This window comes from Alsobacter ponti (assembly GCF_024294805.1).
Classification (GTDB): domain Bacteria; phylum Pseudomonadota; class Alphaproteobacteria; order Rhizobiales; family Beijerinckiaceae; genus Alsobacter; species Alsobacter ponti.
Map to the genome: position 1 here is coordinate 1 of NZ_JANCLU010000001.1, position 110,766 is coordinate 110,766.

111 protein-coding genes, 1 tRNA gene and 1 pseudogene (1 of these 113 only partly in view) are annotated in these 110,766 nt (G+C 70.2%); 68 read left to right on the plus strand and 45 right to left on the minus strand.

Translation table 11 applies throughout. The features are described 5' to 3' along the window. Positions 1-629, minus strand: a pseudogene (locus NK718_RS00005) (hypothetical protein); the annotation flags it as partial. A gap of 368 nt (positions 630-997) precedes the next feature. On the opposite strand from NK718_RS00005, the gene mnmA reads away from it, so the two are divergent. The 3 genes from mnmA (at position 998) to NK718_RS00020 (ending at position 3,119) form a co-directional block, all read left to right on the plus strand. Then, positions 998-2,179 carry a tRNA 2-thiouridine(34) synthase MnmA gene (mnmA, locus tag NK718_RS00010; protein WP_254737246.1) on the plus strand — a complete coding sequence of 394 codons (1,182 nt, stop codon included), beginning with the start codon at positions 998-1,000 and terminating at the stop codon, positions 2,177-2,179. 1 nt (position 2,180) lies between these two features. Further along, on the plus strand, positions 2,181-2,885 hold the full coding sequence (locus NK718_RS00015) for a class I SAM-dependent methyltransferase (protein ID WP_254737248.1): 705 nt from the start codon (positions 2,181-2,183) through the stop codon (positions 2,883-2,885). Between the two features lie 157 nt (positions 2,886-3,042). Beyond that, positions 3,043-3,119, plus strand: a tRNA-Met gene (locus tag NK718_RS00020). An 81-nt stretch (positions 3,120-3,200) separates the two neighbouring features. Here NK718_RS00020 and NK718_RS00025 read toward each other — a convergent pair. From NK718_RS00025 to NK718_RS00045, 5 genes are all read right to left on the minus strand, one after another. After that, the gene (locus NK718_RS00025) at positions 3,201-3,992 is read right to left on the minus strand and encodes a hypothetical protein (protein ID WP_254737250.1); all 792 of its coding nucleotides are present in this window, start codon (positions 3,990-3,992) and stop codon (positions 3,201-3,203) included. A 227-nt stretch (positions 3,993-4,219) separates the two neighbouring features. Next, entirely contained in the window at positions 4,220-4,714 is a 495-nt protein-coding gene (locus NK718_RS00030) for a DUF305 domain-containing protein (RefSeq protein ID WP_254737252.1), read from the minus strand. Positions 4,715-4,853: 139 nt separating this feature from the next. Further along, positions 4,854-6,149 (minus strand): adenylate/guanylate cyclase domain-containing protein, encoded by a 1,296-nt coding sequence (locus tag NK718_RS00035; RefSeq protein WP_254737254.1) that lies wholly within the window; start codon positions 6,147-6,149, stop codon positions 4,854-4,856. A gap of 9 nt (positions 6,150-6,158) precedes the next feature. Further along, entirely contained in the window at positions 6,159-6,584 is a 426-nt protein-coding gene (locus tag NK718_RS00040) for a hypothetical protein (protein ID WP_254737256.1), read from the minus strand. Between the two features lie 94 nt (positions 6,585-6,678). Continuing rightward, on the minus strand, positions 6,679-8,028 hold the full coding sequence (locus NK718_RS00045; protein WP_254737258.1) for a mandelate racemase/muconate lactonizing enzyme family protein: 1,350 nt from the start codon (positions 8,026-8,028) through the stop codon (positions 6,679-6,681). A 387-nt stretch (positions 8,029-8,415) separates the two neighbouring features. Between NK718_RS00045 and NK718_RS00050 the strand changes: the two genes are divergently transcribed. After that, positions 8,416-9,495 (plus strand): endonuclease/exonuclease/phosphatase family protein, encoded by a 1,080-nt coding sequence (locus tag NK718_RS00050; RefSeq protein WP_254737260.1) that lies wholly within the window; start codon positions 8,416-8,418, stop codon positions 9,493-9,495. 3 nt (positions 9,496-9,498) lie between these two features. On the opposite strand, the gene NK718_RS00055 is transcribed toward NK718_RS00050, so the two are convergent. The 7 genes from NK718_RS00055 to NK718_RS00085 all read right to left on the minus strand — a co-directional run bounded on the left by NK718_RS00055 (position 9,499) and on the right by NK718_RS00085 (position 17,079). Continuing rightward, complete coding sequence (locus NK718_RS00055) at positions 9,499-10,320, minus strand: glycerophosphodiester phosphodiesterase (protein WP_254737262.1); 822 nt, start codon at positions 10,318-10,320, stop codon at positions 9,499-9,501. A gap of 8 nt (positions 10,321-10,328) precedes the next feature. Then, positions 10,329-11,150: a glycerophosphodiester phosphodiesterase gene (locus NK718_RS00060; protein ID WP_254737264.1), complete on the minus strand. Its 822-nt coding sequence runs from the start codon at positions 11,148-11,150 to the stop codon at positions 10,329-10,331. Then, positions 11,147-12,211, minus strand: a complete 1,065-nt coding sequence (locus NK718_RS00065; protein WP_254737266.1) for an ABC transporter ATP-binding protein — start codon at positions 12,209-12,211, stop codon at positions 11,147-11,149. The genes NK718_RS00060 and NK718_RS00065 overlap by 4 nt, the downstream gene beginning before the upstream one ends. 3 nt (positions 12,212-12,214) lie before the next feature. After that, positions 12,215-13,288 (minus strand): carbohydrate ABC transporter permease, encoded by a 1,074-nt coding sequence (locus tag NK718_RS00070; protein WP_254737267.1) that lies wholly within the window; start codon positions 13,286-13,288, stop codon positions 12,215-12,217. Next, positions 13,285-14,202, minus strand: coding sequence for a carbohydrate ABC transporter permease (locus NK718_RS00075; protein ID WP_254737268.1), 918 nt, complete (start codon positions 14,200-14,202; stop codon positions 13,285-13,287). Before NK718_RS00075 ends, NK718_RS00070 begins: the two co-directional genes overlap by 4 nt. 62 nt (positions 14,203-14,264) lie before the next feature. Then, on the minus strand, positions 14,265-15,644 hold the full coding sequence (locus NK718_RS00080) for an ABC transporter substrate-binding protein (protein WP_254737269.1): 1,380 nt from the start codon (positions 15,642-15,644) through the stop codon (positions 14,265-14,267). 331 nt (positions 15,645-15,975) lie between these two features. Beyond that, on the minus strand, positions 15,976-17,079 hold the full coding sequence (locus NK718_RS00085; RefSeq protein WP_254737270.1) for a DUF2778 domain-containing protein: 1,104 nt from the start codon (positions 17,077-17,079) through the stop codon (positions 15,976-15,978). Positions 17,080-17,371: 292 nt separating this feature from the next. Here NK718_RS00085 and NK718_RS00090 point away from each other — a divergent pair, with 292 nt between their 5' ends. After that, complete coding sequence (locus tag NK718_RS00090; RefSeq protein WP_254737271.1) at positions 17,372-17,920, plus strand: HD domain-containing protein; 549 nt, start codon at positions 17,372-17,374, stop codon at positions 17,918-17,920. 147 nt (positions 17,921-18,067) lie between these two features. Then, a complete protein-coding gene (locus NK718_RS00095) occupies positions 18,068-18,664 on the plus strand; it encodes a YbhB/YbcL family Raf kinase inhibitor-like protein (protein ID WP_254737272.1) in 597 nt (198 codons plus the stop codon). A 48-nt stretch (positions 18,665-18,712) separates the two neighbouring features. Here the strand turns inward: NK718_RS00095 and NK718_RS00100 are convergent, their stop codons facing one another. Both NK718_RS00100 and NK718_RS00105 read right to left on the minus strand, forming a co-directional pair. Continuing rightward, positions 18,713-19,369, minus strand: coding sequence for a hypothetical protein (locus tag NK718_RS00100; RefSeq protein WP_254737273.1), 657 nt, complete (start codon positions 19,367-19,369; stop codon positions 18,713-18,715). Further along, positions 19,366-20,106: a HupE/UreJ family protein gene (locus NK718_RS00105; RefSeq protein WP_254737275.1), complete on the minus strand. Its 741-nt coding sequence runs from the start codon at positions 20,104-20,106 to the stop codon at positions 19,366-19,368. The genes NK718_RS00100 and NK718_RS00105 overlap by 4 nt, the downstream gene beginning before the upstream one ends. A gap of 174 nt (positions 20,107-20,280) precedes the next feature. On the opposite strand from NK718_RS00105, the gene NK718_RS00110 reads away from it, so the two are divergent. From NK718_RS00110 to NK718_RS00230, 25 genes are all read left to right on the plus strand, one after another. Then, the gene (locus NK718_RS00110) at positions 20,281-21,186 is read left to right on the plus strand and encodes a protein-methionine-sulfoxide reductase heme-binding subunit MsrQ (protein WP_254737277.1); all 906 of its coding nucleotides are present in this window, start codon (positions 20,281-20,283) and stop codon (positions 21,184-21,186) included. Between the two features lie 50 nt (positions 21,187-21,236). Continuing rightward, positions 21,237-21,596: a hypothetical protein gene (locus tag NK718_RS00115; RefSeq protein ID WP_254737279.1), complete on the plus strand. Its 360-nt coding sequence runs from the start codon at positions 21,237-21,239 to the stop codon at positions 21,594-21,596. A 77-nt stretch (positions 21,597-21,673) separates the two neighbouring features. Next, a complete protein-coding gene (locus NK718_RS00120; protein ID WP_254737281.1) occupies positions 21,674-22,507 on the plus strand; it encodes a DUF4198 domain-containing protein in 834 nt (277 codons plus the stop codon). Positions 22,508-22,516: 9 nt separating this feature from the next. Next, the gene (locus tag NK718_RS00125) at positions 22,517-23,134 is read left to right on the plus strand and encodes a DUF6162 family protein (protein WP_254737283.1); all 618 of its coding nucleotides are present in this window, start codon (positions 22,517-22,519) and stop codon (positions 23,132-23,134) included. A gap of 1 nt (position 23,135) precedes the next feature. Beyond that, positions 23,136-24,059 carry a metal ABC transporter solute-binding protein, Zn/Mn family gene (locus NK718_RS00130; protein WP_254737285.1) on the plus strand — a complete coding sequence of 308 codons (924 nt, stop codon included), beginning with the start codon at positions 23,136-23,138 and terminating at the stop codon, positions 24,057-24,059. After that, complete coding sequence (locus tag NK718_RS00135; RefSeq protein ID WP_254737287.1) at positions 24,056-24,742, plus strand: metal ABC transporter ATP-binding protein; 687 nt, start codon at positions 24,056-24,058, stop codon at positions 24,740-24,742. Before NK718_RS00130 ends, NK718_RS00135 begins: the two co-directional genes overlap by 4 nt. After that, the gene (locus NK718_RS00140; protein ID WP_254737289.1) at positions 24,739-25,647 is read left to right on the plus strand and encodes a metal ABC transporter permease; all 909 of its coding nucleotides are present in this window, start codon (positions 24,739-24,741) and stop codon (positions 25,645-25,647) included. Before NK718_RS00135 ends, NK718_RS00140 begins: the two co-directional genes overlap by 4 nt. Continuing rightward, a complete protein-coding gene (locus tag NK718_RS00145; RefSeq protein WP_254737291.1) occupies positions 25,644-26,579 on the plus strand; it encodes a metal ABC transporter substrate-binding protein in 936 nt (311 codons plus the stop codon). Before NK718_RS00140 ends, NK718_RS00145 begins: the two co-directional genes overlap by 4 nt. Before the next feature lie 115 nt (positions 26,580-26,694). After that, the gene (locus NK718_RS00150; protein ID WP_254737293.1) at positions 26,695-27,273 is read left to right on the plus strand and encodes a DUF6305 family protein; all 579 of its coding nucleotides are present in this window, start codon (positions 26,695-26,697) and stop codon (positions 27,271-27,273) included. 24 nt (positions 27,274-27,297) lie between these two features. Then, positions 27,298-28,476 carry a poly-gamma-glutamate synthase PgsB gene (pgsB, locus tag NK718_RS00155; protein ID WP_254737295.1) on the plus strand — a complete coding sequence of 393 codons (1,179 nt, stop codon included), beginning with the start codon at positions 27,298-27,300 and terminating at the stop codon, positions 28,474-28,476. Continuing rightward, the gene (pgsC, locus tag NK718_RS00160) at positions 28,470-28,904 is read left to right on the plus strand and encodes a poly-gamma-glutamate biosynthesis protein PgsC (RefSeq protein ID WP_254737297.1); all 435 of its coding nucleotides are present in this window, start codon (positions 28,470-28,472) and stop codon (positions 28,902-28,904) included. Before pgsB ends, pgsC begins: the two co-directional genes overlap by 7 nt. Continuing rightward, complete coding sequence (gene pgsW / locus NK718_RS00165) at positions 28,901-29,968, plus strand: poly-gamma-glutamate system protein (RefSeq protein ID WP_254737299.1); 1,068 nt, start codon at positions 28,901-28,903, stop codon at positions 29,966-29,968. The genes pgsC and pgsW overlap by 4 nt, the downstream gene beginning before the upstream one ends. Beyond that, positions 29,965-31,242, plus strand: a complete 1,278-nt coding sequence (locus tag NK718_RS00170) for a hypothetical protein (RefSeq protein ID WP_254737301.1) — start codon at positions 29,965-29,967, stop codon at positions 31,240-31,242. Before pgsW ends, NK718_RS00170 begins: the two co-directional genes overlap by 4 nt. 226 nt (positions 31,243-31,468) lie before the next feature. Next, entirely contained in the window at positions 31,469-33,676 is a 2,208-nt protein-coding gene (locus NK718_RS00175; RefSeq protein ID WP_254737303.1) for a DUF6351 family protein, read from the plus strand. 65 nt (positions 33,677-33,741) lie between these two features. Then, complete coding sequence (locus tag NK718_RS00180) at positions 33,742-34,284, plus strand: cytochrome c (protein ID WP_254737305.1); 543 nt, start codon at positions 33,742-33,744, stop codon at positions 34,282-34,284. Between the two features lie 167 nt (positions 34,285-34,451). Next, entirely contained in the window at positions 34,452-35,393 is a 942-nt protein-coding gene (locus tag NK718_RS00185) for a hypothetical protein (RefSeq protein ID WP_254737307.1), read from the plus strand. A 75-nt stretch (positions 35,394-35,468) separates the two neighbouring features. Further along, positions 35,469-35,903: a DUF6152 family protein gene (locus NK718_RS00190; protein ID WP_254737309.1), complete on the plus strand. Its 435-nt coding sequence runs from the start codon at positions 35,469-35,471 to the stop codon at positions 35,901-35,903. A gap of 44 nt (positions 35,904-35,947) precedes the next feature. Beyond that, positions 35,948-36,814: a hypothetical protein gene (locus NK718_RS00195; RefSeq protein WP_254737311.1), complete on the plus strand. Its 867-nt coding sequence runs from the start codon at positions 35,948-35,950 to the stop codon at positions 36,812-36,814. 167 nt (positions 36,815-36,981) lie between these two features. Then, the gene (locus NK718_RS00200) at positions 36,982-37,152 is read left to right on the plus strand and encodes a hypothetical protein (protein WP_254737313.1); all 171 of its coding nucleotides are present in this window, start codon (positions 36,982-36,984) and stop codon (positions 37,150-37,152) included. Next, entirely contained in the window at positions 37,152-38,300 is a 1,149-nt protein-coding gene (locus NK718_RS00205; protein WP_254737315.1) for a succinylglutamate desuccinylase/aspartoacylase family protein, read from the plus strand. The genes NK718_RS00200 and NK718_RS00205 overlap by 1 nt, the downstream gene beginning before the upstream one ends. Before the next feature lie 73 nt (positions 38,301-38,373). Next, a complete protein-coding gene (locus NK718_RS00210) occupies positions 38,374-38,898 on the plus strand; it encodes a hypothetical protein (protein WP_254737317.1) in 525 nt (174 codons plus the stop codon). 40 nt (positions 38,899-38,938) lie between these two features. Then, entirely contained in the window at positions 38,939-39,439 is a 501-nt protein-coding gene (locus NK718_RS00215) for a DUF6644 family protein (protein ID WP_254737319.1), read from the plus strand. Further along, complete coding sequence (locus tag NK718_RS00220; protein WP_254737321.1) at positions 39,439-39,852, plus strand: c-type cytochrome; 414 nt, start codon at positions 39,439-39,441, stop codon at positions 39,850-39,852. The genes NK718_RS00215 and NK718_RS00220 overlap by 1 nt, the downstream gene beginning before the upstream one ends. Positions 39,853-39,907: 55 nt before the next feature. Next, positions 39,908-40,168, plus strand: a complete 261-nt coding sequence (locus NK718_RS00225; protein WP_254737323.1) for a hypothetical protein — start codon at positions 39,908-39,910, stop codon at positions 40,166-40,168. After that, complete coding sequence (locus NK718_RS00230) at positions 40,165-40,809, plus strand: hypothetical protein (protein WP_254737325.1); 645 nt, start codon at positions 40,165-40,167, stop codon at positions 40,807-40,809. The genes NK718_RS00225 and NK718_RS00230 overlap by 4 nt, the downstream gene beginning before the upstream one ends. A gap of 13 nt (positions 40,810-40,822) precedes the next feature. On the opposite strand, the gene NK718_RS00235 is transcribed toward NK718_RS00230, so the two are convergent. The 3 genes from NK718_RS00235 to nirK all read right to left on the minus strand — a co-directional run bounded on the left by NK718_RS00235 (position 40,823) and on the right by nirK (position 44,439). Then, positions 40,823-42,583 (minus strand): ABC transporter ATP-binding protein, encoded by a 1,761-nt coding sequence (locus tag NK718_RS00235; RefSeq protein ID WP_254737327.1) that lies wholly within the window; start codon positions 42,581-42,583, stop codon positions 40,823-40,825. Between the two features lie 138 nt (positions 42,584-42,721). Further along, the gene (locus NK718_RS00240; RefSeq protein ID WP_254737329.1) at positions 42,722-43,099 is read right to left on the minus strand and encodes a hypothetical protein; all 378 of its coding nucleotides are present in this window, start codon (positions 43,097-43,099) and stop codon (positions 42,722-42,724) included. A 206-nt stretch (positions 43,100-43,305) separates the two neighbouring features. Then, positions 43,306-44,439, minus strand: coding sequence for a copper-containing nitrite reductase (gene nirK / locus NK718_RS00245; RefSeq protein ID WP_254737331.1), 1,134 nt, complete (start codon positions 44,437-44,439; stop codon positions 43,306-43,308). A 248-nt stretch (positions 44,440-44,687) separates the two neighbouring features. Here nirK and NK718_RS00250 point away from each other — a divergent pair, with 248 nt between their 5' ends. After that, complete coding sequence (locus tag NK718_RS00250; RefSeq protein WP_254737333.1) at positions 44,688-45,380, plus strand: Crp/Fnr family transcriptional regulator; 693 nt, start codon at positions 44,688-44,690, stop codon at positions 45,378-45,380. Between the two features lie 18 nt (positions 45,381-45,398). Here NK718_RS00250 and NK718_RS00255 read toward each other — a convergent pair whose 3' ends face one another. After that, a complete protein-coding gene (locus tag NK718_RS00255) occupies positions 45,399-45,611 on the minus strand; it encodes a DUF1858 domain-containing protein (protein ID WP_254737335.1) in 213 nt (70 codons plus the stop codon). A gap of 169 nt (positions 45,612-45,780) precedes the next feature. Further along, the gene (locus NK718_RS00260; RefSeq protein ID WP_254737337.1) at positions 45,781-46,230 is read right to left on the minus strand and encodes a Ros/MucR family transcriptional regulator; all 450 of its coding nucleotides are present in this window, start codon (positions 46,228-46,230) and stop codon (positions 45,781-45,783) included. Positions 46,231-46,597: 367 nt separating this feature from the next. On the opposite strand from NK718_RS00260, the gene NK718_RS00265 reads away from it, so the two are divergent. The 3 genes from NK718_RS00265 to NK718_RS00275 all read left to right on the plus strand — a co-directional run bounded on the left by NK718_RS00265 (position 46,598) and on the right by NK718_RS00275 (position 48,550). Then, positions 46,598-47,056: a Ros/MucR family transcriptional regulator gene (locus NK718_RS00265; protein ID WP_254737339.1), complete on the plus strand. Its 459-nt coding sequence runs from the start codon at positions 46,598-46,600 to the stop codon at positions 47,054-47,056. Positions 47,057-47,258: 202 nt separating this feature from the next. Further along, complete coding sequence (locus tag NK718_RS00270; RefSeq protein WP_254737341.1) at positions 47,259-47,696, plus strand: VOC family protein; 438 nt, start codon at positions 47,259-47,261, stop codon at positions 47,694-47,696. Between the two features lie 11 nt (positions 47,697-47,707). Further along, positions 47,708-48,550 carry an aldo/keto reductase gene (locus NK718_RS00275; RefSeq protein ID WP_254737343.1) on the plus strand — a complete coding sequence of 281 codons (843 nt, stop codon included), beginning with the start codon at positions 47,708-47,710 and terminating at the stop codon, positions 48,548-48,550. Here the strand turns inward: NK718_RS00275 and NK718_RS00280 are convergent, their stop codons facing one another. After that, positions 48,551-50,716: a family 1 glycosylhydrolase gene (locus NK718_RS00280; protein ID WP_254737345.1), complete on the minus strand. Its 2,166-nt coding sequence runs from the start codon at positions 50,714-50,716 to the stop codon at positions 48,551-48,553. Positions 50,717-50,913: 197 nt separating this feature from the next. Here NK718_RS00280 and NK718_RS00285 point away from each other — a divergent pair, with 197 nt between their 5' ends. Then, positions 50,914-51,117: a hypothetical protein gene (locus NK718_RS00285; RefSeq protein WP_254737347.1), complete on the plus strand. Its 204-nt coding sequence runs from the start codon at positions 50,914-50,916 to the stop codon at positions 51,115-51,117. Between the two features lie 32 nt (positions 51,118-51,149). Here NK718_RS00285 and NK718_RS00290 read toward each other — a convergent pair whose 3' ends face one another. The 5 genes from NK718_RS00290 to NK718_RS00310 all read right to left on the minus strand — a co-directional run bounded on the left by NK718_RS00290 (position 51,150) and on the right by NK718_RS00310 (position 56,726). Beyond that, complete coding sequence (locus NK718_RS00290) at positions 51,150-51,857, minus strand: DUF2270 domain-containing protein (RefSeq protein ID WP_254737349.1); 708 nt, start codon at positions 51,855-51,857, stop codon at positions 51,150-51,152. A gap of 7 nt (positions 51,858-51,864) precedes the next feature. Further along, positions 51,865-52,629, minus strand: coding sequence for an NAD-dependent epimerase/dehydratase family protein (locus tag NK718_RS00295; protein ID WP_254737351.1), 765 nt, complete (start codon positions 52,627-52,629; stop codon positions 51,865-51,867). A 17-nt stretch (positions 52,630-52,646) separates the two neighbouring features. Continuing rightward, positions 52,647-53,642, minus strand: coding sequence for a glycosyltransferase family protein (locus tag NK718_RS00300; protein WP_254737353.1), 996 nt, complete (start codon positions 53,640-53,642; stop codon positions 52,647-52,649). A 35-nt stretch (positions 53,643-53,677) separates the two neighbouring features. Continuing rightward, the gene (locus NK718_RS00305; protein ID WP_254737355.1) at positions 53,678-54,748 is read right to left on the minus strand and encodes an NAD(P)/FAD-dependent oxidoreductase; all 1,071 of its coding nucleotides are present in this window, start codon (positions 54,746-54,748) and stop codon (positions 53,678-53,680) included. 106 nt (positions 54,749-54,854) lie between these two features. Then, entirely contained in the window at positions 54,855-56,726 is a 1,872-nt protein-coding gene (locus NK718_RS00310) for a hypothetical protein (RefSeq protein WP_254737367.1), read from the minus strand. A gap of 48 nt (positions 56,727-56,774) precedes the next feature. Here NK718_RS00310 and NK718_RS00315 point away from each other — a divergent pair, with 48 nt between their 5' ends. The 5 genes from NK718_RS00315 (at position 56,775) to NK718_RS00335 (ending at position 60,471) form a co-directional block, all read left to right on the plus strand. After that, complete coding sequence (locus NK718_RS00315; RefSeq protein WP_254737380.1) at positions 56,775-57,245, plus strand: GtrA family protein; 471 nt, start codon at positions 56,775-56,777, stop codon at positions 57,243-57,245. Beyond that, positions 57,242-58,084 carry a sugar phosphate isomerase/epimerase family protein gene (locus NK718_RS00320; protein WP_254737382.1) on the plus strand — a complete coding sequence of 281 codons (843 nt, stop codon included), beginning with the start codon at positions 57,242-57,244 and terminating at the stop codon, positions 58,082-58,084. Before NK718_RS00315 ends, NK718_RS00320 begins: the two co-directional genes overlap by 4 nt. Beyond that, on the plus strand, positions 58,081-58,878 hold the full coding sequence (locus NK718_RS00325) for a glycosyltransferase family 2 protein (RefSeq protein ID WP_254737384.1): 798 nt from the start codon (positions 58,081-58,083) through the stop codon (positions 58,876-58,878). Before NK718_RS00320 ends, NK718_RS00325 begins: the two co-directional genes overlap by 4 nt. Positions 58,879-58,950: 72 nt before the next feature. Further along, the gene (locus tag NK718_RS00330; RefSeq protein WP_254737386.1) at positions 58,951-59,703 is read left to right on the plus strand and encodes a DUF1028 domain-containing protein; all 753 of its coding nucleotides are present in this window, start codon (positions 58,951-58,953) and stop codon (positions 59,701-59,703) included. Between the two features lie 75 nt (positions 59,704-59,778). Continuing rightward, entirely contained in the window at positions 59,779-60,471 is a 693-nt protein-coding gene (locus NK718_RS00335) for an AAA family ATPase (RefSeq protein WP_371877184.1), read from the plus strand. A 411-nt stretch (positions 60,472-60,882) separates the two neighbouring features. Here the strand turns inward: NK718_RS00335 and NK718_RS00340 are convergent, their stop codons facing one another. From NK718_RS00340 to NK718_RS00355, 4 genes are all read right to left on the minus strand, one after another. Next, positions 60,883-61,302, minus strand: a complete 420-nt coding sequence (locus NK718_RS00340) for a hypothetical protein (RefSeq protein WP_254737388.1) — start codon at positions 61,300-61,302, stop codon at positions 60,883-60,885. Positions 61,303-61,424: 122 nt separating this feature from the next. Then, positions 61,425-62,441, minus strand: a complete 1,017-nt coding sequence (locus tag NK718_RS00345; RefSeq protein WP_254737390.1) for a Gfo/Idh/MocA family protein — start codon at positions 62,439-62,441, stop codon at positions 61,425-61,427. Between the two features lie 24 nt (positions 62,442-62,465). Next, positions 62,466-63,506 (minus strand): aldo/keto reductase, encoded by a 1,041-nt coding sequence (locus tag NK718_RS00350; protein WP_254737392.1) that lies wholly within the window; start codon positions 63,504-63,506, stop codon positions 62,466-62,468. Between the two features lie 57 nt (positions 63,507-63,563). Beyond that, positions 63,564-64,619 (minus strand): sugar phosphate isomerase/epimerase family protein, encoded by a 1,056-nt coding sequence (locus tag NK718_RS00355; RefSeq protein WP_254737394.1) that lies wholly within the window; start codon positions 64,617-64,619, stop codon positions 63,564-63,566. A 241-nt stretch (positions 64,620-64,860) separates the two neighbouring features. Between NK718_RS00355 and NK718_RS00360 the strand changes: the two genes are divergently transcribed. The 3 genes from NK718_RS00360 (at position 64,861) to NK718_RS00370 (ending at position 69,829) form a co-directional block, all read left to right on the plus strand. After that, positions 64,861-65,310 (plus strand): BA14K family protein, encoded by a 450-nt coding sequence (locus tag NK718_RS00360; RefSeq protein ID WP_254737396.1) that lies wholly within the window; start codon positions 64,861-64,863, stop codon positions 65,308-65,310. Positions 65,311-65,618: 308 nt separating this feature from the next. Beyond that, a complete protein-coding gene (locus tag NK718_RS00365; protein ID WP_254737399.1) occupies positions 65,619-69,125 on the plus strand; it encodes a family 16 glycosylhydrolase in 3,507 nt (1,168 codons plus the stop codon). Between the two features lie 182 nt (positions 69,126-69,307). Then, a complete protein-coding gene (locus tag NK718_RS00370; RefSeq protein ID WP_254737401.1) occupies positions 69,308-69,829 on the plus strand; it encodes a MarR family winged helix-turn-helix transcriptional regulator in 522 nt (173 codons plus the stop codon). Between the two features lie 8 nt (positions 69,830-69,837). On the opposite strand, the gene NK718_RS00375 is transcribed toward NK718_RS00370, so the two are convergent. From NK718_RS00375 to NK718_RS00390, 4 genes are read right to left on the minus strand one after another with little or no spacing between them, the layout of a single operon-like run. Beyond that, positions 69,838-70,848: a serine hydrolase domain-containing protein gene (locus NK718_RS00375; RefSeq protein WP_254737403.1), complete on the minus strand. Its 1,011-nt coding sequence runs from the start codon at positions 70,846-70,848 to the stop codon at positions 69,838-69,840. Next, on the minus strand, positions 70,845-71,801 hold the full coding sequence (locus NK718_RS00380; RefSeq protein WP_254737405.1) for an ABC transporter ATP-binding protein: 957 nt from the start codon (positions 71,799-71,801) through the stop codon (positions 70,845-70,847). The genes NK718_RS00375 and NK718_RS00380 overlap by 4 nt, the downstream gene beginning before the upstream one ends. Next, positions 71,798-72,754, minus strand: coding sequence for an ABC transporter ATP-binding protein (locus NK718_RS00385; protein WP_254737407.1), 957 nt, complete (start codon positions 72,752-72,754; stop codon positions 71,798-71,800). The genes NK718_RS00380 and NK718_RS00385 overlap by 4 nt, the downstream gene beginning before the upstream one ends. Continuing rightward, positions 72,751-73,848: an anhydro-N-acetylmuramic acid kinase gene (locus NK718_RS00390; protein WP_254737409.1), complete on the minus strand. Its 1,098-nt coding sequence runs from the start codon at positions 73,846-73,848 to the stop codon at positions 72,751-72,753. The genes NK718_RS00385 and NK718_RS00390 overlap by 4 nt, the downstream gene beginning before the upstream one ends. A 99-nt stretch (positions 73,849-73,947) precedes the next feature. Between NK718_RS00390 and NK718_RS00395 the strand changes: the two genes are divergently transcribed. The 4 genes from NK718_RS00395 to NK718_RS00410 are packed head-to-tail and all read left to right on the plus strand — an operon-like array spanning position 73,948 to position 77,720. Then, positions 73,948-75,453 carry an ABC transporter substrate-binding protein gene (locus NK718_RS00395; protein WP_254737411.1) on the plus strand — a complete coding sequence of 502 codons (1,506 nt, stop codon included), beginning with the start codon at positions 73,948-73,950 and terminating at the stop codon, positions 75,451-75,453. Positions 75,454-75,508: 55 nt separating this feature from the next. After that, positions 75,509-76,459 carry an ABC transporter permease gene (locus NK718_RS00400; RefSeq protein ID WP_254737413.1) on the plus strand — a complete coding sequence of 317 codons (951 nt, stop codon included), beginning with the start codon at positions 75,509-75,511 and terminating at the stop codon, positions 76,457-76,459. Between the two features lie 2 nt (positions 76,460-76,461). Next, a complete protein-coding gene (locus NK718_RS00405) occupies positions 76,462-77,286 on the plus strand; it encodes an ABC transporter permease (RefSeq protein ID WP_254737415.1) in 825 nt (274 codons plus the stop codon). Continuing rightward, positions 77,283-77,720, plus strand: coding sequence for a GNAT family N-acetyltransferase (locus NK718_RS00410; RefSeq protein ID WP_254737417.1), 438 nt, complete (start codon positions 77,283-77,285; stop codon positions 77,718-77,720). The genes NK718_RS00405 and NK718_RS00410 overlap by 4 nt, the downstream gene beginning before the upstream one ends. A gap of 3 nt (positions 77,721-77,723) precedes the next feature. Here the strand turns inward: NK718_RS00410 and NK718_RS00415 are convergent, their stop codons facing one another. The 5 genes from NK718_RS00415 to murA form a co-directional block, all read right to left on the minus strand. Then, positions 77,724-78,734, minus strand: coding sequence for an SIS domain-containing protein (locus NK718_RS00415; RefSeq protein WP_254737419.1), 1,011 nt, complete (start codon positions 78,732-78,734; stop codon positions 77,724-77,726). After that, positions 78,731-79,495: a GntR family transcriptional regulator gene (locus NK718_RS00420; RefSeq protein ID WP_254737421.1), complete on the minus strand. Its 765-nt coding sequence runs from the start codon at positions 79,493-79,495 to the stop codon at positions 78,731-78,733. Before NK718_RS00420 ends, NK718_RS00415 begins: the two co-directional genes overlap by 4 nt. Then, positions 79,479-80,384 carry an N-acetylmuramic acid 6-phosphate etherase gene (locus NK718_RS00425; RefSeq protein WP_254737423.1) on the minus strand — a complete coding sequence of 302 codons (906 nt, stop codon included), beginning with the start codon at positions 80,382-80,384 and terminating at the stop codon, positions 79,479-79,481. Before NK718_RS00425 ends, NK718_RS00420 begins: the two co-directional genes overlap by 17 nt. Positions 80,385-80,446: 62 nt before the next feature. After that, complete coding sequence (locus NK718_RS00430; protein ID WP_371877185.1) at positions 80,447-81,394, minus strand: glucosamine kinase nucleotide-binding domain-containing protein; 948 nt, start codon at positions 81,392-81,394, stop codon at positions 80,447-80,449. Then, the gene (gene murA, locus NK718_RS00435; RefSeq protein WP_254737427.1) at positions 81,340-82,596 is read right to left on the minus strand and encodes a UDP-N-acetylglucosamine 1-carboxyvinyltransferase; all 1,257 of its coding nucleotides are present in this window, start codon (positions 82,594-82,596) and stop codon (positions 81,340-81,342) included. The genes NK718_RS00430 and murA overlap by 55 nt, the downstream gene beginning before the upstream one ends. A gap of 120 nt (positions 82,597-82,716) precedes the next feature. Between murA and nagA the strand changes: the two genes are divergently transcribed. Further along, positions 82,717-83,898, plus strand: coding sequence for an N-acetylglucosamine-6-phosphate deacetylase (gene nagA, locus NK718_RS00440; RefSeq protein ID WP_254737429.1), 1,182 nt, complete (start codon positions 82,717-82,719; stop codon positions 83,896-83,898). Between the two features lie 69 nt (positions 83,899-83,967). After that, positions 83,968-84,882 (plus strand): 50S ribosomal protein L3 N(5)-glutamine methyltransferase, encoded by a 915-nt coding sequence (prmB, locus tag NK718_RS00445; RefSeq protein ID WP_254737431.1) that lies wholly within the window; start codon positions 83,968-83,970, stop codon positions 84,880-84,882. Between the two features lie 15 nt (positions 84,883-84,897). Here prmB and NK718_RS00450 read toward each other — a convergent pair whose 3' ends face one another. Further along, positions 84,898-85,446 (minus strand): DUF924 family protein, encoded by a 549-nt coding sequence (locus tag NK718_RS00450; RefSeq protein ID WP_254737433.1) that lies wholly within the window; start codon positions 85,444-85,446, stop codon positions 84,898-84,900. Positions 85,447-85,799: 353 nt separating this feature from the next. Between NK718_RS00450 and NK718_RS00455 the strand changes: the two genes are divergently transcribed. The 5 genes from NK718_RS00455 to NK718_RS00475 all read left to right on the plus strand — a co-directional run bounded on the left by NK718_RS00455 (position 85,800) and on the right by NK718_RS00475 (position 92,461). Beyond that, positions 85,800-87,746: a PrkA family serine protein kinase gene (locus NK718_RS00455; RefSeq protein WP_254737435.1), complete on the plus strand. Its 1,947-nt coding sequence runs from the start codon at positions 85,800-85,802 to the stop codon at positions 87,744-87,746. Positions 87,747-87,821: 75 nt separating this feature from the next. Continuing rightward, positions 87,822-89,123, plus strand: coding sequence for a YeaH/YhbH family protein (locus NK718_RS00460; RefSeq protein ID WP_254737437.1), 1,302 nt, complete (start codon positions 87,822-87,824; stop codon positions 89,121-89,123). After that, on the plus strand, positions 89,120-90,667 hold the full coding sequence (locus NK718_RS00465; RefSeq protein ID WP_254737439.1) for a SpoVR family protein: 1,548 nt from the start codon (positions 89,120-89,122) through the stop codon (positions 90,665-90,667). Before NK718_RS00460 ends, NK718_RS00465 begins: the two co-directional genes overlap by 4 nt. 182 nt (positions 90,668-90,849) lie before the next feature. After that, positions 90,850-91,317 carry a hypothetical protein gene (locus NK718_RS00470; RefSeq protein WP_254737441.1) on the plus strand — a complete coding sequence of 156 codons (468 nt, stop codon included), beginning with the start codon at positions 90,850-90,852 and terminating at the stop codon, positions 91,315-91,317. 163 nt (positions 91,318-91,480) lie between these two features. After that, on the plus strand, positions 91,481-92,461 hold the full coding sequence (locus NK718_RS00475) for a D-2-hydroxyacid dehydrogenase (RefSeq protein WP_254737443.1): 981 nt from the start codon (positions 91,481-91,483) through the stop codon (positions 92,459-92,461). A gap of 14 nt (positions 92,462-92,475) precedes the next feature. On the opposite strand, the gene NK718_RS00480 is transcribed toward NK718_RS00475, so the two are convergent. Both NK718_RS00480 and NK718_RS00485 read right to left on the minus strand, forming a co-directional pair. Continuing rightward, positions 92,476-93,237: a cytochrome c oxidase assembly protein gene (locus NK718_RS00480; RefSeq protein ID WP_254737445.1), complete on the minus strand. Its 762-nt coding sequence runs from the start codon at positions 93,235-93,237 to the stop codon at positions 92,476-92,478. A gap of 136 nt (positions 93,238-93,373) precedes the next feature. Further along, a complete protein-coding gene (locus NK718_RS00485; RefSeq protein ID WP_254737447.1) occupies positions 93,374-94,465 on the minus strand; it encodes an ATP-dependent DNA helicase in 1,092 nt (363 codons plus the stop codon). Between the two features lie 300 nt (positions 94,466-94,765). Between NK718_RS00485 and ccoN the strand changes: the two genes are divergently transcribed. The 11 genes from ccoN to NK718_RS00540 all read left to right on the plus strand — a co-directional run bounded on the left by ccoN (position 94,766) and on the right by NK718_RS00540 (position 105,970). Continuing rightward, complete coding sequence (gene ccoN / locus NK718_RS00490) at positions 94,766-96,424, plus strand: cytochrome-c oxidase, cbb3-type subunit I (RefSeq protein WP_254737449.1); 1,659 nt, start codon at positions 94,766-94,768, stop codon at positions 96,422-96,424. A gap of 10 nt (positions 96,425-96,434) precedes the next feature. Then, positions 96,435-97,169 carry a cytochrome-c oxidase, cbb3-type subunit II gene (ccoO, locus tag NK718_RS00495; RefSeq protein WP_254737451.1) on the plus strand — a complete coding sequence of 245 codons (735 nt, stop codon included), beginning with the start codon at positions 96,435-96,437 and terminating at the stop codon, positions 97,167-97,169. 11 nt (positions 97,170-97,180) lie between these two features. Next, positions 97,181-97,333, plus strand: coding sequence for a cbb3-type cytochrome c oxidase subunit 3 (locus NK718_RS00500; protein ID WP_254737454.1), 153 nt, complete (start codon positions 97,181-97,183; stop codon positions 97,331-97,333). Positions 97,334-97,337: 4 nt separating this feature from the next. Further along, complete coding sequence (gene ccoP, locus NK718_RS00505) at positions 97,338-98,207, plus strand: cytochrome-c oxidase, cbb3-type subunit III (RefSeq protein WP_254737456.1); 870 nt, start codon at positions 97,338-97,340, stop codon at positions 98,205-98,207. Positions 98,208-98,306: 99 nt separating this feature from the next. After that, positions 98,307-99,785, plus strand: a complete 1,479-nt coding sequence (ccoG, locus tag NK718_RS00510) for a cytochrome c oxidase accessory protein CcoG (RefSeq protein WP_254737458.1) — start codon at positions 98,307-98,309, stop codon at positions 99,783-99,785. An 11-nt stretch (positions 99,786-99,796) separates the two neighbouring features. Next, entirely contained in the window at positions 99,797-100,309 is a 513-nt protein-coding gene (locus tag NK718_RS00515) for a FixH family protein (protein ID WP_254737460.1), read from the plus strand. A 23-nt stretch (positions 100,310-100,332) separates the two neighbouring features. Beyond that, positions 100,333-102,585, plus strand: coding sequence for a heavy metal translocating P-type ATPase (locus tag NK718_RS00520; protein ID WP_254737462.1), 2,253 nt, complete (start codon positions 100,333-100,335; stop codon positions 102,583-102,585). Next, on the plus strand, positions 102,582-102,740 hold the full coding sequence (gene ccoS / locus NK718_RS00525; protein ID WP_254737464.1) for a cbb3-type cytochrome oxidase assembly protein CcoS: 159 nt from the start codon (positions 102,582-102,584) through the stop codon (positions 102,738-102,740). Before NK718_RS00520 ends, ccoS begins: the two co-directional genes overlap by 4 nt. Positions 102,741-102,865: 125 nt before the next feature. Continuing rightward, a complete protein-coding gene (locus NK718_RS00530; protein ID WP_254737466.1) occupies positions 102,866-104,335 on the plus strand; it encodes an aldehyde dehydrogenase family protein in 1,470 nt (489 codons plus the stop codon). Positions 104,336-104,362: 27 nt separating this feature from the next. Further along, complete coding sequence (locus NK718_RS00535) at positions 104,363-105,112, plus strand: SDR family oxidoreductase (RefSeq protein WP_254737468.1); 750 nt, start codon at positions 104,363-104,365, stop codon at positions 105,110-105,112. Between the two features lie 222 nt (positions 105,113-105,334). Then, the gene (locus NK718_RS00540; protein ID WP_254737470.1) at positions 105,335-105,970 is read left to right on the plus strand and encodes a hypothetical protein; all 636 of its coding nucleotides are present in this window, start codon (positions 105,335-105,337) and stop codon (positions 105,968-105,970) included. A gap of 21 nt (positions 105,971-105,991) precedes the next feature. On the opposite strand, the gene NK718_RS00545 is transcribed toward NK718_RS00540, so the two are convergent. Next, entirely contained in the window at positions 105,992-106,873 is an 882-nt protein-coding gene (locus NK718_RS00545; RefSeq protein ID WP_254737472.1) for a metallophosphoesterase family protein, read from the minus strand. Positions 106,874-106,916: 43 nt separating this feature from the next. Further along, complete coding sequence (gene mbfA / locus NK718_RS00550) at positions 106,917-107,894, minus strand: iron exporter MbfA (protein WP_254737474.1); 978 nt, start codon at positions 107,892-107,894, stop codon at positions 106,917-106,919. Between the two features lie 132 nt (positions 107,895-108,026). On the opposite strand from mbfA, the gene NK718_RS00555 reads away from it, so the two are divergent. Together NK718_RS00555 and NK718_RS00560 are read left to right on the plus strand one after the other, a co-directional pair. After that, positions 108,027-108,494 (plus strand): NUDIX domain-containing protein, encoded by a 468-nt coding sequence (locus tag NK718_RS00555; RefSeq protein ID WP_254737476.1) that lies wholly within the window; start codon positions 108,027-108,029, stop codon positions 108,492-108,494. Between the two features lie 322 nt (positions 108,495-108,816). After that, on the plus strand, positions 108,817-109,353 hold the full coding sequence (locus NK718_RS00560; RefSeq protein ID WP_254737478.1) for a GNAT family N-acetyltransferase: 537 nt from the start codon (positions 108,817-108,819) through the stop codon (positions 109,351-109,353). Between the two features lie 3 nt (positions 109,354-109,356). On the opposite strand, the gene NK718_RS00565 is transcribed toward NK718_RS00560, so the two are convergent. Beyond that, positions 109,357-110,766: the 3' portion of a hypothetical protein gene (locus NK718_RS00565; protein WP_254737480.1), read on the minus strand. Its footprint extends 675 nt past the window's final position; the window shows 1,410 of its 2,085 coding nt (coding positions 676-2,085); the start codon falls outside the window, past its right edge; the stop codon is at positions 109,357-109,359.

Consider the following 110,766-nt stretch of genomic DNA (forward strand, 5'->3'; position numbering starts at 1 on the left):
GGCGTCGCGCGCGGCGCGGCGAAGGCGGCCGCCGCCGGGCCGCGCCTGCGCTGCGGCGAACCGACCTCCGCCGAAGGCGCGGCCTCGGCTTCGACCTGCGCCGGGGCAGGGGGAACCGGCGTGGCGGCGCTCGGGGAGACGGGCGCGGCGGGTCCGTCCGGGAGGGGGGCAGCTTGGGCGATCTCGCCCGAAGAAGCCGCGTCCGGCAGGGGCGAATCCGGGGGAGCCCCGTCCGGGAGCGACACGTCCGTGGCCTCGTCCTGTTCGGCGGCTTCCGACGCCACAGGGGAAGCGTCGCTGGCAACCGCCGGCTCGGAGACTGAAGGTTCCAAATCGGCAAGCGATGCCCCCGCCGCCGGGGCCGGCGGTTCGGCGGACGCCGGGGCTGGCTCGGGCTCGTGCGTCTCGCGGGCGGCGGCCGCGACCGCCTGTCCGAAGGCTTTCCGGCTATCCGCCGCGGCGCCGTCCCCGGCCGGCACCGTCGGCGGGACTGCTTCAACCGGGGTATCGAGGGGGGAAGCTTCGATGGTCCCGCTCGCCTTGGGGCCGGCCTCGGCGCGGGCTTCCACGCTGCGGATGCGCCCGAAGTTCTCCACCGCGCGGCCGGGCGCGCCCGGCTCGGCCGGCATCGCCGGCAGCAGGTCTTCGAAGGCGGAGAGGGCGTCCGGGGCGTCGGCGCGCGGCGGGGCGGCGTCTCGGCTGGCTAAAGCGGCGCGGGCGTCGCGCCGGAAGTCGGGGAAGGACAGGGCTGGCATGGCGGCTCGCGGTTGCGTGTCGTCCGGAGCCTGCAAGCCGCCTGCCAGTCGCCTGTCGAAAAAAAGCCAGAGATTTCAACCACAGCTCCCTGCAACCGTCATCGTCGCCCGGCGGAAAGTGCGGGCCGCCCGGCAAAAACTGCCGGGGCGGGCCGCGACGCTGGCCCCTCGCGGGCGGTTTCGGTAGACTGCGCGCGACCTCCGGCGGGCGCGCCCCCGGCGCTGAAAGGAACTCCAGGCCCATGCTGAACAGCCTCGATCTGCCCGGGCGTCCGCAGGACACCCGCGTGGTCGTCGCCATGTCCGGCGGCGTCGACTCGTCTGTCGTGGCCGCGCTGCTGAAGCGCGAGGGTTACGACGTGGTGGGCGTGACGCTGCAGCTCTACGACCACGGCGCGGCGCAGCACCGGGCGGGATCGTGCTGCGCGGGGCAGGACATCCACGACGCGCGGCGCGTCGCCGAGGCGCTCGGCATTCCCCATTACGTGCTGGACTACGAGAGCCGCTTCCGTGACGAGGTGATCGACCGTTTCGTCGAGAGCTACATGGCGGGCGAGACGCCGGTGCCCTGCATCGAGTGCAACCGGCAGATCAAGTTCCGCGACCTGCTCGACACGGCGCGCGACCTCGGGGCGGCGGCCCTGGCGACGGGGCACTACATCGCCAGCCGGGCCCTGCCGGGCGGCGGGCGCGGCCTGTTCCGCGCGCTCGACGCGGACCGCGACCAGAGCTACTTCCTCTACGCCACCACGCGCGAGCAGCTCGACCTGCTGCGCTTCCCGCTCGGCGAGATGCCGAAGAGCGCGGTGCGCGCGCTGGCGCACGAGATCGGCCTGTCGGTCGCCGACAAGCACGACAGCCAGGACATCTGCTTCGTGCCCACCGGCCGCTACACCGACGTCATCGAGAAGCTGAAGCCGGAGGCCGCCGCGCCGGGCGACATCGTGCATCTGGACGGGCGCGTGCTCGGCCGCCACGCGGGCGTGATGCACTACACGGTGGGCCAGCGGCGCGGCCTCGGCATCGCCTCCGGCGAGGCGCTCTATGTTGTCCGAATCGACGGCGAGGCGGGCCGCGTGGTGGTGGGGCCGCGCGAGGCGCTGGCCACGCGCACCATTCGCCTGCGCGACGTGAACTGGCTGGGCGACGCGCCGCTCTCCTCCCTGCCCGAGGCGGGGCTGGAGGTGGCGGTGCGCGTGCGCTCCACCCGCGCGCCGCAGCCGGCGCTGCTGCGCATGCGCGCCGGCGGGCTGGAGGCGGAATTGGCCGACGGCGAATACGGCGTTTCGCCGGGGCAGGCCTGCGTGTTCTACGACTCGGCCGAGGGGCGCGCCCGCGTGCTCGGCGGCGGCGTCATCCGACCCGCGCCCGTGCTGAGCGCGACGCCGGCGCGCCGGCCCGCCGAAACCCTGTCGCGCGCCTGACATGGCGGGCGCTTCCCTGGACAACCGCGCGGTCGAAGCGGCCTACGCCCGCTGGGCGCCGGTCTACGACGTGGTCTTCACGGCGGTGATGGCCCCGGGCCGGCGCGCCGCCGTCGCCGCCGCCGAGCGGCCGGGCGGCGTCGTGCTGGACGTCGGCGTCGGCACCGGCCTCGAGCTGCCGATGTTCTCGCCGCGCACGACCGTCATCGGCGTCGACCTGTCGGAGCCGATGCTGCGCCGGGCCAAGGCGCGCGTGGAGCGCGGCGCGCTCTCCGGCGTCGCCGGGCTGCTGGTGATGGACGCCACGCGCCTCGCCTTTCCGGACGCCAGCGTCGACGTCGTCGTCGCGCCCTACGTGATGACCGTGGTGCCGGACCCCGCCCGCACGCTGGACGAGTTCGCGCGCGTGGTGAAGCCGGGCGGCGAGATCGTGCTGGTCAACCACATCGGCGCGGAGACGGGCCTGCGGGCGCGCGCCGAGGCATGGCTGGCGCGCCGCAGCGCCAGCCTCGGCTGGCGGCCCGAGTTTCCCTGGGCGCTGATCGGCGACTGGATCGCCGCGCGCCCCGACATGGACCTCGTCGAGCGCCGCGCCTTGCCGCCGGCCTCGCTCTTCACCCTCGTCCGCATCCGCCGCACCCCACCCCCGCCGCAAAGCGGCGCGCGGGAGAATGCTGCGCGGGAGGCGGGGGTCGTCGAGGCGTAGGGAGACGAGCTTTTGGGGCGGCCTTAGTGCCGGCTTTCGGAAGCACAAAGGGCGTCACCCGAAGCCCCGCGTGGGGGCCGGCGACATTCTTGACACCGCCGCCGCCGCCGTCCTATACCGCTCCCGCCCCGCGGCCCGACCGGCCGCGCGCGAACGGGGCGGAGTAGCTCAGTTGGTCAGAGCAGAGGAATCATAATCCTTGTGTCGGGGGTTCAAATCCCTCCTCCGCTACCACCTCACCCCGTAAGCTTAAAAACTGAATGCGACAACCGACCCTCGGATTGCCGATAAGGCCCCGATTAGAGTTGAACACACTTACGGCTTGATGACGTCCTTGACTGTCAGGATGCGGTAGAGCGCTGGTTTGCCCTCGGCGGCTCTAATTTCCGCATCGACCAAGAACACCTTTCTGAACGGATAGGGCTCATCAAGAATCGCCTTCTTGACCTCCTCACTGGCGAACAGAAGTTTCACCGGATTCAGGCTGACCGATTCAATAATTCCTCTGTCTCCTACCTTCGAGGCCGCATCGCCCCGAACTTGGTGGAGGGTCAGAAGGAGATCCTGCTCGATCTGATTTAAGGGCGGTCGGGGGCCTAAGAATCTGCGTGCAGCGTTTTGAATGGCGTTCGCTTCCTGAGAGTTGAAATTGAAGTTGATTGTCATGGGACCATTCACCTGAAACAGCGGGCCGTTGGTCTGGAGGATGAGGTTAGAGCCGCCGTCCTTAGCGACAGGCTCAAACACCTTCATCACGTTCTCCGCTTCCCGACGTGCGGGTTCGACAACTCCGCCCGACCGCTTGCCTAAAAAGAACTGAGCGATCTCATTGAAGTGAGTAAGGAACCCGGCTGCGACGTCTACATGTTTAAGAATGATCGACGCCTGCTCGCTATAAGAAGCGAGATCGGCAATGATGCTACCCGTCGTGATTGCTTTGACAGCAAGGCGAACGTTCCCTCTCTCCGGCTCAAAGCCTGCGGATACAGCGTGATCCAGGTAGGCCTCCGCAAAGGCCGACAAGGATTGAGTTAAGTCTAATAAATCAACGGGTTTAGTATTATTCAGTTCAAAACGAATAATTGCTTCGTCAACGAAGTCTGACATCTATGTGCCCCGTCGAACATCTTAATTGAAAAAGAATAGCATAGCTGCAAAAAAATTTTCCAGCCAAATTTTATCTCAGGCATTAGCATGTTCAATTCCGCATAAATCGACAGACACCATTTGCTCGGTCACCCAAACCTAAAGCGTCGACTGAGCCGACTAACTGCCAGCAGGTATTACCTAACATAAAGGCGCGAGCGCCTTCTTCTCTGAAGTCTGTGTCTCCCTCACTGCCCCACCTGCTTCGGCGGCAGGTCGGGGGTGTTGGGTGGGGTGGGGTGGTCGCGCAGGTCGGCGATGAGGGATTTCATCTCGCCGATCTCGCGGACCTGCGCTTCGAGGATGCCGTCGGCCAGCTTTCTGACCCGGGGGTCGCGGATGTGGGCGCGGTCGCTGGTCATCACCGCGATCGAGTGATGCGGGATCATCGCTTTCATGTAGGCGATGTCGGAGACCGTCTCCTGGCTGCGCACCAGCCAGAGCGACACGGCGAACACCAGCACGCTCGCGACCATGATCGCCACGTTGACGGCGGTGTTCCTGTACATGCTCCACATGAATCCGAGCATGACGATCGCCATGGTTGCGCCCATCAGCAGGGCCATCCACGTCCGTGTCTGGCTGTAGAACACGTGGTCGAACGCCCAGGTGTTCAGGTACATCAGGGCGAACATCACGACGGTCGACGTGACGATCATGGCGGCGAAACGGGTGTAGGACATGGTCGGCCTCCCCAAGGGAGACGCCGCCCGGCCGCGCGGAGTTCCGGGGGGCCTGTGACACCGTGGCGAGCCGGGCTGCCGCGGGAGGGGCGTCAGGGCCGCCCTGGACGGCCGAGAGGACGCGGTCCTTCCGCCTGCCTCACTTCTCCCGCGCCACCCACGTGCCTTCCCAGTCCGCCGGCGTCGGCTTGCCGGCGAACTGAGTGACGCGGGCGAGCAGGGCCGTGGCGGGGCCGTCGGCGGGGCGGAGCTCGAGGCAGGCGCGGAACGCGGCGGCGGCGTCGTCCCACGCCTTGCGGCGATAGGCGGCGAGGCCGGTTTCGTAGAGGCGTAGCGCGCGCTCGGTGTCGGCGGGCAGGTCGTCCGGCCGGCCCACCAGCTCGAACACGCTCAGCGGCGTCTCGCGGCCGAGCACCACCACGCGGTCGACCTCGCGCAGGGCGAACTCGCCCTGGACGAGCCGGGCGGTCGCTTCCGACACCAGCACGACGGTGCCGTAGACCCTGTTCAGCGCCTCCAGCCGCGAGGCGACGTTCACCGCGTCGCCCATCACCGTGAAGTTCATGGCGGTGGCCGAGCCGACGCTGCCCGCCACGACCTCGCCGGTGGCGATGCTGATGCGCAGGCCGAGGTCCGGCGTGAAGCTGCGGATGCCGAGAAGGTCCGGCAGCTCGGCCTGGAACTGGGAGAAGCGGCGCGCTTGCGCCAGCGCCGTCTCGCAGGCGAGCCGCGCCTCGTCGGCCTCGCTGACGAAGGGCGGCCCCCAAAACGACATCACCGCGTCGCCGATATATTTGTCTACCACGCCGTTGCGCGAGCGGATCTCCTCGGTGAGCACGGTCAGGTAGCGGTTCAGCACGGAGACGAGCAGCGCGGGCGTGACCTGCTCGGACAGCCGCGTGAAGCCGCGCATGTCGGCGAAGGCCACCGTCATCAGCCGCCGCTCGCCCGCCGCGGCGACCAGATCGGGGCGGTCGAGCAGCCCCTCCACGACCTTGGGGTCGAGATAGCGGCCGAAGGTTTCGCGGATGCGCGTCTTCAGGCGCAGCTCGGCGAGCATGGCGTTGAAGGCCTGCGACAACCGGCCGATCTCGTCGCGCGAGACCACCGGGAGGTCGGTTTCGTAATGGCCCTTCTCGGCCGCCTCGGTCGCCACGACGAGGCGGCGGATGGAACTGACGACGCGTCTGGTGATCCAGAACGCCATCAGCAGGCCGAGCAGGACGGCGAAGGCGAGCGTGGCCAGCGTGAGCCGGATGACGTCGCGCCCGCTCTCCCGGGTGAGATCGACCGCGCCTGTGGCGAAGGCGAGGCTTTCGCGCCGCGCCTGTTCGAGGCCGTCGTTCTGGGCGTCGCGCGCCGCGTCGAGCCGGCCCAGATGCGCTTCGGCCGCGCTCATGTCGCGGCTGCGCAGGGCGGCGACGAACTCCGCCACCTCCCGGTCCTAGCCGGCGCGCGCCTTGATGGCGGCCTCGATCTGCGCATCGAGCCGCCCGAGCAGCACGCGGTCCTCGACGCCCGAGCTCTCCGCCGCCTGCGCCGCGATGGTCTGGCGGGCCTGCGTGAGCTCCTGCACGACGAGCGCGCCGCGCTCCTTCTGCTCGTCGACGAAGGCGGCGATGTCGCCGTCGCCCGAGAGCGCGGCGATGGCGGCCTGACGCAGCGCCAGCGACTGTTCGAGCGAGCGCACATGGGCGCGGGCCAGCATGCCGTAGATCGGGATGTAGGTGCGGCTGATCGTGCCGATCATGCCGCCGACGCGCACGCTCAGGCCGCTATTGATCGCCGCCACCACCGCCATCAGCGCGATGAGCAGAACGGCCAGCGCGAAAATCGTGTTTCCGATCGACGGCCTGAGGCGAAAGCGCATGCCGGTCCCCGTCCCTAAAGCTCGGTCCAAGCTTAGGGGGAGCGCGGCGGCGCGTCGAGCGCGGGACGGCCGGGCCGGCCCGCGCTCATGGCGGTCAGCTCCAGGTGCGATCCCACGAATACTCGTCATTCCACGAGTCTGTCGGCTCCCAGATGTCGGTCACGCCCCGTTGCAGGTGGGCGCGGAGCACTTCGTCGTTGAGGTCGTCGATGCCGAGCCCGGGCTTGTCCGGCACCTCGATGAAGCCGCTGCGCGCGACGGGGCCGGGGAGGCCGACGGCGATGTCGTCCCACCAGTCGACGTCGACCGCGTGCTGCTCCAGCGCCAGGAAGTTCTCGGTCGCGACGGCCACGTGCGCCGCCGCCATCGCCGCGATCGGGCTCTCCGCCATGTGGATCGCCATGGCGACGCCGTGGTCCTGCGCCGCGTCGCCGATCTTCTTTGTCTCCAGGATGCCGCCGCTGGTCAGCAGGTCGGGGTGGATCACCGCGATGCCGCTCTTCAGCAGCGGCATGAAGCCTTCCTTGAGGTAGATGTCCTCTCCGGTGCAGATCGGCACGGCGGTGGCGCGGCAGAGCTCCTCGTACTGGGCGGTGTACTGCCAGGGCAGCACGTCCTCCAGCCAGGCCGGATTGTACTTCTCGATGCGGCGCGCCAGCTTGATGCCGTCGTGCAGCGAGATGTGGCCCAGGTGATCGATGGCGAGCGGAATTTCGTCGCCGATCACGGCGCGCACCTCGGCGAGGTACTGCTCCAGCAGGTCCAGGCCCTTCTCGGTGAAGTGCAGGCCGGTGAAGGGGTGCATGACGTTGTGCGTGTCATAGATCGCGTTGGCGCGGCGGCGTTCGTCCAGCGCGGCGGGGTGATGGCGCAGTGGATGCCGGGCGAAGTGCTCCAGCACGCCGGCGGGCGCGTTGACGGTGCCCTTCTCGTGCGTCACCTGGCCGAGGCCGAGATCCATCTTGAGGAAGGTGAAGCCGAGCTCCATCCGCTCCTTGAGCCGCCGGCCGGTCTCGGTGCCGCTCGGCACGCTGGCGTCGGTGTCGGAATAGAGCCGCACCTTGTCGCGGAACTTGCCGCCGAGCATCTGGTAGACGGGGACGCCATAGGCTTTGCCGGCGAGGTCCCACAGCGCGATCTCGACGGCGGAGACGCCGCCGCCCTGGCGGCCATGGCCGCCGAACTGCTTGATGCGGCGGAACAGCCGGTCGACGTCGCAGGGGTTCTCGCCCAGCAGGCGGCTCTTGAGCATGAGCGCGAAGGTCTTGCTGGCGCCGTCGCGTACCTCGCCCAGGCCGACGAGGCCCTGGTTCGTGTAGATCTTCATCAGCGACGAGGTGAAGGGCGCGCCTTCGATATCCGCGAAGCGGATGTCGGTGATGCGCAGGTCGGACGGCTTCGAATGCGTGTTGACCGTGTCGAGCGCCTGTTCGGCTGTTCTCATGGCGATTCCTCCGTATAGGTCTGATGTATACGGGGCCCATCGCCCGCGCGCCAGCGCGAGCGTGGCGGAATCGGCGCGGGACGCGCGTCAGCGCGCGAAGCGCGCCAAGGTCAGCGCGCCCAGGTCAGCGCGCCCATGAGACCAGGGCGTCCATGCCGGCGCTCATTTTCACGAGAGCGACCGCGAATGCCACGATGACGAGGATGAAGAAGATGCGCGAGAACCCGCTCATGCCGCCCTCCCGGGCCGAACGCCGCGGCTCAGCCTAGGCCGGGCCGGGCCGGTTGGAAAGCGATCCCGGCAAAGCGCGAGGCGGCCCTGTACATCCCCCCGGCGGAGGGCCAACACTGTGCGTCGACCGCAACTTCGCTCGAGGACCAAGCCGCGATGATCCGACACGACGTCCCCCCGCCGCCCGTGACGCTGACCTCGCCGCGCCTTGATGCGCCGAGCCTGGCGGAGCGGCAGGCGATCCTCGGGCTGCCGCTCACCCTCAAGTCGTTCGATTCGGCCTTCGAGGCGGTCGGCGCGCTACATCAGGTCGAGGTGTCGCCGCCGCCGAGCGCCGCGCCCGCGGGATCGCGCTCGCGGATCGTCTACTGGAACGCCGAGCGTCTGAAATACCTGCCGGGCTCCATCGCCATGCTGAAGGCGCAGGCCGCCGACGCGCTGCTGCTGTGCGAGGTGGACGTCGGCATGGTTCGCTCGGGCAACCGGCACACCCTGGCCGAGCTCGCCGCTACGCTTGAAGCCGGGTACGTGTTCGGCGTCGAGTTTGTCGAGCTCGGGTTGGGAGACCTGCGCGAGCAGGCGGCCTTCGCGGGCCAGGACAATGTCGCCGGCCTGCACGGGGCGGGCCTGGTGTCGCGCTCCGCGCTAGGGCGGCCGGCGATGGTGCGCCTCGAGAACTCGGGGCGATGGTTCGACGGCGCGTTTCACGAAAGGCGGGTCGGCGGCCGAATCGCGATGCTGGCCGAATACGATCTCGCGGGCGGTCCCGTGCTGCTCGCCTGCGTCCATTACGAGAGCCATACCGATCCGGCGGACCGGCTGGCGCAGACGCGCGTGATGCTGGACGCCATCGACGAGCTGGCGCCGGGCCGTCCGGTGCTGATCGGCGGCGACTTCAACACCAGCACGTTCACCCTGCCGGAGAAGCGCGACGAGGCTCATGTGGCCGCGGCGCTGGCGGCCGATCCGCAACGCCTGACGAGCCCGGAATCTTACGAGCCGATGTTCGCGCTGCTGGCGGAGCGGGGCTACGACTGGAGCGGATGCAACGTCCTGGGCGCCGGCACGCAGCGCACCCGTCCGGACGGCACGCCGACGCCGCCCTTCGGCAAGATCGACTGGTTCTTCGCGCGGGGGCTGCGCTGCTCGGACCCCGCCGTCATCCCCGCGGTCGACGCGGCCGGCGTGGCGATCTCCGACCACGAGGCGCTGGCGGTCACCATCGAGATCGCGTGACGGTCAGGCGCGGGCGGGGGGCGGCGCGCCGCACTCCGCCACCAGAGCGCGGACGAAGGCCGCGTCGTCGCCGGCCAGCACGTCGATGAGGCCGGCGCGCAGGGCGTCGCGGATGGGCGGCAGCAGGTCCAGCCCGCGCGCCGCGCGGTAGGCGATGCGCTCCGGGCGCGGAATGGTCACGCGCGTCGCGATGCCGTCGGAATGCAGCGCGCGCGCGTCGTCCGGGTGGAACATGTCCCACTCGATCGCCACCGACGCGACGCGGGCGGAGCGGGCCACGGCGACGGGGTCGACATGCCGCGCGTGGGTGATCGCTTCCGTTCGCACATAGGGCAGGCGCTCGCGCATGGCGCGCAGCGACGGATGGTCGAACGAGATGACCAGCACGTCATCGACCGCGCCGGCTCGCGTCAGCGTCTGCGCCAAAAGCTCGATCATCAGGCCGGCGCGCTGGCGCTCCTTGATCTCCACCAGCAGGGAGATCCCGAGACCGCGCGCCGTGTCCAGCGCTTCGGCGAGGGTGGGCGCGCGCACGCCGGCGAAGGCGGGGCCGAACCACGCGCCGGCGTCGAGCTTGCGAAGCTCGGCGAGCGTCATCGCGCCGACGCGGCCCTCGCCGTCGGTGGTGCGATCGCAGATCTCGTCGTGCATCAGCACGATCTCGTCGTCGGCGGTGAGCACCACGTCGATCTCACAGACGCTCGCGCCGAGCCGCGCCGCCTCGGTCAGCGCGGGAATCGTGTTCTCGGGCGCGCCGACGCTGTGGCCGCGATGGCCGCAGACATGGATAAAGCCACTGGTGGAGGCGAGGGGAAGGTAGGGCATGGAAAGCCTCAGGCGGCCGCTTCGGCCAGCAGGGGAGCCAGAAGGTCGGGATCGTTGCTGGTGATCTGCCCGCATCCCGCCGCGACGAGGCGGGCGAGCACGGAGGCGAGGCCGGGCCGGTCGGCGTCGACGGTCCAGGCGTCGACCATCGCGCCGTTGCGCGTGACGAACGGCACGACGTTGACGCCGCGCGCGAGCCCCGCGAGCAGCAGCGACGCCTCGAGATAGAAGATCGCCGCGTCCGGCGCCGTGGCGTAGGTCCGCTCTCCGAGGCTGCGGAAGCCGGCGTCGTCGAGGTCGAAGCCGCGGGGGTAGGTTCCGAGAGGGTCGTAGCCGGCCGCAAGGCCCGCAGCGGCCTCGGCGAGATCGCGGATTGCGTCCCAGTCGCACCCGCCCGCCACGAACAAAGCGGCGTCGCGACCGAGCGTGTCCCCGATGCGCCGCGCGGCGGCCGCATCCAGCGCCTCGCGAGGGACTTTCACGTCGAGCTGCACCAGCGCCGGCACGCGCACTCCGGAGGCGCGGACGATGTCGACGACCTCGTCCAGGAACAGCGGCGGCTCGGCGAGCGGCGTGCCGTCCGGCGCACGCTGGCGCAGGCGCTCGACCTGCGCCCGGGTCGCCGCCGCGACCGGCCCGGAGCCCGTGGTCTCGGCGTCAAGCGTCAGGTCGTGCAGGCACAAAGCGTGGCCGTCGCGGGTCAGCACGAGGTCGACTTCGCAGGCGGCGCGGGCGGCCAAGGCCGCGCGCAGATTGGCGCGCAGGAACGCCGGGTCGCTCTTGCGCCGGCGCAGCATGTGCCATTTCAGGCGAGGCGTCCGCGCCGTCACTGGACGGCGCTCTCCAGCACGCAGCCGTCGATGCGCCGCGTCGTGTCCGGGTCGAACAGCAGGCCGTGGCCCAGCCCGAAGGTGAGCGCGTCGCCCATCGCGAAGCGCGCCTTCGCCCCGGCCTCCAGCGCCCGCAGCGGGCCGAGCGGAGTGTCGAGGTGATAGAAGGTTTCGCGGCCGTGCGCCTCCGTGTCGACGACGCGGCCGCGCAGGGGGCCGCTGCCGAGCGTGATCTGCTCGGGGCGCACGCCGAGCACGACGGCCCCGCCGCACTCGCCGGCAAGCGCCAGCTCGGCCTGCCCGACGCGCAGCGCGCGGCCCGAGGCGCTGCCTTCCAGGAGGTTGATCGGCGGCGAACCGATGAAGCTCGCCACGAACAGGCTGCCGGGGCGGTGGTACAGGTCCTCGGCGGTGCCGACCTGCTCGATGCGCCCCTTGCTCATGCAGATCACGCGGTCGGCCATGGTGGTCGCCTCGACCTGATCGTGCGTCACCAGGATCGTGGTCACGCCGAGCTTGCGCTGCAGGCCGCGGATCTCGCTGCGCATGGTGAGCCGGAGCGAGGCGTCGAGATTGGACAACGGCTCGTCCAGCAGCAGAAGCTTCGGCTCCTTCACCAGAGCGCGCGCCAGGGCGACGCGCTGCTGCTGCCCACCGGAGAGCTGGGTCGGGCGACGGTCGAGCAGCTCGGACACCTGGACGAGCTGGGCGGCGGACCGCGCGCGGCGCTCCGCCTCGTCCGCGCCGACCTTCTTGAACCGCAGCGGGAACTTGATGTTGTCCAGCACGCTCATGTGCGGATAGAGCGCGTAGGACTGGAACACGATGCCGACGTTGCGGTCCCGCGCCTCGACGTCGTTGACCTCCGCCCCGTCGAACAGGATCTGGCCGTCGCTCGGCACGTAGATGCCGGCCAGCATGAACAGGGTCGTCGATTTGCCGCAGCCGGACGGCCCGAGGATGGCGACGAACTCGCCGTCCTCGATGGCGAGGTCGGTCGGCTCCACGGCGGTGACGTCGCCCCAGCGCTTCGCGACGCCTTTCAGTTCGATCCTCGCCATGGTTCAGCCCTTGATCCCGCCGAAGGACATTTGCGTCAGATATTTCTGGCACATCACGTAGAGCACGATGGACGGCAGCACGTAGAACACGCCGATGGCCGAGACCATGGCGTAGTCGGTGCCCATCACGTCCTCGTACATCCAGAACAGATAGAGGCTCATCGTCCAGTTGGTCTTCTGGAAGAGCAGGGTGCGGACGAAGACATATTCCTCCCAGCCGCGCAGGAAGGCGAACACCGCGACGGCCAGCATGCCGGCCTTCACCTGCGGCAACACCACCATGTAGAAGGCCTGCCGCCGCGACGCGCCGTCCGTCATGGCGCTCATCTCGATGTCCCACGGCACGGCGTCGAAGAAGCCTTTCATCACGAAGATCGCGAAGGGCAGTTCCAGCGCGGCGATGACGAGCACGACCCCCGTCAGCGTGTCGAGCAGGCCGATCCAGTACATCAGCAGGAAGATCGGAATGATCAGCGTCATCGCCGGGAAGGCGTGCAGCAGCAGCAGGCCCTTCAGCGTCGCCGCGCGGCCCGGGAAGTCGAAGCGCGACAGGTAGTATCCGGCCAGCGTGCTGACGATGACCACCAGCGTCATTTGCGTCAGCGCCAAGATCAGCGAATTGCCGAAGGCTGTCCACACGCTGGGGAACGCACCGCCGACGCCGGAAGCGCCCTTCAGCGTGTCGGCGATGTTCGAGTTCCACAGGAAGCGCCAGTTCTGGGCGTGCAGGTAGGGGCCGGTCACCACCGCGAGTGCGCCGAGCGTGACGGCCGCGAGCGCCAGTTGCGTCCACAGCAGCCGGCGCGGCTCGACGATGCTCACGCGCAGGATTGACCACGCCAGCAGCGCCGGCATGAGTATGGCGAGGGTCCGCCACAGCACCGTCGTCGACGCGCCGGTGCGTCCCGACACCGAGACGGTGAACAGCCACAGATACGGCACCAGGATCGGCAGCGAGCCGAGCGCCAGGACGCCGTAGAGAAGCGCGGTCGTGGCGCGCCGCCGCAGCCGCGCGCGTCGGGCGAGTTCGGCCCAGTCGGCCGCCGGGGCGGCCTTGACGTCGAGCGCCACCGTCATCGCCGCGCCTCGATGCGGGGCCGCTGCAGCAGCGCGCGCATGTCGAAGAAGCGCCACATCACCATCGCCATGATCATGCCCACCACGACGAGGCCCAGGGCCAGCGCGGCTCCGTAGGCGTACTGCCCGTTCTCGAAGGCGCGGCGGTAGACGTAGAGCGCGTAGACGGTGGTGTCGAAGAACGGGCCGCCATTGGTGATGAGCCAGATGTATTCGAAGCTCACCATGAGCGAGAGCGCCTGGTAGATCGTCACGAAGCTGAGCTGCCAGCGGATCGCCGGAAGCGTCACGTGGCGCACGATGGCGAGCTCCCCGGCCCCGTCGACGCGCGCCGCGTGGAACAGGTGCTCGGGGATCGAGCGGATCGCGCTGGTGAAGATGATCATTCCGAACGACGCGCCGATGAAGCCGTTGGCGAGCACGATGACCAGCATCGGCGCGTTGCTCTTGGGGTCGACGGCGGGGAAGCCCAGCCCGGCGAGCACCTGGTTAAGCAGGCCGTACTCGGTCGGCGCGACGACCCACGTCCACAGCAGGGCGTAGACGACCGACGGGCTCATGCGCGGCAGGATCCACACGGCGCGGAAGAACGCGCCGGCGCGGTCCGGCAATGCCGTCGTCAGCAGGGCGAGCAGCAGGCCGTAGCCGACGTTGAAGATGGCCAGCGTGGCGAGCACGTAGGTCAGCGTCACGGCCATGATGCCGGTCAGCCGGCTGTCGCCGCCGAGCATGCGCGCGACGTTCTGCGTGGTGTACTCGGAGACGCGCAGGTTGCGTCCCATGTCGGTGAAGGCGATGGCGACGTCGATGATCGCCGGAACGAGGAAGAACATCGCGAGCAGGGCGACGGCGGGTCCCAGAAACAGGACGCGGTCGGCCGTGCTGCGAGACAGCGGACGGATTGCGAATGCCATGGCGGACCGGGGGTACGAGAACGGGACGGGGCTCCCGGCGCGGGCGCCGGGAGCCCTACCGGTCAGTTCAGCTTGTCGACCACCTTCACGCTTCCCTTGAACTCGTTGCTCATCTCGTCCTCCAGGAAGTCGATGGCCTGGGCGGGCGTCAGGCGGCCCGTCTCGACGCCCTGCAGCGCCTTGAACAGGATGCCGTTATAGCGGCCGAAGTCCGGGTGGTTGGGGATGAACGTCGAGCGCGCCAGCATCGGCGTGGCGGCTTCCAGGTACCACGCGCCGGCATAGTCGGGCATCGAGCGCTGGCCGTTGAGGATCGCCGTGTGCGCCGTCGTCACCGCGTGCTTGGTGTTGTAGTAGGGCAGCGTCGCGTAGGCGACGAGCTGCGCCGCCAGTTCGGCGTTCTTCGACTTCGGATTCACGACGTAGACGATCGGGTGCGAGAGGTTGGCCGGCTGACCGCCCTTCGTCCCGGCCGGCGCGTGAATCCAGCCGATCTTCTTGAAGTACCAGTCCTTGTCGTTCGGCCAGGTCGCGCCCTTGGCGTCGCCCACCATCCATTCGCCCACGGCCCACACGCCCTGGTGATAGATGAAGGCCTTGTCGGTCTTGAACGCGCCCTGGATCTCGTCCCACGACATCGCGGTGTTGTTCTTCGGGGTGACGCCGTTGGCGGCGTTCCAGGCGAACCATTCCAGCCCCTTGCGCAACTCCGCCTTGGGCAGCAGCAGCTGGCCGGACTTGTCATCGACGAACTTCGCGCCGAAAGCGGCGAAGGTCATCAGGTAGTCGGGCCCGGGGTTGGGGCGGTGGAGGATACCCATTTGCGCCGCGCCCTTGTCGACGACCTCCTTGGTCAGCTTGGAGAGGTCCTCCATGGTGAACTCGCCCTTTTCCACCATGGCGGGCAGGCCGTTCACGAACGCCTCGTCCTTGCCGATCTTGCGCAGCATGTCCTTGTTGTAGAAGAACATGCGGATCTCGGAATCCTGCGGGATGGCGTGGATCTTGCCCTTGTATTTCGTCGACTCCCAGAGGACCGGGATGACGTCGGCGAAAGCCCATGGGTTCTTCTTGACGAAGTCCTCGAGATCCATGGCGTAGCCGGACTTGGCGAACTCGCCGACCCATTCGTGCGCCGCGACGTAGAGGTCCGGCCCCTGGTTCACCGCGAAGGCCTTAAGAATGTCGAGCGCGTCGGCGTCGTAGCCGGCGGCCGGACCTTCGAACACCTCGACCTTGACCGTCTTGTCGGAGCCGGCGGCCTTCAGCGCGGCGTTCAGCGGTTCGGCGGCGGCGACGATGTTGCCAGCGCGCAGCGGGCCGGAGCGATCCGCGCGGGCCCACATCTTGACGACGACTTCCTCGGCGTAGCTCGCGGCCGTCGCCCCGAACAGCGTGACGCCGGCCAGCAAAGTGGCGGCGAGCATGGAAACTGGTTTCATCGAATGTCCTCCCCAGGTAGTGCCCGGAACGCACGGCGGAGCCTGACGGGGCGACGCCCCGCGGCGACCGCTTCATGCAGCCCGGCGATGACACCCGAGTGACAGGCGCTTCCGCGCAGCTTCGCCGCGTCTTCTCGACGCTTGCGGCTGTCTGGGAACGCCCGGTCCCGGTCGCCAATCCCTTCCGAATGCCTGTCTCGACGGGGCCGACGCCCCGGAAACCGGCGTTGAGAACTATTCGGGGTCGAGCATGGCACAAAATTTCGCCGGAATCATCGGCTCATGCGACAACTGTCGGAAGTCCGGCGAACCCCGCCGGCGGACCCCCGGATCACCGGGCGGGCGACGCCCAGGCCAGGTTCGACGTGGCGGTTTCGACGACCACGAGTCGGCTGACCTCGCCCCGCAGGAAGGCGGTCAGGAACGCGTCGTAGTCCTTGAACGACACGCAGCCGTTGGAGTCGCCGCGCGGGCCGAGCATGTAGGTGTGCGCCAGCATGCCGTCGCGGCCATGCATGCGGCTCTCGTCCACCGGCGTCAGGCGGATCGCCCGCACGCCATGAAACAGTTGCTCGCGCAGACGAAGCGTGTACACGTTGGGTGGCGTGACGCCACGCATCTTGACGCGCGCCGAGCGCGGGTCGTCCATCAGGTCGCCCAGGCCTGAATGCGCTTCCAGCCGCCTGCCGTTGGGCAGGATCACGACCTTCGCCGAAATGTCGTACACCGCCGTGCCGCCGCGCGCGGCCGGGTTCTGGGGCTCGCCGGCGAGTCCGCCGCGCAGGCCGCCGGAATCGGCGGGCGCGTAGGCCAGGGCGGTCTCCGGCTTCGACTCGCCGACGCCGAACAGCCGCTCCAGAAAGCCCTTCTGCTCGGCGGGCTCCGCCACGCCGGCGGCGACGCGGGCCGGGGCGGAGGAGCGCGGCGCGCGACTGGCGACGACGACCGGCACAGGCGCGGCCGCCTGAACGCGGAACGGGTTTTGCGGAGGCAGGGGAATGTCGATGGACGGGGCGACTGGCGCGGCGATCTCGCCCGGCGTCAGCGCCGCGGCCCGCATGGGCGCGTCGACCGGAGGCCGGGAGACGGTCGCGATTACGGCGGCCGGCGCGGTTTGCGGGGCCCAGGCGAGCCCGCCGGCAACGAGCGGAGCGAATCCGGTCCGCGAGGCGAACGCGCCGAGTGGCGTGGGGCCGGAGAACAGCATGCCCGCGAGTTCAGGATCGCGGACGGGAGATGCGGCCGGGGCGAGAGCCGCCGCCGCCGTGCCCGGATCGAGGTCAGGCGCGGACGTTAGGAAGACGCCGGCGGGGGTTGCGGCGGCGACACCGGCGAGCAGCACGGCGGCTCCCGCCGCGCGCCGCGCCTCCATCGTCAGCGGGAAGGCGCGCCGCCTCTGCGAGGCGCGACGCCGGGAAGGGAATGAACTCGCCATACGGACTCACACGCCACGCCACGTCCCGCTTGCGCGCCGGGCTCCGGACGACCGGAGCGGCGGCAAGGGATTGGTTCACCATGATCGCGGAGTCCTGGTTAACGCTTTGCCACCGGCGCGCGCGGACCGTCGCCGCGCCCGCGGCGGAAGCGGAGCCTCGCGCGCCGCCCCCGACCGTTATGGCGACGCGGGCCTTCTGGCCGGCGACCGTGGCCGCGGCGGGGCGGCTGTGCGTCGCGAGCGAGGCGAAGCGCCATCCCATTCATCGTTCACAAGCAAGAAGGAGACAGACATGCAGGCCTGGATCGAGGTTCTGAAGGCCGCCGACGCGGCGGCGCGCTGGCACGTTCACGACCGCCGCAAGGGCGCCGCGAAGGAGCCCTACATCAACCACCTGCTGGAAGTGGCGCGGCTAGTAACGGAGGCGACGAAGGGCGCGGACCCCGAGCTCGTCGTCGCGGCGCTGCTGCACGACGCCGTCGAGGATCAGCAGGTGCCGCCCGAGATGATCACCGCGCATTTCAACCAGGGCGTCACCGACCTGGTGCTTGAAGTGACGGACGACAAAAGCCTCGACAAGGCAGAGCGCAAGCGCCTTCAGGTCGAGAACGCGCCCCGCAAGTCTCCGCGCGCCGCCATCCTCAAGCTCGCCGACAAGACCAGCAATCTGCGGGCCGTGGCGCGCAGCCCGGGGGAGGACTGGTCGGTGGCGAGGCGGCTCGAGTACGTCGCCTGGGCGCGCCGGGTCGTCGAGGGACTGCCACAGGCCAACGGTTGGCTGAAGGGGGAGTTCGAGAAAGCGGCTGCGGCGGCCGAGGCCTCCGTCAAGCCGCTCGACTGAACGCGGCGGGGGACGGCGAACGGGACTGGACGCCGGCCCTCGGCTCCCTTCATAGTTGAGGGGTCGAACCGGTCGCTGCCGGAATAACGACACGACTGCGCCGCCCTCGATGGCGGCGCAGGCTGCGACACAGACAGGGAGGACTGCATGAGGACCTTGCTTCGGGGTCGCCTCGCGCCCATCGCGCTGGCGGCCGGCTTCACCTGCGTCGGCATGGCCGCCTTGGCCCAGACGCCTGCGGCGGCTCCCGCCGCCCCCTTCACGCTCACCTCGCCGGACATCAAGGATGGCCAGCCCATCGACAAGAAGTTCGCGGGGCCGCAATCGGCGCAGCTCCCGTGCGGCGGCGAGAATGTCTCCCCCGCGCTGAGCTGGTCGAATCCGCCCGCCAACACCAAGAGCTTCGCGGTGATCGTGTTCGACTTCGAAGGCGGACGCGGCCCGGGCGTCGTGCACTGGATCGCCTACAACATCGCGCCGGACGTCACCGGCCTCGCCCAGGGCGAGGGCGGGGCGCCGTCGCCGAAGATGACCGGCGGCGTCAACGCCCGACAGACCAACGTGTATTTCGGCGGCTGCGGGCCCAACACGGACATGCCGCACCACTACATCTACAGCGTTTATGCGCTGGACGTGCCGAAGGACGAACTGCCGCCGGGCCTCACGCGCGACCAGTTCCTGGAAAAGGTGAAGGGGCGCGTGCTGAACCTCGTCAGCATCATCGGCTCCTACCGGCGCCCCTGAGGCCGCCGGAAGCGGCGCGCCGCCGGTCTCCGGCGGCGCGTCCCGCGCTCACGGCCGCGACTCGCTCGGCCGGATGCGGGCGAGGTTGCCGTATTCGCCGGGCTCGACGAGTTCGTAGAAGCCGCTGAGCCGCAGCCGCACCAGGGCCGATTTCCCGGACTGGTTCTGCAGGTACCAGCCGTGCACGCCGGGGATCGGCGCCACCAGCGCGCCGTGCGACTGCGTGCCCGATTGCTGGATGTACTCGCGCACGATCGGCTTGGGATTGTTCGGCCCGGCGGGCGTTTCGCCGTGGAAGTCGAAATAGAACTCCTCCGGGTCGTCGACGCCGGCGACCGTCATCGACCAGACCATCCGCGCCCCCTCGCGCATCCGGACCTTGTATTCGAGCTCGTAGCCGTTCGGCCCGGCGTCGGGGGAGCTCAGGGGGATCTCGACGAGGTCCGAACGGAACGGCGCGTCGGTGGTCCAGACCGCCTCGACCGGGTTGTCGGGGGCGGTCGGGGCGTCCGCCGTCGGGGCCTGCGGCGCGCGCAGCAGCCCCGTCGCGCGGCCCAGGCCGGTCGGGTCGACGCCGAACTCGAACGGAAGCACGAACAGCACGGTCATCAGCGTCCCCAGGGCGAGGCTCGCCCCTGCCAGCGTCAGGGCCGCGCGGCGCGACAAAGGCCGGGGAGCGCCGGCGGTCCTGGGCGCGTCCGTCATCGCGGTCCCCCCTCGGCGAGGCTCCACGCCGCGAGCTGGGTTTCCATCAGCACGACGCCTCCGATCATGATGAGCCCTCCGGCCACGACCCTCGCCCGCTGGAAGGAGGCGCTGGCCCGCCACGCTCCGATTGCGGCGAGCATTGCGAGAAGGGCGGCGAGCTGGCCCGCCTCGACGCCGAGGTTGAAGCCGAGCAGGTTGGCGAGGCGCGCCGGACTGGCCGCCGACAGCTCCTGCAGCCGCGACGCCAGCCCGAGGCCGTGGACGAGGCCGAACAGGAACACCATCGCGATGACGTTCGGCCGCCGCCCGAACAGCGCCTCGACGCCGCCGATCGCATCGAACGCCATGTAGGCGACCGAGAAGCCGATGGCCGCGTCCACCAGGCTCGGGTCCACGCGCCAGCCGCCCCAGGCGGCGGCCAGCAGGGTGGCGCTGTGGCCCAGGCTGAATGCGGTCACCGCCGCGACGATGCGCGAGGCGCGGTCCAGCAGCATGACGATGCCGAAGAGGAAGAGCAGATGGTCGACCCCCGTCACCATGTGCTTCGCGCCGAGATAAAAGAACGCGAGGACGTGGCGTCCCCCCGTGCGGACGAAGGCGGCGTCCGAGTCGGCGACGCCGTGCGCCTGCGCGAGGCGGGTCAGCAGCGCCAGCGCGATCAAGACGATGGCGGCGACGGCCGCGGGGCGCATGCCGCCGGCCATCCGGTGTCGCAACGCAAGGTGCGGCGTCACGGGCAAGGCTCCTCCCTGTCGGTCCGCGCGTCTTGGCGACGTCGGCGCGGCTTTCGCGCAGAATGCCCGCCAAGATTGGGCTTGTCGACGGTCCATCTTCTGTTGTGCGAACCGTACGGCTTGATACCATCGGTTCCGAACCCGGAGCGAACCGGGACCGGCAGGGAGGTGAAGATGCGTGCTCCATGGCGCGACCGTCGCGGCCGCGTGTCGTGGGTCAAGGCGGCGGCGCTGGCCGTGGTCTGCGTGCCGGGCCTGTCGATGGTCCACGACTGGACGTCGGGCGGGTTCGGGCCGCTGCCGTTCATCGGTCTCGTCTACTGGTCCGGCGTCTGGGCGGTGGGGCTCATCCTGCTCACGCTCGCCGTCACGCCGGCCCGCGCTCTCTTTCGCGCCCCGTGGCTGATTGACGCACGCCGCATCTTCGGCGTGGCGACGCTGGTCTACACGCTCGTCCACGTGGCGGCCTTCGCAGGCCTCTACAAATGGGACTGGCCCGCCGTGCTGCGGCAGACCTTCACCCGGCCGTCGCTGCTGGTGGCCACCGCCTCGCTGATCGGGCTGATCGCCTTGGGGGCCACCTCGTCGGACGCCGCGGTCCAGCGGCTCGGCGGGCGGGCCTGGAACCGGCTCCACCGCGCCAACTATGCCGTCAGCATCCTCGCCCTCGCGCATTTTCTGCTGTCCCCAGGCATTTTCGGCCTTCAATACAGCCTCACCGGACTGCTGTTCTGGCTTCTCGCCTGGCGAGTGCTGGACCGGCGGGCGGGCGCGCGGACGCCGCTCGCCTTGGCGGGCCTGACGGTCGCCGCGACCCTGTTCGTGGTGGCGCTGGAGATCGCCTGGCTGCTTGTCTGGCAGGACCAGCCGCCCGGCGAGACGATCGAGACCATCTTCTCGCTCGAGGATGAGGTGGCCCCTCCGTGGGTGGTGCTGGCGAGCGGGCTGGCGGTCATGGTCCTCGCGGCGGCCTGGGCGGCGGGCTCGAAAAGGCTCGCGGCAGGCGAGCCCGGCGTGTCGGGAAAAGCGGCTTTGCGCATTTTACCGGGAAAACGCTCTTTCCTCCGGCGCGAACCGTGATCTAGGATTGAAACACAAGAACAAACGGCGCGGGCCGGCAAGGAACAGGGATGGTTGAAGCGCTCACCCGAGGGCGTCCGACGGGCGTCCGAGGCATCGCGATCTCGTGCGCGATCGCCGCTGGCTGGTTGCTCGCCCAGACGGGCGGCGCGGCGGCCCATTCTCCGCTTCTGAGCTGCTTCGACAACGACGACGGCACCGTGACGTGCGAGGCCGGCTACAGCGACGGCGCGTCCTCCGCGGGCCAGACAGTGCGCGTGCGCGAGGCTAGCAACCGGCTGATTCTGGAGTCCGTGTTCGGAAGCGACGGCACGTTCAGCTTCAAGAAGCCCGAGGTAAGCTTCGTGGTGGAGTTCATCGGGGATTCCTCGCACTTCGTGTCGTTCGACGGCGAGGATCTGGCCAAATGAACCGGCGGCGCTCGCCGGCGGGAACGAAAAGCTGACCCGCGCGACGGGCGGGACGCGGCAGGGAGGACAGGGCGACGATGACGGGGCGGGGGAGATTTGCGTTCGTCGTGGCGGCGCTGCTGGCCGCCGGTGGGCCGGCTTCGGCCCACTTCCTGCTGCTCTACCCGGGCGACGCGGCGCGCATGCCGGGCGGAGCGATCGAGCTGCTGATCGCCTTCGCCCATCCGTTTCCCGGCGCGCCCATGATGGAGCTGGAGAAGCCGCCCGGCTTCTACGTGGTGCGCCAGCGCGGGGCCGAAGCGAAGCCCGAAAAGATCGACCTGACCCGCTTCCTGCAGCGGATCGACTTCATGGGCACGGACGAAAAGTCCGCCGCGGCCTACAGGGCGGCGCTGCCCCGGCAGGAGTTCCGCTCCACGGGCGACTACGTCTTCGTCGTCGAGCCGGCGCCGTTCTACGAGGCGACGGAGGACAAGTACATCCAGCAGTTCACCAAGACGGTGGTCAATATCGGTGGCGTGCCCGGCAACTGGGACCAGGACGTCCATTTGCCGGCCGAGATCAGGCCGCTCGCCAAGCCCTATGCCAACTGGACCGGCGGCGTGTTCAGCGGCGTCGTGCTGTCCGACGGCAAGCCCGCGCCGTTCGCCGAGATCGAGGTGCAGTACATGAACCGCGATCCGGACCTCGCGGCCGCACGGTGGCAGGGCGAGCCGAAGGTGAAGCTGCCGCATCCGGCGTTCGAGACCGTGAGCCTGCGCTCGGACGCGGCCGGCGTGTTCACCATCGGCCTGCCGAAGGCGGGCTGGTGGGGCATCGCGGCGCTGGCGGTCGGGCCGGAGACCACGTTCCAGGGCAAGCGGCTTTCCCAGGACGCGGTGCTCTGGGTGCAGGCCCGGGACATGAAATAGGTGGCGCGGATGGCGACGATCCCGGCAGTCAACGCGCGCACGCTCGACAGGCGCGAGACGCTGTTCGTGGCGCTCGCGCTGGCCGTGGCCATGCTGGGGACGGGCGGCTTCGCCCTGCTGCGCGCGACGGGCGGTCCCCGTCCGCCCGAGTTGCTCGATTGGCAGGTGAGCGCGTTCCGCGACCTCGGGCCGGACGACCAGGCGATCCATTCCTCGCTGTCCGTCGCCGCCGAGGAGATCGGTGGGCTCAACTTCGATTTCGGCGACTGGCCGAAGCCGGAGGAACTGGACAAGCTGCTGATCCCGCCTTTCTACAAGGACGATTTCTGGGAGCAGCATGGCCGCGTACAGTGGCGGCAGCTCAACGCCGCCGACTTCAACCGGGGCGGCGACACGTCCTATCTCGGCGTCGGGGGATCGGCGCCCGGCCAGTCGGCCTACCTGCTGATCTTCCGCCATCGCCATATCGGCTCGGCCTACACCAACCAGACGGAAATCTGGGTGCACCGGGACGTCAATGTCGGGGAGCCGGACGGCTACCGCGCCGAGGCCCTCGCCAAGGCCGGCTGGCGGCAGGTCGTGGCCTATCGGGGCGCCGACGAGGCCGAACATCAGAAAGGACATTGAGGTGGCGACGACCGTCCTTTCAAGACGCATGGCTCTCGGCGGCCTCGCCTCGGCCGCGGCGCTCGCGGCCGCCGGGGCGCGGGCGCAGGCCAAGCGCCTGCGCATCGGCGTGACGCTGCACCCCTATTACAGCTTCGTCGCCAACGTGGTCGGCGACGGCGCCGAGATCGTGCCGATCGTGCCCGCCGAGGCGAACCCGCACGGCTACCAGCCGCAGCCGGAGGACATCAAGCGGGCCATGACCCTCGACGTGCTCGTCGTGAACGGCATCGGCCACGACGAGTGGGTGTTCAAGATCATCGAGGCGGCCGGTCGCAAGGACAATCTGCCGCTGATCTGGGCCAACGCCTCGGTCGCGCTGATCCCGATCGGCGGCGACAACGGGGCCGAGAAGGTGGTGAACCCGCACACCTTCATCGCCACCACCGCGGCCATCCAGCAGGTCTACGAGATCGCCCGCCGGCTCGGCGAGATCGACCCGCCCTCCGCGGCGCGCTATCGCGCCTCGGCGCGCGACTACGCCAACCGCTTGCGCAAGCTGCGGGCCGACTTCATGCAGCGCATGCCGGCGCACGCCAAGGCGGATTTCCGCTGCGCCACGATGCACGCCGGCTACGACTATCTGTTCCAGGAACTCGGGTTGAAGATCACCGCCGTCGTTGAGCCGAGGCACGGCGTCAACCCGACCGCGCGCCAGTTCGCCCAGACGCTCGCGGACATCCGCGCCGCCAACATCAACATCCTCTTCGCCGAAAAATACTTCGGCGAAAGCAGCCTCGCCGAGACGGTCCAGCGCGAGACCGGCGTCAAGGTGTTCACGCTGTCCCACATCACCGACGGGCCGTTCACGCCGGAGAAATTCGAGGTCGAGATGGCGGAGAACCTGGCGACGATCGAGCGCGCCATGCAGGCGGTGGGCCCATGACGAAGGGACCGCATGTCAGCATCCGAAACCTCAGCGTCCGGCTCGGCGGCGTGCAGGTGCTCGCGGGGATCGACCTCGACGCCGCGCCGGGGCGCGTCCACTGCGTCGTCGGGCCGAACGGCGGCGGCAAGACGACGCTGCTGCGCGCGCTACTCGGCCAGATGCCCTATGACGGCGAGATCGCCTTCGAGGGAGAGCCGGGCTTCGTCACCGGCTACGCCCCGCAGTCGCTGGACCTCGACCGCTCGCTGCCGCTGACGGTGAACGACCTGATGGCGCTGATGGGGCAGCGCCGGCCGGCATTCCTCGGCCGCGCCCGGGCGACGGCGCAGGTGCAGGACGCGGCGCTCGGCCGGCTCGGGCTGGCTGGCAAGGGCGAGCGTCTGTTCGGCGTTCTCTCCGGCGGGGAGCGCCAGCGCATGCTGTTCGCGCAGGCGCTCGCGCCCATGCCCGACCTGCTGGTGATGGACGAGCCGACCTCCAACATGGACGAGGCCGGGGCGCGGCTGGTCGAATCCATCGTGCGGGACCTGCGCGCGCAGGGCTCGACGATCCTGTGGGTCAACCACGACTGGGAGCAGGTGCGCCGGGTCGCCGACGACGTCACGCTGCTGCGCGGGCGCGTCGCGGCGCGCGGCGCGCCGGCGCAGGTGCTGGAACGTGTGGCGGGAGAGCCGGCATGAGCCCTGTCTACGACGCGCTGCGCGCCCTCATGGAATGGCTCGCCGGCCACGGCGCGCTGCCCAACGCCTTTTTCCTGCAATTCGTCGCCAACGCCGTCATGGCCTCGCTGCTGATCGGCCCGCTGCTCGGCGTGCTCGGCACGATGGTGGTGGTGAAGCGGATGGCGTTCTTCAGCCAGGCCATCGGCAACGCGGCCCTCACTGGGGTGAGCATCGGCGTGCTGCTGGGCGAGTCGAACACCTCTCCCTACATCTCGATGTTCGGCTTCTGCCTGATCTTCGGCGTCGTGCTCCGCTACACCCAGCAGCGCACCAGCCTCTCCAGCGACGTGCTGATCGGCGTGTTCCTGTCCATCTCGCTGGCGATCGGCGCGTCGCTCCTGCTGTTCGTGTCGGCGCGCATGAACACGCACGTGCTGGAAAACATCATGTTCGGGTCGATCCTCACCGTGAACTACGGCGACCTCGACCTGCTCGGCGTCGTGTTCTTCATCTGCATGACGCTGGGCGGAACCTTCTACAACCAGATGCTGCTCGGCAGCATCAGCCCCAGCCTGGCCGAGGTCCGCGGAGCGCAAGTGCGCGTGCTGGAGTACGCGTTCGTCGTCCTGATCACCATCGTCACCGTGGCCTGCGTAAAGATCGTCGGAGCGGTGCTGGTGGAGGCGCTGCTGGTGGTGCCGGCCGCGGCGGCGCGCAATGTCAGCCGCTCGCTGCGGGAGTTCGTGGGCTACAGCGTGCTGTTCTCCACCGCGTCCTGCATGCTCGGCATCGTGATGCCGATGCAGTTCAACATCCCGATCCCGTCGGGAGGCGCGATCATCCTCGTCGCCGCGGCGCTGTTCGCCGTGACGGCGGTGTTGCGCAACGCACTCGGCGGCTTCCGCGTCGCGAGGCCGGCATGAGACGCGCCGCGCTCCTCCTCGCCGCCGCTCTCGGCTTCGCCGCGCCGGCCCGCGCCGGTGACAGCGTGTTGGCGGCGCAGCGGCCGACCTTCGCCATCGCGACGGCGCTGGCGAAGGGAACCGGCCTCGACATCCAGGCCGCGCCGCCGGCCCTGCCGGGCATGGCGCGCCTGCCGCGCGCGCTGGCCCGCCCCGACCCGGCGCTGGACAAGCTGATGGCCGGCGCGACGGCCACCGTCGGCATCGAGAGCGTGTGGCCCGAAGACCCGCTGTTCCGCGAGGCGCGGGCGCGCAACATCAAGGTGGTGCGGATCGACGCCGCGCGGTCGCTCGACAAGGCGGGCACGAGCGTCGCGCTGATTGGCCAGCCGGCCAGCGACGTGCCCTGGCGCAAGGCGGAACGCGGCGGCGGCTCGTCTCCCTATGTGTGGCTCAGCACCGCCAACGCCATCCGCATGGCGGCCATCGTGGCGGCGGACCTGAAGCGGCTGGCCCCGGCCGACGCCGCCACCGTCGACGCCAACCTCGCCGCGTTCACCGGCGACATGCAAGCCCTGCGCGCCGCCACCGAGACGCGGCTGGGGGGAGCGCCCGACCCGCGCGTGTTCGCGCTCACCGACCGCTTCGTCTACCTCACCAACGAACTCGGCATCGACGTCGAGGGCTATTTCCTCGAGGAAGACGTGCGCTGGACGCCGTCCGATCTCGAGCGCTTCACCCAGTTCCTGAAGGACCGGCAGGTCCGCGTCGTCATCCACCACTGGCAGCCGGCCGAGCCGATCCGCCGCGCCGTGGCGGAAGGCGGGGCGCGGCTGGTCGTCCTCGACGACGGCGACGCCGGCGCGCAGGCGTCGCGTCCGGCCGACCCGAACGCCTGGCGCGACGCCCTGCGCGCCGATCTCGACGCGCTGGCCGGCGCGCTGCTGGAATGAGGTGGAACGATGCCTGAACCCTGAGAAGAACGCGCCACGGGACCTGAATTCCAGTGGACTTCTGTAGAATCCGATGACACTCTTTAAAAAAAGATCAGACAGGGAGGAATGCGCCATGATTAAATGGAGCGTCGCGCGTCTTTTCACCTTGACGGCCCTGGCGGCTGTCGTTTCGTTCCTCGTGTCGCCGCCGCGTGAGGCGTTCAGCCAGACGAAGGCCTCGCCTCCGGCCGTGGTGACGTCGCTGGGCCAGAGCCTGGACGCGTTCCAGGTGCAGCTCGCCGTCAAGCGCAGCGGCATCCCCTACAAGTACGACGCGCACATCGAAGCCAACCAGCTCGGCGACGCCAAGACGCTGATCCTGGCCGTCGGCGCCAGCCTCAAGGGCTTCGGGGACGCGGGGATCAGCATCAACGACGAGCTGGCGCGCACCAGCCACCTGCTCGACGCGGCCAAGAGCAAGGGCATGACCATCGTCGTCGTGCATATCGGCGGCGAGGAACGGCGCGACGCGCTCTCCAACCAGCTGATCGAACTGGCCGCGCCGCGCGCGCAATATCTCATCATCCGCAACGACAGCGACGCGGACGGGATCTTCACCAAGATCGCCAAGGCCGGCAACATCCCCGTCGTCGTGGTGGAGAACGCCGCCGGCCTCAAGGCCCCCCTCGAGAAACTGTTCGCCGGGAGCTGAGCCGCCGCGACACGGAGCCGGCCCATGCCCGCCTTCCTCCTGGAGCCCGTGTGGGGCGAGCCGGTCGCCTCCGCGCGCCTGCTCGCCATCGCCGGCGCGGCGCTGGCGCTGGCCGTGGCGTGGCTGTGGACGCGGGCACGCGCGTTGCGGCTGGCGCGGGAGCGGATTGCCGTCCGCATCCACGTCGCCGGCACGCGCGGAAAGTCGACCACGACGCGGCTGGTCGCCGCCGGGTTGCGCGGGAGCGGCCTCGCTGTGATCGGCAAGACGACGGGCTCCGAGCCGCGCCTGATCCGCGCCGACGGTTCAGAGGAGGCGATCCGCCGCCTCGGTCCGCCCTCGATCCGCGAACAGGCGTGGGTGCTGCGCCGGGCGGCGCGGGAGGGCGCGGATGCGGTCGTGCTGGAGTGCATGGCGATCCAGCCCGAAACGCTGTGGGCGTCCGAAACGCTGCTGGTCGGCGCGACGACGCTGGTCGTCACCAACGCGCGGCCGGACCATTTCGAGGAAATCGGCGAGGACGAGGAGGCGATGGCGCGCTCGCTGGCCTGGCTCGTGCCGTCGGGCGGGGTCGTGGTCGCGACGCGCGAGGCGGCGACGCCCGCCTTCGTGGCGGCGGTGGAGGCGCGCGGGGCCGTCCTCGTCCCCGTCGACACGGACGGACTGCCGCCCGACGCCGCCAATCGCCGCCTGGCGCTCGCCGTGTGCGCGCGGCACGGCGTGTCGGAAGAGACGGCGCTGGCCGGGATGGCGGACGCGACGCCGGACCCCGGCCACTTCACCGAGCGCGAGGTGTCGGTCGGCGGCAAAACGGTGCGCTTCGCCAACGCGTTCGCCTGCAACGACGTCGAGTCGCTCGACCTGTTGTGGCGGGAGCGGGCGGGAGAGGGGCGGCCCGTCGTGTTATTGAACGCGCGCGCCGACCGGCCGGTGCGGACGCGCCACTTCCTCGATTTTCTGGCGCGGCAGACGCCCGAGCCCATCGTGCTGCTGGCCGGCGACGGGCTGGCGGCGGCGCTGGCGCGGCGCGCCGGCTTCGGGCCGGGGGCGTTGCGGCGGCTGAGGACGCGCCGCGCGTCCGAGGCGCTGGCGGAGGCGGTCGCGGCGGCGTCGCCCGGCGGCGTCGTGTGGGGCGTCGGCAACTACCACGGCCTCGGGCGGCAGCTCACGGTCGCTCTGGCGGAGGCGGGCAAGCCGTGCTGACAGCCACCCTTGTCATCGGCGTCCTCGCCAGCCTGCTCATCACCGAGATCACCGGTCTCACGGCCGGCGGGATCATCGTGCCGGGCTACGTGGCGCTGATGCTGGAACGGCCCTCGGCGCTGCTCGGCTTCCTCGTCGTCAGCCTCGCCAGTTATGGCCTCGTGGCATTGCTGCGGATGCGGTTGATGCTGTTCGGCTCCCGCCGCTTCGCGGTGACGGTGCTGGCGGGCCTGTTCCTCAGTCTCGTCGCGGAATGGCTCACCGGGGTGGTCGGCCCGGGGCCGGTGGAGTGGGCCGGGCTCGGCTACGTGGTGCCCGGGCTGCTGGCGCACCAGTTCGACCGACAGGGCGTGCTGCCCACGCTCGCGGCGCTCGCCGTCGCCGCGCCGGCGACGCGCATCGTCGCGGTGCTGGCGGTGCGGCTGTGAGCCGGGCGCTCGCCTCCGCTCCGCCGCGCGTCGCGGGCCGCTGGCCGGCCGCGGCGCTGGCGCTGGCGGCGCTGGCGAGCGTCCTGGTCTGGCAGGCGGTGGAGCGGCTGGGCGCGACGCGCCTGCACCCGCGCGCCTACGAGATGCTGGCGGCGGCCCAGACCCTGCAGGCTGCCAGCCGGATCATCGCCGCCGAGAAGACGGCGCGCGGGCTGATGCAGCCCGAGTCCGTCGATCCGAACCGTACCGGGCTGATCGGCCCGGAATACACGCCGATCACGACGACGGTCGGCGAGTTGCCCGCCAAACGCAGCGTCGCCAACCCCGATTTCGCCGCCGCCCTTGTGCGCCTGATCGACAGCGTGGGCCTGCCACGCGGCGCGCCGGTGGTGGTGATCCTCTCCGGCTCCTTCGTTGGCGCGGATATCGCCGCCGTCGCGGCGGTGGAGGCGCTGGGGCTGCGGCCCGTGCTCGTGGTGTCGCTCAGCGCGTCGATGTTCGGGGCGACGGACCCCGACTTCAACATCCTCGACATGCTCGGCCTTCTGCGCCGGCGCGGCGTGCTGCAGACCCGCCCCGAACTCGCCGTGCTGGGGGGCGAGATGGGCGTCGCGTCCGGCATGGAGCCCGAGGCCGTGGCGCTGCTGCGCCTCTCCGCCTTCCGCGAGGGCGCGAAGCTGGTCTCCGAGCCGACGCTCGCGGGGCTCGTCGACCGCCTGGTCGAGCAGACGCAGGCCGCCCTCGGCCCGGGCGTCAGGCCCGGCCTCGTCATCAATGTCGGCGGGGCCCTCGTGGCGCTGGGGAACTGCCCGCAATCCTACGAGATGCCGCCCGGCCTGTCGCGCCGCCCGCTCGCCTGCGGGCAGGGCACGCCGGGCCTCGCGCTCCGCCTCGCCGGAGACGGCCGTGCGCCGATCCTGCACGTCATCAACATCCGGCGAATGGCGCTGGAGTTGGGCCTGCCGTTCGATCCGGTCCCGCTGCCGCGGCCCGGGCTCAATCCCGCCGTCTACGGAACGACGGCCACGACCAACGAGAAAATTCGACAGGGGGACATGAAGTGACGCTTGGATTGCACCCGGGCATCCTGCTCGTGCTGGCCATCGCGATATTCTTCGCGACGCATGTGTGGATGCGCTGGCCTTTGCCGCTGGCCTTCATCGCCGTCGCGGTCGCCACCGCGCTCCTCGGCGACTACGGCGTGCCCTTCCGCCATCTGGTGGAGGGCGGCTTCGGCTTCATCAACCTCGTCCTCGCGCTCTTCGCGGGCGCGTTCTTCGGCCATATGATGCGCAGCTCCGGCGCGTCCGAGGCGGCCGCGGCCGGCCTCGTGAGCCTGGGCAGGGGCCGCGCCGTGCCGATCCTGCTGATGGCCGGAGTGCCCCTGTTCGCCGTCGGCATGTTCGTCGGGCTGGCGGGCGTGGCCGTGCTGTCGGCCGGCGTGTTCGCGGTTCCGGCGCTGCGGCGGATCGGCTTCGACGATGCGACCACCGCCGCGTTCATCGCGGTGATGGCGACCGCCGGCATGATCGCTCCCCCGATGAACGTGCCGGCCATGCTGATCGCCGATGGCACCAACATGCCGTGGACCAACGTGTCCGGCGCGCTGCTGGCGCTGTCGCTGCCGATGGCCATCTCCGGCGTACTGTGGTTCGCCTCTCGCCGGCGCAAATTCGAGCCCGCTCCCCATGACGGGGCGGCGACGGACTGGGCCGCGATGCTGCGCGGCATGGCGCCCCTGCTCGTCATCGTCGCGGCGTGGGTGGGCGTGCGCCTGCTCGGGAACAGGGTCATCGACCCGTCGAGCCCGCTCATTCTGATCCTCGGGGGGCTCGTCGCGCTGCCGGCGCTGCCGAAGGGCGAGCTGCGCCGCGTCACCGCCGCCACCTTCACCGGCACGCCGCTGCTGCTGGCCGCGGTGCTGGTCTCGGTCGGCGTGCTGGTGCAGATCATGACGCTGACGGGCGTGCGCGGATGGATCGTCATCAGCACCATGTCGCTGCCGACGCCGTGGAACTATCCGAGCCTGCTCGTCGGAATGCCTCTGGTGGGCGGCGCGCTCACGTCGATGGTGACGAGCGACGTCGTCGGCGTGCCGGCCGCGTTCTCCTTCATCAAGCAGGACATGATCCTCAACGTGGCGGCGTTCTCGGCGATCTCGGCGATCGCGGAGTTCGTCGCGCCAACCTCCATCGCGGCGGCCTTGTCCTGCTACGTGGTGGACGGGGGGACGGTGGGGCAGGTGTTCCGCCGCGCCTGGGTGCCGCTGGCCGTGCTCGCGGCGTGCGCGATCCTGATGCTGGTCTTCGCCTCGCGGCTCACCGGGATCCTGACGTGATCGGCGGAAGGAACGGAGTATTCCCTTCGAACGGAAGTCGATGACGTAGGGACCGCGAAGCACGTGGCCCGAGATCGCTGGGCAGAGAAGGGGGGCATCTGATCGGGATGACGATGGGGTCTTTCGCTGTTCTGAGGCGAGAAAGACGATTGCAAAATCAGATGGGATTGGTTCTACTTCTGGCCAAGTCGCTCGACTGAGGCGGCACACTGACAGGGAGGATAAGATGCGCACTGGACGTATCCAGTTCGCGGCCACGGTCGCATTCGCGCTCGCGACGTTGGGCGCGCAGGTCGCACTAGCCCAAACGAAACTGAAAATTGACGTGCTCTCCTCTCGTCCCGAGCTGGTGACGGGTGGAGACGCGCTCGTACGCGTCACCGGAGGCGATGCGGCGCCGAGCGTCGCCGTCGACGGGCGCGACGTCTCCGCCTCGTTCAAGGCCGATCCGAAGGGCGGCTGGGTCGGCCTCGTCACCGGCCTCAAGGACGGCGACAACAAGCTGACCGTGAAGGGAGCGGGTGGCGAGCAGGCGCTGACGCTGACCAACTATAAGGTCAACGGCCCGCTCTTCGCGGGCCCGCAGCAGGAACCCTTCGTGTGCGAGAACGAGACCTTCGGGCTCGACCCCGCGACGGACGCGAGCTGCGCGGCCCCGGCCAAGGTGTCGTACTACTACCGCAACAAGGGCGGCGAGTGGAAACCGTTCGATCCGAACGGCCAGCGCCCGTCGGACATCGGCACGACCAAGACCACCGAGGGCAAGGAAGTCCCGCTCATCGTCCGCCAGGAGAAGGGCGTCATCAACCGCTCCGCCTATCTCATCAACATCCTGCACGACCCGGCGGCCGGCGCGCCGCCCGCGCCCGGCGCGGCATCGACCGCCTCCGGCTGGAACGGCAAGCTCGTCTACAGCTTCGGCGGCGGCGTGCAGGCCAATTACCACATGGGCCGCAGCCTCGGCATGATGACCGGGACGGACAACAAGTACTTCATCGAGGACCTGGGCGGCGGCCTCTACGACTACTTCGTGACGCGCGGCTACGCGGTGGCGACCGGCTCGCTCAACGTCATGGGCACCAACAACGACGACGTGAAGTCGGCCGAGACGATGGCCAAGGTCAAGGAGCATTTCGTCGAGGAGTTCGGCGCGCCGGCCTTCACCATTGGTCACGGTGCGTCCGGCGGCTCGATGCAGCAGCACCTGATCGCCAACAACTATCCCGGGCTGTTGGACGGCATCATGCCGGCCCGCAACTACCCCGACACGATCAGCTTCCTGCAGCCGCTCTACGACTGCGAATTGCTGCAGAACGTCTTCAAGTCCTCGTCGCAGAAATACTCGCGCGAGCAGATGGACGCCATCTCCGGCAAGTACTGGGGCTATTGCGTGAGCAACGGAACGCGCTATCCCAACGCCCGCGCCGAAAACTGCGACGCGTCGGTGAAGGACGTCATCGCCAACGATCCCAAGGTCAAGGCGCTCGGCGTGCGCTGCACGTACCAGGACAACCTCGTCAACGTGTTCGGCAAGGATCCGAAGACCGGCTTTGCGCGCAATCCGTTCGACAATGTCGGCGTGCAGTACGGGCTGGTTGCGCTGAACGAGGGGAAGATCACGTTCGACCAGTTCCTCGACGTCAACCAGCGCGTCGGCGGTCTCGACATCAACGGCAAGGTGCAGCCGCAGCGCATGGTGGGCGACACGGAGGCGCTGCGCCGCGCCTACGAGACAGGCCGCATCACCGGCACCGGGGCGCTCGCCAACGTGCCGATGGTCGACATCCGCTCCTACGTGGACGGCGATCCGCTCGGACTCGGCGACCCGAACGTCGACGTGCATGACGGCTACCACAGCGCCGTGATGCGGGCCCGGCTGCAGAAATATCTCGGCTCGGCCGCCAACCACGTCATGCTGACCGCCGCGAGCCTCGGCCGCGTGCAGCTCGACACCCGCACCGGCGGCTCGCCGCTGATCACGGTGTCCGGAGACGGCCTCGCAGCCATCGACAAGTGGCTGACGGCGGTGGCCAACGACAAGTCGGACCAGCCGCTCGCCAAGAAGGTCGCGGCCCACCGCCCGGCCGATCTCGTCGACGCCTGCTTCCCCACCAAGCAGGGGGCGCTGGTCGGCGCCATCGAGAAGATCACCGACATGGAGAAGTGCAAGACGCTGTTCAAGTTCTCCGGCGACGCCCGCCTCGCGGCCGGCGCCCCGGCCACCGACGACGTCTTCAAGTGCCAGCTCAAGCCGGTCGACGCCAAGGATTACAAGACGGCGCCGAACGAGGAGCAGCTCGCGCAGCTTCGCAAGACCTTCCCGGACGGCGTCTGCGACTACACCAAGCCCGGCGTGGCGCAGGTGAAGACGGGCGGCACCTGGGCGTTCTTCACCGGTGACGGACAGTACAAGTTCCTGGACAAGACGCCCTGAGCCGGCATGCCGAGACCGACGCGCGGGCCCTCGCGGCCCGCGCGCCCCAACTCCGGAGTGGAGCCATGGGATCGAAGACAACTCGAGGCGAAACGAGAGGGAAGACGGCGCGCGCCCTGGCGCTGGCGGGCCTGACGGCTCTCGCCGCCACCGCGGCGCTGGCGCAGTCGGGACCGGCGACGTTGCCGGACGATCGGCGCGACGACGTGATCCAGGCGCGCCAGCTTTTGATGGACGCCATCGAGGAGCAGGTCGCTCCGGTCGACCTCGCGGCGGCCGGCGCGAAGGCCGACCTGCAGGCGGTGAAGGACCGCGCGTATCTCATCAACACGCTGCTCTCCGCGTTCCCGCATTTGTTCCCGCCGGGCACCCGCCCGTCGGACGTGCCTGACGGCGGCGTCACGACCAACGCGACGCCGGCGCTCTGGGACAAATTCGATGCCTTCTACCAGCTGTCGCGCACGGCGGCGTCGGAGGCGCTGGAGGCGAGCCAGGCGGGCGACGCGTCCGCCTTCGCCACCCACGCGACGGCGTTGCGCAAGGCCTGCGACGCCTGCCATGCCGACTACATGGTGATTCAGTCGAACCCCGGGGCGCCGCAGAAATAAGGGCAGGACAGTCAGTAAATTTCCATTGACGCGATGTTGATCTCGCTCTGTAATACAGATCAATGGAACGTGAAGACGGCCCCGCGAGGGGCCGGCGTTCAGACAAGCCCGCTAACGCCCGGCATAGCCGGTCGGACAATCCGGCGGGCCGTGACAGGGAGGATGTGATGAGGGCTGGTAAACGGCTGATGGTGACGGCTGTCGTCTCACTCGGCGCGGGATTGGCCGCGAGCGCGGCCTGGGCGCAGAGCCCCTGCGCGGCATGCGGCCCGCAAGTGGCGATCAAGGATATCCCGAAAGCGCTCGGCGAGGCCGGCACCGCCATGGGCCTGGTGCGCTCCCAGCAATTGCTGATCGGGCAGATCAACATCTACGAAATGCTCGGCAAGGGCACGATGGTGGACCTCGAGGCCCCGTCGCTCGGGCAGCCGATGGAGGTCAGCCGCTACGTCGTCAACGTGCAGCAGCAGCAATGGGCGTCGCGGGTCGACTTCGAGGGACCGCAGACGCCGCGCACCATCCGGGTCGTCAAGGGCGACCGCGCCTGGAACGAGAGCTGGTCCGAGGAGAAGACCAAGCTCGGCAAGTTCAACAAGCTCAAGACCGCCCCGGCCGACGCCGTCGCCAAGCTGCGGCAGCAGATGGTGTGGCTGGAGCCGCACGCCTTCTTCACGCAGGTGGCGTTCGCGGCGGGCAAGAAGTGCCTCGGCGAAGTTCCCAAGGCCTGCACGACCGCCAACTCGGTGTCGGAGGAGGGCGGCAAGACGGTCCTCTCCGTCGAGATCAACGGGCGGACCTACAAGGGCACGCTCGACGCCAAGAAGCGCATCGGCTCTGTCGAGACGACCCTGAGCCTGCCGAGCGGCGAGAAGAAGATCGTCGCGTCCTATACCGGCTGGCGCACCGGCGCGGCCGACACCACCAACGCCAAGGACGTGTCGGCCGAGGGCGACGCCGCGCTCGACAAGTTCCACAACGGCGTCTACTGGCCGGAAAAGATCGTCTACGAGATCGACGGCGCCAAGGTGCTCGACATCACGGTCAGCGGCGGCTGGGGCAACCCGTACACGGTCTATCCCGACCCTGATCTGATCGCCAAAACTCAGTAACGCGGATTCCGGGCGCGCGCCCCCGGGCGCGCCCGCTGGTCTCCCCCCTCATTCAGACTGACGGAGCTGGTTTAGATGAAGAAAATCGCCCTCATGGGTTCGGCGCTCGCGCTCGGGCTTCTCACCGGTTCGGCCACGCAGGCGCATCACGCCGTGCAGGCCCAGTTCGACGTGTCCAAGAACGTCATCATCACGGGCAAGCTGCTCAAGGTGGAGTGGCAGAACCCGCACGCGTGGTTCCACTTCGAGGTGACGAACGCCGACGGGACCACGGACGTGTGGTCGACCGAGACGGTCGGCCCGAACGGCCTGCGCCGCCTCGGCCTCAGCGACCGCCGCCTGTTCCAGATTGGCGAGACCTACAAGGTCGACCTCTGCCCGGACCGTTCCGGCGCCAAGCTCGGCTTCACCAACGCCTTCTGGTTCCCGGACGGCAAGTTCGTGAAGGTCGGCTTCCCGGAAAGCCCGAACGGAGAGATCCCGGCCGACGCGCCGAAGGTCGGAAACTGAGCGGCGAACAACGCCGCCCCATCACAACAGGGAGGAGACAAGGCATGGAAATGCGCGCAAGTCTCGGTTCGATGCTGCTCGCCGGCGCGCTGTGCTCGGTCATGGCGCTTCCGGCCGCTGCTCAGAACCGTCCGAACTTCAATGGCATCTATGGCGGCGCCGGCGTCGCGGACCTGAAGGCCGCCACGTGCGGCGAAAAGGTGGACGGCTTCGCGCAGTCCAACAACGAGCGCTACAAGGCCGGCGCCGTCGGCGGCCTCGCCGAGGGCAACAAGGGCGCGGCCGGCTGGATCACCTTCGAGCAGGATTGCGGCCCGCAGCACCGCGGCCGCGTCAGCAAGCCCATGTACAAGCCCCAGTACTGGGAAACCGTGCGCATGCACGACAACTACGCCAACGCCGGCGGCAAGTACGAGGAATATGCCGATCCGCAGTGGAAGAACTACCCGCTCGGCGTTCCGCGCATCGGGCCGCCGAACCAGATCGTCCAGGTCGGCGACAACATGTTCTTCCTCTACGAGAACCAGAACACGTTCCGCTCCATCCCGACCGACTGCCGCGAGCACGACCCGGTGCTGAAATACGACCAGTCGCCGAACGGCCTCTCGGTGGGGTGCTGGGACGGCGACACGCTGGTCGTCACCACCATGGGCTTCACGGACGTCACCTGGCTCGACTGGCCCGGCTACATCCACAGCAACGAAATGGTGGTGGTGGAGAAGCTGAAGCTAGACGGCGACGCGCTGACCTACGACGTCACGGTGAAGGATCCGGTCTACTTCATGCAGGACTGGCAGTTCGACACCACGAAGCTCGCCCGGAACAAGAATCCGAAGGCGCAGCTGATGCAGGATGTGCCCTACATCGATCGTTCGCTCGGCAAGCTGTCCGATCCGAACTATCGCGGCTGATCCGCGCGGAGCGGCGGGCCGAGAGGTCCGCCGCCGCCGAGCGACCCGCGGGCGGGGCCGCATGAACGCAGCATCGCACGGGATTGTTGATGACGCGCGCACTTGCCGTTGTCAGGCGCGCGCGGCGAGGCCGCGCCCTTTGCCGGCCCCTTCCAGGCTCTTGAGACATGAAAGGTCCGCCGATGGAGCTCGGTGTGATGTACGCCTATCGCCTGCTGGCCCTCGCCGTCGCGGCGATGATGCTGGTGGTGATCTGGCGCGCCCGTAACTGGCGCGACCAGCTCTTCGCCACGCTCGTCTTCGTGCCGTTCGTCCTGCGCGGGCTGGGGATCAAGTGATGGCGGTCGGCGACATTCTGTCCACGCACCGGGCCGCGCTCGGCTTCATGGCGCTCGGCGCGGCGCTCGCCATCTCGGCGGGCGCGGTCTTCCAGTCGATGCGCCAGCCCGAGCCGATCGTGGCCGGGCCGGGCGTCACGCGGCAGTCCATGCTGGGGGACCTCGCGCCCAGCCTGGCGGGAGGCCCAGGCGACACGCCCGTGTTTGAACTCGTCGGCGCGGAGCCCGGCCCGACCGTGATGATCCTCGGCGGCACGCACCCGCAGGAGATCGCGGGGATGATGGCGGCGGTTCTGCTGGTGGAGAACGTCACGGTCAAGAAGGGCCGGCTGATCGTCGTGCCGCAGGCCAACCGCAGCGGCTTCACCCACACCGACCCGATGGAAGCCTACCTGCACACCTTCGAGGTTCCCACGCCGGGCGGCACGCGCTGGTTCCGCGTCGGCATGCGGCTGACCAACCCCGCCGACCAATGGCCGGATCCCGACATCTTCGTCCACAAGCCGAGCGGAGAGGGCATGGTCGGCCACGAGCAGCGCAACCTCAACCGCGTCCACCCGGGCTCCGCGACAGGGTGGCTTACCTCGCGCGTCAGCGCCGCCCTCACCGGGCTCGCCGGCCAGAGCGACGTGGTGTTCGACCTGCACGAGGCGCAGCCCGAATACCCGGTCATCAACATGATGGTGGTGCACGAGCGCGCCTTCGAGACCGCCGCCACGGCGGTCGGCAACCTGGAGGCGCGGCGCATCCCCATGGGCCTCAGCGCCTCGCCCAAGAACCTGCACGGCCTCAGCCATCGCGAGTTCGGGGACTTCACCAAGGCCGAGGCGATGCTGGCGGAGAGCGCCAATCCGGCGATGGGGCGCTTCCGCGGCCGCACCAGCGACGACCTCGTGGTCGGCGGCCATGACGCCAACTACGAGGCGGCGGCGCGGCTGGGACGCCTGTTCGTGAAGTTCGACCAGAACGGCTGGCCGCTGAAGCTGCGCGTGGCGCGCCACGTCGCGGCGATCGAGGAGGTCATCAACGCCTATAACGAACTCAACCCGGACAAGCAGATCGTGGTGGAGAACATCCCCGCCTACAAGGACATCAACGACAAGGGCCTCGGCGCCTTCCTGAAGCCGCCGCCCGCGACGAAGTCGTAGGCGGGGGGGAGGGGACGCGCGGGTCCGCCGGAAGCGGGTCCGCCGAGGACGCAAGAGGGCCGGAGACGCATCAATGTGGAACGCAATGCGCACTTTCGAAGCCGGGGACTTTTCGTCCTGGCTGCGGGAGGGCAACTTCATCATCGAGCCCTTCGCGACCTACTACGTGCTGCTGGGCTTCCACGCCATCGGAATGGCGGTCGTGGTCGGCATCTGCTTCATGCTGAGCTCGCGCATCCTCGGCTTCCAGCTGGTCGTGTCGATGGCCGCCGCGCGCCACATGCTCCGGCTGGCGTGGTGGGGCTTCTGGCTGAACCTCGCCTCCGGCGTGCTGCTCATCCTCGCGCAGCCGCGCCGCGAGTTCATGACAGAGCTGTTCTGGGTGAAGATGGCGGTGATCGTCTGGGCCGTGCTGGCGATGCGGTCGATGGGGCGGGGGCTCGCCGCCGTGCGGCCGGTCGCCGACGCCCGGGGCGGCGTGGTCGAGCTCGCGCCGTGGAGCCTGCGGGTCACCGCGCTGATGGTCGATCTCGGCTGGCTGCTCGCCATCGTGAGCGGGCGGCTGGTGGGCTACACGCAGCCGCCGCCGCCGCTGTGAGCCGCGCGCCCGTGTCGGACCCGTTCATCCAGAGGCGATCATGATCATGAATCCCGCGCAGCTCGAGTGGTTCAAGCAGGCCTGGCCCGGCCCGCTGGTGCGCTCCACGAGCTGGTTCTTCTCCTTCGGCGAGATCCTGCACTTCATCGGCCTGTGCCTGCTGCTGGGATCGCTGCTGGTCATCGATTTGCGGCTGATGGGCTTCTTCAAGAAGCTGTCGGTCAGGTCGGTGCTGTCCTTCCTGCCCTACACGCTGTTCGGCTTCCTGCTGAACGCGGTGAGCGGCTGGATCTTTTTCACGTCCAACCCGGCCTCCTACATCGAGAACCCGGCCTTCCTGCTGAAGATGGGGCTGATCGCGCTGGCTGGCGTCAACGCGCTCGCCTTCACGCTGCTGGAGCACCGCCGCATGTTGCTGATCGGACCGGGGGAGGACACGCCAGCCCTGTCCAAGGCGCTGGCTGCGAGTTCTCTGCTGCTGTGGTTCGGCGTGCTGCTGCTCGGGCGCTGGCTGCCGATCTTCACGGTGGGCACCAATTGATGCGGGCGCGGACGGGGTGCGCCGCCATCGCGATCGCAGCCGCCGTCATGGCGACCGGCGCGGCGCGGGCCGAGCCGGAGGCGGGAGACCCCGTGGCCGGCAAGGACGTGTTCGAGCAATGCGTCAAGTGCCATGCCGTGGGGCCAGACGCGGCAACCAGCAACGCCGGCCCTCGCCTCAACGGCGTGGTCGGACGTCGCTCGGCGGGCGACAAGGAGTATAATTACTCGCCGCAGTTCCGCAGCGCGCGGCTCACCTGGGACGTGGCGACGCTCAGCCGCTTCCTGAAGGCGCCGAAGAGCACCGTGCCGGGCACGCGCATGCTCTTCAACGGGCTGGCCTCACCGGCGGAGATCGCGAACGTCATCGCCTACCTCGCGCAGTTCGACGAGGCGGGCGCGGTGAAGAAATGAGCGGGCGGCAACGGATCGGGACGGATGTCCCCCGAGGGCGGAAGGACGACGCAGCATGATCGCAATCGGACTCGTGGTGATGGCCGTCGGGGCGGCGCTGGTCGGCCTCTTCGTGCATGTGATCCTGAACGTCCAGCCGGTGTGGTTCCCGGGCGAGGCGGCGGCGCGCGGCGGCGCGATCGCCCCGCGTGGGCCCGCGCCAATGTCGCACACGCTGTTCGGCGTGCTCGTCGCGGCGCTGTTCTTCGGCGGCGTGGCGCTGTTCAGCCTCGGCAGCGCGATCGTCGGGACGACGATGGGCTACGGGCACGGGTGACGGCGTCGCCCGGCTCGCCGCGCCGCAACCGCGTCTCGCCGTTCGGTGACATCGAGGCGACGCCGGCGCGCGGCCTGCTGATGGGCAATCGCGGCATTCTGCACGACGACAAGGGTGAGCTGGGCCGAGCGCGCTGGCGGAGCCGGGCCTGGATCTCCTGCGTGCTCGCCTACAAGGGCGCGAGGCGCGCGATCATGTCGCCGGGCAGCTATACGGAACTGTTCTTCTGCGACGAGGCGGTGGCGATGGCCGCCGGGCACCGCCCGTGCGCGCTGTGCCGGCGCGCGGATTTCGAACGCTTCCGGGCAGGCTGGGCACGCGGCCCCGGCGAGGGCCGGGCAGAGCGCGCCTCTACCATCGACGCGCGTCTGCACGCCTCGCGGCTCGACGCGGCGCGGCGGCCGGCGCGCTTTCCCGCCCGCCTGGGCGACCTGCCGGACGGGGCGATGGCGACGCGCGCGGGGGACCCGGGAGTGGCGTGGCTCGTGCGGCAGGGCGGCGTGCGGCGCTGGTCGCACGACGGCTACGGTCCGCGCGAGGACGCCGACCCCGGCGAAACCGTGACGGTGCTGACGCCGCGCCTTCTCGTGGAAGTTTTGCGGGCCGGCTACACGCCGCTGCTGCACCCCTCCGCGGGGTGAAGCGGCGCGCCGCTCACGCGGCGGAGCCGAACTGCAGCTGGTAGAGCCGCGCGTAGAGCCCGTCGCGCCGCAGCAGCTCGGCGTGCGCGCCCTGTTCGGCGACGCGGCCGTGGTCCAGCACGTAGATGCGGTCCGCGGCCGCCACCGTGGCGAGCCGATGCGCGATGATCAACGTCGTGCGGTTCTTCATCAGCACCTGCAGCGCCTTCTGGATGGCCGCGTCGGACTCCGCGTCCAGCGCCGAGGTCGGCTCGTCGAGCAGCAGGATCGGCGCGTTCTTGAGGAAGGCGCGGGCGATGGAGACGCGCTGCCGCTGCCCGCCCGAGAGCTGGCCGCCGAACTCGCCGACCCGCGTCTCGTAGCCGTTCGGCAGGCGCGTGATGAAGTCGTGCGCCGAGGCGGCGCGCGCGGCCTCGATCATCTCCGCCTCGCTGGCGCCGGGGCGGCCGCGCAGGATGTTCTCGGCGATGGTGCCGTCGAACAGGAAGACGTCCTGGCTCACCAGCGCGACCTGGTCGTACAGGCTCGCCGCGGTGACGCCGGCGAGGTCGACGCCGTCGATGTCGACGCGGCCGGCCTGCGGCGTCCAGAACCGCAGCACGAGGTTGAAGACGGTGCTCTTGCCGCTGCCCGACAGGCCCACCAGGGCCGTGGTGCGGCCGGCCTCCGCGACGAGGTCGACATCGTGCAGCACCGGCGCGGCGGGATCGTAGCCGAAGCTCACGCCGTGGAAGCGCACCTCGCCGCCGGCCACGGCGAGCGGCGCGGCGTCCGGCGGGTCGACCACGACGGGGCGGCTGTCGATCATCTCGTAGAGCATGCGCACGCCCACCGAGGCGGCGGCGAGCGTGAGATTGAGGCGCGCCAGACGGCGGGCGGGATCGGTCGCCATCAGCAGGGCGGTGATGAAGGCGAAGAACTCGCCCGGCGTCGCGCCGGTGTAGATGACGCGCCAGCCGCCGTAGAAGATGACGCTGGCGACGGCGACGCCGCCCAGCGTGTCGATGAGCGGCACGGTGCCCGCCTGCACGCGCGCCATGCGGTTGGCGAGGCGTTCGACGCTGGACACCGAGTCTTCCATGCGCGCGCGCATCGTGTCCTCGAGGCGGAATGCCTTGATGACGCGGATGCCGTGCACCGTCTCCTGCATGGTGGCGACGATGGAGGCCAGCGAGGCGACCTCGCGCGAGAACAGCTTGCGCACCAGCTTGAGCAGCCGCGACAGCGCCAGGAACAGAACCGGCATGCCGATCAGCGCGATGGCGGTGAGCAGCGCGTCCTGCGAGAGCATGACGGCCAGCAGGCTCGCCAGCGTGAACAGGTCGCGCCCGAGCGAGGTCGCCACCAGGTTGAGCGTGACGCTGGCCGCCTGGGCGTTCTGGGTGAGGCGGGTGATCAGCTCGGAGGAGGCGTGCCGCTGGAAAAAGGCGAGGTCCTGCCGCAGCATGGTGTCGAAGATGCGCCGCTGCATGGTGGCGACGATGTTGTTGCCGACGCGCGCCAGCAGCACTTCCTGCCCGTAGGAGGCCGCGCCTTTCAGCGTGTAGAGGGCCACCACGGCGCCGCAGATGACCCACATGTACCAGGGGTCACGGTCGACGAAGACCTTGTTGATCAGATCCTTCATCAGCCAGGCGCTGATGCCAGTGGTGACGGCGACGATGGCCATCAGCGCCAGCGCCACGGCGTATTGCGGCGCGAAGCGGCGGAAGTTCTCCGAAACGAGCCGCCTCAGGACGGGCAGGTCCGGGCGACGCGGCTTGATGGGCTGCATGGGCCTTCCGGGTTGGGACGCCGCGGGGCGGCGCGCCGTGTCATACCGGCTGGCGCGGCGCGAGACAATGTGGAGGCCCAACCCGCGGGCCCGCCGCCGCGCCGACCCCGCCCGCGTCGACGCCCGATTCCGCTTCCCTTACTCCTCCCGCGCCAGCTCCGCCAGGGCGTCGGCGCCGGCGGTGGCGGCTTGGGCGAGGTCGTGGAAGAGCAAAGAGAGTTCGAGGAAGACGCTGCGGTCGGTCTCCTCGCTGGTGAGGTGATCGAGTTCGTCGAGCAAAGCGAGGATGGCGGCGGCGTCCTCGCGGCGGGCGCGGGCTTCGGCGAGGGCGCGGCGGGCGGCGCGGCGCGTCTCCTGCGTGGCGAAGCGGCGCAAGGCCGCGTCCAGCCGCTCGCGGCATTCGCAGTCGAGCCCGGCGTGGCTCAGCACGGCGCGAAGGCGTCCGGCCGCGCCGGCCGCGCCGGGGGCGTCAGGACCGGCGGAGCGGCGGGCGGGGGACGAACTGCGGGCGGACATGCCGGGCTCCATAGGGCGGTGGCGAAAGGCGCGCCGGCGGACGGCCGGTTCCGAAACGGACATGCCGCGCCCGGGGATGGGGGCGCGGCATGGGTGGGGCGCGGGCGCGCTCAGGGACGCCGACCGCCCGGTCGCAGCGGGGGCCGGCGACGTCGCCGACGCGAAACCCGCCCGGGGGGAACCGGGCGGGTCCGCGCGTCGAGGGCTCAGTGGCCGCCGGTGGACATGGCGGACTTGGCGGGGTTGTGGTCGAGGAACACGTCGGGGTTGTTCGGTCCGTCAACCTTGAGAATGCCGACCAGGCCCTTCTCCATGCGGCTCAGCGCGTGGTCGACCAGGACGTAGTTGCCGGGCACTTCGAGCTTGAACTCCACGGCGGAGGCGCCGCCCGGGGGCACGGTGATGGTCTGCACGTCCTTGGTGACGCCGCTCGTCATCGAACCCATCGGGTACACCTTGTCGAAGATCTCGCCGATGACGTGGAAGGACGAGGTGTAGTTCGGGCCGCCGACCCCGAAGAAGATGCGCACCGTCTCGCCGACCTTGGCGCTCAGGGGCTTCTCCTTCGACAGCGCGCCCACCGCGCCGTTGAAGACGAAGAACTCGGGCCGCTCGTTGACCAGCTTGTCATAGCTCTCGGAGAGCTGGCCCTTCGCGCCGATCTTCTCCTCGGTGTAGATCTCGCCCTGCATCACGTAGAACTCGTGGTCGACCTTCGGCAGGCCGCCTTCCGGCTCCACCAGGATCAGCCCGTACATGCCGTTGGCGATGTGCTGGGAGACCATCGGCGTGGCGCAGTGATAGACGTACAGGCCGGGGTTCATGGCCTTGAATTCGAAGCCGCGGCTCTCGCCGGGGGCCGCTTCGGTCGCCCGCGCGCCGCCGCCGGGGCCGGTCACGGCGTGGAAGTCGACATTGTGCTGCATGATGCTGTCGTCGGCGTTGCGCAGCGCCACCTCGACCGTGTCGCCGACCCTTACGCGGACGAACGGGCCCGGGACCTTGCTGTTGAACGTCCAGTACTTGTAGGTCGCGCCGTCGGCGAGCTTGCCTTCGACTTCGGTGGTCTCGAGGTCCACCTTCACGCGGCGGGGGCCGACTGCGGTGATCGGGCCGGGCAGGTCGGTCGGGTCGCGGACGATGCTCACCGGGCCGGCGGGAACCTGGGCCGGGGCCGGCTGCGTGGCCGGCGCGGCCGCCAGAACGATCGGCTTGCCGTGGTCGTGCCCGTCATGCGCCAAGGCGGCGAGCGGGGCGGCCATCCAGGCGGCGGCGGCGACCAGCGCCGTCATCGCGACGGTCGCGGCGAGGGGGCGGCTGGCGTTGCGTTCGGTGAACATCGTCATCTCCATCGGTTGATGAGGAGTGTTTAGTCCCGACCCCGCCACCGCTCTTTGTCGCACTGCAAACAGATTCCACATCCGTCAATCGCGACCCCGGCTTCGGACCGAAACGGCTCACGCGCGCGTTCCTTCGCAGCGCGGCGGCGCTGGGCGCGACTTGACCTCCGTGCCCCGTCACGCATAGCTGCGGACGACGGACCCGCGCGTCCGTCCGCTCCCCCGGCGCACAAGGAAAGGCGCGACACGTGTCTCCGCTCGACCGCTCCCTCATCGCCAACCTGGCGATCTTCTCGCCGCTTTCGCCCGCCGAGCAGGACGAGGTGATCCACGAGGCGCGTTCCGTGCGCTACCCCAAGGGCGCGGCCGTGTTCGAGCAGGACACGGAGGCGACCTCGTTCTTCGTGCTGCTGCACGGCAGCCTGCAGGTGGTGAAGCTGACGCCCTCCGGCCAGCAGGTGGTGGTGCGCTACGTCTCGCCGGGCGAGCTGTTCGGCATCGCGGTGCAGATGGGCCGCGCCAGCTATCCGGCCTCGGCTCTCGCCGTGGTCGACAGCGTCGCGCTGGTGTGGCCGTCCTCGGCGTGGCCGACGCTGCTGGCCCGCGCGCCCGGGCTCGCCGGCGCGGCGCTGCACACGGTCGGCAGCCGCCTCGCCGACGCGCACACGCGCGTGGTGGAGATGTCGACGGAGGAGGTGGAGCGGCGCGTCGCGCACGCGCTGCTGCGGCTCGTCAAGCAATCCGGCCGCAAGGTCGAGACGGGGATCCAGATCGACTTCCCGATCAGCCGGCAGGACGTCGCGGAGATGACCGGCACGACGCTGCACACCGTCAGCCGCATCCTCAGCGCCTGGGAGGACCAGGGTTTGGTCGAGGGCGGCCGGCAGCGCATCGTGGTGCGCGATCCCCACCGCCTGTTCATGCTCGCCGAGCGCAAGTAGCGCCCGGCGAGACTCGCCTCAGGCGGGCTGCACCTCGGCGGCGACGGCCCGCAGCGCCGCCAGGAACACCGGCAGCTCGGTCTTGTGCTCGCGGCAGGCGTCCTCGACCGTGTGGAAGCAGGCGATCGGGCAGCCGACGCACATGAACTTGTATTTCAGGAAGACGGCGATCGTCGCGGGCTGCCGCCGCATGACGTCGTCGACCAGGCAGTGGGATGTGATGAGGGGCATGCTCGCCTCCATTTTGAAGAGGCAGAATATTGCGAAAGGACGAGCCGGTCTTTGTCGTAGCACAAGCAGGCGTTGCGTCCGCAGCGGCTCCCGGCGGCGGGGCGGCGCAAAAAAGAGGCCCGGCGAGGGCTTCCAAACCCGCCGGGCCGCAATCGACGTCTTCGCCGTGTCAGGCCGATTTCTTGGCGGGCTTGCCGCGCGCGTTTTTGCGGCGCTGCTGGCCCAGGCCCATGGTGCGGGCCAGCGCCGAGCGGGCAGCCGAGTAGTTCGGCGCCACCATCGGATAGTCCGGCGGCAGGCTCCACTTGGCGCGATATTCTTCCGGAGACATGTTGTAGGCGGTGCGCAGGTGCCGCTTCAAAGAACGGAACGAGCGCCCGTCCTCGAGGCAGACGATGTAGTCGGGATGCACCGACTTCTTGACCGGCACGGCCGGTTTCAGTTCGGGCGCTGGCTGCGGCTCCGCGACGCCGTGCTGGATATTGGCGAGCGCGCGGTGAACCTCGGTGACAAGACCCGCGAGCTCGGCCGACGCCACGGAATTCTTGCTGACATAGGCGGCGATAATCTCGGCGGTGAGCTCGACGACGTTTGGCGATGCTTCGTTTTGGTGGTCCATTCCTCAAGGCCCCCTCAGGCTCAAGCTTGAACCTCACTTTCGTAATACAAGTTTAAGGTGCTGTCCATTTTGGACACCAAAGTCTTGCAAAAATTTCAATCGGGCGCACGCTTCCGGACGAAAGTAACCTCGCCGGCCCGTACAGGGCGCGCCGGGAAGGATCGGCGGAGGTAAGGCCGGCACGTGCAATGCCGGATCGGCGCCGGACGGAGCGCTCCCGGGGAGAGGACGGGACATTTAATCGCCGTTGCTCCCGGTGCGGAAGTCCAACAACGCGGCGAAATTTTTACTCTAACCACACTATCGGATGAACTTCGGGCGGAGTTTCCAAGTTGAGGGGTGATCACCCCGGAGGGAGGGCGCCGCCATGGACGATTCGAATCATTCCCAGTCGCACATCGTCGAACTCGCCGCCGAGATCGTCTCGGCCTATGTCAGCAACAATACGGTCGCGTCGGGGGAATTGGCGGGGCTGATCGACAACGTCCATCGCGCCCTCTCGGGCTTGCGCAACGGCCCCGAGGAGCCCGCCGCCGCCGAGCTGAAGCCGGCCGTGCCGGTCAAGAAGTCGGTGCATCCCGACTACATTGTCTGCCTGGACGACGGCCTGCACTTCAAGTCTCTGAAGCGGCACTTGCGGACCGCGCACGACATGTCGCCTGCCGAATACCGCACGAAGTGGGGCCTGCCGAAAGACTACCCGATGGTGGCCCCCGGCTACGCGGCCCGGCGCTCCGACCTCGCCAAGTCGATCGGCCTCGGCCAGCCACGCGCCAAGCCGCCGGGCGGCGAGGCCGAGCCGAAGAAGGCCCGCAAGGCGAAATAGCTCGGACGCGACGTCGGCCGGCAAGCCAGGCCGACGGTTCGGTTCCATCGCGCGCCGGCGCCTCCTGGTCGGGACGGGCCGCTTCGGCCCGCGTATAGTCGCACCGGGCCGCCACCTTGGCGGGCCGCGCGCGCGAGACCTCCCCCACCGCGCGTGCTCGCTCGCCCTGCGCTCCGGCCGGGCAGGAATTCGGAGACCCATCATGAAATCTGTCGTGGGCATCGGCCACGTCGCCATTCGCGTGAAGGACGTGGACCGGACGCTCGCCTTCTATGTCGGCCAGCTCGGCTTCAAGGAGATGATGCGGCTCGACCGCGACGGGCGGCTCTGGCTGCTCTATCTGCGCATCACCGACACGCAGTTCCTGGAGGTGTTTCCCGATGGCGAGGGCGAGCGCGCCTCGGGCAAGGAGGCGGTGGGCTACAACCATCTCTGCCTGGAAGTGTCCGACATCGAGGCGGCGGTCGCCGAGCTCGCCGCCGCCGGCGTCGCGCTCACCGCGCCGCTGAAGACCGGCGCGGACGGCAACCTTCAGGCCTGGATCGAGGACCCGGACGGCCACCGGATCGAGCTGATGCAGATGGCGCCGGACTGTTTGCAGGCGCAGGCGCTGGCCCGCATGCGCGCCGACCGGGTCTGAGGAGCCGTGCCATGAGCATCACGGGCCAGGAGCATCGCATGACGACCAGGAACGGCATCCCCGTGATGGGGCTTGGAACCTACCAAAGGCTGGGACCGGAGGGCTGCGAGGCGATCCGCGTGGCGCTGGAGATCGGCTACCGCCATCTCGACACGGCGCAGAGCTACGACACGGAGGAGAACGTCGCCGAGGCGATCCGGCGCAGCGGGGTGCCGCGCGGGGAGGTGTTCATCACCACCAAGGTGGCGACGACCAATCTGGCGCGCGGCGCGTTCCTGCCGTCGGTGGAGAAGAGCCTGAAGCGGCTCGCGACCGAGCGCATCGACCTCACGCTGATTCACTGGCCCTCGCCCAACGACGCCGTTCCGTTCGAGCATTACATCGAGGATCTCGGCACGGCGCAGGAGCGCGGCTGGACGCGGCTGATCGGCGTCTCCAACTTCCCCATCGCGCTGCTGAAAAAGGCCGAGGCGATCCTCGGCAAGGGCCGCCTCGCCACCAACCAGGTGGAGGTGCATCCCTTCCTGCAGAACCGCACGCTGCGCGACTGGTGCGACGGCGCGGGCATCTCGGTCACCGCCTACATGCCGCTGGCGAAGGGGCGCGTCGCCGCCGATCCCGTGCTACGCGACATCGCCGCCGCGCGCAACGCGACGCCGGGACAGATCGCGCTCGCCTTCCTGCTGCAGGAAGGGCTGATCGTCATCCCCGCCTCGTCGCGCCGCGACAACCTCGCCGCCAATTTCGCCGCGACCGGCATCGTGCTGTCAGCGGAGGAGATCGCCCGCGTCCGCGCGCTCGACAGGCATGAGCGGATGATCAACCCCGCCTCGCCGCCGGCCTGGGACCGGTAGTCAGCTCGCGGCCACCCGCAGCTGCGCCGCGCGCCACGGCGTCTCGCACTCGCGCATGTAGCGCTCCAGCGCGCCATCCAGGCCGGGCATCAGCACGCCGCGCGCGCTGGTCAGCGTGGTGTCCGCGGGGGCGCCGCCCAACTCGGCTTCGACGACGAGGTCCGGATCGAGGCCGGCCAGCCGCGCGGCGCGGCGCGCCAGCTCGGCCCAGGAGAGCGAGCCGGGCGTCGCGAGGTGCCAGACGCCGCTCGCGTCGTCGATCAGCAGGTTCAACGTCTCGTGGACGAGGTCGGGGACGTAGGTGGGCGACACGACGTCCGCCCCCGCCTCGAAGCGCCGGCGACGGTCGAGCGTGTTCAGCGCGGCCCAGACGAAGTTGTACCTGTCCCATGGGCCGAAGAAGGCGCTGGCGCGCACCACCAGCGCGCCGGGGTGCGCCGCTAGCACGCGCCGCTCCGCCTCCGCCTTGCTCGCCCCGTAGACGGTCGTGGGGTTCACCGGGTCGGTCTCGACATAGGCCCCGCCCTTATGGCCGTCGAACACGAGGTCGGACGAGAAGGTCACGTAGGGAATGCCCAGCTCCGCGCAGGCCTCGGCGAGCATGGCCGCGCCGTCGACGTTCTCGCGGAAGCAGGCGTCGCGCGCGGTCTCGGCCTCCGCCACGCGCACGAAGCCGGCCGTGTTGACGACGGCCCATGGCCGCGCGCGGGCCAGCGCGGCGCGCACGCGGGCGCGGTCGGCGATGTCGAGCTCGGCGCGCGAGGTCAGCATGTGTTCGAGCCCGCGCGCGTCGCAGATGCGGGAGAAGGCGCGCCCGAGCGTGCCCGTCGCGCCCGTCACCAGCAATTGCCGCGGGGAGCCGACCAGCCGGCAGGCGCTCCGGTGGTCGCGCGGCCGCCGGTAGAAACGGTCGGCGCGCTTCCACCATCCGGCACGATCGAGCACGGGGTGGTCGTAGCTGCCGGTCCTGGCGAGACCCTCGGTGGCGTGCGCCAGGGCGGTGCGGCGCGGCGCCTGCCCGCGAACGTCGAACAATCCGGGCTCGTAGAAGCCGTCGCGGCGGGTCAGCAGCGAGTTCCAGTCCACCGCGCCGAGGATCGACCAGGCGGTGATGGCGCGGATGTCCGCCCCCTCGGCCCTGACGGTCTCGGCGGCGTTCCAGACTTCCACGAGCCAACGCAGCTGGTCGTCGCGGCTGCAGCCGTGGTGGACCTCCGTGACCGCGACGGGCCGCCGGTAGCGCTCCCACACCTCGCGCAGCCGCGCCGCGGGGCCGAGATCGGTGTGCGGGATGGGCATCCTCACCGCCTCGGCGTCGGCGTAGCGGTGCGTGTGGTTGCCGCCGCGCAGGTTCTCGGGATAGCGCTCGACGCGCTCGTCGAGGTAGCGCTCGCTGGTGAGGTAGTGGTTGACGCCGATGATGTCGGGGGCGGCGTCGCCGGGCAGGAAGAACTCCAGCTCCTCTTCGCCGATGCCGTGGTCGACGAGGATGCGCCACCACTCGTGGTTGCGGTCCACCATGCCGCAAAGCAGGTCGAAGGTGAGCCAGCGCCGCGAGTTCTCGTGCGCCGCCTGGTAGGCGAGCAAAGGCGTCGAGAAGGTCTTGCCGAGGTCGTCCGTCTGCACGAGGCGGGCGTCGGGCCGCACGGTGCGGATGGCGCGCATGGCCAGCACGGTCGCCTTGCACTCCGTCACCAGCGCGCGGAGGAAGGCGCGGTACGAGCGCTCGTGCGGGTACCAGTGGCCGTAGAGGGCAGCGAAGCGCGCCGTGGTCAGCGGCTCGTTGACGGGCGTGTAGAGCTCGAGGTGCGGGTAGCGCTCGGCGACACGCAGGGCGTGCGCGGCCAGCAAGGTCGGCCAGTCTGGGTCCAGCAGGTGGGTGTAGCGCGGCCCCGAACCGTGGTGGCAGAGCCCCGCGATGGCGCGGACGCCGAGCGCCTTCAGCCGTTCCAGCCTCTCGTCGTGCCAGGTGAAGTCGGCGCGGGCCGGGTCGTCGGGCGAGATCGTCTCCCACAGAACCGGGTACCGGAGGGTGGAAATGCCGAGGTCGGCGATGAGGTCGAGGTCTTCGATGCGTCCGGCGTGTCCGGTTTCTCCGGTCTGGTCGCGAAACGTGTCGCCGATGCGGACCACGGTGCATTCCAGGCCGCCCCACATTTCTATCATTTTGTCGGCTCCGTCCCTGGCGCCGGCCACACGACGTCCCCCAAGCCCCCCGGCCGGCAAGCCCGCGACAACCTCTCAGGCCGGTGAGGGTTCCCGCCGCCGTCGCCCGACCCATGCGGTTCGCGCATGAACGATCCGCCCGTTCCGGCGTTCAAGCGAGTGAGGCCCCCTGGTGCGGCGGCCCAGCTGGAGGCGTCTTGAATCCGAGTTCCACACCTGATGCGCATCGCCCGCGCTTCCATGCGCGCGGCCTCGTCGTCTATGTCGCCGCGCTGGCGTTCTGCGTGTTCGGGCTGCCGTTGGTGGCCCGCGGCCTCCAGCCTGTCGACCACTGGCTGATGAAGCGCGTGACCGGGCCGGCCGCGATGGCGGAGGCGCGGCCGCAAGGTAACCGCTACTGACGGCAACCGCTACTGACCGCGGCCGCCCACCTTCAGACATGGACGTCGCCATAGGCGAGCTCGCCCTGCGTGCGGTAGCGCCACAGCGCCGCGACGAGCAGCGCGGCGTAGAACAGGCATACGGCGGAGATCACCGTCCAGCCCGCGAACGGCCCCAGCGCGGCGTTTTCCAGCACGTCGCGCGTCGACTGCACGAACTCCGCCTGGCCCGCGCCCGGCTGCAGTTTCGACGAGGTGATCTTCAGGATCCAGGCGAGCAGCAGGATCAGGAACAGCCAACCGTAGTTGCGGCGCAGCCGGCGCGAGAACGCCTGGCGCTTGGAGATTAGGAAGCAAGGGCGGCGCAGATCTTCGCCCAGCGCGTGCGACCAGTCGGGGTCGGGGTCCGGACGCGGCGCGAGCCACTGGGCGTAATAGTGGCGCTCGAGCCGGCGCACGCGGGCGCGGTAGACGTCGAAGAAGCGGTAGCGCCGGGCCTCGATGGTGAGCAGCAGCATCACCAGCAGCATGGCGAAGAGCAGCACGCCGTGATGGGCGGTGGGCGTCGACAGCGACACCGACAGCATGGCGGCGACGACGGTGATGGCCCAGTTCGTGGTGCGGTCGATGCGGTCGCGCCAACCCGCCATCCGGGCGATTTCCGCCCGGTGATAGTGGGCGAGAACCGTCAGGGCCTCCGCCGGCGTGCGCGGGGTCGGAGGCGCGACGCTTTCGCCGGTTCTGTCGACTGGCGCGTTCACATCCCGGTCATCCCTCGCCGACGAAGCGTCCCATTTCGTCGAACACGGACGCGGCATCCATCATATAGCCGTCGCGGCCATGATACAGCGGCGCGTGGCGCGTGCGCAGCCTGTAGCGCGGGGCCGGTTCGCGCGCCGGGCCGACCGCAGCGCCGGGGAAGAAGCGGTCGACGACGGCGCGCATCGACACCGGCTCGGTGAACAGGTTGACGAGGCCGAGCCCGGCGTCCCGCGCAACCTCGATGTCCTCCCACAGGCGACGGACGGGATACCACTGGAACTCCGCCGCCGGGTTGATCGCCTCGACCATGTTGCCGTGCATCAGGTCGAACAGCGCGTTCTTGGCCAGGTTCGGGCCGAAGAGCGCGGGCAGGCGGACGACCAGCGAGTCCTCGAAGCGGCCGCGCGCCCATTCCTCGAGCTTCAGCCGGTGGCGGCCATAGGCGTGGTTCTCCTCGCCGCTCGGGTCGACGTCCTCGTCGGCCGGGACGGAGGGGTCCGGATAGACGTCGATGGTCGAGATCAGCACGAAGCGTTTCGCGCGGACAGTCTCCAGCCGGCGGATCAGCGCCGCGATGGCCGCCCAGTCCTCGTCCGGCTGCTTGTTGGCGAGCCACTTCTTGGCGGACACGCCGGCGCAGACGATCTCGTCGAAGGTCTCGCCCTCGATGTCCTGGATCGAGCCGGAGTTGTAGCGCGCGGCGAAGCGGTCCGGGGCGTCCAGATTGGAGCCGACGAACCCCGTGTGGCCGATCAGGGCGCGACGGACCATTCAGGCCTCCTTGCCATTCAGGCTTCCTTCCGGGCGAGGTCGGGCGCGCCGAGCTTGTACGCGCCATGCTCGTCGGTGACGTTGAGGCGCGTCGCACGGCGGCTCAGCGGGCTGCGCAGCTCCCGCGCCACGACGTGGCGGCGGCGGGGCGACAGCGCGCCGTGAATTTGCAGGACGTATTCGGATAGTAGGCCGAACATCAGCGACAGCATGACCGTGACGAACGAGATCTGCAGCGACAGCGTCGTCCAGCCCGGCTGCACGTCCTTGCGCCACAGATAGACGCCCACCGTGTAGAGCGAGTAGAGGAAGCCCAGCGTGCAGGCGAGCAGCGCCAGCAGCGTCACTACGCGCAGCGGCACCGTGCTGGATTGCAGGAACAGGCGCACCGCCTTGGCGCTCGACTCGCGCAGCGTGCGGTCGATCTCGCCCTTGTCCTCGTAGTCGCAGTCGACGATGCGCGTCGGGTAGCCGCCCGGCAGCACCGTGGACTTCAGCAGCATCTCTCCGTCGAAGCGATTGACGATGTGCATGGCGGCGGCGCGCGAGAACAGCCGCAGCGGCGCGGGGCGCGGCTCCAGCCTTGTGCCGTTGAGGCGGTCGTACACGCGGTAGAAGACATCCTGCAGGGCGCGGTAGAAGCGCTTGCTGCCCGGGCGGCGACGCCACTGGCCGATCACCACCTCGTCGCCGGGCTCGAATTCGTCGAGGAAGCTGTCGAGCACGCGCAGTTCGTCGGCATCCGGCGTGGCGAACAGGGCGAAGTCGCTGACGGCGTTCTCCAGGCCGACGAGCCGGGCCACGTCGCTGTCGGTGCGCTGTGGCAGGAACAGGGCGGTCGAGTCCGGCAGGCTCTCGACCACGCGCGCCACGACGCGCGCCACGTCGTCGGAGACGCCGTTGGCCACGATCATGAACTCGACGTCGGTGAAACGCCGCTCCAGCATCGCCGCCAGGCGCTGCATCAGCTCGGCGTCGGGCGGCGTCGACTCGACGAGAACGACGACGCTCACCGACGCCCCGATGGGGCTCGTTCTCGGCATCATCGTCATAGCGTCGTCCGGATGGTTTCGATCACGTCGTAGACGTTGTCGATCTTGGAGCCGAGGATCGAGACGAGGCGCGGATTGTCGGGATGCGCCTCGTAGAGCACCGGGCGGGCGTCGTCGTCCTCGTGGCGGCGCAGCACCGCCTTCACGTCGAATATGGAACGATGCAGGCGGGAGCGGGCCAGGCCCGGCATGTAGCGCGCGGCGTCGCGCAGCATCATCGTCGCGTTGGAGCGCCGGGGCGCGTCCATCGCCTGGCCGGGATCGATCCACGAGGCCTGCGGCGTGTAGCGGACGTGGCTCAGCGTGTGCAGGCCCGCGGCCGGGAACGGCATCACCGAGAAGAACGGCCCGTCCATCACCGTGACGCCGGCATGGGCCAGCTCCGGCGGCGGCTCGATCAGCGCCATTTCGGCCAGCTCGCGCTTCACGGGCGTCGACACGCCGCAGCCGGCGGCGTCGATGGCGGCGTAGGTGCAGTTTAAAACCGCGTCCGCCAGCACGGATTCGACCGGGCCGGACTCGCGCGCCAGCGACAGCTGGGCCGGCGGGCCGGCGGCCTCGACATGGGCCGAGCACTCCAGCGCCAGCGTCACCCCGGCGGCGTGGAGGTCGCGGCGCAGCCGGGAGGCGATCAGGCTGGCGTCGAAGGCGGCTTCCTCGACCTCGAAGGCGTCGTCGATGAAGTCGGGGTCGAACAGCGGGGCGAGCCGCGACCAGGCCGGCCGGCACGGCGCGCCGATGCCGTCGCAGAAGCGCTGGAACTGGTCGGCCGTCACCCGGGACCCCTTGGCGATGGCGTAATATTTCCGCATGCCCCGCACGATGGCGAAGCCGTATTCCTCGCAGAAGCGGGGATAGTTCTCGCGGGCGCGCTGCGCGGTGGGGAAGGAGCGGGGGTAGTGGTAGCCGTTGTGAACGCGCGCCTGGTTCACGAAGGAGGCGCGCCGCATGATGTCGCGCTCGCGCTCGACAAGCAGCACGCGGCGCAGGCCGAGCTGGCGCAAGGCGAGCGCCACCCGGCAGCCGAAGAACCCGGCCCCGATCACCACACCGTCCCAGCGCGCCATCGCACCCCCTTTGACCGCGGCGTCGCCGCGCGCGTCGGCACGCGGCGCGCGTCCGGCGCCCGCGTCCACCATCCGACAATGCTTCAGCACCGGATTGTTTCCATTCTCAGCGCAGGTCGATGAGCCACGAGACGCCGTCGGCGAGGCGCACGCGCGGGCGCATGGCCGGGCTCTCGACGAAGCGGCGGAAGGCGCACTCGCCCTCGTACATGCGGCGATACCATTGGGCGGGGTCGTCGAGGCGGGCGCAGGCGTCGTCAGGGTCGGCGGTCGTCGCCAGCACGAAATCCACCCCCGCCCCGCGCAGATAGGCGCGCACCGCCTCCGGATCGTCGGCCGGCGGCCAGAACGGATCCGGCCCGGCGCGGCCCGGCTGGTCGTCGATGAGGATGCGGTTGCGGCCCATGGGAAGCAGGTAGGCGCGCGGCCAGTAGGCAACCAGCGTCGCGCCTTCCGGCAGCGCCGCCGTCACCGCGCTCGCGGAGGCGAGTTCGGCCGGGCTGGGCCGCACGGCGGCGTAGCGCGGAGCCAGCCGCGCGTCGAAACTGTCCAGCAGCGCCTGCGGCCCGACCGCCCATACGCCGGCCGCGGCCGACACCGCCGGCAGCATGGCGGCTGCGACGAAGGGCGAGCGGCCGGCCCGCGCCATCGCGAAGGACGGCGCGCGGGGCCAGCGCGCCGTCGCCAGGACGGCGACCGGCAGAGCGATGGAGAAGGAGAAGCTGTAGCGCAGCAGCGCGATGCCTTCGGTCGCCTGGGCGATCGCCAGCGCGGCGACCGCGACGGCGCACCAGCCGAGAGCGTTCCGCGCGCAGCCTTCCCGGTCGCCCTCTCGCCATCGCCCCACCACTCCCGCCAGCGCCGCCAGCGTCGCGAGCAGCAGGCCCGGATCGGTCGCCAGCGAGTCGAGGGCGCCGGCGAGCTTTTCGGCCAGCGTGCCCGCCACGAAGGCGGCCCCGTCATGGCGCGAGGCGTGGACGCCGGGGCCGAGCAGCGGGAACAGCGGCGTGCCGCTCGCGCCCTGCAGCACCAGTGCAAAGGGCACGAGCGCCGCCGCCATCGCGAACGGCGCCAGAAGCGCGGCCCAGGGCGCGCGCCGGCGGCGCAGCTCGCCCCACGCCTCGACCGCGCACCACGCGCCGAGCACGGCGAGCGCGAAGGGGAGGGAGGTGGCGCGGAATGTCGCCGCCGCGCCCGCGAGCAGTCCCATCTCGACCGCGCGCTCCGTGCCGAGCCGGCGGCCGCCCGGCGGCGCTGTCTCCACAAGGCGCAGCATCATCAGGCTGGCGAAGGCCGCGGGCAGGAGGATGGGAATGGTGTTCTTGATCGGCGAGGCGGCCGCGATGAAGCCGGCGAACAGGGCGAGCACGGCGAGCCCGGCCAAAGCCGGCGTCCGGCCGGCGCGCACCCGCTCGACGACGAGGAGCCCGATCAGCGCCAGCCCGAGCCCGGGGTCGACGGCGCTCAAAGCCTCCGGCCCCGCCAGGCTGTCGAGCAGGCCCGCGAGCGGGAAATGGCCGCCATAGGTGAACAGCCGCCGCTCGCTGAAAGGCTGCGCCAGGCTGGTGCCCGCGTTCGCCACCTCGCGCATGAAGGCGACATAGGCGTAGCCGTCGTCCACCGCGTTGAACGAGGGCGGGAGCGCGAGCAGCGCGAGCAGCGCCAGGCCCAGCACGCCGGCGACCAGCGTCCACCCCCGGCCTGGAGGCGTGGCGGAGACTCGGCGGCGCTCCGCCAGCAGCGACACGACGCCCAGCACCGCCAGCATCGCCACCGCCGCGCCGACCAGAGCCGCGCCGGCGACATCCGCCGCCATGGCCACGCCCCCCGCGATCGTCAGCAGCGCCGCGCCGCGCGTGGCGCGGGTACCCGTCCCGTCGCCTTCGGGGCCCTTCAGGCCCGCCGCGCGGCCCAGCGCGTCGGCGCCCAGCGCGGCGAGAAGGAACGCAAACAGGGCGAGCACATTGACAACCAGCATCCAGACCTCATGTCGGCGCGCGCGGCGGCCGCGTTTCCGGGGAGCTCCATGAATCGAAGCGGGACGTCGGCGGGACGAGACGAACAGGGCCGGCCCGGATCCGGGGCTGACAGGGGCCTGCTCGCCAAAGCTTTGCGCTTCGGCGTTGTCGGCGTCGTGTCGAGTTTCTTCTACGTAGGCACGATGGCCGCCTGCGTGGACGGATTCGGCACGAGTGCAACTCTCGGCGCGGTCGCCGCGTTCCTCGTCGGCACCGCGATTTCCTATGTCGGGAACACGCTGTGGTCGTTCGGCGCGCAGGCCAGCCCCGGCAACGCGGGACGATTCCTCGTCGTCACACTGGCGGGGCTCGGCCTCAATCTCGCGCTCGCCTGGACGCTCGAGACCGCCGGCCTGCACTACCTCGTCATCGCCCTCGTCATCCTGATGATCGTTCCCGTGTTCAATTTCGTCTGTCACAACGCCTGGACCTACCGGCCCGCCGGGGACGCCTCGCCGGCGCGGAGCCGCTCGGCTTGAGCGTCGCCGCCGCGCGTCCCCGCGCCCGCCTCGCCGTCTCCAACATCGCCTGGCCGCGCGAGGCGTGGCGGGACGCGCTCGCGCTGCTGCGGGATCTCGGCGTGGAGGGCGTCGAGCTCGCGCCGATGAACGTCTTTCCCGCCTGGGACGACGCCCTGCTCGACGCCGCCGCGGGCCTGCGCGACGACCTCGCCGGCCGCGGGCTCGCCGTGCCGGCGCTGCAAGGCTGGCTGTTCGGCGTCGACGGGGCCGCCCTGTTCCGCGGACCGGAGGCGACCGAGGCGTTCGTCGCCCACTGCGCCAAAGTGGCGAAACTCGCCGGCGCGCTGGGCGCGTCGGCCTGCGTCTACGGCGCGCCGCGCAGCCGCGACCCCGGCGTGCTCGCGCCGGAGGCCGCGTGGGAAGAGGCGGTCGCCACGCTGCGCCGCGTCGCGCCCCTGTTCGTGGAGGTCGGCGCTTCGTTGGCCTTCGAGCCCAACGCGGCGCGCTACGCCTGCCGCTTCGTCACCGGCACCGACGAGGCGATCCGCCTCGTGCGCGAGGTCGACCGGCGCGGCGTCGCGCTGCAGATCGACACCGGCACGGTGTTCCTGGAGGACGGCGATCCCGCGGTTCTGCCGCGCGCCGCGCCCTGGGCCGCGCATCTGCACGTCAGCGAGCCTGACCTCGCGCCGCTCGGGACGTCCGGCGTCGACCACGCGCCGCTCGGCGCGGCGCTGGCGCACTCGGGCTACTCGGGGTGGGTGTCGATCGAGATGCGCGCCACGCCGGAGTGGCGCGAGAACGTGAGCCGGGCCGTGGCGCTCGTGCGCCAGCATTATGGAGACGTGTTGCAATGAGCGCCCAGCGCGAGGACACACGCGAGCTGCCGGCCTTCGAGGCGCGGAGCCTGGGGACGAAGAAGCACGCCCACGCTCTGGTGATCCCGGTCATCAACGAGGGCGAGCGCATCCGCGCCCAGCTGCGGCGCATCGCCGAGGCCGCGCCGCGCGTCGATATCGTGGTCGCCGACGGCGGCTCCACCGACGGCTCCCTCGACGACGCCGTGCTGCGCGAGACGGGCGTGCGCGCGCTGCTCGTCAAGACGGGGCCGGGCAAGCTCTCGGCGCAGCTGCGCATGGCCTACGCCTGGTGCCTCGACGAGGGCTATGACGGCATTGTCACCATCGACGGCAACGGCAAGGACGGCGTCGAGGCCATCGACGCCTTCGTGGCGAGGCTCGAGGAGGGCTACGACTACGTGCAGGGCTCGCGCTACAAGCCGGGCGGTGCGGCAGTGAACACGCCGTTCGACCGCGAGGTCGCGGGCCGCCTCATCCACGCGCCGCTGATCAGCCTCGCCGGGCGGGCCTGGTACACCGACACCACCAACGGCTTCCGGGGCTATTCGCGCCGTTATCTGCTCGACTCCCGCGTCCGGCCGTTCCGCGACGCGTTCGACCGCTACCAGCTGCTGTTCTACCTGTCCGTGCGCGCCGGCCAGCTCGGCTACCGGACGTGCGAGATCCCGGTGCGGCGCGCCTATCCGGCCGGCGAGCCGGCGCCCACGAAGGTCAGCGGCGTCAAAGGCCGCTTCGCCATGCTCGGCGAGCTCTTTGCCGTGGTGGGCGGGCGTTACCACCCGCCGGCCTGAACGGCGCGGTTTCCGCGTGACAGCGGCGCGCCCGGATGCACAATCCGGGCGAACGCGTGAGGAGACCGCCGCATGACATGGTCCATCGTGGCCCGCGACCCCGAGACGGGGGCGCTGGCCGTCGCCGTGACGACCTGCGCCTTCGCCGTGGGCGCGCGCGTGCCCTACGGGCTCGGCCTTGTCGGCGCCATCGCCACCCAGTCCTATGTCAGCCCGTTCTACGGTATCGACGGCCTGCGCTATCTGCAGGAGGGCCGCTCCGCTCAGGAGGCCATTGACATCGTGCGCGCCGCCGACCCCGCCTCGGCGCAGCGGCAGGTGCACGCCATCGACCGCTGGGGCCGCACGGCGGTGTTCACGGGCGAGGACTGCGTCGACTGGGCCGGCTGCCAGGCGGCGGAGAACGTCTCCGTCGCCGGCAACATGCTCGCCGGTCCGCAAGTGGTGGAGCGCACGCTGGAGACGTGGCTCCAGACCCCCGAACTCGACTTCGACGACCGGCTGCTGACCGCTTTGGAGGCCGGGCAGGCGGCCGGCGGCGACAAGCGCGGCAAGCAGTCGGCGGCGCTGAAGCTGTGGACCACGGAGGTCTATCCGGCGATCGACATCAGGGTCGACGACCACCCCGAGCCCCTCGTCGAGCTGCGGCGGCTGTGGCGCGTGGCGCACCAGCGCTACGTGCCGTTCCAGGCGGCGGGTCCGACCCGGCTGCGTCCGGCCGGCATCCAGGACCGCGCCTTGCTCGACGAGGCCACCAGCGCCTACGCGCGCGACTGGAACGCCCGGCACCCCGAGACGCCGTCCGCGCCCGAGCCGGTGGGCTGAGCGCGACCGGCTTGACGCTGGCCGTCATGCCGTCATGCTGCGATGCAATTCCGGCGCATGGGAAGGGGGCGGGCCGTGATCATCTGCGTGGGAGGCACCAAGGGCGGCACGGGCAAGTCGACGGTGGCGACGAACCTCGCCGTCATGCTCGCGACCGCCGGCCGCGACGTCCTGCTGATCGACGCCGACGAGCAGCGCACGTCGGTCGACTTCACCAACATGCGCAACCAGAACCGCGCCGACGGAGCGGGCTACACCTGCATCGCGCTGTCCGGCCGCGCGGTGGTGACCGAGACGCGCCGCCTGTCGCCGAAATACCAGGACATCGTCATCGACGTGGGCGGCGGGCATTCGGCCAGCCACCGCGCCGCTTTGGCCGTGTGCGATCTCTACCTCGTGCCGCTGGCCCCGCGCTCCTTCGACGTGTGGACGCTCGACAAGGTGGCCGAACTGGTCGAGGAGGCGCGCGTCACCAACCCTGATTTCCGCGCCTGCGCCTTCCTCAACCGCGCCGACGCGGTGGGGGCGGAGAACACGGCCGCGGCCGAGATCATCCAGTCTCAGCCGGCCGTCGAGCTGCTGAAGGCGACGCTCGGCAACCGCAAGTCCTACTCCCGCGCCGCCACCGCCGGCCTCGCCGTCGTCGAGCTGCGTCCGCAGGACCCCAAGGCCAGCGACGAAATGCGCGCGCTCGCCCGCGAACTCGGCCTCGGCATCTCCGCGCGCAAAGCCAAGCCCAAGGCGAAGTCCGCCCGCGCGGGGGCGTAGAGCCCGGAAAAGCTCGTGGCCCCGGACACCCTTCCGCTTTCGCTTCGGGGTTCCGGGGGCGGGCGGACTGGCGTCCGTCCCTTTGGGTCGGCGTCGGGTCGGGCGAAGGCCCGCACGCCAAATGGTGGGCGCAAGCCCGCCCCGTCCCCGGACTGCCGGAGCCTTCGGCGGAGGCAAATCCGGGGCCTAGCGCAATCTGTTCGCGCGAAGCGCGTCACTATGAAAAGGCTGATGAAGCGCCGCTGCGCGGCATCATCCATGCGCTGGATCCCGGATGCCCCTCCGCAAACGCTGCGGGGCTCCGGGAACGGGCGGACTGGCGTCCGCCCTTTGGGTCGGCGTTCCGGGGGCGGGCGGGCGAAGGCCCGCCACTTAGCGAACCGAAGTCCGCCCTCCGTTAGGTTCCGGCGCTCAGGCGACCGGGCGCAGGTCGGCCTGGACGGCGTGGGGGCGTTCGTCGCGGGCGAAGACGAAGGCGCGGGTGAGGTTGGCGAAGAAGCACAGCGTGCCGGCGAACCAGAGCAGCGAGGCGGCGATGGCGAGGCCCGGGTTGTCGTGCGCGATCGAGAGATAGATGCCGAGCGGAAACAGCACCGCGCTCGGCGCGGCGACCGCCAGATGCGCCGCCGCGAGGCGCGAGCGGCCGAGTTCGGGGTAGAGCTTGTAGACGATGCCGAACACCGCCAGCGACACGAAGCCGAGCAGGTTGATGTGCGCGTGGACCGGCGCGAACTGGAAGTCGTGCGCGATGCCCATGCCGATGCCCAGGCTGACGCCGACGATCAGGCAGGCTGCCGACAGAAGAAGGAAGTAACGGTCGACTCGGTTCATCAGGTCCTCCGGCGATGTATTAGCGTTCTTGTTGAACGGCGTTGGCCGGAGGACGTATTAGTCTTTCGATCCCAAGACGTAGGTGTGAAACCGCACAGGTTGCGCGGCGTCGCGTCGCGCTTTCACACCGTCTCCCAGGCGCCGCCGCGGGCGGAGCGGAACAGGGCGTCGATGACGCGCATGTTGGCGATCGCGTCCTCGAGGGGGAAGGCAAGCGCCTCCTCCCCGCGCACCGCGCGCGAGAACGCCGCGCCCTGCAGGCCGTACTGGTCGCAGGGCGGGAACTCCTCGATCCGGACGCCGGAGCCGTACACGTCCCGCCCGTCGTCGACGACGAGGGTCGATGCCCGCGCCGGCACGGGATTGAAGGGCACCTGGATCTCGACGCGGCCCCTGTCGCCCAGCACCTGCACCCGCTGGTACAGGCTCGTCTGGGTGGAGACGCTGAACACGAGCTGGCGGCCGCCGCCGAACTCGGCGAGGCCGGAGGTCAGCCGGTCGGTCTTCATCGCCGGGTCGCGGTCGATCAGCGCGACGACGCTGCGGGGCTCCTCGGCGAAGAAGTACCGGGCCGCCGCGACCGCGTAGCAGCCGATGTCGTAGAGCGCGCCGCCGCCGATGTCGGCGCGGTTGCGGATATTGGCTGGATCGGTGTTGTTGTAGTTGAACAGCACGTTGACGCTGCGCAGCTCGCCGATCTCGCCGGAGCGGGCGATTTCGCGGGCACGCAGCCATTGCGGATGGTGGCGCACCATGAACGCCTCCGCGACCAGCCGGCCGGTGCGGCCGCGCGCCTCGACCAGCGCTTCGGCCTCCTCGGCGGTGAGCGCGATCGGCTTCTCGCACAGCACGTGCTTGCCGGCGTCCATCGCCTTGATCGTCCACGGCACGTGCAGATGGTTGGGCAGGGGGTTGTAGACCGCCTCGATCTCGGGGTCGGCCAGCAGCTCCTCGTAGGAGCCGTAGGCCTTCGCCAGCCCGAGCGCGGCGGCGGCCTTGCGCGCCTTGTCGAGATCGCGCGAGGCGATGCCGCGCACCTCGACGTTGGATGCGCCGAGCATGCCGGGAACGACCTTCTCGGTGGCGATGCGGGCGACGCCGAGCACGCCCCAGACGACGGGCTTCGCGGATTCGGACATGGAAACCTCCAGGGTGGGCGGCGGTCAGCGCAGGATGGGGTTGAGCAGGCCCAGCGCCCGCCACAGGTCCCGACCGTCGACGAGAGCGTGGCGGTCGATCTCGGCCAGCTCCTCGGGCGTGAAATCGAGCCGGTCGAGGGCGGCCAGCGTGTCGTCGAGCTGGGCGACCGTCCGTGCCCCGACCAGCGCGGAGGTAACGCGGCCGCCGCGCAGGATCCAGGCCACCGCCATCTGCGCCAGGGTCTGGCCGCGGCGGCGCGCGATGTCGGCGAGGCCGCGCAACCGCGCCAGGTTGTCGTCGGCGAGCAGCGCCTGGGGGAAGGTGCCGGGGCGCGCGGCGCGCGAGTCGGCCGGCGCGCCGTCGATGTACTTGTCGGTGAGGAAGCCCTGCGCCAGCGGCGAGAAGGCGATGGAGCCGATGCCCTCCTCCTCCAGCACCGCCTGCAGGCGGTCCTCGATCCAGCGGTTGACGATGGAGTAGGAGGGCTGGTGGATCAGGCAGGGCGTTCCCAGATCGCGCAGGATGCGCGCCGCCTCCCGCGTCGCGTCGAACGGGTAGTTGGACACTCCAACATAGAGCGCCTTGCCCTGCCGCACGGCGGAGGCCAGCGCGCCCATCGTCTCCTCGAGCGGGGTCTCCGGGTCGAAGCGGTGGGAGTAGAAAATGTCGACGTAGTCGAGCCCCATGCGCGCCAGGCTGGCATCCAGGCTGGCCAGCAAATACTTGCGCGAGCCCCACTCGCCGTAGGGGCCAGGCCCCATGCGGTAGCCCGCCTTGGTCGACACGATCAGCTCGTCGCGATAGGGCCGCAGGTCGGAGGCCAACACGCGCCCGAACATCTCCTCGGCGGAACCGGGCGGCGGGCCGTAATTGTTGGCGAGGTCGAAATGGGTGACGCCACGGTCGAAGGCGCGAAGCAGGATGGCCCGGCCGGTCTCGTGAACGTCGCGGCCGCCGAAGTTCTGCCAGAGCCCCAGCGATACCGCCGGCAGCTTGAGGCCGCTGCGCCCGCAGCGGCGGTAGGGCATGGCTTCGTAGCGGTCGGCGGCGGCGGAATAGGTCATCGCTTGTCCTCGCGGCGGGCGGGACGGGGCGGGCGGGACGCCCGCCCGCGCCTTCGTTCAGAGGCCGAGCAGCCGGGCGATCTGCGCCTTGTCGACGCCGCCGGCGGCGAAGTCGTCGAACGCCTTCTCGGTGACGCGGATGATGTGGCTGCGGATGAACTCCGAGCCCTCGGCCGCGCCCTGTTCCGGGTGCTTCAGCGCGCACTCCCACTCCAGCACGGCCCAGGACGAATAGCCGTACTGCGCCATCTTCGAGAAGATCGCGCCGAAATCGACCTGCCCGTCGCCCAGCGAGCGGAACCGGCCGGCGCGATTCACCCAGCCCTGGTAGCCGGAATAGACGCCCTGCCGTCCGTCCGGGTTGAACTCGGCGTCCTTCACGTGGAAGGCCTTGATGCGCTCGTGGTAGATGTCGATGAAGGCGAGGTAGTCGAGCTGCTGCAGCAGGAAGTGCGACGGGTCGTAGTTGATGTTGCAGCGCTTGTGGCCGTTCACCGCGTCGAGGAACATCTCGAAGGTGGCGCCGTCGAACACGTCCTCGCCGGGATGGATCTCGTAGCAGAGGTCGACGCCGACCTCGTCATAGGCGTCGAGAATCGGCTTCCAGCGGCGGCCGAGCTCCTCGAAGGCGGTCTCGATCAGGCCGGCCGGGCGCTGCGGCCACGGATAGACGAACGGCCACGCCAGCGCGCCGGTGAACGACACCGAGGCGTCGAGGCCGAGGTGGCGCGATGCCTTGGCCGCCAGCTTCAGCTGCTCGACCGCCCAGGCCTGGCGCTCCTTCGGCTTGCCGCGCAGGGCCGGCGGGGCGAAGCCGTCGAAGGCCTCGTCGAAGGCCGGGTTCACTGCCACGAGCTGGCCCTGCAGGTGGGTCGACAGCTCGGTGATGGCGACGCCGTGCCGGGCCGCTGTTCCGGCGAGCTCGTCGCAATAGGCCTTCGATGACGCGGCCTTGGCGAGGTCGATGAGCCGGCCGTCCCAGGTCGGAACCTGCACGCCCACATAGCCGTGCCCGGCCGCCCACTCGCAGATCGCATCGAAGGAATTGAAGGGCGCTTCGTCCCCCGCGAACTGCGCGAGAAAGATCGCGGGCCCTTTCAGGTTGCTCGCCATGTCGTCCTCCCAGGATGTCCGTCGGCTTGTCGCCGTCACGGCGCGGGCCGGCTCCCGCGTTCGCAAAGGTCTTCCCACAGCCTATTGAGGTGCGCAACTCAATTCGCTGGGCCGTCCGGAAGGAAAGGCCGGGAAGACACACGGTCGCGCCGCGAGCGGGGGCCGATTCGAGCCGTCCCGGGATCAAAAATCCGGCTTCGGCGTTGGGGACCCAACGAAACCGCATCGTCGGGAGAACATAATGTTCGGAGCAAAGCCACTCAGTCTTCTGGCGGCCGCGACTCTCGCGGCCGGCCTCACCGTCGCCGCGCCCGCCCCGCAGGCCATGGCGCAGGGTCATTCCTCATACGGCGAGGGCGGCGACCCCGGACCGCGCCAGCCCGGCATGTACCGCTGGAACCACCGCGGCGCCTACGCGCCCCGCTATTCCTACGGCGTGCCGCGCTACAACGGCCGGAACTACGCCTACTACCCGCGTCATCGCTACTACCCGCGCTACGGCTACTACCGCCACGGCTACAATCCGGGCGCGGCGGCGGCGGCGGGCATTATCGGCCTGACCACGGGCGCCATCATCGGCAACGCGCTGTCGAACCACGCGTCGCCCAACTCCTGCTACCGCTACAAGTCCTACAATCCGTCGACCGGGACGTACCTGGGCTATGACGGGCGGCGGCATTATTGCCCGTAAGCAGGGCGTCACGTCGTCGAACGACGACGGATGGTAACGGTCAAGGTTCAGGGCCGGCGCGCCGATATTTCGCGGCGCGCCGGCTCAAGCCTAAGCTTGCGTATGCGACCTTCCGACGCAGCCGCCCGAGTATTGGCCGCTCACGGTAAAGTCATCGCCATCGATTGAGGAACTTCGGGCCCGCGATCGCATTGATCGGGTCCCGGATTTCCGACGCCGTTCATGCCCCCGCGACCCGCCAGCGTCGCGCCGCGTGAACGGAGAGGAGGAGGCCGGCTACCGCACTGCGCCCTTCCGGAGAGCACTTGATGTCGACGACCGTTCCTCCCCGCTCGGGGATGACCCTTTCCTTCTCCGACGAGTTCGACCGCACGACGCTGAACGGCGACGGCTACAACTGGATGACCTATTTCCCGTGGGGCGCGCGCAACCAGCCTAACCTCGAGCAGAGCAGCCTCTTCGTCGACACGGACTATGTCACGCCCACCGGCATCATGCCGGGCATCAACCCGCATCAGATGATCGCCGACCCGAACGAGCCGGGCGACGGCATCCTCGCCATCACCGCCGACCTGACGCCCGCCGACCTCGTCGACGACATCGGCGCGAAGTACACCTCGGGCCACATCAACTCCGCCAACATGTTCGACTTCCGCTACGGCTATGTCGAGATGCGGGCGCAGGTGCCCTTCGGGCAGGGCCTTCTCAGCACGTTCTACCTGCTGCGCACCGACACCGCCGCGCTCGGCGAGATCGACATCAACGAGCATGTCGGCCAGTGGCCGAAGAACCTGTTCTCCAGCGTCCACTACTGGAACGGCCAGTACACGGCGATCGACAAGACGGTGCGCGAGATCGTCACCACCGACCTGTCGGCGGGCTTCCACACCTACGGCGTGGACTGGCAGGCCGACTACATCACCTTCTACGTGGACGGCCAGGTGAAGGGGAAGATGGTGACGCCGGAGTCGCTCAAGGCGCCGATGTACATCATCGCGGACATGTCGGTGGGCAGCAACTGGGTCGGCTACCCCGACAGCACCACCGTGTTCCCGAACCAGTACAAGATCGACTACATCAAGGTTTTCCAGGACGCCTCGGCCTTCGTGCCGCTCACGGTCAATGGCACCAGCGCGAGCGAGACGCTGTCGGGCGGCGACGGCGCCGACACGATCTCGGGCGGCCTCGGCGACGACACCATCATGGGCGGGCAGGGCGCCGACACCATCTCCGGCGGCGACGGCGCGGACCGGATCATCGGCAATATCGGCAACGACACGATCGTCGGCAACGGCGGGGCCGATACGCTGGAGGGCAGCGGCGGCGACGACCTGTTCGTGATCGACGCCTCCGACACGGTGTACGAGCGTCCCACGGCGGGCTTCGACACCGTCATGACCAGCAGCAACACCTACAATCCGCCGGGCAATATCGAGGGTGTGATCTTCACCGGCGTCGGCAATTTCAGCTCCGTCGGCACCCCGGGGCCGGGCCTCTATATCGGCTTCGACGGCAACGACACGATGAACGGCGGAACGGGCGACGACACGATCCGCGGCGGGCTGGGCAATGACAGCCTCACCGGCGCGGACGGCGCGGACTGGCTGTACGGCGGCGACGGCAACGACACGATGGTCGGCGGGACGGGCGCGGACCGCTACATCTTCACCACGCCCGTATCCGCCTCCTCGGACCTGATCCGCAGCTTCCGTCCCGGCGAGGACAAGATCGACCTGCGCGCGCTGGGCCTGACGGACTGGACGCAGATCCAGGGCAAGATCACCGCCAACGCGTCCGGCTACGCGGTCATCACGTCCGGCAACGAGACCATCACGCTCGAGAACGTGAAGCCGACGGCGCTCTCTTCCGGCGACTTCATCCAGGGCGCGGCCGACGTCGCGCAGGCCCCGACGGGCCTGAAGCTCTCCAACAGCACGGTGTTGGAGAACAGCGCGCTAGGCACCGAGGTCGGCACGCTGATCGGGCTCGATCCCGATCCCACCCAGGCGCACCGCTACTCATTGGTCGACGACGCGGGCGGCCTGTTCGCCATCTCCGGCCGGCGCATCGTCGTCGCCGGCGCGCTCGACTACGAGACCGCGACCTCGCACCAGGTCACGGTGCAGATCACCAACGAATCCGGACTGAGCACCACGAGGGTGCTGACGATCGGCGTCGGCGACGTCCTGGAGGGCAACCAGCCTCCCCCGCCGCCGCCCCCGCCGGAAGGCGTGCCGGGCGGCACCACCATCGACGGCACCGCGGCCGCCGACACGCTGACGGGCACGACGGGTGTCGACACGATCATCGCCGGCGGCGGCAATGACAGCCTCGTGGGCTACGCCGGCAACGACAGCCTGGACGGCGGCTCGGGCGCGGACACGCTGCTCGGCGGCGCTGGCGCCGACACGATGCTGGGCTACACCGGCTTCGACGTCGCCAGCTATTCCTCGGCGGGCGGTGCGATCCAGATCGACATGGGCAATGGCCTGTGGGGCGGCGCGTCCGGCGACGCCGCCGGCGATCGGCTCTACGGCATCGAGGGGCTGGAAGGCAGCGCCTATAACGACCTCGTCTACGCCGGCACGGGCGGCAGCCGCATCTGGGGCATGGCCGGCAACGACCGTCTCGAGGGCCGCGGCGGCGTCGACTCGCTCTACGGCGGCGACGGCAACGACCTGATCGTCGGCTGGGGCGGCAACGACAGCCTCAACGGCCAGGGCGGCAGCGACACCTTCGTCTTCGCGCCCGGCTCCGGCAAGGACCTCGTCGCGGGCTTCCAGGCCGGCAACGGGCTGGGCGACGTGATCGCCTTCCAGGGCCAGTTCACCAGCTTCGAGCAGGTGATGGCGGCGACCGCGGACGTCACCGGCGGGACATCCCCGTTCGGCAGCTTCAACGGCGCGGTCATCACCATGGGGGCGGACCAGATCTTCCTCCTCAACGTCTCCAAGGCGCAGCTCGTCGCCGACGACTTCGATTTCACCACCTACCAGCTCACCGCGCCGCCGAACCCGCCGGACCAGGGCCCCGACCCGGTGAGCCAGGATCCGCAGGCGAGCACCGGCGGCGCGGTCGGCACCAACGGCGCCGACAGCATGGTCGGCACGGACGCCGGGGACACGATGTCCGGCATGCTCGGCAACGACTCCCTGTCGGGGCTCGGCGGCAATGACAGCCTCGACGGCGGCGGCGGAGCCGACACGCTGGCCGGCGGCGCGGGCGCGGATACGCTCAGCGGCGGGGCGGGTGTCGACGTCGCCTCCTATCTCGGCGCATCGACCGCCATCGCGCTGGACATGGACAACGCCGCCTGGGCCGGAGCCAAGGGCGACGCCGCCGGCGACAGCCTGATCGGGGTCGAGAGCGTCGAGGGCTCGAACTTCGCCGACGCCATCCTGGCGGCGTCGTCGGGCGCGCGCCTGTTCGGCATGGGCGGCGACGACACGCTCACCGGCCGCGTCGGAAACGACACGATCATGGGCGGCGACGGCAACGACCGCATCCTCGGCGACGGTGGCAACGACAGCCTCAACGGACAGGCGGGGAACGACACGTTCGTGTTCCTCGCCGGCTCCGGGAAGGACCTCGTCGCCGGCTTCAGCGCGGGAGCGTCGGTCGCCGACACGATCGAGTTCCACGGCCAGTTCACCAGCCTGTCCGACGTGCTGGCGCACGCGCAGCAGGTGAGCAACGTGACCTCGCCGCTCGGCACGGCCTTTTCCGGCACGGTGATCACGGCAGGCTCGGACGAGATCTGGCTCGCCAACGTCAACAAGACCGCGCTGGCCGCCAACGACTTCGTTTTCCTCTAGGACGGCCTCTCTCAACACGCGGCCGCCGTCCCTCGGGGCGGCGGCCGTCGCATGGGGGGGCAGGCGCTCCGGCCTGGGTCGATCTGGCGTTCCCTCGATTGACTTTCTTCTCCTTTTGCTGCGGATGCTGGGCGTCCGGGCGTCGTCCCGGCGCACGCAATCCGCTTCGTCGAAGGGCGCGCATGGTCAAGATCGCAGGGTCCAGGGAGGCGGCGTCCGGCCAGGGCGCGGGGCGGCGGGCGGCGGCGCTCGCGCTCGACGAGTTCCTGCCCTACCGACTGAACGTGTTGGCCCAGATCGTGGCCGAGGGGCTTGAGCGCGAGTACTCGGCTGCCTTCGGCATCCACATTCCCGAGTGGCGCATCCTCGCCGCGCTCGGCGAACAGCGCGAGATGACGGCGCGCGACATCGGCCGCCACAGCCGCATGCACAAGACCAAGGTGTCGCGGGCGGTGGCCCACCTGCTCGACCGCGGCCTGCTCGACAGGCGCGCCAACGAGACGGACCGACGCGAGGCGTTCCTGAAGCTCAGCCCCGAGGGGCGGGCCATCTACGAGGCGATCGTGCCGATGGCGAAGGCCTACGAGGCGCGCCTGACGGAAGGTCTATCGCGGCAGGACCTTGCGGCCGTCGACCGGGTGCTGCGGCTGATCCTGCGCCGGGTCGGCACGCCGTCGCGCGAGCCTCGCGACACTGGCGCCTAGTCCGGAGATCAGCCGGCGGCGACGGCGTCGCCCACGGCGCGGCGCAGTTCCACGATGCCTGTGTCGCGATGCCGGGTGGGATGCACGCGATTGGTCAGCAGCGTCCAGGCGCGGCCGCGCTCCCTGTCGATCCACAGGCCCACGCCGGTGAAACCGGTATGGCCGAGAGTCCCGGCCCCGCAGGCGTCGCCGCCCGACCAGCCCGGATAGGCGATCTCCCAGCCGAGCGCCCGTGTCGGGCTCTGCCGCCGCGTCAGCTCCGCCATCGTCGCCGGCGACAGCAGCGAGCCGTCGAGAATGCGCCCGGCGAATTCGAGCAGCGCGTCGACCGCGCCGAACAGGCCGGCATGCCCGGACGCGCCGCCGAGCGCGAAGGCGTTCTCGTCGTGGACCTCGCCGCGCATCACCCGGCCGCGCCACGAGCAGCGCTCGGTGGCGGCGCACTGGGTCGGATCGGGCCGGAAAGTGAAGCCCGGCTGGAGCGGCTGCTCCAGCAGGGGGCGTCCCGTCAGCCGCTCGATGACGATGCCGAGCAGGATGAAGTTGATGTCGGAATAGACGGACGGCCCGGCCCGCCATTCCCGCTGCAGCACGAAGGCGCGCAAGGTCTCCGGATCCTGCCCGTAGGTGTAGAGCGGCTCCACCGCCGGCAGATGCGTCTGGTGCGTCAGGCACTGGCGCAGCGTCAGGCGGCGCTCCGGCGCACCCGCCACGTCGTATTGCCGCAGGTCCGGGATCGCCGCGGCGAGCGGATCGTCCAGGCCGATGCGGCCCGCCTCGACGAGGCGCAGGATGGTTGTGGTGGTGAACACGACCTTGGTGAGCGAGGCGAGGTCGAACACCGTTTCGCGCCGCATCGGCACGGCGTCCGGCTCGCGCTGGGCGAGGCCGGCGACGCGCACCGCGCGCCCGCCGTCGGCGGAGACGACGCCCAGCACGGCGCCGGGGATGCGCCCGGCCTCGACGGCGTCGCGAGCCGGCGCGAAGGCCGCGTCGGCGAGGCTGGCGGGATCGGTCATGACACGGGCTCGTACAGGTGGCAGGCGGCGAGCGCGACGTCGTCGCCGACCCGCCGCGGAACGAGCGCGGGAATGTCGACGGCGCAGCGCGGCATGGCGTGGCGGCAGCGGCCGTGGAAGGCGCAGCCCGGGGGCGGGGCGGAGGGGTCCGGCAGGTCGCCCTCCAGCACGATGCGCTCGCGCTTCGGCTGGCCCGGAGCCGTCGGCACGGCGGAGAGCAGCGCCTGCGTGTAGGGATGCGCCGGCCGCGCGAAGATGTCGGCGGCGTCGCCGGTCTCGACGATGCGGCCGAGATACATCACGGCGATGCGGTCGCTGACATGGCGGATGACCGAGAGGTCGTGGCTGATGAAGATCATCGAGAGCGACAGCTTGCGGCGCAGCTCGGCGATCAGGTTGATGATCTGGGACTGGATCGACACGTCGAGCGCCGACACCGGCTCGTCGGCGACGAGCAGCTTCGGCGAGAGGGCGAGCGCGCGGGCGATGGCGATGCGCTGGCGCTGGCCGCCGGAAAACTCGTGCGGAAAGCGAGACCCCGAATCGGGCGGCAATCCCACCATGTCGAGCAGCTCCGCCACCCGGGCCTTGACGCCGGCGACGCCGTGCACGACCAGCGGCTCGCCGACGATGGTGGACACGCGATGGCGCGGGTTGAGCGAGCCGAACGGGTCCTGGAACACCATCTGCATGTCGCGCCGCCGCTTCGTCATGGCGTGGCGGGACAGCCCCGTCAGTTCCTCGCCGGCGAAGCGGATCGACCCGGAGGTCGGCTCGGTCAGCCGCAGCACGGCGCGGCCGAGCGTGGACTTGCCGCAGCCGGATTCGCCGACCACGCCCAGCACCTCGCCCTCGGCGAGCGTGAAGCTGACATCCTGCAGCGCGCGCAGCGTGCGGCCGTGCGGGCCGGCATAGTGCTTGGTGAGTCCCTGGACCTCGAGAAGCGGCGTCATGAGGCGGGGTTCCAGCAGGCGGCGCGGTGGCCCGCCTCGCCCGTCAAGGGCGGGAGGACCTTGCGGCAGGCCTCGACCGGCGCGGCGCAGCGCGGCGCGAAGGCGCATCCGTCGCCGCGCGCGCCGGGCGGCGGCACCATTCCGCGGATCGAGGGAAGCAGCGCACCGGGCGGGTTGCTGGCCGGCATGGTGTCGATCAAGGCCTGGGTGTAGCGGTGGCGCGGCCGGGCGAACAGCTCGGCGACGCTCGCCTCCTCCACGATACGGCCGGCGTACATCACGGCGGCGCGGTCGCACACGTCGGAGACGACGCCGAGGTCGTGGGTGATCAGCAGGCAGGCCATGCCCATGTCGCGGCGAAGCCGGTCGATCAGCGCCAGGATCTGCGCCTGCACGGTCACGTCGAGCGCGGTGGTCGGCTCGTCGGCGATCAGCACGCGCGGCTCGCAGGCGAGCGCGATGGCGATCATCACGCGCTGGCGCTGGCCGCCCGAGAGCTGGTGGGGATAGCGCTCCAGCTGCTCGCGCGGGGCGGGCAGGCCGACGAGCGCGATCAGCTCGGCGGCGCGCGCCAGGGCCGCGGAGCGCCCGAGGCCGCGATGGATCTCCAGCACCTCGGCGATCTGGTCGCCCACCGTGAACACCGGGTTCAGCGAGGTCATCGGCTCCTGGAAGATCATGCCGACGCGGTCGCCGCGCAGCCGGCGCAGCCCCTCGGAGTCGAGCGCCCGCACGTCGGCGCCGTCGATGACGATACGGCCCGCCGCGATCTCGACCGGCGGGCTCGGCAGCAGCCGGATCGTGGCGAGCGCCGTCAGCGACTTGCCGCAGCCGGACTCGCCGACGAGGCCCATCATCTCGCCGGCGGCGAGGTGAAAGCTGACGTCCTCGACGAGCGCCTTGCCGCCCACCGTCAAAGTGAGCCCTTCGACGCTCAGGACCGTGGAACTCATGCGGCCTTCCACAATTCGCCGCCGCGCATCGGCTTCGGCGCGCCGGTGGTCGTGGGCAGGCTCAGGGGCAGCCCCGCCAGCGAGCGCACCGCGAGATAGCCGAAGCACTGCGCCTCGATGAAGTCGCCGTTCCAGCCCACCGCTTCGACCGGGTCGACCGGGACGCCGAGCCGCTCGGCGAGGAGGCGCATGAAGGTCGCGTTGAGACGCCCGCCGCCGGTCACCAGCCAGCGCAGCGGGGCGCGCGGAACGTGGCGCAGCGCGTCGGCGGCGGAGGCCACGGTGAAGGCGGCGAGCGTGGCGGCCCCCTCCGCGTCGCCGAGCGACTGCACGGCCTCGGCCCAGGCGTGGAAATCGTTGCGGTCGAGCGACTTGGGGGCGGGCCGGTCGAAATAGGGGTGGCGCATCAGCCGCGCCACCATCGCCGCGTCGGGCGCGCCGGAGGCCGCCAGCCGGCCGCCTTCGTCGAACGGCTTGCCCAGCCGCTTCAGCACGAAGTCGTCGAGCAGGGCGGAGGCGGGGCCGGTGTCGAAGGCGATCACCGTGTCGCCGTCGATATAGGTGACGTTGCCGACGCCGCCGAGGTTCAGGACCATCACGGGCTGGGGCAGGGTCGCGGCCAGCGCCCGGTGGTAGAGCGGGGCGAACGGCGCGCCTTCGCCGCCCGCCGCCACGTCGGCGTGGCGAAAGCGGTTGACGACGTCGAGGCCGATCCGCCTCGCCATTCTCGGCCCGTCGCCGAGCTGGCGCGTGAAGCGCTTCTCGGGCCGGTGCCAGACGGTCTGGCCGTGCAGGCCGACGACATCCACCCGCGCCTTGTCGATGGCGAAGTCGCGCAGGAAGGCGAGCACCGCGTCGGCGTGAGCATCGCTGACCCTCGCCTCGAGCCCGGCCAGCGGGTCGGTCTCGGCGATGGCGGGGTCGCGCAGCAGGTCGAGCAGTTCGGCGCGCAGCTCCGGCGCGTAGGGATAGGTGCGCCCCGGGCCGGGCCGCACGGCCAGATCACCGTCGGTCTCCACGAGTGAGACGTCGATGCCGTCCATGGACGTGCCGGAAATGGCGCCGACGGCGGTCTTGAGGGGGACTTGCGGCACGGTCGGCCTCCGGGTTTGCAGCTTGCAATTGGTATTATACTGGCATACCGTCCGGCAACACGAAACTACGGCGGTTTCGCCGCGCTCGGAGGGGTTGTGATGGCTCGTGTCTCGCTTCGTTCGACTCTGCTGGCCGGGGCCTTCGCCCTTTGCGTTGCGCCCGCCTCGGCGCAGGTGCTCGAGGCGGCGATCGACCAGTCGCCCGCGGGCCTCGACCCGCATATCATCACCGCCTTCGCCTCGTTCATGGTCGTCAACGGCACGATCTACGAGGGCCTGACCGCCATCGACAAGGACCTGCGCGTGCAGCCCGGCATCGCCGAGAGCTGGACCGTGGCCCCGGACGGCAAGACCTACACCTTCAAGCTGCGCTCGGGCGCCACCTTCCACAACGGCGCGCCGGTTGAGGCAGCCGACGTCGTCTCCTCGCTGAAGCGCGTGCTGTCGAAGGACATCGCCTCGCCGCTGGCGAGCCGGCTGGCCGCCGTCGACACCATCAACGCGCCCGACGCCTCCACCGTGGAACTGAAGCTGAAGGAGCCGGCCGCGCCGCTGCTCACCTCGCTCGCGACGCTGGCGATCGTGCCGCGCGGGTTCGAGGCCGACAAGGACTCGCTGCAGAAGCAGCCGGTCGGCACCGGGCCGTTCAAGTTCAAGGACTGGCAGCCCAACGGCTTCATCCAGCTCGCCCGCCACGAGGGCTACTGGAAGAAGGGCGCGCCCAAGCTGGAGGGCGTGAAGTTCAACATCGTGCCCGAGTCCGCCACGCGCCAGGTCGGCGTGTCGAGCGGCCAGTACGCCATGCTGCCCAACATCGACGCGGCGACGGCGCTGCAGCTCAAGGGCAAGCCCAACGTCAAGCTCGCCGAGACGCTGGAGCTCGCCTACTCGCTGGTGGGCATGAACGTCTCCCGGCCGCCCTTCGACAACGCCAAGGTGCGCGAGGCGCTGAACACCGCGATCAACCGCGACGAGATCGTCGCCGCCGCGCTGTTCGGCGCGGGCGTGCCCGGCGGTCCGCTGTCGCCGGCGCTCAAGGACTGGGCCGTCGATGTCAAGGAGTTCCCCTGCTACAAGTCCGACCCGGCCAAGGCGCAGGAGCTGCTCAAGGCCGCGGGCGTGCAGACGCCCGTCGCGGTGACGATGATCGTGCTGCCCAGGCAGGACATCAAGGACATCGCCCAGGTGGTGCAGCAGCAGCTCAACAAGGCCGGCTTCAAGGTCGAGCTGAAGACGCCGGAGCTGGGGCAGTTCATCCAGGATTGGCGCAACAGCAATTTCGACCTGTTCGCCTCCACCAACGCCGGCAGCCCGGACCCGGACGACTATTTCTACCGCACCTTCCGCACGGGCGGTTCGACCAACGTGTTCAAGTACTCGAACCCGGAGGTCGACACGCTGCTCGACAGGGCGCGCGCCACCACCGACACCGCGGCGCGCAAGGCCGACTACGCCAAGGTGCAGAAGACGCTCGCCTGCGAAGGGCCGATCGCCCACCTCACCTACGGCCAGCTCTTCACGGCGCTGCGCTCCAACGTGCAGGGCTTCGAGATCATCGCCAACCGCTCGCTGTCCTCGCTGGCGGACGTCTCCGTCCTGAAGTGAGCGCGAGCGCGTCGAACGGCGGGGCGCGCGGCTCGCGCGCCCTTCGGGCCCCGACATGATCGGCCGCCTGCTCCTCAACCGGCTCGCCGACCTCGCCCTCGTGCTGTTCAGCGTGTCGGTGATCGTGTTCTTCATGATCCGCTTCATCCCCGGCGACGCGGTGGCGATCATGCTGGGCGCGAACACCGAGGTGACGCCGGAGCGCATCGCCGAGATGCGGGCGCGGCTGGGGCTCGACCTGCCGATCGTGCAGCAATACGCGCAATGGGCCGGCAAGGCGCTGCGCGGCGACTTCGGCACCTCGCTGTGGACCGGCCGCCCGGTGCTCGACGAGATCGCCGTCCATGTCTGGCCGACCGTGCAGCTCACCGTGCTGTCGCTGGTCATCGGCGCGGTGCTGGCGGTGCCGGCCGGCGTGCTGATGGCGCGGCTGCGCGGCCAGGCCGCCGACGCGGCGATGCGCGTCGTCACCGTCGCCGGGCTGACGATCCCGTCCTTCTGGCTCGGCATCGTGATGATCCTCGTCGTGGCCACCGTCGCGCCGGGCCTGCAGGCGCTCGGCTACGTGCCGTTCTCGCAGGACCCGCTCGGCAATATCGGGCGGCTGCTCCTGCCGGCGCTGGCGCTCGGCCTGCCCATTCTCGCCAATCTCTCGCGGCTGGTGCGCTCCGCCATGCTGGACGCGCTGTCGCAGGACTATATCCGCACCGCCCGCGCCAAGGGCGTCAGCGAGCGCAAGGTGCTGTACAAGCACGCGCTGCGCAACGCGCTGATCCCGTTCGTGACCAGCGTCGGCATCATGACCGGCTACCTGCTGGGCGGCGCCATCGTGGTGGAGCAGGTCTTCGCCATTCCCGGCCTCGGCCGCCTCATCCTCGGCGCGATTGCCGAGCGCAACTACCCGCTGCTGCAGGCGACCATCCTGGTCGTGACCAGCGGCTTCGTCTTCGTCAACTTCGCGGTCGATCTGCTCTATCTGGCGATCGACCCGCGCGTGCGGGCCTGAGCATGGAGGCGCTGCGTCGCAACAAGCTGCTGGCTTTCGCCGTCGTGTTCATCGCCGCGCAGGTGCTGGTGGCCGTCTTCGCCGACTGGATCGCCCCGTACGACCCGGTGGCGCAGGACGTGATCGCGCGCATGAAGGGGCCCAGCGTGGCGCACTGGCTGGGCACCGATCAGTTCGGCCGCGACATTCTCTCGCGCGTCATTCACGGCTGGCGGTCATCGCTCGCCGTGTCGGTGTCCTCGGTCGGCGCGGCGCTCGTGGTCGGCGGCGCGCTGGGGCTCGTCGCGGCCTATTACCGGGGCTGGACGGACCGCATCGTCATGCGCGCCATGGACGTGTTCTTCGCGTTCCCCGTCATGCTGCTCGCCATCGGCGTAGTCGCGGTGCTGGGGCCGCGCAGCTTCACGGCGGCGGTGGCCATCGCCATCGTCTACACGCCGATCTTCGCGCGCTTGCTGCGCGGGCCGGCGCTGGTGGTGTGCGAGAGCGACTACGTGACCGGCGCGCGCGCCGTCGGGGCATCGGACGCGCGCATCATCCTCATGCACGTACTGCCCAACCTCGCCAGCGTCGTGCTGGTGCAGACGAGCCTGCTGCTCTCCGCCGCCATCCTGGTGGAGGCGTCGCTTTCCTTCCTCGGTCTCGGCGTCCAGCCCCCGACGCCGTCGCTGGGCTTGATGCTGTCTGAAGGTCGCAACTTCCTGATGCTGTCGCCGTGGAGCGCCATCTTCTCCGGCCTCGCCATCCTGCTGCTGTCCTTCGGCCTCAACCTGCTCGGCGACGCCCTGCGCGACACGCTGGACCCGCGCCTTCGAGGCCGGGCGTGATCGTTCGGTCGGCGACGGACGCCGACGTGCCGGCGCTGGCGCGGGTGGCGACTTCCTCCTACGCGAGCGGCTTCCGCGACATCCTCGAGCCCGAGACGCTGGCCAGCCGGGACGAGGCCTTCTTCGCCCAGCGCTTCGCCGGCGAACTCGCGTCCCTGCGCGTGGCGGAGGAGGGCGGCCGGACCATCGGTTTCTCGAAGGTCACCGACACGCATCTCGACATGCTGTTCGTCGACCCCGCCGCGCAGGGAACCGGCGGCGGCGGCGCGCTGCTCGCCGAGGCGGAGGCGCGCGGCGTGCGGACGCTCGAATGCTTCCGCGACAATGCCGCCGCGCGGCGCTTCTACGAGCGCCACGGATGGCGGCTGGCGCGCGCCTACGAGCGCGACTTCCTCGGCAAGTCGCGGGCCTTCGTCTTCTACGAGAAGCCCTGAGGCCTACAGCGTCTCCGTCACCTTCTTGAGGAAGGGCGGGCTGTCAGGGTCGAGCCCCATGGCGCGCGCCGCGCGCTCGATGGCGAGATAGGCCGGCACGAGCATGGCGACCGGGTCGCACGCCGGGTGATCGTCGCCGATCCACGGCAGCGCCGAGCGCTCGCCGCCGGCCAGGAACACGCTCTCCCCCGCCGCGCGCAAATCGTCGACGAGGCCATCGACCGTCTCCGCCGTGGCGTCGTGCTGGCGCAGGGCGAGCACCGGCGTGTCGCGGTCGATCGCCGCGCGCGGGCCGTGGCGCAGCTCCGCCGCGCTGTAGCCGAGGGCGGGCAATCGCAACGTCTCGCTGAGCTTCAGCGCGATCTCGCGCGCCGGCCCGAAGCCGTAGCCGCGCGCGGCGACGAACGCCGCCCTGGCCTGCGGCAGCGCCTCGCGCCAGCCCTGCCAGTCGAGCGCCAGCGCGGCGCGCAGGCGTTCCGGAGAGCGGACGAGGGCGCCCGAAAGCTCCGCGTCGCCGGCGATCTCCGCCACGAGGCGCGCGCCGGCGAGCATGGAGCTGACGACCGACTTGGTGGCGGCCACCGCCAGTTCCGGCCCCGCGTGCAGCGGCACAACGAGTTGCGCCGCCTCGGCCACGGGCGAGGCGGTGACGTTGACGAGAGCGAGCGTCAGCGCGCCGGACTCGCGCGCCGCCTCGGTCGCGGCGACGAGGTCGGGGCTGCGGCCGGATTGCGAGATCACGACGAAAAGCGCGCCGCGCATGGCGGAGCTCTTGCGGTAGTTGGTCACCACCGACGGCGCGGTGTGCGACACGACGATGCCGAGCCGTGTCTCGATCAGATAGCGCAGATAGACGCCGGCGTGGCCGGAGCTGCCGCGCCCGCAGATCACCGCGAAGGGCGCGGGGTGGCGCGCCAGCGCGGCGGCCGCCGCCGCGAAGGGCCCGGCGTCGGCGAGCAGCCGCTCGGCGGCGTCGGGGATCTCGAACGTCTCGCGGGCCATCGCGGTCGTCATCGCTGGGGCTCCTCGGCGGGGCGCAGGCCGGGGTCGCGGACCTCGGTCACGAAGTCGTAGCGGTCGCCGCGATAGGCCGAGCGGGTGAACTCGACCGGCGTGCCGCTGGCCAGATAGCTCCGCCGCTCGATGCGCAGGATCGCCGCGCCCACGGGGATGTTGAGCAAACTCGCCTCGGCCGCCGTGGCGAGCGAGGATTGCAGCCGCTGCAGCCCGCGCACCGGCCGGTTGCCGAGCCGCGTCAGCGCCGCGTAGAGCGACTCGCCGATCTCCTCCGGGCGCGGCAGCAGCGCGGCGGGCACGACCGCCCGCTCGATGGCGAGCGGCTCGTCGTCGGCGGTGCGCACGCGGGTCATCCGCATCACCTTCTCGTCTGGCGAGATGGCGAGCGTCATCGCCTCCTCGGGCGTCGGCGATGCCACCACCTTCTCGATCCAGACCGAGCCGGGGCGGCTGCCCCGGTTCGCCATGTCGGCCGAAAAGCCGGCGAGCAGCGAGGCCGGCTGTTCGATGCGCGTCGCCACGTAGGTGCCGGAGCCGGGGCGGCGGGACAGCATGCCCTCGCGCAGCAGCGCGTCGATGGCCTTGCGCACCGTGACGCGCGAGATCTGCGTCATGGCGCTCAGCTCGCGCTCGGAGGGCAGGGCTTCGCCCACCCGCACCGCGCCCTCGTTGATGAGCGTCCGCAGTCCCTCCGCGAGCTGGATGTAGAGCGGCGTGGGGCTGCGGCTGTCGAGCGCGATCCTACCGGGATTGAGCATTGGCGGCCCTGTCGAGATCGGCGAGCGCGGCGCGCAGGCTGCCGTCGTGGCGGTCGAGCAGCGCCCCGGCTTCGTCCGGGGTCAGCCCGCTGACGATCAGGGAAGCCAGCTTGACGTCGAAGCCGCACAGGCGCAGCGCCTTGTCGGCTTCCGTCTCGGGGCAGCCGGTGAGCAGCGCGACCATGATCGCCGCGCGCCGGTGCAGCTTGGCGTTGGTCGCCTGCATGTGGACCATCATGCCGCGGTAGACGCGGCCGAGCCGGATCATGATCGCCGTCGAGAGCAGGTTGAGCACGATCTTCTGTGCGGTGCCCGCCTTCATGCGCGTGCTGCCCGCGACGACCTCGACGCCCGTCTCGATCAGCACCGCGTGACGGCCGGCGGCGAGCAGCGGCGAGCCGGCGTTGTTGGCGACGCCGATGCTCACCGCGCCGCGTTCGGTGGCGCGGCGTACGAAGGCGACGGTGTAGGGCGTGGTGCCGCTCGCGGCGAGGCCGATGACCACGTCGTTGGGGCCGACGCCAATCTCGTCGACCTTGCGGATCGCGTCCTGGGCGTCGTCCTCGGCCCCTTCCGCGCTGCGGATCAGGGCGGAATTGCCGCCGGCCATGGCGAAGACGAGCTGGTCGTGCGGCCAGTCGAAGGTGGGCGGCAACTCCGCGCCGTCCTGCACCGCGACGCGGCCCGAGGTGCCCGCGCCCGCGTAGACCAGTCGGCCGCCGGCGCGCAGGCCGGCGGCGGCGTCGTCGGCGGCGCGGGCGATCGCCGCGAGGGCCGGGCGGACGGCGGCGACGGCCGAAAGCTGGGCCTCGTACATGGCCTCGACGGCGTCGAGCGTCGGCCATCCGTCCAGCTCGACATAGCGGGCGCTGATGTCTTCGGTGGCCATGCTCATTCGTCCTTCGAATAATACCAGTTGAGATACCAGTCTAATGCCTGTGACCGGAAAAGCTAGATCGCCGAGGCCTCCGAAGCGCCGCTCCCGGCGGCCTCCCGGGCCATCAGGATGGCTCCGGAGACGGCGTCGGAATCGACCGGCTTGAGCTTGCGGCGCACGTCCGGGGCCAGCCAGGGCTCGATGGCGCTCGACAGGCCGCCGATCAGCGCGATGCGCGGCGCGCCGCGCTCGACCAGCGCGCGGACGAGGCCGTCGATCTGCTCGGCCGCGCCCTGCACGATGCGGCGTCCGGCCGGGTCGCCGTTGTCGGCATGGCGCATGACCAGCGGCGCGAAGGTCGCGTATTCGGTGGCGCTGGCCTTGTCCATCCAGGCCACAGCCTCGGCGGGGTCGCCGCCGAACCGGGCCAGCACGTCGGCGAGCAAGGGCGTCGAATCGAGACGGCCGTCATAGGCCCGCAGGGCGAGGCGGATGGACTGCAATCCGAGATCGGCGCCGCTGCCCTCGTCGGAGATGGGGAAGCCGTAGCCGCCGAGCCGGATCTCCTGCCCGGCGACGCGCGCCAGCCCGAAACTGCCCGTGCCGACGATCACGATGCCGCCGTCCTGGCCCGAATGCGCCCCGAGGCAGGCGATCAGGCCGTCGGTGGCGAAGCTGACCGAGGCGAAGGCGTGCGGCCGGGCTTCCAGCGCCTCGCGCGCGCCCTTGCGGCCCAGGCCCGCCAGCCCGATGCCGACGTGAATGGACGCGCGGTCCTCTGGCTTCTGCCCGGCCTCCTCGAGCGCGCCCTGCATGGCGGTCTCGATCGACTCCATGGCCTGGTCGAAGCCCAGCCGCGTGGTCGCCGGGCCGGAGATGCCCGCGCCGCGCACGTTGCCCTCGGCGTCCTCGACGCGGGCGCGGCAACCCGTGCCGCCGCCGTCGACGCCGATGAACAGCGGGGTCGTCACGACACGCGCCTGATCTGCGCGCCGCACCGCACCAGCTTGCGGTCGAGGCATTCGTAGCCGCGGTCGAGGTGATAGACGCGGTTGACCACCGTCTCGCCCTCGGCCGCCAGCGCCGCCAGCACGAGGCTGACGGAGGCGCGAAGATCGGTCGCCATCACCTGCGCGCCGCGCAGTATCTCGACGCCGCGCACCAGCGCGCTCGTGCCTTGCAGCGTGATGTTGGCGCCGAGCCGCGACAGCTCCGGCACGTGCATGAAGCGGTTCTCGAACACCGTCTCGCGGATCATCGACGCGCCCTGCGCGATCGTCATCAGCGCCATGAACTGCGCCTGCAGGTCGGTCGGGATCCCGGGATAGGGCTCGGTGGTGATGTCGACGCCGCGCAGCGGCCCGGAGCGCGACACCATGAGGCCGCGATCGGTCGGCCAGATCTGCACGCCGGCGGCCTCCAGCGCCTGCCCCACGGCGGAGAGATGCTCGAGCCGCGCGCCCGTCAGCTCCAGGTGGCCGCCGGTGATCGCGGCGGCGATGGCGTAGGTGCCGGCCTCGACGCGGTCGGGGATGACCTCGTGGCGCGCCGGGCCCAGCGCCGCCCCGCCCTGGACCAGGATGCGGTGCGTGCCCGCGCCCTCGATGGTCGCGCCCATGGCGCAGAGGCACTGCGCGAGGTCGGCGACCTCCGGCTCGCGGGCGGCGTTCATGATCTCCGTCTCGCCGCGCGCGAGCACCGCGGCCATCATGGCCGTCTCCGTCGCGCCCATCGAGGGCGTGCCGAAGACGATGCGGCCGCCTGTCAGCCCGCGCGGCGCGCTGGCGTCGATGAAGCCCGCGTCGATGGCGATGGTCGCGCCGAGCGCGGTGAGCGCCTTGAGGTGGAGGTCGACGGGGCGCGCGCCGATGGCGCAGCCGCCGGGCATCGACACGCGGGCATGGCCGAAGCGGGCCAGCAGCGGCCCGAGCACGAGGATCGTCGCGCGCATACGGCGCACCACGTCGTAGGGCGCCTCGACGTTGCGCGCGGCCCCGGCGTCGAGCGTCACCGAGTGCGCGGTCCGGTTGCCCAGCGCGACGCCGTAATGCTCCATCAGCGCCAGCATGGCCTGGATGTCGGTGACGTCGGGCAGGTTGGTGAGGGTGAGAGGCGCGCCCGAGATCAGCGACGCCGCGATCTGCGGCAGGGAGGCGTTCTTCGCGCCGCAGATTTGCACCGTGCCTTCGAGCCGGCGCCCGCCTTCGATGACAAGCCGTTCCATGGCGTCTCCGTCCGCTCGGCCGCCCCCGCTTGAATCCCACTAAGTGGTATACTATTGGTCTTGTCAACCGCGCGCCGCGCCGCGACGTCTCCCGAGGCTCGCGGCGCCGGAGACCCGCCCATGCCGCGCCCCCGCCACGCCTCGCCCGCCGCCGCCGGCTTTCTGATCCTCTGCCCGCGCCTGTTCGATGGCGAGGCGATGCGGGAGGACGCCTGCGTGTGGGTGCGGGACGGCCGCATCGCCGCGGTCATGCCCCGATCCTCGGCGCAGGACGGGTTGCCGCACGTGCGGTTGCCGGACGGCGCGCTGCTCGCGCCGGGCTTCATCGACACGCAGGTCAATGGCGGCGGCGGCGTGATGTTCAACGACGCGCCGACGCCCGAGGGGGCCGCCGCCATCGTCGCCGCGCATCGCCGCCACGGGACGACCGGCCTGCTGCCGACGCTCATCACCGACGCGCCGGAGGCGATGGACCGGGCCCTGGACGCGGGGCCGGCCATTCTCGCCCAACCGGGGGTGCTGGGGCTGCATCTGGAAGGGCCGTTCATCAACCCGGCGCGCAAAGGCGTCCACCGGGCCGACTACATCGTCCCGCTCGACGCCGCCACCATCGCGCGCCTGCGCCGCGCGGCGGCGCTCGGCCGCTCCTTCGTCACGCTGGCCCCGGAGCTGGCACCGCCCGGCGTCGTCGCGGCGCTGACCGGCGCGGGCTTGCGCGTCTCGGCGGGGCACACGGAGGCGACCGGCGCGGACATGGAGCGCGCCGCCGGCGAGGGCCTGACCGGCGTCACCCACCTGTTCAACGCGATGTCGCAATTGCAGGGCCGCGCGCCGGGCGTGGTGGGCGCGGCGATGGCGGACGAGCGGCTCTTCGTCGGCATCATCGCGGACGGGCTGCACGTCGACCCCTTAAGCCTGCGCGCCGCCTTCCGCGCCATCGGCGCGGAGCGGCTGATGCTCGTCACCGACGCCATGTCCTCGGTGGGCGCCGCGACCGACCGCTTCATGCTGATGGGACGCGAGGTGCGGCTCGCCGGCGGGCGGCTGACGACGGCGGACGGCACGCTGGCGGGCGCGCACCTGACCATGGCGGAAGCGGTGCGCAACGCCGTCGCGATGATGGGCGCGAGCCTGCCCGAGGCGCTGCGCATGGCCTCGCGCACGCCCGCCGAGTTTCTCGGCCTTGGCGGCGAGCGAGGCCGCGTCGCGCCCGGCATGCGGGCGGACCTGGTGGCGCTCGGCCCCGATCTCGACGTCCTCGACAGCTGGGTCGACGGGGAGGGCACGGGCGCGCTGGGCTGACGCCGGCCGGCCGCGAGGCTTGTCCGCCGACGCGGGCTGGATTAATCGGGCGCGTCCAGGAGAGCGCCCGTGCCCCAGCCGAAATCCACGACAGCCGACGAACTCGTCACCGTCCGCGACCTGTTCCGCTGGGCGATCAGCAGGTTCAACGAAGCCGACCTGTATTTCGGACACGGCGCGACCACCGCGCTGGATGAAGCCGCCTTCATCGTGCTGGAGGGGCTGCACCTGCCGGTCGACCAGCTTGACCCGTTCCTCGACGCGCGTCTCACGCTGGCGGAGCGGCGTCGCCTCGTCGATCTCATCGAGCGGCGTGTGAGCACGCGTAAGCCCGCCGCCTATTTGCTGGGCCGCACCTACATCCAGGGCATCCCGTTTCGCGTCGACGAACGCGTCATCGTGCCCCGCTCCTTCCTTGGCGAACTGATGCTCGGCGACGCCTTCGCGGGCGACGACCTGCTGCCCGAAGGGCCCGGCGCGGTGGAGAGCGTGCTGGAGCTGTGCACCGGCTCGGGGTGCCTCGCCATCATCGCGGCGATGCGGTTTCCGAACGCCAGGGTGGACGCGGTGGACCTGTCGCCCGAGGCGCTGGAGGTGGCGACGCTCAATGTCGCGGAGCACGCCATGACGGAGCGCATCGAATTGCTGCGCGGCGACCTGTTCGCGCCGGTGGCGGGACGGCGCTACGACCTCATCCTCACCAACCCGCCTTATGTCGACGCGGAGACGATGGCGCTGCTGCCCCCGGAATACCGGCACGAACCCGAACTGGCGCTGGCGGGCGGCGAGGACGGGCTCGACATCGTCCGCCGCATTCTCGCCGGCGCGCCCGATCACCTCAATCCGGGCGGCGGGCTGCTGTGCGAGATCGGCACGGGGCGCGAGGTGCTGGAAGCCGAATACCCGAACCTGCCTTTCCTCTGGCTCGACACCGAGGACAGCGAGGGCGAGGTGTTCTGGCTGTCCGAGGCGGACTTCCGCTGAAGGCGCGCTCCCGTCTCAGCCCTTGAAGGCGTCCTCGCTGGCGAGCCATTCCCGTTCCTGGGGCGTGGTCTCGCGGCCGAGGACGGCGTTTCGATGCGGGAAGCGCCCGAACCTCGCGACGATGTCGCGGTGGTGGCGCGCCCATTTCAGCGAGTCGGCGTCTCCCATCGCCTCGTACAACGCGACGCAGAGGTCCTGCGCCTCGATGCTCTCCGCGTGCATGAACGGCAGGTAGAAGAACTGCCGCAACGCGGGCTCGACCTCCGTGTCGTGGCCCGCCGCGATGGCGGCCTCCGCCACCTCGCGGGCCTTGGCGTCGCTGGCGTAGGCGCGCGGCGTGGCGCGGAACATGTTGCGGGGCATCTGGTCGAGAAGCAGGACGAGCGCCAGCGCGCCGTCCGGCGAATTTGCCCATGCGTCCAGCCGGCCCGCCGCGGCGTCTTCCCAGACGTCGCGGAAACGGTCGATGCAGGCACGGTCGAACGCCTCGCCGCCGCGGAACCAGCGGTCGCGGCCGGCCTCGCGCCAGAAGGCGAGCACGTCGTTGGGCGTCATCTGTGGCATCGAAGCCTCACTGTGGTCCGGAAAGACGCGATCGCTCCCAGCATCGTCACGAAAATGTGGTCGAGCGACGTCTAGGCAATGCGCGAATCACGAATATTCATGTAGTGTACAGGTCTATGGTGTAAGAGTAACAGGGTCGCAGGGCGAACCTGTTGGCTCAAATCGGCTCCGGCAGGAAGCAAGTCTCAAGCTCTTGCCGCCGGAATGCTTCGGTCCAACGGACCGACCACGCGGGTGGTGGCGTCACAGGATTTTGATGGGCGCGTCGTGCGTCTCAGAGTCGGCTGCCGGGGCGCAACCTCCGGCAGGCCACGCGGTTATCTTCGTAGCTGTCAATTCGGGCGGAAATCGCAATGTTTCCTGAGAATGACCTCTTCGCAAGCTTCGCCAAGACGTATGAGGCTCGCCGCGAGACGGAAATGACCCTCACCGACTATCTGGAGGGGTGTCGGACCGATCCCATGATGTACGCAAGCGCTCCCGAGCGCATCCTGGCGGCCATCGGCGAACCGGTGCTCGTCGACACCGCGAAGGACGGTCGGCTCGGTCGCATCTTCATGAACCGGACGATCCGGGTTTATCCCGCATTCTCCGAGTTCTACGGGATGGAGGAGACGATCGAGCGCATCGTCTCGTATTTCCGCCACGCGGCGCAGGGGCTGGAGGAGCGCAAGCAGATCCTCTACCTGCTCGGCCCGGTGGGCGGCGGCAAGTCCTCGCTGGCGGAGCGGCTGAAGGCGCTGATGGAGGTCAACCCCATCTACGTGCTGAAGGCCGGCGACGAGATCAGCCCGATCTTCGAAAGCCCGCTCGGACTGTTCGATCCCGAACGGATGGGCGCGACGCTGGAAGAGCGCTACGGCATTCCGCGCCGCCGCCTCAGCGGCCTGATGAGCCCGTGGTGCGTGAAGCGCCTCGACGAGTTCGACGGCGACATCTCGCGCTTCCGCGTGCTCAAGGTCTGCCCCTCGCGGCTGCGCCAGATCGGCATCGCGAAGACCGAGCCGGGCGACGAGAACAACCAGGACATTTCCTCGCTGGTCGGCAAGGTCGACATCCGCAAGCTGGAGACGCTGTCGCAGAACGACCCGGACGCCTACTCCTACTCGGGCGGCCTGAACCGCGCCAACCAGGGCATCCTCGAATTCGTCGAGATGTTCAAGGCGCCGATCAAGATGCTGCATCCCCTGCTCACGGCGACGCAGGAGGGCAACTATGTCGGCACCGAGAACATCGGCGCCATCCCGTTCACCGGCATCGTGATGGCCCACTCCAACGAGGCGGAGTGGCAGAGCTTCAAGGCCAACAAGAACAACGAGGCCTTCATCGACCGCATCTACGTCATCAAGGTGCCGTACTGCCTGCGCGCCACCGAGGAACAGAAAATCTACGAGAAGCTGATCCACAGCTCCGAGCTCGCCGGCGCTCCGTGCGCGCCGGCCACGCTGGAGATGCTGGCGCGCTTCGCGGTGCTGTCGCGGCTGCGCGAACACCCCAACTCCAACCTGTTCTCCAAGATGCGCGTCTATGACGGCGAGAGCCTGCGAGAGGTCGACCCTCGGGCGCGTTCGCTGCAGGAGTACAAGGACTCCGCCGGCGTCGACGAAGGCATGGACGGCGTCTCGACGCGCTTCGCCTTCAAGGTGCTGGCCGCCACCTTCAACCACGACACCACGGAGATCGCCGCCGATCCGGTGCACCTGATGTACGTGCTGGAGCAGACGGTACGGCGCGAGCAGCTGCCCGACGCCACGGAGAAGCGCTACCTCGAGTTCGTCAAGGCGGAGCTGGGGCCGCGCTACGCGGAGTTCATCGGCCACGAGATCCAGAAGGCCTATCTGGAGAGCTACCACGACTACGGGCAGAACCTGTTTGACCGCTATGTCGACTACGCCGACGCGTGGATCGAAGACCAGGACTTCAAGGATCCCGACACCGGCCAGCTGATGAATCGCGAGCTGCTGAACCAGGAGCTCACCAAGATCGAGAAGCCGGCCGGCATCGCCAACCCGAAGGACTTCCGCAACGAGGTCGTCAAGTTCGCGCTGCGGGCGCGCGCCAGCCACGGCGGCCGCAACCCGTCCTGGACCAGCTACGAGAAGCTTCGCGAGGTGATCGAGAAGCGCATGTTCAGCCAGGTCGAGGAGCTGCTGCCGGTCATCAGCTTCGGCTCCAAGAAGGACTCCGACAGCGAGAAGAAGCACGGCGAGTTCGTGAAGCGCATGATGGAGCGCGGCTATACGGAGCGTCAGGTTCGTCGGCTCGTGGAGTGGTACATGAGGGTGAAGCAGGCCGGCTGATCCCTCGCGGCAAACGGACCTCGCGGCAAACGGACCTCGCAGCAAACGGACCTCGCAGCAAACGGACTTGGCGTCATGCACATCGTCGACCGCCGCCTCAATCCCGGTGGCAAGAGCCTGGGCAACCGACAGCGCTTCCTGAGGCGCGCCCAGGCGCTCGTGCGGCGAGCGGTGCGCGACAGTTCCCGCGATCGCGGCATCCGCGACATGGAGAAGGGCGGCGAGGTCGGCATCCCGTCGGACGGCGTCCGCGAGCCGACCTTGCGCCGCTCCGCGCAGGGCGGACGACGCGACCACGTGCTGCCCGGCAACAAGGACTTCCTGGAAGGCGACACCATCCCGCGCCCCGACGGGGGCGGCGGACGCGGCGGCTCGCAGGGCTCGCCGGATGGCGGCGGCGAGGACGATTTCCGCTTCGTGCTCTCGCAGGACGAGTTCCTGAACCTGTTCCTCGAGGACCTCGAACTGCCCGACCTCGCCAAGCGCAAGCTGGAAGGCGTCGAGCACGTCGAGTGGCGGCGCGCCGGCTACTCGGTGTCCGGTTCGCCGGCCAACCTCGCCCTGCTGCGCACCATGCGCAACAGCCTGTCGCGGCGTATCGCGCTGAAGCGGCCCCGGTCCGACGAGGCGGTCGCTCTCGAAAACGAGATCGCGGAGCTGGAACGCGAGGGCGGTGAGCCCGACCGCCTGGCCCTGCTGCGCGAGTCGCTCAACGTGCTGGACCGCCGCCGCCGGCGCATTCCCTACATCGATCCCATCGACCTGCGCTATCGCCAGTTCGCGCCGCATCCCCGGCCTGTGGCGCAGGCGGTGATGTTCTGCCTGATGGACGTCTCCGGCTCGATGACCGAGCCGATGAAGGACCTCGCCAAGCGCTTCTACGCGCTGCTCTACATTTTCCTGAAGCGCCGCTACCGGCACGTCGAGATCGTGTTCATCCGCCACACCCACACGGCGGAGGAGGTGGACGAGGACGATTTCTTCCACTCCACCGAAACCGGCGGGACGGTGGTCTCCACCGCCATCGAGGAGATGGCCCGCATCGTCGCCGAGCGATTTAGCCCGGCCGACTGGAACATCTACGCCGCCCAGGCGTCGGATGGAGACAACGCGCCGAACGACAACGAACGGACGGCCGCGCTCCTCAAGGACACAGTGCTGCCGGTGTGCCAGTACTACGCCTATCTCGAGGTGGGGACCGAGGACGAACCGTCCTCGATCGGGCTGGGCTCGCGCGCCAGCGACCTGTGGCGCACCTACGAAACGATCCGCGATTCCGAGCCTGCCTTCGCGATGCGCAAGGTTCGCCATCGCCGCGACATTTTCCCCGTCTTTCGTGAACTGTTCCAGCGGCGCGACGCCAAGGCGGCGACATGATCCTGAAACTCGATCCCGGCGAACGTCTTCTCTACCGCGGGCCGGATTGGGACTTCACGACCCTGCGCCGCATCCACGACGCCATCGAGCAGGTCGCGCTCAAGGACATGGGGCTCGACGTCTACCCCAACCAGATCGAGGTGATCACGGCCGAGCAGATGCTGGACGCCTACTCGTCCTCCGGCATGCCGCTCTTCTACAAGCACTGGTCGTTCGGCAAGCACTTCGCGCAGCACGAGACGGTGTACCGCCAGGGCCTCGGCGACCTCGCCTACGAGATCGTCATCAACTCCAACCCCTGCATCACCTACATCATGGAGGAGAACACGGCGACGATGCAGGCGCTGGTGATCGCGCACGCCTCGTTCGGCCACAACCATTTCTTCAAGAACAACTACCTGTTCAAGCAGTGGACCGACGCCGACGGCATCCTCGACTACCTCGACTTCGCCAAGGGCTTCATCGCCGAGTGCGAGGAGCGCTACGGCCACCGCGAGGTCGAGCGCGTGCTGGACGCCGCGCACTCGCTGATGAGCAACTCGGTGCACCGCTATCCGCGCCGGTCGCGCCCCGACCTGCGCACCGAGGAGAAGCGGGAGCGCGAGCGGCGCGAGCACGAAGAGCGCATGTACAACGATTTGTGGCGCACCGTGCCGGCGGCGCGCGACGGCGCGCCGTCCTCGGCGCTGGAGGAGCACCGCAAGGCGCTGCTGCAGCTGCCGCAGGAGAACATCCTCTACTTCCTGGAAAAGACCGCGCCGCGCCTGAAGCCGTGGCAGCGCGAGATCCTGCGTATCGTGCGGCTGATCGCCCAGTATTTCTACCCGCAGCGCCAGACCAAGCTGATGAACGAGGGCTGCGCCACCTGGTGCCACTACCGAATCATGACCGCCCTGCACGAGCGCGGCGAGATCAGCGACGGCGACTTCATGGAGGCGATGCACTCGCACACCAACGTCACCTACCAGCCCTCGTTCGACCATCCGCGCTACAACGGCGTGAACCCGTACGCGCTCGGCTTCGCCATGATGCGCGACATCGCCCGCATCGCGGTCGAGCCGACGCAGGAGGACCGCGAGTGGTTCCCCGACTTCGCCGGCAAGGGCGACGCCGACGGCGTGCTGCGCGACGTGTGGGCGAACTACCGCGACGAGAGCTTCGTGATGCAGTTCCTCAGCCCGCGGATGATCCGCGACTGGCGGCTGTTCCACCTGCTCGACGACACCAACGAGCCGGCGCTGCGCGTCGACGCGATTCACGACGAGCGCGGCTACCGGCGCATCCGCCGCGCCTTCGCCAAGCAGTACGACGTCGCCTGCCTCGACGCCGACATCCAGGTGGTGGACGTCGACCTCGCCGGCGACCGCCGCCTCATCCTGCACCACAATGTGCTCAACCGCGTGCTGCTGGAGACCGAGGACACCGGCCGCGTGATGCAGCATCTGGCCGATCTGTGGGGCTACGACGTGCTGCTCAAGGAAATCGACACGACGACGGGCATGGTCCTCAAGGAGCACCACGCCAAGCCTCATCCGGCGGGCTGAGACCCGGGCCGGAAGCCGCGCCGCCGAAGGGGCCGTGCGCGAGACGACGAACGACAGCGCCTTGGCGGGACGTCGGAGACGGCGCCCGGCGCTCGGCGTTTCGAGATCGGAGACGGGAAGGGGCTCGTCGAAGGTCGGCGGTGGCCGATCACCGCCCATCTTCATCCGATGGGAGAAGGTCAATGGAATACAAGAGCGTGGAACAACTCCGCGACGTCGCGGAAGTGCGCGTGGCCGAGCGGCGCCCCATGACCCGCCGGGAGAAGCTCGAGCGGTGGGCCGAGTTGCTGGAGCGCGACCCGGCGCGCCGGCTTCGCTCGCTGGGCGAGATCGAGACCAAGGCTCCGGCCGAGCGGCTGTTGATGCGCGCGCCGGATTCGCCGCTGACGATCGCCTTCGAGGACAAGACGCTGCGCGAGGAAGGCCTGGCCAGCGACCGGCTGGGCGACGCGATGACGTTCTTCGAAATGTCCGAGGACGACGCGCACCGCCTGCTCTGCTCGTGCATGAACGGGTGGAGCATGTCGGCCGGGAAAGTGGCGCGCGGCGTTCACCGCATCGCGCGGCCGGCGTCGCGTTTCGACACGGCGCTGTGGTTTGCGATCGGAACGATCGTGGCGGCGCCCGCGCTGGCGTTCATGTTCGGCTGAACGCGGGAGAGCGGTCCGGCCGAAATCGTCGACGCCGCCGGGCCGGCGGACGGGACCAGGGCTGACATGGCCTTCCCCCGACGAGACGCGGGACGGTCATCCGAGGTATGGCTTCCGGGATCAGTGGCGCCCGTTCCCCCGGCGCCTTTCGGGAGACCTCCGGATGACCGTTTCCGCCCTGCCGCCGCGCGATGCGCTGACGATCGGCTTCGCGCACGTGGCTTACCGCATGCAGGATGCGTTCGCGGCGCGCCGGACCGGCATCCGGCACTTCGAGGTGCGCACGCTCGACGACCTCGAGGCCCGCGTGGCCGAGGCGGATGTGCTCGTCGTCTCCGGCCTGTGGCGCAACCACCTGCTCGAGCGCGCGCCGCGCCTGCGCTTCGTGCAGTCGCTCAGCGCCGGCGCGGACCAGTACGACAAGGCGGCGTTTCGCGCCCGCGGCGTGCGCCTGGCGAGCGGGCAGGGCGTCAACGAACGCGCCGTCGCGGAGCACGCCATGGGGCTCGTGCTCGCCCTCACACGCCAGCTTCACCTCGCCCGCGACCACCAGGCCGCGCGAAGCTGGCGTCCGATGATCGGGGACCGCGCCATCCGCGAGGACGAACTCGGCGGGAAGACGCTCGCCGTCGTCGGCTTCGGCCGCATCGGCCAGCGGCTCGCCCGGCTGGCGCGCGGTTTCGACATGCGCGTCGTCGGCGTGCGGCGCGAGGCGCGGCCGATGCCGGAGCTGGCCGACGCCGTGCTGCCGACGGAGCGCCTGGTCGAGGCGCTGGCGCAGGCCGACATCGTGGCGCTCACCTGCCCGCTGACGCCGGAGACCGAGGGGCTGATCAACCCCGCCGCCTTCGCGGCCATGAAGCCCGGCGCGATCCTTATCAACGTGGCGCGCGGCAAGGTGGTGGACGAGGCGGCGCTGCTCGCCACGCTGGGCGACGGCCGGCTCTCCGCCGCCGGACTCGACTGCTTCCACGATGAGCCGCTGCCGAAAGGCTCGCCCTTCTGGGAGCTGCCGAACGTGCTCGTGACGCCCCATTCGGCGGGCGAAACCCGCCGCTACGAGGAGAACGTCACCGACATCCTCCTCGCCAACCTCGACCGCCTCTGGCGCGGCGAGACGGAGCTGGTGAACGGGCTGGCGTGAGGGGCGGGCCGCGGCTACGCGTCGGCGTTCGCCCGTTCCATGCGGCGCAGGGTGACGCTCAGCGCCAGCACGGCGTGGACGGTCAGCAGCACGCCGCCCGGCACCCACATGACGAGCCCGCCGAGCTGCTGGTCCTCCAGCGGCGACAGGCCCCAGGGTGCGGTCGTGCCGAAGTGGACCGCATAGAGGGCGCGCGGCAGCAGGGTCAGGCCCGCGCCCAGCAGGCCCATCTGCATTCCGGTGGCGAAGCTGACGGCGACCCGGGCCCCTGGCGTCGGGGCGCGCAGGATGGCCCGCCACAGCGCCAGCGCCGCAAGCAGGTTGGTGACGTGCATCGTCCAGTACACGGCGTTGTCGCGCAGCGTGGCGTCGTAGAGCGCCGGCGCGTGCCAGGCCCACAGCACCGCCGCGTAGAGGATCGGGGCGAGCACCATCTCGGTGCGGCCCACGGGCGCGTCGCGGCCGGTGAGCCCCCGCCACACGGCGAGGTCGGCGCGCCCCGCGACCAGAAGCGGGGCGGCGACGAGCGCGATCGCCACGTGCTGGGCCACGCGTGCGGAAAACAGCGCGACGCCGAGATTGCACAGGGGGCTCACCAGCGCCAGCGCCAGCGCGAGCCAGCCGGGGAGGGACGTCGTGCGCATCGCGCGGTCGCCGCCGCCGCGCAGGCTCAGCGCGACCAGGCCGACGAGGATCGCCGCCAGCACGGGGTCGGTGTTCCAGGCGAGCGCGCCGGGCGTGGGAGCGACGCCGCAATAGGGAATGAAGCCGGTCACCGTCGCCTCCTGGCGGAATCGCCCGCCGGCCCTGGCGCGTGTGGATGAAGCGCCGCGGCCCTGGCTTGCCGAAGCGGGAACGTTGACGCCGACGGTGCGGTTCCGGCGCGGCCGCAGCCGCGGACGCCCCCCGACCCTACACCACCACCGTGATGCGCCGCGCCGCGCGGGTGAGGCCGGTATAGAGCCAGCGGGCCCGGTGCTCGCGGAACGCGCCGCTCTCGTCGAACAGCACGACGTCGTCCCACTGCGAGCCCTGCGCCTTGTGGACGGTGAGGGCGTAGCCGTAGTCGAACTCGTCCGACTCGCGGCGGATCAGGAACGGGATCGTCTCGTCGCCGCCCTCGAAGAACTCGCGCAGCACCTTCACGCGCACGGCCTTGCGCGACGGCTCCTCCTCGGGCGTCACCTCCATGCGCACGAAGCCCTTGAGCGGCTCGCGCAGGCGCTTCACCGTCCAGGTCCCGCCGTTCAGAAGGCCCTTCTGCTTGTCGTTGCGCAGGCAGACGAGCTTTTCGCCGACGGCGGGCATGGGGTCGCGGAAGCCCAGCAGCTCGCGGATGCGCCGGTTGTAGAGCCGGCGGGTGCGGTTCATTCCCACCAGCACCTGGTCGGCCTTCAGCACCGCCTCGGCGTCGATGTCGGCGCGGCGGATGACGAGGCTGTCGCCATGCGCGCCGCGGGGCAGGGACTCGCCCTCGCGCACCGCCATCGAGAGCCGGATGATCGGATTGTCGCGCGCCTGGCGATGCACCTCTGTGAGCATCATGTCCGGCTCATGCTCGGTGAAGAAGCCGCCGCCCTTCACCGGCGGCAACTGGGCGGGGTCGCCCAGCACCAGCACGGGAACGCCGAAGGAGAGCAGGTCGCGCCCCAGCTCTTCGTCGACCATCGAACACTCGTCGATGACGATGAGGTCCGCCTTGGAAGCCGCGGAGTCGCGGTTGATGACGAAGGACGGGTCTTCCTCCTCGAGGGACTTGGGACGGTAGATGAGGCTGTGGATGGTCGTCGCGTCCGTGCAGCCCTTGGTGCGGAGCACGTGGGCCGCCTTGCCGGTGAAGGCGCCGAAGGCGACCTCGCCGTCCATGCCCTCGGCGAAATGGCGCGCCAGCGTGGTCTTGCCCGTGCCGGCGTAGCCGAACAGGCGGAACACCTGCGGCGAACCGCTCTTGAGCCAGGCCGACACCCGGCTCAGCGCCTCGTCCTGCTGCGGCGACCAGTCCATGCGTCGTTCCGATTCCGGGGTCCGGAAGAGTGCGGACCCGATTCGACTTCAGTAGACGATTCCCGCGGTCTTGGCCCGCTTTCAGGCCCTTTTCGCCCGTCCGGCGGCCGCGGGGCCGGAGACGGCGCGAATTTAGGCAAGTTTGTGGCAGCTTCGGGGAGGCCCATTGATGTGGGTCAACGAAGCCCCGCGCGTCTTGGGCCAAAGGTAACCATCAACCGGCCGGGCGTCGCACCTGGCCGGTCCCGTGCGCCTAGGCAAACGGGAATGCACTGGACCGCCCGATTTCAGGGGGAAGTTATGACGCAAGCAGCAGCCGTCAGAAAAACATTGAGGATAGGGGAGGGCGGGACCGCAATCGCGATGCTGGCGCTTGCGGTCATGAGCATCATCATTGCCGCGAAGGCGTACACGCCCGAATACGCCTTCCACGCCTATCTTTTCGCGGCGGCGAGCGTGGCGACGGTGTTCGCCATCTTCAACCGCTACTTCTCGCGGCCGGCCGAGCCGATCCCGCAGGAGATCGACGGCAAGCCCAACTACAATCTGGGCCCGATCAAGTTCGCCACCGCCATCGCCATGTTCTGGGGCATCGCCGGATTCACGGTCGGCCTCATCGCGGCGCTGCAGCTGGCCTATCCAGTGCTGAACTTCGATTTCGCCTATACGAATTTCGGCCGGCTGCGTCCGCTGCACACCTCGGCGGTGATCTTCGCCTTCGGCGGCAACGTGCTGCTGGCGACGTCCTTCTACGTCGTGCAGCGCACCTGCCACGCGCGCCTCGCCGGCGAGATCGCCCCGTGGTTCGTGGTGCTGGGCTACAACTTCTTCATCCTGATCGCCGGAACGGGCTACCTGCTCGGCATCACCCAGGGCAAGGAATACGCCGAGCCCGAGTGGTACGCCGACCTGTGGCTGACGGTGGTGTGGGTGGTCTACCTGCTGGTCTTCCTGACGACGCTGTGGAAGCGCAAGGAACCCCACATCTACGTGGCCAACTGGTTCTACCTCGCCTTCATCGTCACCATCGCCATGCTGCACCTGGGCAACAACGCCACGGTGCCGGTGTCGATCTTCTCGCCCAAGTCCTACATCGTGTGGTCGGGCGTGCAGGACGCGATGGTGCAGTGGTGGTACGGCCATAACGCGGTCGGCTTCTTCCTGACCGCCGGCTTCCTGGCCATCATGTACTACTTCGTGCCGAAGCAGGCCGATCGCCCGGTCTATTCGTACCGGCTGTCGATCGTGCACTTCTGGGCGCTGATCTTCACCTACATCTGGGCGGGCCCGCACCACCTGCACTACACGGCGCTGCCCGACTGGGCGCAGACGCTCGGCATGGTGTTCTCGGTCGTGCTGTGGATGCCCTCCTGGGGCGGCATGATCAACGGCCTGATGACGCTGCAGGGCGCGTGGGACAAGCTGCGCACCGACCCCGTGCTGCGCATGATGGTGGTGTCCGTCGCCTTCTACGGCATGTCGACCTTCGAAGGTCCGCTCATGTCGATCAAGTCGGTGAACTCGCTCAGCCACTACACCGACTGGACCATCGGCCACGTGCATTCCGGCGCGCTGGGCTGGGTCGGCTACATCTCCTTCGGCGCGATCTATTGCCTCGTGCCGTGGCTGTGGAACCGCTCGCGGCTCTACTCGCTGAAGCTCGTCAACTGGCACTTCTGGATCTCGACCCTCGGCATCGTCCTGTACATCTCGGCGATGTGGGTCTCGGGCATCCTGCAGGGCCTGATGTGGCGCGCCTACACGAGCCTGGGCTTCCTCGAGTTCTCGTTCATCGAGACGACCGAGGCGATGCATCCGTTCTACGTCATTCGCGCCATCGGCGGCGGCCTGTTCGTCCTCGGCGCGCTCATCATGGCCTACAATATCTGGATGACGATCCGCTCGACGGAGCTCGCCACGAGCCCGGCCGCGCGTCCCCAGATGGTTCCGGCCGAGTAAGGGGGCACGCATGTCCGTTTGGGCCAAACATCAGGTCTTCGAGAAGAACTCGATCATCCTTCTCGTCGGCATCCTCATCGTGGTCGCCATCGGCGGCCTCGTCGAGATCGCCCCGCTCTACTACCTGAAGAGCACCATCGAGAAGGTGGACGGGGTTCGCCCCTACACCCCGCTCGAGCTGGCCGGGCGCAACATCTACGTCCGCGAGGGCTGCTACAACTGTCACTCGCAGATGATCCGCCCGCTGCGCGACGAGGTGGAGCGCTACGGCGCCTACTCGCTCGCGGCGGAGAGCATGTACGACCACCCGTTCCAGTGGGGCTCGAAGCGCACGGGTCCGGATCTCGCCCGCGTCGGCGGCAAGTATTCGGACGAGTGGCAGCGCGCCCACCTCGTGAACCCGCGGGCGGTGGTGCCGACCTCGATCATGCCGGGCTACCCCTTCCTCGCGAAGACGACGCTCAACGCCACGCATATCCAGGAGGACATGCGCGTCCAGAAGCTGCTCGGCACGCCGTACACCGACGAGATGATCGCCAAGGCGGGGACGGACATCGTCGCCCAGGCGACGCCCGACGACGCCGGCGCGGCGGACCTGGCCAAGCGCTATCCCAAGTCCATCGCGCGCGATTTCGACGGCAACGCCGGCGCGATCACGGAGATGGACGCGCTGATCGCGTATCTGCAAATGCTCGGCACGTTGGTCGACTTCAAGACCTACGACCGCAAGGCGAACGTGCGCTGAGGAGCTCACCCATGGCCGACTATGAATCCCTGGCGAGTTTCGCGCAGATCTGGGGCACGCTCAGCTTCGTGGCGTTCTTCGCCCTCGTGCTGATCTATGCCCTGAACCCGAAGAAAGGGGCCACCTTCGCGGAGGCCTCCCGCATCCCCCTCGAGAAGGACTGAACCGATGGCCGTTGAGAAACTCGACAGCGTCACCGGTACCGCCACGACCGGACACGAGTGGGATGGTATCCGTGAGCTGAACACCCCCCTGCCGCGCTGGTGGCTGTGGCTGTTCTACATGTGCATCGTGTGGGGCATCGGCTATGTCATCGCCTACCCGGCGTGGCCGATGGTGAGCTCCTACACCAAGGGCGTGCTGGGCTACGCCAGCCGCGACCAGATCGAGGTCGACCTGGCCGCCCTGCGCAACCAGCGCAGCGGGCTCGTTTCCCAGATCGAGGCGACTCCGCTCGCCGACATCGAGAAGAACCCGCAACTGCTGACCGCGACCCTGCAGATCGGCAAGCAGGCCTTCGGCACCAACTGCAGCCCGTGCCACGGCACCGGCGGCGCTGGCTCCGTCGGCTTCCCCAACCTGAACGACGACCAGTGGCTGTGGGGCGGAACGCTCGACCAGATCCAGCAGACGATCACCCACGGCATCCGCAACGAGAGCCCGGACTCGCGCCAGGGTAACATGCTGGCGTTCGGCAAGGACGGCACGCTGTCCAAGACCGACATCCCGATCGTGGCGGCCTATGTCGTGTCGCTGTCGGGGCGCAAGCCCGAGGGCGCGCACGACCTCGCCAAGGGCAAGCAGATCTTCGCGGAGAACTGCGCCGTCTGCCACGGCGACGACGGCAAGGGCAATCCGGAACTCGGCGCGCCCAACCTCACGTCCGGCCTGTACCTGTACGGCGGCGACCAGAAGACGATCGAGGAGACCATCACCAACGGCCGCGGCGGTGTGATGCCGGTGTGGACGGGCCGCCTCGACCCGACGACGATCAAGATCCTGACCGTCTACGTCCACTCCCTGGGCGGCGGCAAGTAAGACGACCGGCGGGGGCGGGCTTCGGGTCCGCCCCCTCCAGCAACGATCCGGCGAGCGCGGAGGGCGCCGGATGTTTCCCCCGCACCTTCGAGGACTTTCATGTCGACCGCCGAGAGCGCCGAGCCGAAGGCCGTAAGCCCAGCGTCCGTTGACGACGCTCCGCTGTACGAGGCGCGCAAGGACATCTTCCCGCAGGCCGTGCGCGGCCGCTTCCGCACCATCAAGTGGACGATCCTGATCGTCACCTTGGGCATCTACTACTTCCTGCCGTTCGTGCGCTGGGACCGCGGCGTCCACGCGCCCGACCAGGCGGTGCTGATCGACCTGCCGGGCCGGCGCTTCTACTTCTTCTTCATCGAGCTGTGGCCGCAGGAGCTCTATTACGTCACCGGCCTGCTGGTGCTGGCGGCGCTGGCCCTGTTCCTGACCAACGCCGTGGCCGGCCGCATGTGGTGCGGCTATCTCTGCCCGCAGACCGTGTGGACCGACCTGTTCTACGCCGTCGAGCGGCTGGTCGAGGGCGACCGCCGCGAGCAGATGCGCAAGGCCGCCAGCGGCGAGTGGAACCTCGAGCGCGTGGCCGAGAAGATCCTCAAGCACTCGCTCTGGCTGATGATCGCGTGGTGGACCGGCGGCGCCTGGGTGCTCTACTTCGCCGACGCGCCGACGCTGGTCTACGACCTGTTGACCTTCAACGGGCCGTTCGTCGCCTATGTGTGGATCGGCATCCTCACTGTCACGACCTATTCGCTCGCCGGCTTCATGCGCGAGCAGGTGTGCCTCTATATGTGCCCGTGGCCGCGCATCCAGGCGGCGCTGACGGACGAGCACGCGCTCAACGTCACCTATCGCTACGACCGCGGCGAGCCGCGCATGTCGGCGAAGAAGGCGGACGCGGCGCGCGCCAGGGCGGAGCCGGCGGGCGACTGCGTCGACTGCTTCCAGTGCGTCAATGTCTGCCCCACCGGCGTCGACATCCGCGACGGCTCGCAGCTTGGCTGCATCCAGTGCGGGTTGTGCATCGACGCCTGCGACAACGTGATGGCGAAGATCGGCCGGCCGTCGGGCCTGATCGGCTACGACACCGACGAGAACGTCAAGCGGCGCATCGCCCGCGAGGAGCCGGTGGTGCGCATCATCCGCCCGCGCACGGTGCTCTACGCCGGGCTGATCGTCGGCGTCGGGGCGCTGATGACGGCGACGCTGGCGACGCGCACCACGCTCGGCGTCAGCGCGCTGCACGACCGCAATCCCGTCTTCGTCAAGCTCGCCGACGGCGGCGTGCGCAACGCCTACACGGTGCGCCTCACCAACAAGGCGCTGGAGGCGCGGCCGTTCCGGCTGGAGGTGCTCGGCCTTCCCGATGCGACGCTGGACGTGGTCGGCGAGCCGCACCGCGCCGAGCAGTCGGCGGTGCTCGAGGTGGAGTCCGACCAGACCCGCGAGCTGCGCGTGCTCGTCACCAATCCAAGGGCGCTCGACAACCCGTCGACGCCCGTCCGCTTCCGGCTGACCGACATCACGACGGGCGTGACCGCGCAGACGGGCGATTTCTTCAAGGGGCCGGGGAGCAACTGAAGACCATGGCCATGATTGACAGACAGACCGACCTCAACCCCTCCGGCTTCCGCCTGAACGGCTGGCACGTTCTCGCCATGCTCGTCGCCTTCTTCGGCGTCGTGTTCGCGGTGAACTTCACGATGATGCGCTACGCCGTGACGACGTTCAGCGGCGTCGAGCGCGCCTCGCCCTACCAGGACGGGCTGGCGTTCAACTCGGAGCTGGCCGACTCGCGCCGCCAGGACGCCATGGGCTGGAGCGTCGACGCCAGCATCGAGCGCGGCGTCGACGGCGTGGCGAAGATCTCCGTGCAGGCGAAGGACGCGGGCGGGACGGCGCTGTCGTCGCTCGCCGCCGGCGTCGTGCTGGAGCGCCCGGCCGACCGCCGCGAGGACCGCAAGGGCGAGCTGGCGCTCGTCGGCGCGGGCCGCTACGCGGGCGCGGTGTCCGACGTGGCGCCCGGCCAGTGGGACCTCGTCGTGTCGCTGCTCCAGGGCGGGAAGCGCGTCTTCCTGTCCCGCAGCCGCGTTATCCTGAAATAGACCGCCGCGCCGAGGCCGCATCGATGTCCCCCGCGATCGACTACTCGGCCCTCGTCGAAACCCGGCCCGACGGTTCGCGCCGGCTGGAGCTCGCCGTCGAGGGCATCACCTGCGCCGCCTGCATCGGCGACATCGAGCGCGGGCTGGCGACCGTTCCCGGCCTCGACCGCGCGCGGCTCAACTACACCAACCGCCGGCTCGCCGCCGATTGGACGGCGCCGCAGTTCGACCCCGGCGCCATCGTCGCGCGGCTGGCCGAGCTGGGCTACAAGGCGCACCCGTTCGAGGCGTCGCGCGAGGAGGCGCGCGACGAGGCGGAGATGCGCTTCCTGCTGCGCTGCCTCGCGGTGTCGGGCTTCGCCGCCATGAACATCATGCTGTTCTCGGTGTCGGTGTGGTCCGGCAATGTCAGCGACATCACGCCCGAGACGCGCGACCTGTTTCACTGGATTTCGGCGCTGATCGCGCTGCCGGCGGCGGCCTACGCCGGGCAGCCCTTCTTCCGCAACGCGTTGCGCGCGCTGCGCAACCGCTCCATGACGATGGACGTGCCGATCTCGCTGGGCGTGTGCCTGGCGCTGGGCATGTCGCTCTACGAGACGATCCACAGCGCCGAGCACGCCTATTTCGACAGCGCGGTGATGCTGCTGTTCTTCCTGCTGCTCGGCCGCGTGCTGGACCAGGTGATGCGCCGCAAGACGCGCGCCGTGGCCGGCAATTTGCTGGCGCTGCGCGGCGAGACGGCGGTGGTGCTGGGCGAGGACGGCCAGGCGCGCGAAACGCCGGTGAAGGGCGTGCGGCCCGGCGACCGCGTGCTGGTGCGCCCGGGCGACCGCGTCGCCGTCGACGGCGAGGTCATCTCCGGCGCGTCCGAGGTCGACGCCAGCCTCGTCACCGGCGAGACGGCGCGCGAGCCGGTCGGCCCCGGCTCGCTCGTCTATGCCGGCACGGTGAACGTCAGCGGCGCGCTGACGGTGCGCGTCACCGCCGCCGCGGAGGGCACGCTGCTGCAGGAGGTGAACCGCCTGGTCGAGACGGCGGCCGGGGCGCGCTCGCGCTATCTGCGCCTCGCCGACAGGGCGGCGCGCATCTATTCGCCCGTGGTCCACGTCACCGCGCTGGCCACGGCCATCGGCTGGTTGGCGGCGGGGGCGGGCCTGCACGCGGCGATCATCACCGCCATCGCGGTGCTCATCATCACCTGCCCGTGCGCGCTGGCGCTGGCGGTTCCCGCCACGCAGGTGGTCGCCTCCGGCGGCCTGTTCCGGGCCGGGGTGCTGCTGCAATCGGGCGAGGCCATCGAGCGCCTGGCCGCGTGCGACACGGTCGTGTTCGACAAGACGGGCACGCTCACCACGCCGGACCCGCGCATCGTCAACCGCGCCGAGCTGGATCCCGGGCTGCTGGCGCTGGCGGCGCGGCTGGCGCTATCGAGCCGGCATCCGCTGGCCTCCGCGCTCGCCGCCGAGGCGCGCGGCCAGCGCCCCTTCGAGGGCGCGACGGAGACGCCCGGCCAGGGCGTGTCGGCCGTGGTGGAGGGCGAGCCCGCGCGGCTCGGCAGCGCCGCGTTCTGCGGCGCCGAGGCGCAGGCGCAGACGGTGCTGGGCGCGAGCCCCGACGCCACGGTGATCTGCTTCGCCCACGGCGCGCGCCGCGCGGTGATCCTGATGCGGCAGGTGCTGCGGCCGGACGCCGTGGCCGTCGTCGCCGAGCTGAAGCGCGCCGGCTACGAGCTGGCCATCCTGTCGGGCGACCGGGAGGAGCCGGTGGCGCGGGTCGCCGCGCAGCTCGGCGTCGAGAACTGGCGCGCGGGCCTGAAGCCGGCGGAGAAGATCGCGGCTCTCGACGAATTCGCCGCGCGCGGCCGCCGCGTGCTGATGGTCGGCGACGGGCTCAACGACGCCCCGGCGCTGGCCGCCGCGCACGCCTCGATCTCGCCCGTCACGGCCGCGCATCTGGCGCAGGCGTCGGCCGACGCGCTGTTCCTGGGCGACCGCCTCGCGCCCGTCGTCGACGCCGCGCGGCTGTCGCGCCGGGCGGTGGCGATCATGCGCCAGAACCTGTGGATCGCCGTCATCTACAACGTCGTCGCGGTGCCGCTCGCCATCGCCGGCTTCGTCACGCCGCTCATCGCGGCGGGGGCGATGTCCGGCTCGTCCATCATCGTCACGCTGAACGCGCTGCGGGCGCGGCTCGGCTCCCGGCCGACGCCGTCGCCGGAGACCGCGCCGTCCGCCGCGCTGCCGCCACATCGTCCGGCCACTCTCGCGCCATGAACGTCCTCGTCTATCTCCTCCCCATCGCCCTCGGCCTGGGATTTCTCGGCCTCGTCGGCTTCCTTTGGGCGCTCAAGAGCGGCCAGTACGACGACCTCGACGGCGCGGCGGCGCGGATCCTCGACGACGACGACATTCGCAAGCCGGGGTTGTGACGCCTCTGCGAAAAGATACCTAGACAGGGCCGTCGCCGTCGTTCACCTTGCGGCGGCGCGTCTCGCCAAGGTTTTCTTGCCAAGGTGCTCTTGCATCTGGACGCGTCCGCCGACAAGGAACACCGATGAACGACCGCACCGCCGAGCGCGCTCCCCAGCTCTATCGCAACGTCGTCGACGGCCGGCTGGCGGACGCCCTGGATGGCCGCACGCTCGACGTGGTGTGCCCCTCGGACGGCGCGGTGTTCGCGCGCATGCCGCGCTCCGGCGCGGCCGACATCGACGCCGCCGTGGCCGCCGCGCGGCGGGCTTTCGAGGAAGGCCCCTGGGGCCGGCTGAGCGCCACCGAGCGCGGCCGGCTGCTCGTGCGGCTCGGCGAGGCGGTCGCGGCGCGGGTCGACGAGCTCGGCGCGCTGGAATCGCGCGACACCGGCAAGCCGCTGTCGCAGGGGCGGGCCGACATGGTGGCCTGCGCGCGCTATTTCGAATTCTACGGCACGGCCGCGGACAAGCTGCACGGCGAGACGATCCCGTTCCTCAACGGCTACACGGTGGCGGTGGTGCGCGATCCGCACGGCGTCACCGGCCACATCGTGCCGTGGAACTATCCGGCGCAGATCTTCGGGCGTTCGGTCGGCGCGTCGCTGGCGTGCGGCAACGCCTGCGTCGCCAAGCCGGCCGAGGACGCCTGCCTGTCGCTGCTACGCATCGCCGAGCTGGCGCTGGAGGTGGGCTTCCCGCCCGGCGCGCTCAACGTGCTCTCAGGACTCGGCGAGGAGGCCGGCGCGGCGCTGAGCGGGCACCCGGGCATCGACTTCATCTCGTTCACCGGCAGCCCCGAGGTCGGCACGCTCATCCAGAGCGCGGCGGCCCGAAACCATATCGGCTGCACGCTGGAGCTGGGCGGCAAGTCGCCGCAGCTCGTGTTCGCCGACGCGGACCTCGAGGCGGCGACGCCGGTGCTGGTGCGCGCCGTCGTCCAGAACGGCGGCCAGACCTGCTCGGCCGGCAGCCGCGTGCTGGTGGAGCGGCGCATCTATGACGACGTGGCCGCAGCGGTCGCGCGGCGGTTCGAGGAGGTCCGCGCCGGGCATCACGAACGCGACCTCGACATGGGCGCGATGATCAATCGGGGCCAGAAGGCGCGGGTCGAGCGCTTCCTTGCCCGCGCCCGCGAGGACGGCGTGCCCGTGCTGGCGGAGGGGCGGGTGGACAACGACGCCCCGGCGGGCGGCTACTACGTCACGCCGACGCTGTTCGGCCCGGTGCCGCGCGCCAACCATCTCGCCGTCGAGGAGGTGTTCGGGCCGGTGCTGTCGCTGATCCCGTTCGAGGACGAAGCCGACGCGGTGCGCCTCGCCAACGGCACGCCCTACGGGCTGGTCGCCGGCGTATGGACGCAGGACGCCCGCCGCTCCATGCGGGTGGCGCGCGCGATGCGCTGCGGCCAGGTGTTCGTCAACGGCTACGGGGCGGGCGGCGGCATCGAGCTGCCGTTCGGCGGGGTCAAGAAATCCGGTCACGGGCGCGAGAAGGGCTTCGAGGCCCTCTACGAGTTCTCCGCGTCCAAGACCATCGTCGTCAATCACGGCTGACCGGCGGGGCCGGCGAAGGAGTTTGCAATGGCGCGGCTGGCGGGGAAGGTGGCGCTGGTGACCGGCGCGGGGCAGGGCTTCGGGCAGGGCATCGCGGAGACGTTCGTTCGCGAGGGCGCGCGCGTGGCCGTGCTCGACATCAACGAGGCGCAGGCGCGCGACGTGGCGCGGGGACTGGGCGAGGCGGCGATCGCGCTGCGCGCCGACGTGTCGAAGGCGACCGACATCGCCGCCGCGTTCGACGCCACGCTCCGGGCGTTCGGGCAGGTCGACATCGTCGTCAACAACGCCGGCGTCTCCCACCGCAACCAGCCGATGCTCGACGTTTCGGAGGAGGAGTTTGACCGCGTCTTCGCCGTCAACGTCAAGGCGATCTACCTGATGGCGAAGCACTGCGTGCCGCACATGCGGGAGCGCGGCGGCGGCGTCATCCTCAACATCGGCTCGACGGCGGGCGTCCGGCCCCGGCCGGGCCTCACCTGGTACAACGCCAGCAAGGGCGCGGTGAACCTGATGTCCAAGTCGATGGCGGTGGAGCTCGCGCCCGACCGCATCCGCGTCAACGCCATCGCGCCGGTGGCCGGCGAAACGCCGCTGCTCGCCACCTTCATGGGGGAGGACACGCCCGAAAAGCGCGCGGCGTTCAAGGCGACGATTCCGTGGGGGCGGCTGTCGACGCCCCAGGATATCGCCAACGCGGCGGTGTTCCTGTGCTCCGACGAGGCGGAAATGGTGACCGGCACGGTGCTGCAAGTCGACGGGGGCCGCTGCATCTGAGGCGCGCCGCAACCTTGCCGTGCGCCACATCGGGGGTGGAAAAGGCCGACGCCCCGCTTCGCGCGGAGGGCCCGGCCCGTTAACCTCGGCCCACCGGCGGTCCGCCGGCGAGTCGAACCATCCGCGTGACGCAACTTCCGGTCGCAGGACCGGCGTCGCGCGCCAACACGGGGACTGGGCGAGGCCTCGCGAGGGGCGCGGCGTCCAGGCGCGACACAGCCGATGAAGGACGACCCTGTCACTCCCTTCCCGCAGCCTTCGGGCGGCCAGACGCTCGACCTGCGCGCGGCCGTGCGCCGCGCCCGCATCGAGGACGCCGAGCGGTCCACCGTGACGGCCGAATTGCGAGGCGCGGAGATCGCGCGGCTGGAAATGCTCAAGGAACGGCTTGAGCCGGTGTTCCTGCAACTGCCGAAGGAGGCCGAGCTGTTCGATCTCGGCCTGATCCCGGGCGAGAAGCCGCGCCTCTTCGTCGACATGGTGGCCTTCGTGGAGATGGCGCGGGACCGGCGCACCTTCCGCTTCATCCAGGAGACCCGCGCCGGCCGGGTTCTGCTCGCCGAGAGCGACAGGATCGAGCCGGTCGCCGAGGCGGTGACGGCCTATCTCGGCCGTCGGCTGGTGGAGCGCGAGCGGGCGCTGGCCACGCTGGCCGACGCGCTGCCCGCCGCATTATCCGAGCCCATCGAGGCGGCGGCCGTGCCCGCAGCGCCACAGCGGTCGACGCGGCTCTCCGACCTGCTGTTCATGCTGGTGCTGGGCCTGATCCTCGGGGCCGGGCTGCTCTATTGCGTGCTGCTGTGGAAGACCGGCGCGGTCGAGACAGGCTTCCTGATGGACCTGTTCCGCCGTCCCTGACGCCGCTCCCGGTGACGCCGCTCAGAGCGGCAGCGCCCCGAGGTCGCCGATGGAGCCGTCCGCCGTGAGGCCGCGCGTGCGCCCGGACAGCGTGACGCCGCGCTCGGTGAGGTCGATGTCGAACACGTGGTAGCCGGCCCGGTGGGTCAGCGTGCCGCGAACGGCCGAGCAGGACGGCACGCCGACCACCGGCACGAGCCCCTTCGGCCCCGGGATGCGGGCGATGGACGTGACGTGGTTGTGTCCGTGCAGGATCAGCTCCGCCCCGGCCTTGTCGATGATCTCCTCGAACGCCGAGGCGTCGGTGAGGCCGCGGCCGGTCTTGGCGCCGGTGCGGTGGGGCGGGTGGTGGATCAGCACCACACGCGCCAGAGGCTGCTGGCCGAGGAAGGCAAGCACGTTGGCGAGCCGCGCCCGCTGCTCCCGCCCCAGCGTTCCCGACGCCATGAAGGGGCCCGTCGGCACCGCCGAGGACGTGCCGATGAGCGCCATGGGGCCGATCAGCCGCACATAGGGGAAGCCCTCGAAGCGGCCGTTCTCCGACGTCATCCACGGGCCGAGGAAGCGCTCGATGTCGCCCATCGAGGTGCGCACATAGGCGTCGTGGTTGCCCGGAACGAAGGACACCCGGTCCGGCGGCCCCAGCTTTTCGAGGAAGGCGCGGGCCAGGGTGAATTCGCCGTGCAGGCCGATATTGATGAGGTCGCCGGTGCAGGCGATGTGGTTCGGCTCCTGCGCCCGCATGTCCTCGATGAGCCGGTCGAGCAGGCTCATGTCGTGCGTGCGGTCGCGCCCGCGCCGCCAGTTCATGTAGCCGGTGATCCGCTTGTTGGCGAGGTCGCGCAGCCGGGGCCGCGCGATGGGGCCGAGATGGGGATCGGACAAATGGGCGAGGCGAAACATTCGGGACCCTTTTTCCTCGTCTTTCCCGGGCGGGGTCCCGCCGTCAAGCGCTGCCGATGAGAATTCCGGCCAGGAACACCAGAACGCCGCCGAGCACCACCTGGAACGCGGCCTGGAGGAAGGGCGTGTCCATGTAGCGCGCGCGGATCCAGGCGATGGCCCACAGCTCCACCAGCACGATCACCCCGGCGATGGAAGTCGCGATCATGAACGCGTTGGGCCAGGCGTCCGGCACGAGGTAGGGCAGGGTGTGGCCGATGCCGCCGACGGTGGTCATCAGCCCGGTGACGAAGCCGCGGATCCACGGCGCGCCGCGCCCGGTGAGCGAGCCGTCGTCCGAGAGCGCTTCCGCGAAGCCCATCGAGATGCCGGCGCCGATCGACGCGGCGAGGCCGACGAGGAACGTCTCCCAGTTGCTTTGCGTCGCGAAGGCGGCGGCGAAAAGCGGCGCGAGCGTCGAGACGGAGCCGTCCATCAGGCCGGCGAGGCCCGGCTGGATGTATTGCAGCACGAACATGCGCCGCTTGGTGGCTTCCTCCTCGGCGGCGGCGTCGCCGCGCAGATGCGTTTCCGCCAGCGCGCCGGCCCTGCGCTCGTGCCCGCGCTCGATATCGGCGAGGCGGGTCAGCAGCTCGCGGACTGAGACGTCGAGCGTCTGCGTGGCGGCCTTGTCGTAGAAGCGCGCCGCCTGCACCTCCATCACCTCGGCCTCCTGGCGCATGCGATCGACGCTCATCGCCTGGCTCAGCCAGACGGGCCGGCGCTTGAGGAAGCCCTTGACGTCCTCGCGGCGGATCGGCGGAAGATGCTCGCCAAAGCGCTCGCGATACAGGTTATACAACATGGCGCGGTGGCCGCGTTCCTCCTCCGCCATGGCGTCGAACATCTCGGCGGAGTGGGGATAGGTGTCGCGGAGCTGGTCGGCGAAGGTCTGGTAGATGCGCGAATCCTCTTCCTCCCCGGCGATGGCGAGCGCCAGCACCTCGCGTTCGGTGAGTTCCGGCAATGTTTTCTGCGCCATGACCGACTCCGAAGACCTCGCGACGGACCCGATGGTCCCCTGCCTCGCTCGCGCCGGCAAGTGGCGAGGGCGCGCATCGGTTCCGTCGGGCGCGCGGGGCGGGGGCGCGTCGCGGTGACGCGCGAGCGCTCGATGCCGCCCCTCGTCCACCGCGCCATGCAGCGCGGCATGCACGCCTACTGGCGCTTCGCGCGGCCGATGACGCTGGGCGTGCGCGCGGCGCTGATCGACGAGGAGCGCGGCGTGTTCCTCATCCGCCACGCCTACACGCCCGGCTGGCACATGCCCGGCGGCGGCGTCGAGGCGGGCGAGAGCGCGCTCGAGGCGCTGGCGCGCGAATGCGCGGAAGAAGGCCACATCGCGCTCGACGAGACGCCCGTGCTGCACGGCCTGTTCCAGAACCGGCACGTGTCGCGGCGCGACCACGTCGCCGTCTACGTCGTCCGCCGGTTCCGCCAGCTGGCCGAGCGTCGGCCGGACCGGGAGATCCTCGAGGCGCGGTTCTTCGCGCTCGACGCCCTGCCGGCGGACGTCACCCGGGGCACGCAGGCGCGACTGCGGGAGATCCTCGATGGCGCGGCGCCGGCCGAGCGGTGGTAGGGCGCGCCGGCCACACCGCGCCGCCATCGCGCGCGACCCGATGGACCTTCGGCCGCGCCCGTGCTAGCCAAGCCGCGTCCGGCGCCGTGGCGCGCCGAGCAGGGGAGCGTGCGCCGATGCGCATCAGGGTGGAGCGACGACGCTGAGCGCCGGGCCAACGCGCACCGGCCTGACGCGCGCGGCCTGACGGCCGGCCGTCTTCCCCACCCGGGACGCCCCGCGTCCCTCGCCGCCGTCACGGCGGCCCGATCCGGACCCTCCTGCGCGACCGGCCCCAAAGGGCCCGCAGGCCGGTGAGGCCGCACACCGCCCCGGAACCGCCATGTCCGACCTGTCCCTCCACATCCGGCCCGAAGCCGAATCCGACAGCGCCACCATCGAGAAGCTGCACGAGCGCGCCTTCGGCCCCGGCCGCTTCGCCCGCACGGCGTATCGCCTGCGCGAGGGCGTGCCGCACGAGGCGAGCCTGTCCTTCACCGCGCTGGTCGGCACGCTGATCGTCGGCTCGATCCGCCTCACGCGCATCGTGGCCGGCGGCGTGCCGGCGCTGCTGCTCGGTCCGGTCACGGTGGAGCCCGCCTTCATGAACCGCGGCATCGGCATGGCGCTGGTGCGCCGCTCGCTCGCCGCCGCCGCGTCCGAGGGGCATCGTCTGGTGCTGCTGGTCGGCGACGAGCCGTTCTACAAGCGCGCCGGCTTCCGCAAGATCCCGCGCGGCCAGCTCGACATGCCGGGGCCGGTCGATCCCGACCGGCTGCTCGCGCTCGAGCTGGAGCCGGGCGTGCTCGCCGAGGCGAAGGGGGCGATCCGGCCCGATCTCGCCGGGGCGCTGGCGGCGCGCGCCGAGACGGCGGCGTGAGGCTCAGCCCCGGTTAACGCGCCCCAGCCGCGCCTCGCCCAGCCACGCGGCGAGCAGGCTCGCGGCGAGCAGCAGCAGGCCCATGAACCCGAGGAACACCGGCACGACGCCGACGCCGCGCACCACCGAGGCGTCGGTGCGGCGGATGCCGATATAGTCCGAGCCGGAGAAGCGCGACGCGCCGCCCAGCGCGACGATGCTCGGCACGCGCGGCGTGTCGTCGGGCCGGGTGGCGACGCGGCGCACCGAGCCGCCTGTCGCCTCCGCCAGCGGCGTCAGCGCGGCGGTGGTGGAGAGCACCTCCTGGTACTCGCGCGGATTGGGCGGGCCGACGCTGACGAACGCCGTCAGCTTGCCGTCGGTGAGGCGGTAGAGCCCCGTCTCCGTCGCATCGAAGTTCGCCTCCCACAGGCCGGGGCTGGCGGCGGCGAGGTTCACCGTCTTCGCCGCGCCGGAGGGCCCGGTGTAGGTGACGGGGGCGACCTCGTCGGCCAGGCTCTGGCGGGTGATGGTGACGGTGTTGCCGCGCGCGGCGGCGCGCAGCGCCTCCTCCTCCAGGTCCGGCTCCTTCATCAGCCAGTGCCCGAGGCGGCGCAGCAGGTCGAGATGCGGCCCGCCGCCGCGATAGTTGCGCGCCCACAGCCAGGTCTGGTCGGAGAGCAGCAGCGCGACGCGCCCCTTGCCCTCGCGCGACAGCACCAGCAGCGGCTTGTCGTCGGCGCCCTGCATCACGGTCGAGCCCGTCCGCACCGTCGCGGAGATCTGGCGCAGCCATTCGCCCCATTGCGGCTGCTCGCCCTCGGAGCCGGGCAGGGCGCGGGTGACGGGGTGGCGCTGGCCGGTGAGCGTGACCTGCGGCAGGTAGGCGCGCTCGACGATGCGCCCGTCCGGCTGGGCGGGGATGACGACGCCCAGCGGCGTGCCGGAGAGGCCGGAGCGGCCGGCGAACTCCGGCCCGGCGGACACCAGCACCGCGCCGCCGTCGCGCACGTAGCGCGCGATGTTGCTGAAATAGATCGACGGCAGGATGGACTGGTTGGCGTAGCGGTCGAAGATGATCAGGTCGAACTCGGAGATCTTCGTCTCGAACAGTTCGCGCGTCGGGAAGGCGATCAGCGACAGCTCGCTGATCGGCGTGCCGTCCTGCTTCTCCGGCGGGCGCAGGATGGTGAAGTGGACGAGGTCGACATTGGCGTCGGACTTCAGGATGTTGCGCCAGGTGCGCTCGCCGGCGTGCGGCTGGCCGGAGACGAGCAGCACGCGCAATTTCTCGCGGATGCCCTCGATCGGGATGACGGCCTTGTTGTTGAAGGTCGTCAGCTCGCCCTGCGCGGTCTCGGCCTCCACCTCCACCACGTTGGCCCCGCCATGGTCGATGCGCACCGGCAGGCGCAGCACCTCGCCCGGCAGAGC

What these genes read in the sequence shown, in the direction of transcription:
- mnmA (WP_254737246.1), top strand. Translation starts at nt 998, where the DNA reads ATGCTGAACAGCCTCGATCTGCCCGGGCGTCCGCAGGACACCCGCGTG.
- NK718_RS00015 (WP_254737248.1), top strand. Translation starts at nt 2,181, where the DNA reads ATGGCGGGCGCTTCCCTGGACAACCGCGCGGTCGAAGCGGCCTACGCC.
- NK718_RS00025 (WP_254737250.1), bottom strand. Translation starts at nt 3,992, where the DNA reads ATGTCAGACTTCGTTGACGAAGCAATTATTCGTTTTGAACTGAATAAT.
- NK718_RS00030 (WP_254737252.1), bottom strand. Translation starts at nt 4,714, where the DNA reads ATGTCCTACACCCGTTTCGCCGCCATGATCGTCACGTCGACCGTCGTG.
- NK718_RS00040 (WP_254737256.1), bottom strand. Translation starts at nt 6,584, where the DNA reads ATGCGCTTTCGCCTCAGGCCGTCGATCGGAAACACGATTTTCGCGCTG.
- NK718_RS00045 (WP_254737258.1), bottom strand. Translation starts at nt 8,028, where the DNA reads ATGAGAACAGCCGAACAGGCGCTCGACACGGTCAACACGCATTCGAAG.
- NK718_RS00050 (WP_254737260.1), top strand. Translation starts at nt 8,416, where the DNA reads ATGATCCGACACGACGTCCCCCCGCCGCCCGTGACGCTGACCTCGCCG.
- NK718_RS00055 (WP_254737262.1), bottom strand. Translation starts at nt 10,320, where the DNA reads ATGCCCTACCTTCCCCTCGCCTCCACCAGTGGCTTTATCCATGTCTGC.
- NK718_RS00065 (WP_254737266.1), bottom strand. Translation starts at nt 12,211, where the DNA reads ATGGCGAGGATCGAACTGAAAGGCGTCGCGAAGCGCTGGGGCGACGTC.
- NK718_RS00070 (WP_254737267.1), bottom strand. Translation starts at nt 13,288, where the DNA reads ATGACGGTGGCGCTCGACGTCAAGGCCGCCCCGGCGGCCGACTGGGCC.
- NK718_RS00075 (WP_254737268.1), bottom strand. Translation starts at nt 14,202, where the DNA reads ATGGCATTCGCAATCCGTCCGCTGTCTCGCAGCACGGCCGACCGCGTC.
- NK718_RS00080 (WP_254737269.1), bottom strand. Translation starts at nt 15,644, where the DNA reads ATGAAACCAGTTTCCATGCTCGCCGCCACTTTGCTGGCCGGCGTCACG.
- NK718_RS00085 (WP_254737270.1), bottom strand. Translation starts at nt 17,079, where the DNA reads ATGGCGAGTTCATTCCCTTCCCGGCGTCGCGCCTCGCAGAGGCGGCGC.
- NK718_RS00090 (WP_254737271.1), top strand. Translation starts at nt 17,372, where the DNA reads ATGCAGGCCTGGATCGAGGTTCTGAAGGCCGCCGACGCGGCGGCGCGC.
- NK718_RS00095 (WP_254737272.1), top strand. Translation starts at nt 18,068, where the DNA reads ATGAGGACCTTGCTTCGGGGTCGCCTCGCGCCCATCGCGCTGGCGGCC.
- NK718_RS00100 (WP_254737273.1), bottom strand. Translation starts at nt 19,369, where the DNA reads ATGACGGACGCGCCCAGGACCGCCGGCGCTCCCCGGCCTTTGTCGCGC.
- NK718_RS00110 (WP_254737277.1), top strand. Translation starts at nt 20,281, where the DNA reads ATGCGTGCTCCATGGCGCGACCGTCGCGGCCGCGTGTCGTGGGTCAAG.
- NK718_RS00115 (WP_254737279.1), top strand. Translation starts at nt 21,237, where the DNA reads ATGGTTGAAGCGCTCACCCGAGGGCGTCCGACGGGCGTCCGAGGCATC.
- NK718_RS00120 (WP_254737281.1), top strand. Translation starts at nt 21,674, where the DNA reads ATGACGGGGCGGGGGAGATTTGCGTTCGTCGTGGCGGCGCTGCTGGCC.
- NK718_RS00125 (WP_254737283.1), top strand. Translation starts at nt 22,517, where the DNA reads ATGGCGACGATCCCGGCAGTCAACGCGCGCACGCTCGACAGGCGCGAG.
- NK718_RS00135 (WP_254737287.1), top strand. Translation starts at nt 24,056, where the DNA reads ATGACGAAGGGACCGCATGTCAGCATCCGAAACCTCAGCGTCCGGCTC.
- NK718_RS00140 (WP_254737289.1), top strand. Translation starts at nt 24,739, where the DNA reads ATGAGCCCTGTCTACGACGCGCTGCGCGCCCTCATGGAATGGCTCGCC.
- NK718_RS00145 (WP_254737291.1), top strand. Translation starts at nt 25,644, where the DNA reads ATGAGACGCGCCGCGCTCCTCCTCGCCGCCGCTCTCGGCTTCGCCGCG.
- NK718_RS00150 (WP_254737293.1), top strand. Translation starts at nt 26,695, where the DNA reads ATGATTAAATGGAGCGTCGCGCGTCTTTTCACCTTGACGGCCCTGGCG.
- pgsB (WP_254737295.1), top strand. Translation starts at nt 27,298, where the DNA reads ATGCCCGCCTTCCTCCTGGAGCCCGTGTGGGGCGAGCCGGTCGCCTCC.
- NK718_RS00175 (WP_254737303.1), top strand. Translation starts at nt 31,469, where the DNA reads ATGCGCACTGGACGTATCCAGTTCGCGGCCACGGTCGCATTCGCGCTC.
- NK718_RS00180 (WP_254737305.1), top strand. Translation starts at nt 33,742, where the DNA reads ATGGGATCGAAGACAACTCGAGGCGAAACGAGAGGGAAGACGGCGCGC.
- NK718_RS00185 (WP_254737307.1), top strand. Translation starts at nt 34,452, where the DNA reads ATGAGGGCTGGTAAACGGCTGATGGTGACGGCTGTCGTCTCACTCGGC.
- NK718_RS00190 (WP_254737309.1), top strand. Translation starts at nt 35,469, where the DNA reads ATGAAGAAAATCGCCCTCATGGGTTCGGCGCTCGCGCTCGGGCTTCTC.
- NK718_RS00195 (WP_254737311.1), top strand. Translation starts at nt 35,948, where the DNA reads ATGGAAATGCGCGCAAGTCTCGGTTCGATGCTGCTCGCCGGCGCGCTG.
- NK718_RS00200 (WP_254737313.1), top strand. Translation starts at nt 36,982, where the DNA reads ATGAAAGGTCCGCCGATGGAGCTCGGTGTGATGTACGCCTATCGCCTG.
- NK718_RS00205 (WP_254737315.1), top strand. Translation starts at nt 37,152, where the DNA reads ATGGCGGTCGGCGACATTCTGTCCACGCACCGGGCCGCGCTCGGCTTC.
- NK718_RS00210 (WP_254737317.1), top strand. Translation starts at nt 38,374, where the DNA reads ATGTGGAACGCAATGCGCACTTTCGAAGCCGGGGACTTTTCGTCCTGG.
- NK718_RS00215 (WP_254737319.1), top strand. Translation starts at nt 38,939, where the DNA reads ATGATCATGAATCCCGCGCAGCTCGAGTGGTTCAAGCAGGCCTGGCCC.
- NK718_RS00220 (WP_254737321.1), top strand. Translation starts at nt 39,439, where the DNA reads ATGCGGGCGCGGACGGGGTGCGCCGCCATCGCGATCGCAGCCGCCGTC.
- NK718_RS00225 (WP_254737323.1), top strand. Translation starts at nt 39,908, where the DNA reads ATGATCGCAATCGGACTCGTGGTGATGGCCGTCGGGGCGGCGCTGGTC.
- NK718_RS00235 (WP_254737327.1), bottom strand. Translation starts at nt 42,583, where the DNA reads ATGCAGCCCATCAAGCCGCGTCGCCCGGACCTGCCCGTCCTGAGGCGG.
- NK718_RS00240 (WP_254737329.1), bottom strand. Translation starts at nt 43,099, where the DNA reads ATGTCCGCCCGCAGTTCGTCCCCCGCCCGCCGCTCCGCCGGTCCTGAC.
- nirK (WP_254737331.1), bottom strand. Translation starts at nt 44,439, where the DNA reads ATGTTCACCGAACGCAACGCCAGCCGCCCCCTCGCCGCGACCGTCGCG.
- NK718_RS00255 (WP_254737335.1), bottom strand. Translation starts at nt 45,611, where the DNA reads ATGCCCCTCATCACATCCCACTGCCTGGTCGACGACGTCATGCGGCGG.
- NK718_RS00260 (WP_254737337.1), bottom strand. Translation starts at nt 46,230, where the DNA reads ATGGACCACCAAAACGAAGCATCGCCAAACGTCGTCGAGCTCACCGCC.
- NK718_RS00265 (WP_254737339.1), top strand. Translation starts at nt 46,598, where the DNA reads ATGGACGATTCGAATCATTCCCAGTCGCACATCGTCGAACTCGCCGCC.
- NK718_RS00270 (WP_254737341.1), top strand. Translation starts at nt 47,259, where the DNA reads ATGAAATCTGTCGTGGGCATCGGCCACGTCGCCATTCGCGTGAAGGAC.
- NK718_RS00275 (WP_254737343.1), top strand. Translation starts at nt 47,708, where the DNA reads ATGAGCATCACGGGCCAGGAGCATCGCATGACGACCAGGAACGGCATC.
- NK718_RS00280 (WP_254737345.1), bottom strand. Translation starts at nt 50,716, where the DNA reads ATGATAGAAATGTGGGGCGGCCTGGAATGCACCGTGGTCCGCATCGGC.
- NK718_RS00295 (WP_254737351.1), bottom strand. Translation starts at nt 52,629, where the DNA reads ATGGTCCGTCGCGCCCTGATCGGCCACACGGGGTTCGTCGGCTCCAAT.
- NK718_RS00305 (WP_254737355.1), bottom strand. Translation starts at nt 54,748, where the DNA reads ATGGCGCGCTGGGACGGTGTGGTGATCGGGGCCGGGTTCTTCGGCTGC.
- NK718_RS00310 (WP_254737367.1), bottom strand. Translation starts at nt 56,726, where the DNA reads ATGCTGGTTGTCAATGTGCTCGCCCTGTTTGCGTTCCTTCTCGCCGCG.
- NK718_RS00315 (WP_254737380.1), top strand. Translation starts at nt 56,775, where the DNA reads ATGAATCGAAGCGGGACGTCGGCGGGACGAGACGAACAGGGCCGGCCC.
- NK718_RS00325 (WP_254737384.1), top strand. Translation starts at nt 58,081, where the DNA reads ATGAGCGCCCAGCGCGAGGACACACGCGAGCTGCCGGCCTTCGAGGCG.
- NK718_RS00330 (WP_254737386.1), top strand. Translation starts at nt 58,951, where the DNA reads ATGACATGGTCCATCGTGGCCCGCGACCCCGAGACGGGGGCGCTGGCC.
- NK718_RS00340 (WP_254737388.1), bottom strand. Translation starts at nt 61,302, where the DNA reads ATGAACCGAGTCGACCGTTACTTCCTTCTTCTGTCGGCAGCCTGCCTG.
- NK718_RS00345 (WP_254737390.1), bottom strand. Translation starts at nt 62,441, where the DNA reads ATGTCCGAATCCGCGAAGCCCGTCGTCTGGGGCGTGCTCGGCGTCGCC.
- NK718_RS00350 (WP_254737392.1), bottom strand. Translation starts at nt 63,506, where the DNA reads ATGACCTATTCCGCCGCCGCCGACCGCTACGAAGCCATGCCCTACCGC.
- NK718_RS00355 (WP_254737394.1), bottom strand. Translation starts at nt 64,619, where the DNA reads ATGGCGAGCAACCTGAAAGGGCCCGCGATCTTTCTCGCGCAGTTCGCG.
- NK718_RS00360 (WP_254737396.1), top strand. Translation starts at nt 64,861, where the DNA reads ATGTTCGGAGCAAAGCCACTCAGTCTTCTGGCGGCCGCGACTCTCGCG.
- NK718_RS00365 (WP_254737399.1), top strand. Translation starts at nt 65,619, where the DNA reads ATGTCGACGACCGTTCCTCCCCGCTCGGGGATGACCCTTTCCTTCTCC.
- NK718_RS00370 (WP_254737401.1), top strand. Translation starts at nt 69,308, where the DNA reads ATGGTCAAGATCGCAGGGTCCAGGGAGGCGGCGTCCGGCCAGGGCGCG.
- NK718_RS00375 (WP_254737403.1), bottom strand. Translation starts at nt 70,848, where the DNA reads ATGACCGATCCCGCCAGCCTCGCCGACGCGGCCTTCGCGCCGGCTCGC.
- NK718_RS00380 (WP_254737405.1), bottom strand. Translation starts at nt 71,801, where the DNA reads ATGACGCCGCTTCTCGAGGTCCAGGGACTCACCAAGCACTATGCCGGC.
- NK718_RS00385 (WP_254737407.1), bottom strand. Translation starts at nt 72,754, where the DNA reads ATGAGTTCCACGGTCCTGAGCGTCGAAGGGCTCACTTTGACGGTGGGC.
- NK718_RS00395 (WP_254737411.1), top strand. Translation starts at nt 73,948, where the DNA reads ATGGCTCGTGTCTCGCTTCGTTCGACTCTGCTGGCCGGGGCCTTCGCC.
- NK718_RS00400 (WP_254737413.1), top strand. Translation starts at nt 75,509, where the DNA reads ATGATCGGCCGCCTGCTCCTCAACCGGCTCGCCGACCTCGCCCTCGTG.
- NK718_RS00405 (WP_254737415.1), top strand. Translation starts at nt 76,462, where the DNA reads ATGGAGGCGCTGCGTCGCAACAAGCTGCTGGCTTTCGCCGTCGTGTTC.
- NK718_RS00415 (WP_254737419.1), bottom strand. Translation starts at nt 78,734, where the DNA reads ATGACGACCGCGATGGCCCGCGAGACGTTCGAGATCCCCGACGCCGCC.
- NK718_RS00420 (WP_254737421.1), bottom strand. Translation starts at nt 79,495, where the DNA reads ATGCTCAATCCCGGTAGGATCGCGCTCGACAGCCGCAGCCCCACGCCG.
- NK718_RS00425 (WP_254737423.1), bottom strand. Translation starts at nt 80,384, where the DNA reads ATGGCCACCGAAGACATCAGCGCCCGCTATGTCGAGCTGGACGGATGG.
- NK718_RS00430 (WP_371877185.1), bottom strand. Translation starts at nt 81,394, where the DNA reads ATGCCTCGACCGCAAGCTGGTGCGGTGCGGCGCGCAGATCAGGCGCGT.
- murA (WP_254737427.1), bottom strand. Translation starts at nt 82,596, where the DNA reads ATGGAACGGCTTGTCATCGAAGGCGGGCGCCGGCTCGAAGGCACGGTG.
- nagA (WP_254737429.1), top strand. Translation starts at nt 82,717, where the DNA reads ATGCCGCGCCCCCGCCACGCCTCGCCCGCCGCCGCCGGCTTTCTGATC.
- NK718_RS00450 (WP_254737433.1), bottom strand. Translation starts at nt 85,446, where the DNA reads ATGCCACAGATGACGCCCAACGACGTGCTCGCCTTCTGGCGCGAGGCC.
- NK718_RS00455 (WP_254737435.1), top strand. Translation starts at nt 85,800, where the DNA reads ATGTTTCCTGAGAATGACCTCTTCGCAAGCTTCGCCAAGACGTATGAG.
- NK718_RS00460 (WP_254737437.1), top strand. Translation starts at nt 87,822, where the DNA reads ATGCACATCGTCGACCGCCGCCTCAATCCCGGTGGCAAGAGCCTGGGC.
- NK718_RS00465 (WP_254737439.1), top strand. Translation starts at nt 89,120, where the DNA reads ATGATCCTGAAACTCGATCCCGGCGAACGTCTTCTCTACCGCGGGCCG.
- NK718_RS00470 (WP_254737441.1), top strand. Translation starts at nt 90,850, where the DNA reads ATGGAATACAAGAGCGTGGAACAACTCCGCGACGTCGCGGAAGTGCGC.
- NK718_RS00475 (WP_254737443.1), top strand. Translation starts at nt 91,481, where the DNA reads ATGACCGTTTCCGCCCTGCCGCCGCGCGATGCGCTGACGATCGGCTTC.
- NK718_RS00485 (WP_254737447.1), bottom strand. Translation starts at nt 94,465, where the DNA reads ATGGACTGGTCGCCGCAGCAGGACGAGGCGCTGAGCCGGGTGTCGGCC.
- ccoN (WP_254737449.1), top strand. Translation starts at nt 94,766, where the DNA reads ATGACGCAAGCAGCAGCCGTCAGAAAAACATTGAGGATAGGGGAGGGC.
- ccoO (WP_254737451.1), top strand. Translation starts at nt 96,435, where the DNA reads ATGTCCGTTTGGGCCAAACATCAGGTCTTCGAGAAGAACTCGATCATC.
- NK718_RS00500 (WP_254737454.1), top strand. Translation starts at nt 97,181, where the DNA reads ATGGCCGACTATGAATCCCTGGCGAGTTTCGCGCAGATCTGGGGCACG.
- ccoP (WP_254737456.1), top strand. Translation starts at nt 97,338, where the DNA reads ATGGCCGTTGAGAAACTCGACAGCGTCACCGGTACCGCCACGACCGGA.
- ccoG (WP_254737458.1), top strand. Translation starts at nt 98,307, where the DNA reads ATGTCGACCGCCGAGAGCGCCGAGCCGAAGGCCGTAAGCCCAGCGTCC.
- NK718_RS00515 (WP_254737460.1), top strand. Translation starts at nt 99,797, where the DNA reads ATGATTGACAGACAGACCGACCTCAACCCCTCCGGCTTCCGCCTGAAC.
- NK718_RS00520 (WP_254737462.1), top strand. Translation starts at nt 100,333, where the DNA reads ATGTCCCCCGCGATCGACTACTCGGCCCTCGTCGAAACCCGGCCCGAC.
- ccoS (WP_254737464.1), top strand. Translation starts at nt 102,582, where the DNA reads ATGAACGTCCTCGTCTATCTCCTCCCCATCGCCCTCGGCCTGGGATTT.
- NK718_RS00530 (WP_254737466.1), top strand. Translation starts at nt 102,866, where the DNA reads ATGAACGACCGCACCGCCGAGCGCGCTCCCCAGCTCTATCGCAACGTC.
- NK718_RS00535 (WP_254737468.1), top strand. Translation starts at nt 104,363, where the DNA reads ATGGCGCGGCTGGCGGGGAAGGTGGCGCTGGTGACCGGCGCGGGGCAG.
- NK718_RS00540 (WP_254737470.1), top strand. Translation starts at nt 105,335, where the DNA reads ATGAAGGACGACCCTGTCACTCCCTTCCCGCAGCCTTCGGGCGGCCAG.
- NK718_RS00545 (WP_254737472.1), bottom strand. Translation starts at nt 106,873, where the DNA reads ATGTTTCGCCTCGCCCATTTGTCCGATCCCCATCTCGGCCCCATCGCG.
- mbfA (WP_254737474.1), bottom strand. Translation starts at nt 107,894, where the DNA reads ATGGCGCAGAAAACATTGCCGGAACTCACCGAACGCGAGGTGCTGGCG.
- NK718_RS00555 (WP_254737476.1), top strand. Translation starts at nt 108,027, where the DNA reads ATGCCGCCCCTCGTCCACCGCGCCATGCAGCGCGGCATGCACGCCTAC.
- NK718_RS00560 (WP_254737478.1), top strand. Translation starts at nt 108,817, where the DNA reads ATGTCCGACCTGTCCCTCCACATCCGGCCCGAAGCCGAATCCGACAGC.